Annotated in this window: 113 protein-coding genes, 2 tRNA genes, 1 other RNA gene, 1 pseudogene and 1 other annotated feature (1 of these 118 running past the window's edge); of the genes and pseudogenes, 64 read left to right on the top strand and 53 right to left on the bottom strand. The window is 55.5% G+C overall.

All coding sequences use genetic code 11. From position 1 onward, the window contains the following. From GXP72_RS17980 to srlA, 6 genes are all read right to left on the bottom strand, one after another. Positions 1 to 44, bottom strand: the 5' portion of a protein-coding gene (locus GXP72_RS17980; RefSeq protein ID WP_024907708.1) for a DNA-binding transcriptional repressor. The gene continues 730 nt to the left of window position 1, outside the view; 44 of the gene's 774 nt are visible here — the first part of the coding sequence; its start codon is at positions 42 to 44; its stop codon lies off the left edge, out of view. 63 nt (positions 45 to 107) lie between these two features. Beyond that, a complete protein-coding gene (gene gutM, locus GXP72_RS17975; protein WP_032648019.1) occupies positions 108 to 467 on the bottom strand; it encodes a transcriptional regulator GutM in 360 nt (119 codons plus the stop codon). 67 nt (positions 468 to 534) lie between these two features. Next, positions 535 to 1314, bottom strand: coding sequence for a sorbitol-6-phosphate dehydrogenase (gene srlD / locus GXP72_RS17970; RefSeq protein ID WP_061714567.1), 780 nt, complete (start codon positions 1312 to 1314; stop codon positions 535 to 537). A 14-nt stretch (positions 1315 to 1328) separates the two neighbouring features. After that, positions 1329 to 1691: a PTS glucitol/sorbitol transporter subunit IIA gene (gene srlB, locus GXP72_RS17965; RefSeq protein ID WP_024907705.1), complete on the bottom strand. Its 363-nt coding sequence runs from the start codon at positions 1689 to 1691 to the stop codon at positions 1329 to 1331. Between the two features lie 12 nt (positions 1692 to 1703). Next, positions 1704 to 2663: a PTS glucitol/sorbitol transporter subunit IIB gene (locus GXP72_RS17960; protein WP_024907704.1), complete on the bottom strand. Its 960-nt coding sequence runs from the start codon at positions 2661 to 2663 to the stop codon at positions 1704 to 1706. After that, positions 2660 to 3223 carry a PTS glucitol/sorbitol transporter subunit IIC gene (gene srlA, locus GXP72_RS17955; RefSeq protein WP_003862164.1) on the bottom strand — a complete coding sequence of 188 codons (564 nt, stop codon included), beginning with the start codon at positions 3221 to 3223 and terminating at the stop codon, positions 2660 to 2662. Before srlA ends, GXP72_RS17960 begins: the two co-directional genes overlap by 4 nt. A 251-nt stretch (positions 3224 to 3474) precedes the next feature. Between srlA and mltB the strand changes: the two genes are divergently transcribed. From mltB to GXP72_RS17875, 16 genes are all read left to right on the top strand, one after another. Continuing rightward, entirely contained in the window at positions 3475 to 4575 is a 1101-nt protein-coding gene (gene mltB / locus GXP72_RS17950) for a lytic murein transglycosylase B (protein ID WP_024907703.1), read from the top strand. Positions 4576 to 4887: 312 nt separating this feature from the next. Next, complete coding sequence (locus tag GXP72_RS17945) at positions 4888 to 5541, top strand: ATP-binding cassette domain-containing protein (protein ID WP_024907702.1); 654 nt, start codon at positions 4888 to 4890, stop codon at positions 5539 to 5541. Continuing rightward, complete coding sequence (locus GXP72_RS17940) at positions 5538 to 6398, top strand: metal ABC transporter permease (RefSeq protein ID WP_024907701.1); 861 nt, start codon at positions 5538 to 5540, stop codon at positions 6396 to 6398. The genes GXP72_RS17945 and GXP72_RS17940 overlap by 4 nt, the downstream gene beginning before the upstream one ends. 14 nt (positions 6399 to 6412) lie before the next feature. Then, the gene (locus GXP72_RS17935) at positions 6413 to 7291 is read left to right on the top strand and encodes a metal ABC transporter substrate-binding protein (RefSeq protein ID WP_090418372.1); all 879 of its coding nucleotides are present in this window, start codon (positions 6413 to 6415) and stop codon (positions 7289 to 7291) included. 129 nt (positions 7292 to 7420) lie between these two features. Continuing rightward, positions 7421 to 7918, top strand: a complete 498-nt coding sequence (pncC, locus tag GXP72_RS17930; protein WP_090418368.1) for a nicotinamide-nucleotide amidase — start codon at positions 7421 to 7423, stop codon at positions 7916 to 7918. A gap of 89 nt (positions 7919 to 8007) precedes the next feature. Next, positions 8008 to 9066 (top strand): recombinase RecA, encoded by a 1059-nt coding sequence (gene recA, locus GXP72_RS17925; RefSeq protein WP_024907698.1) that lies wholly within the window; start codon positions 8008 to 8010, stop codon positions 9064 to 9066. Between the two features lie 68 nt (positions 9067 to 9134). Further along, entirely contained in the window at positions 9135 to 9635 is a 501-nt protein-coding gene (gene recX, locus GXP72_RS17920) for a recombination regulator RecX (protein WP_032640869.1), read from the top strand. 131 nt (positions 9636 to 9766) lie between these two features. Then, positions 9767 to 12394, top strand: coding sequence for an alanine--tRNA ligase (gene alaS / locus GXP72_RS17915; protein WP_061714571.1), 2628 nt, complete (start codon positions 9767 to 9769; stop codon positions 12392 to 12394). Positions 12395 to 12635: 241 nt separating this feature from the next. Continuing rightward, positions 12636 to 12821 (top strand): carbon storage regulator CsrA, encoded by a 186-nt coding sequence (gene csrA, locus GXP72_RS17910; RefSeq protein ID WP_000906486.1) that lies wholly within the window; start codon positions 12636 to 12638, stop codon positions 12819 to 12821. A gap of 342 nt (positions 12822 to 13163) precedes the next feature. Then, positions 13164 to 13256 (top strand) — tRNA-Ser (locus GXP72_RS17905). A gap of 4 nt (positions 13257 to 13260) precedes the next feature. Beyond that, positions 13261 to 13337 (top strand) — tRNA-Arg (locus tag GXP72_RS17900). Positions 13338 to 13454: 117 nt separating this feature from the next. Next, a complete protein-coding gene (yqaB, locus tag GXP72_RS17895; protein WP_032648006.1) occupies positions 13455 to 14021 on the top strand; it encodes a fructose-1-phosphate/6-phosphogluconate phosphatase in 567 nt (188 codons plus the stop codon). After that, positions 14018 to 14446: a YqaA family protein gene (locus tag GXP72_RS17890; RefSeq protein ID WP_021241956.1), complete on the top strand. Its 429-nt coding sequence runs from the start codon at positions 14018 to 14020 to the stop codon at positions 14444 to 14446. The genes yqaB and GXP72_RS17890 overlap by 4 nt, the downstream gene beginning before the upstream one ends. Positions 14447 to 14529: 83 nt before the next feature. After that, on the top strand, positions 14530 to 16074 hold the full coding sequence (gene gshA / locus GXP72_RS17885) for a glutamate--cysteine ligase (RefSeq protein WP_208763214.1): 1545 nt from the start codon (positions 14530 to 14532) through the stop codon (positions 16072 to 16074). Between the two features lie 153 nt (positions 16075 to 16227). After that, entirely contained in the window at positions 16228 to 16743 is a 516-nt protein-coding gene (gene luxS / locus GXP72_RS17880; RefSeq protein WP_024907693.1) for an S-ribosylhomocysteine lyase, read from the top strand. A 49-nt stretch (positions 16744 to 16792) separates the two neighbouring features. Then, entirely contained in the window at positions 16793 to 17557 is a 765-nt protein-coding gene (locus GXP72_RS17875) for a helix-turn-helix transcriptional regulator (RefSeq protein WP_024907692.1), read from the top strand. Here the strand turns inward: GXP72_RS17875 and leuA are convergent. The 13 genes from leuA to GXP72_RS17810 all read right to left on the bottom strand — a co-directional run bounded on the left by leuA (position 17544) and on the right by GXP72_RS17810 (position 32407). Next, on the bottom strand, positions 17544 to 19199 hold the full coding sequence (leuA, locus tag GXP72_RS17870; protein ID WP_208763213.1) for a 2-isopropylmalate synthase: 1656 nt from the start codon (positions 19197 to 19199) through the stop codon (positions 17544 to 17546). The genes GXP72_RS17875 and leuA overlap by 14 nt on opposite strands. A 199-nt stretch (positions 19200 to 19398) precedes the next feature. After that, entirely contained in the window at positions 19399 to 20946 is a 1548-nt protein-coding gene (gene emrB, locus GXP72_RS17865) for a multidrug efflux MFS transporter permease subunit EmrB (RefSeq protein WP_024907690.1), read from the bottom strand. A gap of 16 nt (positions 20947 to 20962) precedes the next feature. Continuing rightward, complete coding sequence (emrA, locus tag GXP72_RS17860; RefSeq protein ID WP_029742047.1) at positions 20963 to 22135, bottom strand: multidrug efflux MFS transporter periplasmic adaptor subunit EmrA; 1173 nt, start codon at positions 22133 to 22135, stop codon at positions 20963 to 20965. Between the two features lie 126 nt (positions 22136 to 22261). Then, entirely contained in the window at positions 22262 to 22792 is a 531-nt protein-coding gene (gene mprA / locus GXP72_RS17855) for a transcriptional repressor MprA (RefSeq protein WP_023333174.1), read from the bottom strand. Between the two features lie 313 nt (positions 22793 to 23105). Beyond that, positions 23106 to 24290 carry an MFS transporter gene (locus tag GXP72_RS17850; protein WP_090418349.1) on the bottom strand — a complete coding sequence of 395 codons (1185 nt, stop codon included), beginning with the start codon at positions 24288 to 24290 and terminating at the stop codon, positions 23106 to 23108. A gap of 203 nt (positions 24291 to 24493) precedes the next feature. Next, on the bottom strand, positions 24494 to 25489 hold the full coding sequence (proX, locus tag GXP72_RS17845; protein ID WP_032647997.1) for a glycine betaine/L-proline ABC transporter substrate-binding protein ProX: 996 nt from the start codon (positions 25487 to 25489) through the stop codon (positions 24494 to 24496). 9 nt (positions 25490 to 25498) lie between these two features. After that, positions 25499 to 26569 (bottom strand): glycine betaine/L-proline ABC transporter permease ProW, encoded by a 1071-nt coding sequence (gene proW, locus GXP72_RS17840; protein WP_048990878.1) that lies wholly within the window; start codon positions 26567 to 26569, stop codon positions 25499 to 25501. Continuing rightward, the gene (gene proV / locus GXP72_RS17835) at positions 26562 to 27764 is read right to left on the bottom strand and encodes a glycine betaine/L-proline ABC transporter ATP-binding protein ProV (RefSeq protein ID WP_024907685.1); all 1203 of its coding nucleotides are present in this window, start codon (positions 27762 to 27764) and stop codon (positions 26562 to 26564) included. Before proV ends, proW begins: the two co-directional genes overlap by 8 nt. Before the next feature lie 331 nt (positions 27765 to 28095). Further along, positions 28096 to 29055 (bottom strand): class 1b ribonucleoside-diphosphate reductase subunit beta, encoded by a 960-nt coding sequence (nrdF, locus tag GXP72_RS17830; RefSeq protein WP_208763212.1) that lies wholly within the window; start codon positions 29053 to 29055, stop codon positions 28096 to 28098. A gap of 9 nt (positions 29056 to 29064) precedes the next feature. Next, on the bottom strand, positions 29065 to 31209 hold the full coding sequence (gene nrdE / locus GXP72_RS17825) for a class 1b ribonucleoside-diphosphate reductase subunit alpha (protein WP_208763211.1): 2145 nt from the start codon (positions 31207 to 31209) through the stop codon (positions 29065 to 29067). Continuing rightward, positions 31182 to 31592: a class Ib ribonucleoside-diphosphate reductase assembly flavoprotein NrdI gene (gene nrdI / locus GXP72_RS17820; RefSeq protein ID WP_032647987.1), complete on the bottom strand. Its 411-nt coding sequence runs from the start codon at positions 31590 to 31592 to the stop codon at positions 31182 to 31184. Before nrdI ends, nrdE begins: the two co-directional genes overlap by 28 nt. Beyond that, positions 31589 to 31828, bottom strand: coding sequence for a glutaredoxin-like protein NrdH (nrdH, locus tag GXP72_RS17815; protein WP_008502570.1), 240 nt, complete (start codon positions 31826 to 31828; stop codon positions 31589 to 31591). Before nrdH ends, nrdI begins: the two co-directional genes overlap by 4 nt. 252 nt (positions 31829 to 32080) lie before the next feature. Beyond that, entirely contained in the window at positions 32081 to 32407 is a 327-nt protein-coding gene (locus GXP72_RS17810; protein WP_008502569.1) for a DUF883 domain-containing protein, read from the bottom strand. A gap of 160 nt (positions 32408 to 32567) precedes the next feature. Between GXP72_RS17810 and GXP72_RS17805 the strand changes: the two genes are divergently transcribed. Next, a complete protein-coding gene (locus GXP72_RS17805) occupies positions 32568 to 32912 on the top strand; it encodes a DUF2002 family protein (RefSeq protein WP_024907681.1) in 345 nt (114 codons plus the stop codon). Between the two features lie 32 nt (positions 32913 to 32944). Here the strand turns inward: GXP72_RS17805 and alaE are convergent, their stop codons facing one another. Continuing rightward, entirely contained in the window at positions 32945 to 33394 is a 450-nt protein-coding gene (alaE, locus tag GXP72_RS17800) for an L-alanine exporter AlaE (RefSeq protein ID WP_008502567.1), read from the bottom strand. Between the two features lie 494 nt (positions 33395 to 33888). Between alaE and stpA the strand changes: the two genes are divergently transcribed. Next, positions 33889 to 34293 (top strand): DNA-binding protein StpA, encoded by a 405-nt coding sequence (gene stpA, locus GXP72_RS17795; protein WP_024907680.1) that lies wholly within the window; start codon positions 33889 to 33891, stop codon positions 34291 to 34293. A gap of 38 nt (positions 34294 to 34331) precedes the next feature. Here stpA and GXP72_RS17790 read toward each other — a convergent pair whose 3' ends face one another. The 3 genes from GXP72_RS17790 to GXP72_RS17780 all read right to left on the bottom strand — a co-directional run bounded on the left by GXP72_RS17790 (position 34332) and on the right by GXP72_RS17780 (position 35421). Beyond that, on the bottom strand, positions 34332 to 34511 hold the full coding sequence (locus GXP72_RS17790; RefSeq protein WP_023308920.1) for a hypothetical protein: 180 nt from the start codon (positions 34509 to 34511) through the stop codon (positions 34332 to 34334). Between the two features lie 79 nt (positions 34512 to 34590). Continuing rightward, the gene (locus tag GXP72_RS17785) at positions 34591 to 35112 is read right to left on the bottom strand and encodes a rhodanese family protein (RefSeq protein WP_208763210.1); all 522 of its coding nucleotides are present in this window, start codon (positions 35110 to 35112) and stop codon (positions 34591 to 34593) included. 9 nt (positions 35113 to 35121) lie between these two features. After that, complete coding sequence (locus tag GXP72_RS17780; RefSeq protein ID WP_024907677.1) at positions 35122 to 35421, bottom strand: metalloregulator ArsR/SmtB family transcription factor; 300 nt, start codon at positions 35419 to 35421, stop codon at positions 35122 to 35124. A 181-nt stretch (positions 35422 to 35602) separates the two neighbouring features. Here GXP72_RS17780 and GXP72_RS17775 point away from each other — a divergent pair, with 181 nt between their 5' ends. After that, the gene (locus tag GXP72_RS17775) at positions 35603 to 35761 is read left to right on the top strand and encodes a YqaE/Pmp3 family membrane protein (protein ID WP_032645235.1); all 159 of its coding nucleotides are present in this window, start codon (positions 35603 to 35605) and stop codon (positions 35759 to 35761) included. Here GXP72_RS17775 and GXP72_RS17770 read toward each other — a convergent pair. After that, positions 35758 to 36687 (bottom strand): LysR substrate-binding domain-containing protein, encoded by a 930-nt coding sequence (locus GXP72_RS17770; protein WP_025759721.1) that lies wholly within the window; start codon positions 36685 to 36687, stop codon positions 35758 to 35760. The genes GXP72_RS17775 and GXP72_RS17770 overlap by 4 nt on opposite strands. A 320-nt stretch (positions 36688 to 37007) precedes the next feature. Between GXP72_RS17770 and GXP72_RS17765 the strand changes: the two genes are divergently transcribed. The 7 genes from GXP72_RS17765 (at position 37008) to GXP72_RS17735 (ending at position 45412) form a co-directional block, all read left to right on the top strand. Further along, positions 37008 to 37613 (top strand): ankyrin repeat domain-containing protein, encoded by a 606-nt coding sequence (locus tag GXP72_RS17765; RefSeq protein WP_208763209.1) that lies wholly within the window; start codon positions 37008 to 37010, stop codon positions 37611 to 37613. Positions 37614 to 37719: 106 nt separating this feature from the next. Beyond that, entirely contained in the window at positions 37720 to 39261 is a 1542-nt protein-coding gene (gene fdrA / locus GXP72_RS17760) for an acyl-CoA synthetase FdrA (protein ID WP_208763208.1), read from the top strand. Further along, positions 39261 to 40676, top strand: coding sequence for a DUF1116 domain-containing protein (locus GXP72_RS17755; protein ID WP_208763207.1), 1416 nt, complete (start codon positions 39261 to 39263; stop codon positions 40674 to 40676). The genes fdrA and GXP72_RS17755 overlap by 1 nt, the downstream gene beginning before the upstream one ends. An 11-nt stretch (positions 40677 to 40687) precedes the next feature. After that, the gene (locus GXP72_RS17750) at positions 40688 to 42241 is read left to right on the top strand and encodes a xanthine permease (RefSeq protein WP_157189632.1); all 1554 of its coding nucleotides are present in this window, start codon (positions 40688 to 40690) and stop codon (positions 42239 to 42241) included. After that, a complete protein-coding gene (locus tag GXP72_RS17745; protein ID WP_157189631.1) occupies positions 42238 to 43194 on the top strand; it encodes a carbamate kinase family protein in 957 nt (318 codons plus the stop codon). Before GXP72_RS17750 ends, GXP72_RS17745 begins: the two co-directional genes overlap by 4 nt. Before the next feature lies 1 nt (position 43195). Then, the gene (locus GXP72_RS17740; protein ID WP_208763206.1) at positions 43196 to 44575 is read left to right on the top strand and encodes an amidohydrolase family protein; all 1380 of its coding nucleotides are present in this window, start codon (positions 43196 to 43198) and stop codon (positions 44573 to 44575) included. A 102-nt stretch (positions 44576 to 44677) separates the two neighbouring features. Continuing rightward, positions 44678 to 45412: a class I SAM-dependent methyltransferase gene (locus GXP72_RS17735; RefSeq protein ID WP_208763205.1), complete on the top strand. Its 735-nt coding sequence runs from the start codon at positions 44678 to 44680 to the stop codon at positions 45410 to 45412. Here the strand turns inward: GXP72_RS17735 and GXP72_RS17730 are convergent. Further along, positions 45406 to 46008: a short chain dehydrogenase gene (locus tag GXP72_RS17730; RefSeq protein WP_150147328.1), complete on the bottom strand. Its 603-nt coding sequence runs from the start codon at positions 46006 to 46008 to the stop codon at positions 45406 to 45408. The genes GXP72_RS17735 and GXP72_RS17730 overlap by 7 nt on opposite strands. Positions 46009 to 46105: 97 nt before the next feature. On the opposite strand from GXP72_RS17730, the gene GXP72_RS17725 reads away from it, so the two are divergent. From GXP72_RS17725 to GXP72_RS17715, 3 genes are all read left to right on the top strand, one after another. Then, entirely contained in the window at positions 46106 to 46993 is an 888-nt protein-coding gene (locus GXP72_RS17725) for a LysR family transcriptional regulator (RefSeq protein ID WP_208763204.1), read from the top strand. Between the two features lie 20 nt (positions 46994 to 47013). Further along, positions 47014 to 48195, top strand: a complete 1182-nt coding sequence (locus GXP72_RS17720) for a PLP-dependent aminotransferase family protein (RefSeq protein WP_208763203.1) — start codon at positions 47014 to 47016, stop codon at positions 48193 to 48195. A gap of 85 nt (positions 48196 to 48280) precedes the next feature. Next, positions 48281 to 48799: a DUF6622 family protein gene (locus GXP72_RS17715; protein WP_048992716.1), complete on the top strand. Its 519-nt coding sequence runs from the start codon at positions 48281 to 48283 to the stop codon at positions 48797 to 48799. 2 nt (positions 48800 to 48801) lie between these two features. On the opposite strand, the gene GXP72_RS17710 is transcribed toward GXP72_RS17715, so the two are convergent. Continuing rightward, positions 48802 to 49221 (bottom strand): nuclear transport factor 2 family protein, encoded by a 420-nt coding sequence (locus tag GXP72_RS17710; protein ID WP_148768812.1) that lies wholly within the window; start codon positions 49219 to 49221, stop codon positions 48802 to 48804. Between the two features lie 97 nt (positions 49222 to 49318). On the opposite strand from GXP72_RS17710, the gene GXP72_RS17705 reads away from it, so the two are divergent. Beyond that, positions 49319 to 50104, top strand: a complete 786-nt coding sequence (locus GXP72_RS17705) for a helix-turn-helix transcriptional regulator (RefSeq protein ID WP_208763202.1) — start codon at positions 49319 to 49321, stop codon at positions 50102 to 50104. Here the strand turns inward: GXP72_RS17705 and GXP72_RS17700 are convergent, their stop codons facing one another. From GXP72_RS17700 to GXP72_RS17685, 4 genes are all read right to left on the bottom strand, one after another. Next, positions 50105 to 51274 carry an HlyD family efflux transporter periplasmic adaptor subunit gene (locus tag GXP72_RS17700; protein WP_152680680.1) on the bottom strand — a complete coding sequence of 390 codons (1170 nt, stop codon included), beginning with the start codon at positions 51272 to 51274 and terminating at the stop codon, positions 50105 to 50107. A gap of 10 nt (positions 51275 to 51284) precedes the next feature. After that, positions 51285 to 53483, bottom strand: coding sequence for a type I secretion system permease/ATPase (locus GXP72_RS17695; RefSeq protein WP_208763201.1), 2199 nt, complete (start codon positions 53481 to 53483; stop codon positions 51285 to 51287). Beyond that, on the bottom strand, positions 53480 to 54883 hold the full coding sequence (locus GXP72_RS17690; RefSeq protein WP_048992709.1) for a TolC family outer membrane protein: 1404 nt from the start codon (positions 54881 to 54883) through the stop codon (positions 53480 to 53482). The genes GXP72_RS17695 and GXP72_RS17690 overlap by 4 nt, the downstream gene beginning before the upstream one ends. Before the next feature lie 80 nt (positions 54884 to 54963). Further along, entirely contained in the window at positions 54964 to 65064 is a 10101-nt protein-coding gene (locus GXP72_RS17685) for a BapA/Bap/LapF family large adhesin (protein WP_208763200.1), read from the bottom strand. 756 nt (positions 65065 to 65820) lie between these two features. On the opposite strand from GXP72_RS17685, the gene GXP72_RS17680 reads away from it, so the two are divergent. The 3 genes from GXP72_RS17680 to GXP72_RS17670 are packed head-to-tail and all read left to right on the top strand — an operon-like array spanning position 65821 to position 67674. After that, entirely contained in the window at positions 65821 to 66348 is a 528-nt protein-coding gene (locus tag GXP72_RS17680) for a tetratricopeptide repeat protein (protein WP_024908319.1), read from the top strand. 7 nt (positions 66349 to 66355) lie between these two features. After that, on the top strand, positions 66356 to 66886 hold the full coding sequence (locus GXP72_RS17675) for an RNA polymerase sigma factor (RefSeq protein WP_024908320.1): 531 nt from the start codon (positions 66356 to 66358) through the stop codon (positions 66884 to 66886). Next, the gene (locus GXP72_RS17670; protein WP_208763199.1) at positions 66883 to 67674 is read left to right on the top strand and encodes a hypothetical protein; all 792 of its coding nucleotides are present in this window, start codon (positions 66883 to 66885) and stop codon (positions 67672 to 67674) included. Before GXP72_RS17675 ends, GXP72_RS17670 begins: the two co-directional genes overlap by 4 nt. Here the strand turns inward: GXP72_RS17670 and GXP72_RS17665 are convergent. The 3 genes from GXP72_RS17665 to GXP72_RS17655 all read right to left on the bottom strand — a co-directional run bounded on the left by GXP72_RS17665 (position 67666) and on the right by GXP72_RS17655 (position 69080). After that, positions 67666 to 68223 (bottom strand): YceI family protein, encoded by a 558-nt coding sequence (locus tag GXP72_RS17665; RefSeq protein WP_032645317.1) that lies wholly within the window; start codon positions 68221 to 68223, stop codon positions 67666 to 67668. The genes GXP72_RS17670 and GXP72_RS17665 overlap by 9 nt on opposite strands. Before the next feature lie 68 nt (positions 68224 to 68291). Continuing rightward, a complete protein-coding gene (locus tag GXP72_RS17660; RefSeq protein WP_208763198.1) occupies positions 68292 to 68636 on the bottom strand; it encodes a cupin in 345 nt (114 codons plus the stop codon). Positions 68637 to 68723: 87 nt separating this feature from the next. Then, positions 68724 to 69080, bottom strand: a complete 357-nt coding sequence (locus GXP72_RS17655) for a hypothetical protein (protein WP_008502540.1) — start codon at positions 69078 to 69080, stop codon at positions 68724 to 68726. Between the two features lie 399 nt (positions 69081 to 69479). On the opposite strand from GXP72_RS17655, the gene GXP72_RS17650 reads away from it, so the two are divergent. From GXP72_RS17650 to GXP72_RS17635, 4 genes are all read left to right on the top strand, one after another. Then, positions 69480 to 69794 (top strand): hypothetical protein, encoded by a 315-nt coding sequence (locus GXP72_RS17650; RefSeq protein WP_024908324.1) that lies wholly within the window; start codon positions 69480 to 69482, stop codon positions 69792 to 69794. A gap of 305 nt (positions 69795 to 70099) precedes the next feature. Then, positions 70100 to 70891, top strand: a complete 792-nt coding sequence (locus tag GXP72_RS17645) for a nucleotidyltransferase domain-containing protein (protein ID WP_208763197.1) — start codon at positions 70100 to 70102, stop codon at positions 70889 to 70891. 132 nt (positions 70892 to 71023) lie between these two features. Next, a complete protein-coding gene (locus GXP72_RS17640) occupies positions 71024 to 71800 on the top strand; it encodes an isocitrate lyase/phosphoenolpyruvate mutase family protein (RefSeq protein WP_208763196.1) in 777 nt (258 codons plus the stop codon). After that, a complete protein-coding gene (locus GXP72_RS17635) occupies positions 71784 to 72830 on the top strand; it encodes a methylated-DNA--[protein]-cysteine S-methyltransferase (RefSeq protein WP_208763195.1) in 1047 nt (348 codons plus the stop codon). The genes GXP72_RS17640 and GXP72_RS17635 overlap by 17 nt, the downstream gene beginning before the upstream one ends. Before the next feature lie 197 nt (positions 72831 to 73027). On the opposite strand, the gene GXP72_RS17630 is transcribed toward GXP72_RS17635, so the two are convergent. Further along, positions 73028 to 73843, bottom strand: a complete 816-nt coding sequence (locus tag GXP72_RS17630; RefSeq protein WP_208763194.1) for a hypothetical protein — start codon at positions 73841 to 73843, stop codon at positions 73028 to 73030. A 71-nt stretch (positions 73844 to 73914) separates the two neighbouring features. Continuing rightward, positions 73915 to 74268: pseudogene (locus GXP72_RS17625) on the bottom strand (tyrosine-type recombinase/integrase); the annotation flags it as partial. 496 nt (positions 74269 to 74764) lie between these two features. On the opposite strand from GXP72_RS17625, the gene GXP72_RS17620 reads away from it, so the two are divergent. The 11 genes from GXP72_RS17620 (at position 74765) to GXP72_RS17570 (ending at position 82695) form a co-directional block, all read left to right on the top strand. After that, the gene (locus tag GXP72_RS17620; RefSeq protein ID WP_244319928.1) at positions 74765 to 75073 is read left to right on the top strand and encodes a bacteriophage antitermination protein Q; all 309 of its coding nucleotides are present in this window, start codon (positions 74765 to 74767) and stop codon (positions 75071 to 75073) included. A gap of 152 nt (positions 75074 to 75225) precedes the next feature. Continuing rightward, on the top strand, positions 75226 to 75906 hold the full coding sequence (locus GXP72_RS17615; RefSeq protein WP_208763193.1) for a hypothetical protein: 681 nt from the start codon (positions 75226 to 75228) through the stop codon (positions 75904 to 75906). A 651-nt stretch (positions 75907 to 76557) separates the two neighbouring features. Further along, the gene (locus GXP72_RS17610) at positions 76558 to 76860 is read left to right on the top strand and encodes a hypothetical protein (protein ID WP_048338962.1); all 303 of its coding nucleotides are present in this window, start codon (positions 76558 to 76560) and stop codon (positions 76858 to 76860) included. Beyond that, positions 76860 to 77396: a lysozyme gene (locus GXP72_RS17605; RefSeq protein ID WP_208763192.1), complete on the top strand. Its 537-nt coding sequence runs from the start codon at positions 76860 to 76862 to the stop codon at positions 77394 to 77396. The genes GXP72_RS17610 and GXP72_RS17605 overlap by 1 nt, the downstream gene beginning before the upstream one ends. Continuing rightward, positions 77393 to 77911, top strand: coding sequence for a hypothetical protein (locus tag GXP72_RS17600; protein ID WP_208763191.1), 519 nt, complete (start codon positions 77393 to 77395; stop codon positions 77909 to 77911). Before GXP72_RS17605 ends, GXP72_RS17600 begins: the two co-directional genes overlap by 4 nt. A gap of 187 nt (positions 77912 to 78098) precedes the next feature. After that, positions 78099 to 78341 (top strand): hypothetical protein, encoded by a 243-nt coding sequence (locus GXP72_RS17595; RefSeq protein WP_208763190.1) that lies wholly within the window; start codon positions 78099 to 78101, stop codon positions 78339 to 78341. Positions 78342 to 78613: 272 nt separating this feature from the next. Beyond that, positions 78614 to 79102: a DUF1441 family protein gene (locus GXP72_RS17590; RefSeq protein ID WP_208763189.1), complete on the top strand. Its 489-nt coding sequence runs from the start codon at positions 78614 to 78616 to the stop codon at positions 79100 to 79102. A 159-nt stretch (positions 79103 to 79261) separates the two neighbouring features. Continuing rightward, the gene (locus GXP72_RS17585) at positions 79262 to 79663 is read left to right on the top strand and encodes a tail fiber domain-containing protein (protein WP_208763188.1); all 402 of its coding nucleotides are present in this window, start codon (positions 79262 to 79264) and stop codon (positions 79661 to 79663) included. A gap of 219 nt (positions 79664 to 79882) precedes the next feature. Further along, positions 79883 to 80302: a translesion error-prone DNA polymerase V autoproteolytic subunit gene (locus GXP72_RS17580; RefSeq protein ID WP_020884462.1), complete on the top strand. Its 420-nt coding sequence runs from the start codon at positions 79883 to 79885 to the stop codon at positions 80300 to 80302. Between the two features lie 2 nt (positions 80303 to 80304). Then, positions 80305 to 81579: a Y-family DNA polymerase gene (locus GXP72_RS17575; protein WP_208763187.1), complete on the top strand. Its 1275-nt coding sequence runs from the start codon at positions 80305 to 80307 to the stop codon at positions 81577 to 81579. Positions 81580 to 81639: 60 nt separating this feature from the next. After that, positions 81640 to 82695 (top strand): hypothetical protein, encoded by a 1056-nt coding sequence (locus GXP72_RS17570; protein WP_208763186.1) that lies wholly within the window; start codon positions 81640 to 81642, stop codon positions 82693 to 82695. Here GXP72_RS17570 and GXP72_RS17565 read toward each other — a convergent pair. The 5 genes from GXP72_RS17565 to smpB form a co-directional block, all read right to left on the bottom strand. Further along, positions 82688 to 83371, bottom strand: coding sequence for an SOS response-associated peptidase (locus GXP72_RS17565; protein ID WP_208763185.1), 684 nt, complete (start codon positions 83369 to 83371; stop codon positions 82688 to 82690). The genes GXP72_RS17570 and GXP72_RS17565 overlap by 8 nt on opposite strands. Before the next feature lie 228 nt (positions 83372 to 83599). Then, a complete protein-coding gene (locus tag GXP72_RS17560; RefSeq protein ID WP_139507332.1) occupies positions 83600 to 83839 on the bottom strand; it encodes a DinI family protein in 240 nt (79 codons plus the stop codon). 261 nt (positions 83840 to 84100) lie between these two features. Beyond that, complete coding sequence (locus tag GXP72_RS17555; protein WP_208763184.1) at positions 84101 to 85021, bottom strand: hypothetical protein; 921 nt, start codon at positions 85019 to 85021, stop codon at positions 84101 to 84103. A gap of 167 nt (positions 85022 to 85188) precedes the next feature. Then, positions 85189 to 85552: a transfer-messenger RNA gene (ssrA, locus tag GXP72_RS17550) on the bottom strand. An 89-nt stretch (positions 85553 to 85641) separates the two neighbouring features. Continuing rightward, the gene (gene smpB / locus GXP72_RS17545; RefSeq protein ID WP_008502505.1) at positions 85642 to 86124 is read right to left on the bottom strand and encodes an SsrA-binding protein SmpB; all 483 of its coding nucleotides are present in this window, start codon (positions 86122 to 86124) and stop codon (positions 85642 to 85644) included. 156 nt (positions 86125 to 86280) lie between these two features. Here smpB and GXP72_RS17540 point away from each other — a divergent pair, with 156 nt between their 5' ends. Then, a complete protein-coding gene (locus tag GXP72_RS17540) occupies positions 86281 to 86718 on the top strand; it encodes a type II toxin-antitoxin system RatA family toxin (RefSeq protein ID WP_024908332.1) in 438 nt (145 codons plus the stop codon). Beyond that, positions 86708 to 86995: an RnfH family protein gene (locus GXP72_RS17535; protein WP_023308884.1), complete on the top strand. Its 288-nt coding sequence runs from the start codon at positions 86708 to 86710 to the stop codon at positions 86993 to 86995. Before GXP72_RS17540 ends, GXP72_RS17535 begins: the two co-directional genes overlap by 11 nt. Before the next feature lie 103 nt (positions 86996 to 87098). On the opposite strand, the gene bamE is transcribed toward GXP72_RS17535, so the two are convergent. The 3 genes from bamE to nadK form a co-directional block, all read right to left on the bottom strand. Continuing rightward, positions 87099 to 87437, bottom strand: coding sequence for an outer membrane protein assembly factor BamE (bamE, locus tag GXP72_RS17530; protein WP_023308883.1), 339 nt, complete (start codon positions 87435 to 87437; stop codon positions 87099 to 87101). Between the two features lie 138 nt (positions 87438 to 87575). Beyond that, the gene (gene recN, locus GXP72_RS17525) at positions 87576 to 89237 is read right to left on the bottom strand and encodes a DNA repair protein RecN (protein WP_208763183.1); all 1662 of its coding nucleotides are present in this window, start codon (positions 89235 to 89237) and stop codon (positions 87576 to 87578) included. A gap of 85 nt (positions 89238 to 89322) precedes the next feature. Beyond that, positions 89323 to 90201 carry an NAD(+) kinase gene (nadK, locus tag GXP72_RS17520; protein ID WP_008502500.1) on the bottom strand — a complete coding sequence of 293 codons (879 nt, stop codon included), beginning with the start codon at positions 90199 to 90201 and terminating at the stop codon, positions 89323 to 89325. Between the two features lie 122 nt (positions 90202 to 90323). Between nadK and grpE the strand changes: the two genes are divergently transcribed. Continuing rightward, the gene (grpE, locus tag GXP72_RS17515) at positions 90324 to 90917 is read left to right on the top strand and encodes a nucleotide exchange factor GrpE (protein ID WP_023308880.1); all 594 of its coding nucleotides are present in this window, start codon (positions 90324 to 90326) and stop codon (positions 90915 to 90917) included. 52 nt (positions 90918 to 90969) lie between these two features. Here grpE and GXP72_RS17510 read toward each other — a convergent pair whose 3' ends face one another. Beyond that, positions 90970 to 92256 carry an HlyC/CorC family transporter gene (locus GXP72_RS17510; RefSeq protein WP_032640969.1) on the bottom strand — a complete coding sequence of 429 codons (1287 nt, stop codon included), beginning with the start codon at positions 92254 to 92256 and terminating at the stop codon, positions 90970 to 90972. Positions 92257 to 92274: 18 nt separating this feature from the next. After that, on the bottom strand, positions 92275 to 93066 hold the full coding sequence (locus tag GXP72_RS17505) for an inner membrane protein YpjD (RefSeq protein WP_014884879.1): 792 nt from the start codon (positions 93064 to 93066) through the stop codon (positions 92275 to 92277). Positions 93067 to 93232: 166 nt separating this feature from the next. Here GXP72_RS17505 and ffh point away from each other — a divergent pair, with 166 nt between their 5' ends. The 7 genes from ffh to GXP72_RS17470 all read left to right on the top strand — a co-directional run bounded on the left by ffh (position 93233) and on the right by GXP72_RS17470 (position 98651). Next, positions 93233 to 94594 carry a signal recognition particle protein gene (ffh, locus tag GXP72_RS17500; RefSeq protein WP_014884878.1) on the top strand — a complete coding sequence of 454 codons (1362 nt, stop codon included), beginning with the start codon at positions 93233 to 93235 and terminating at the stop codon, positions 94592 to 94594. Positions 94595 to 94710: 116 nt separating this feature from the next. After that, positions 94711 to 94959, top strand: a complete 249-nt coding sequence (gene rpsP / locus GXP72_RS17495; RefSeq protein ID WP_003863133.1) for a 30S ribosomal protein S16 — start codon at positions 94711 to 94713, stop codon at positions 94957 to 94959. Between the two features lie 15 nt (positions 94960 to 94974). Continuing rightward, complete coding sequence (gene rimM / locus GXP72_RS17490; RefSeq protein WP_032645319.1) at positions 94975 to 95514, top strand: ribosome maturation factor RimM; 540 nt, start codon at positions 94975 to 94977, stop codon at positions 95512 to 95514. Between the two features lie 31 nt (positions 95515 to 95545). Further along, positions 95546 to 96313 carry a tRNA (guanosine(37)-N1)-methyltransferase TrmD gene (gene trmD / locus GXP72_RS17485; protein WP_008502493.1) on the top strand — a complete coding sequence of 256 codons (768 nt, stop codon included), beginning with the start codon at positions 95546 to 95548 and terminating at the stop codon, positions 96311 to 96313. A 43-nt stretch (positions 96314 to 96356) separates the two neighbouring features. Continuing rightward, a complete protein-coding gene (gene rplS, locus GXP72_RS17480; protein ID WP_002914145.1) occupies positions 96357 to 96704 on the top strand; it encodes a 50S ribosomal protein L19 in 348 nt (115 codons plus the stop codon). Between the two features lie 132 nt (positions 96705 to 96836). Next, positions 96837 to 97241 carry a DUF2946 domain-containing protein gene (locus tag GXP72_RS17475; protein WP_024908337.1) on the top strand — a complete coding sequence of 135 codons (405 nt, stop codon included), beginning with the start codon at positions 96837 to 96839 and terminating at the stop codon, positions 97239 to 97241. A gap of 39 nt (positions 97242 to 97280) precedes the next feature. After that, a complete protein-coding gene (locus tag GXP72_RS17470; RefSeq protein ID WP_208763182.1) occupies positions 97281 to 98651 on the top strand; it encodes a PepSY-associated TM helix domain-containing protein in 1371 nt (456 codons plus the stop codon). A gap of 2 nt (positions 98652 to 98653) precedes the next feature. On the opposite strand, the gene GXP72_RS17465 is transcribed toward GXP72_RS17470, so the two are convergent. From GXP72_RS17465 to GXP72_RS17450, 4 genes are all read right to left on the bottom strand, one after another. Then, positions 98654 to 99139: an OmpA family protein gene (locus GXP72_RS17465; RefSeq protein WP_024908339.1), complete on the bottom strand. Its 486-nt coding sequence runs from the start codon at positions 99137 to 99139 to the stop codon at positions 98654 to 98656. Between the two features lie 12 nt (positions 99140 to 99151). Beyond that, positions 99152 to 100372, bottom strand: a complete 1221-nt coding sequence (dgcN, locus tag GXP72_RS17460) for a diguanylate cyclase DgcN (RefSeq protein WP_024908340.1) — start codon at positions 100370 to 100372, stop codon at positions 99152 to 99154. After that, entirely contained in the window at positions 100365 to 100916 is a 552-nt protein-coding gene (locus GXP72_RS17455; protein WP_244319927.1) for a YfiR family protein, read from the bottom strand. Before GXP72_RS17455 ends, dgcN begins: the two co-directional genes overlap by 8 nt. Before the next feature lie 138 nt (positions 100917 to 101054). Continuing rightward, positions 101055 to 101429 (bottom strand): DUF2799 domain-containing protein, encoded by a 375-nt coding sequence (locus GXP72_RS17450; RefSeq protein WP_024908342.1) that lies wholly within the window; start codon positions 101427 to 101429, stop codon positions 101055 to 101057. Between the two features lie 214 nt (positions 101430 to 101643). Between GXP72_RS17450 and aroF the strand changes: the two genes are divergently transcribed. The 3 genes from aroF to GXP72_RS17435 are packed head-to-tail and all read left to right on the top strand — an operon-like array spanning position 101644 to position 104780. Next, positions 101644 to 102714: a 3-deoxy-7-phosphoheptulonate synthase AroF gene (gene aroF / locus GXP72_RS17445; RefSeq protein ID WP_024908343.1), complete on the top strand. Its 1071-nt coding sequence runs from the start codon at positions 101644 to 101646 to the stop codon at positions 102712 to 102714. Between the two features lie 11 nt (positions 102715 to 102725). After that, positions 102726 to 103847, top strand: a complete 1122-nt coding sequence (tyrA, locus tag GXP72_RS17440; protein WP_024908344.1) for a bifunctional chorismate mutase/prephenate dehydrogenase — start codon at positions 102726 to 102728, stop codon at positions 103845 to 103847. Between the two features lie 60 nt (positions 103848 to 103907). Continuing rightward, positions 103908 to 104780: an SMP-30/gluconolactonase/LRE family protein gene (locus GXP72_RS17435; protein WP_208763181.1), complete on the top strand. Its 873-nt coding sequence runs from the start codon at positions 103908 to 103910 to the stop codon at positions 104778 to 104780. Here GXP72_RS17435 and pheA read toward each other — a convergent pair. From pheA to bamD, 4 genes are all read right to left on the bottom strand, one after another. Further along, a complete protein-coding gene (gene pheA / locus GXP72_RS17430) occupies positions 104777 to 105937 on the bottom strand; it encodes a bifunctional chorismate mutase/prephenate dehydratase (protein WP_208763180.1) in 1161 nt (386 codons plus the stop codon). The two genes, GXP72_RS17435 and pheA, sit on opposite strands and share 4 nt — an antisense overlap. A 30-nt stretch (positions 105938 to 105967) precedes the next feature. Beyond that, positions 105968 to 106093: a sequence feature (Phe leader region), on the bottom strand. Then, a complete protein-coding gene (gene pheL, locus GXP72_RS17425) occupies positions 106045 to 106092 on the bottom strand; it encodes a pheA operon leader peptide PheL (RefSeq protein WP_100249759.1) in 48 nt (15 codons plus the stop codon). It overlaps the preceding feature by 48 nt. 110 nt (positions 106094 to 106203) lie before the next feature. Then, the gene (gene raiA, locus GXP72_RS17420; RefSeq protein ID WP_003863162.1) at positions 106204 to 106545 is read right to left on the bottom strand and encodes a ribosome-associated translation inhibitor RaiA; all 342 of its coding nucleotides are present in this window, start codon (positions 106543 to 106545) and stop codon (positions 106204 to 106206) included. A 268-nt stretch (positions 106546 to 106813) separates the two neighbouring features. Further along, a complete protein-coding gene (gene bamD / locus GXP72_RS17415; protein ID WP_023308867.1) occupies positions 106814 to 107551 on the bottom strand; it encodes an outer membrane protein assembly factor BamD in 738 nt (245 codons plus the stop codon). 131 nt (positions 107552 to 107682) lie between these two features. Here bamD and rluD point away from each other — a divergent pair, with 131 nt between their 5' ends. The 3 genes from rluD (at position 107683) to clpB (ending at position 112094) form a co-directional block, all read left to right on the top strand. Next, a complete protein-coding gene (rluD, locus tag GXP72_RS17410; protein ID WP_208763179.1) occupies positions 107683 to 108663 on the top strand; it encodes a 23S rRNA pseudouridine(1911/1915/1917) synthase RluD in 981 nt (326 codons plus the stop codon). Continuing rightward, positions 108660 to 109391 (top strand): purine nucleoside phosphorylase YfiH, encoded by a 732-nt coding sequence (yfiH, locus tag GXP72_RS17405; protein WP_090418264.1) that lies wholly within the window; start codon positions 108660 to 108662, stop codon positions 109389 to 109391. The genes rluD and yfiH overlap by 4 nt, the downstream gene beginning before the upstream one ends. Positions 109392 to 109520: 129 nt before the next feature. After that, on the top strand, positions 109521 to 112094 hold the full coding sequence (clpB, locus tag GXP72_RS17400) for an ATP-dependent chaperone ClpB (protein WP_032646889.1): 2574 nt from the start codon (positions 109521 to 109523) through the stop codon (positions 112092 to 112094). The last annotated feature ends 595 nt before the right edge of the window (positions 112095 to 112689 follow it).

Here is a 112689-nt window from a genome sequence, read left to right as displayed (position 1 = left end):
TGCAGATGTTCGAGAATGGCCGCCTGCCGCTGACGAGGTTTCATAGGCGCTTCGTTCCTTAGGTTGCGAAATGATAATTTCGCAAGTCTATAGCTTTCACAACGAAATTATCCATGTTTCAGATTAAGCGCTAATGATAGTGCATTCTGACAGAGTGGATCATGGGGAAAGATCACATCAGGCTGCAATTCCTGCAACGAAATGCCGTTAATTGCCTGGATTTTCACCGGACGGGCAAAGACGGTCATGCCGCGCATGAGCAGTGAATCGCAGACGTTATTGTTTTCATCCAGCGCAATAGCTACGACGACCCGCGGTTTGAAGCGTCCGCCGGAACGTCCGACTCCGACGCGACCTTTCTGACACAGGGCATCAAACGCGCGGTTAAACTGGTGGATTTGCCAGCCGCCGAACGCCATCTGGCAGAGCCAGGCGAGGGCGGCAACGGTGATGAGTGCGGTGACCATATCGGCTCCTTATTGTATTCCCTCTCCCTGTGGGAGAGGGTTAGGGTGAGGGCATCAGGCCGCTCGATCAGAACATCACCTGCCCACCGGTGACGTTAATCGACTGCCCGGTGCAGTACGAGGCTTTCGGGCTGGCGTAAAACAGCAGCATGTTCAGCACGTCCTGGTAATCGCACCCGCGCTTCAGCGGCACTTTATCGATGTAGTACTGCTCCACTTCTTCCGCTTTGATGCCGAGCTTGGTGGCGTACTGCGGCAGCAGGGACTGGAACATCGGCGATTTCAGCAGGTTGCCCAGCATCAGCGAATGCACGGTAATGCCGTATTCGGCCAGATCCAGCGCCAGAGACTGCGTCAGCCCCACGCCGCCAAACTTCGCCGCGCTGTAGCCGGAGTTATGCTTGCTGCCCACTTTCCCTGATTTTGAGTTGATCTGAATGATGCGCCCCTGAATGCTGTCGCGGATCATCAGACGGGAAAACTCGCGGGCGCAGAGGAAATAGCCCACCAGATTCACCTGCAGCGAGCGGTCAAAATCCCCCAGTTCGAAATCGCTGATAAAGGCCGCTTTCGCAATCCCCGCGCTGTAGACCAGCAGGTCGGTGCGTCCAAAAATCTCGTCCACGCCGCGGGCCAGCGCCATCACGCTCTGCTCGCTGGTGGCGTCGGCACCAAACCCGTACGCCATCCCTTCGCCAAACTCGGTGTTAATGGTGTCCGCCACGCGGGCGGCTTTTTCACTCTGAATGTCCACTACCGCCACGCGATAGCCCTCAGCGGCAAGCCCACGGCAGAGGAACTCGCCTAAGGTTTGTCCTCCACCAATGACAACGGCAACCTGACTCATGTGTTTCTCCTTAATTACGCAACAAATTTTAACGTGCAGCCTGGGGTGACAGCCTGCGGAACCGGACCATCAACGTGAACCGTGCCGGGATACTCCGCCTGCGGCTGGCCGTCGAAACGCAGGGTGATGTGGCCCAGCTCGCGCAGGTTTTGTTCAGCGACGTCGCCGACGGCGGTGACGGCATAGCGTGCCTCGCCCAGCTCCAGCTGGCTTCCTGCCTTCAGCTCGCCCTTCAGCTCGCCGTGGCAGTGGATAAAGCAAAACTCTTCGATATCCGCAGGCGCCCCTTCGCGGAAGGTGATTAGCATCTGGTCGCTCAGCGCGTCGGCCGCGCTCTGGCCGATGCGGGTAATGGTGGTCTGGTAAATCACGGTCATCGCAGGAACCTCTTATTGATAAATAAAGCCGGAGACAAACCAGGCAATCAGCACAGTCGGCGCGCCCGTCAGGAAGCGGCTGACCAGCACGGACGGCACGCCCACGCGCACGGTGTCCTGGCGCGCTTCCGCCAGCGACAGCCCCACGGGGATGAAATCGCACGCCGCCTGGGCGTTAATGGCAAACAGGGCGGGCAGGGCGAGGTGCGGAGGGATGTTCCCCAGACCAATCTGCACGCCAATCAGCACGCCGATGACCTGGGCAATCACCGCGCCCGGGCCGAGGAACGGCGACAGCAGCGGGAAGGAGCAGATCAGCGCCAGCGTTACCAGCCCGAGCGGGTGGCTGGCGAGCGGGGCGAGGCCGTGGGCAATCCAGTCGCCCAGGCCGGAGGCCATAATGATGCCGATCAGCGCCGAGACGAACGCCATAAACGGCAGAATGGTCTTCAGCACCGTGTCGATGGTGTCGCGCCCGGACTGGAACAGCACCGCCACGGCGGAACCCATGCCCATCCCGACCTTCGCCAGCAGGCCGTCGCTCTGCTCGGTGATTTTCTTGCTGGTGTCGTACTCGCGCGGGGCCGCTTTTTGCGGCGCGGGGTTGCCATTCACCAGCGTGATGTTGTCCTCCTTCACGCCTGAGACATAAATGTCTTCAAGAATGTACTGCGCCAGCGGGCCGGATTTTCCGGTGGAGTGAATGTTCACCGTCGGAATGCGGCGCTTCGGGTAGATGCCGCAGCGCAGCGTGCCGCCGCAGTCGATCACCGCCACGCCGATTTCCGCTTCCGGCGGTTCCCCTTCCTTGAAGCCGTCGACCGCTTCCCAACCGGTTAGCTCGCGCAGCCTGTCGACGATCGCCGGGCGCGTCCCCGCGGTGATGTAAACAATCTTTTTGCCTTCGGTGGCGTCGAACTCCAGCGGGCCGCCCCAGCCGCCCGTGCCTTTCTCAATGCGGATCCGGTTCATGCTGTGGCTCCTGAAAGATGGACTTTCTGTTCAAGCTGGATGCCCATTTTTTTCTCAAAAATGGCGGTGGTGAGGTCCGTCACCCAGCCGCGGAAAAAGTTGGTGACCAGGCCGACCAGCAGGTAGCTCACCGCCAACGGGCCGAGCGGCAGGCCAAGCGTGGTGAGACCGCTGGCGATCCCGAGATACACAAACAGCTCGCCGGGGTTGATGTGCGGGAACAGGCCGTTCATCGAATGGCAGCTGTAGGAGGCGGCGGCGTAATAGCTCGGCTTGTACTTCTCTGGCATAAAGCGACCGAGGCTTAAGGTCATCGGGTTGCAGAACACGAAGGTGCCGATAAAGGGCAGTATCAGGTAGCGGGACAGCGGATTCCCGGCACAGCGCTGGGCGAAGCGTTCAATACGCTGCTGGCCAATAAAGTTGATCAGCGCGTTCATGATCACCAGCAGGCTGATCAGCAGGGGCAGGATCCCGGTCACCATGCCGGTGAACACTTCTCCGCCTTTCTGAAACAGCCCGATGAACCACTCGGCGCCGTGGGTGATGGTTTCTATCATTCTTCTCTCCTGTGGGGCGTTTGTTTTTGTCTATCTGCGGCTAATAATAATCACTTTGAAAGGTTTTAAAGTGTTAGTTAGATCTCACAATGAAAGAAAAATGGATTATTTTGAAAGTTAATTGACGTGGTGAATGATTTTCGGTGTAAAAAAGCGCGGATTTGCGTGGGGGAGGTGCGTACCGCTTCCTTGAGGTGTTGCGGATGCTTTACCATACTGGGTTCTTATCGAACCCGTTAAATGGATGTCTCATGTTCAAGCGTCGTTATGCAGCGCTGTTGCCTGCGCTTATTCTGCTGTCTGCCTGTAGTAGCAAACCTAAGACCGAAGCCGTTCAGCAAACGGCGGGCGCGCCTTCCGGAGGATTCCTGCTGGAGCCGCAGCACAATATGATGCAGATGGGCGGCGACTTCGCGAATAACCCGGCGGCCGAGCAGTTCATCGATAAAATGGTGAGCAAACACGGCTTTGACAGACAGCAGCTGCACGAAATTTTGTCTCAGGCCAAGCGTCTGGACTACGTGCTGCGCCTGATGGACAGGCAGGCGCCGACGGCCCAGGTGCCGAGCGGGCCAAACGGAGCGTGGCTGCGCTATCGCAAACAGTTTATTACCCCGGACAACGTGCAAAACGGCGTGGTGTTCTGGAATCAGTATGAAGATGCGCTCAACCGCGCGTGGCAGGTGTACGGCGTACCGCCTGAAATCATTGTCGGGATTATTGGCGTGGAAACCCGGTGGGGCCGCGTGATGGGTAAAACCCGCATCCTGGATGCGCTGGCGACGCTCTCCTTTAACTACCCGCGCCGCGCGGAGTATTTCTCTTCCGAGCTGGAAACCTTCCTGCTGATGGCGCGCAACGAGCAGGACGATCCGCTCGATCTGAAAGGGTCGTTTGCCGGCGCGATGGGCTACGGCCAGTTTATGCCGTCGTCCTATAAACAGTATGCCGTCGACTTTAACGGAGATGGTCACATCAACCTGTGGGATCCGGTGGATGCCATCGGCAGCGTGGCGAACTACTTCAAAGCGCACGGCTGGGTGCCGGGCGGCCAGGTGGCGGTGCAGGCGAACGGTCAGGCGCCGGGGCTGGAAAATGGCTTCAAAACCAACTACAGCATTTCGCAGCTGACCGCGGCAGGCTTAACGCCAACGCAGTCGCTGGGTAATGCGCAACAGGCGAGCCTGCTGCGTCTGGATGTCGGAACGGGCTATCAGTACTGGTACGGCCTGCCGAACTTCTACGCCATTACCCGCTATAACCACAGCACTCACTATGCGATGGCCGTATGGCAGCTGGGGCTGGCGGTATCGCAGGCCCGCGTGCCGGCGGCGTCACCGTTTAGTCAGTAAGCTGCTCCGACGGGAAGGCCGGGTAAGGCAACGCCGCCACCCGGCATGGCTGCGCGCACGGTGCGGCCTGATGCCCTCACCCTGACCCTCTCCCACGGGAGAGGGAAGTTTTGCAGAAACATTTCGCCACACTCCCTTTTAAACCCTCCATTTACATCTTAACCGTCTTTTATTATTGTTATGTTATAACATTTAATGCGGTGTCGACATGTCAACGTCCCTTTTTTCTCTGTCTGCTCTGGTCCGGCTTTTGCTGGCGCTGGTGCTTGTTGTCTTTATCGGGCTGGCCGTGCGCTGGGCGGTGGCATTGCCATGATCGTGATGAATGAACTGGTCGCGGGTTATGAACGCCTGCCCGTTACGCGACCCCTCTCGGGCACGATTGAGCGCGGAAGCATGACCGCCATTATCGGCGCTAACGGCTGCGGGAAATCCACGCTGCTGAAAACGCTGGCGGGATTTATCCCGCCCGTCAGCGGTGGCTTCCGCTGGCAGGGTAAGCGTCCGGTAATCGGCTGGCTGGCACAGCGTCACGCGCTGGAGGCGCAGTTTCCGCTGACCGTGCAGGACGTCGTAAGCATGGGCTGCTGGCCGGGCATTTCGCTTTTCTCCGGGTTTCGTCGCGAAACGCGGCTGCGCATTACCAGTGCGCTTGAGCGCGTTGGGCTGGCATCCATGGCGTTATCCACCATCGATGAGCTCTCCGGCGGCCAGTTCCAGCGCATGCTGTTTGCCCGCGTCCTGGTGCAGCAGGCGCCGCTGGTGATGCTGGATGAACCCTTTACCGGGGTCGATGAGGCCACCTGCAACGTGCTGATGGATGTGATGCTGGAGATGTATATGCAGGGGCAAACGCTGCTCGCGGTACTGCACGACAGCGAGCGCGTGTCGCGCCATTTCCCGCAGACGTTGCGGCTGGATGCTGACGTTCCCCAGTGGAAAACCGAGCGGGTGAGGGTGGCATGATCTGGCATCTCTTTTTTCAGCCGTTTATTGAGTACGGCTTTATGCGTCGCGCGCTGGTGGTTTGCCTGGCGCTCTCCGTCAGCACTACCGCGCTTGGCGTGTTTCTTCAGCTGCGCCGGATGAGCCTGATGGGCGATGCCCTTTCTCACGCCATTTTACCGGGTGTTGCCGTGGGCTATTTGCTCAGCGGTATGTCGCTGCTGGCGATGAGTATCGGCGGTTTTATCGCGGGCATTACCGTGGCGCTGCTGGCCGGCCTGGTCAGTCGCCGCACGCCGCTGAAAGAAGATGCCAGCTTTGCCGGGTTTTATCTTGGCTCACTGGCGCTGGGGGTCACGCTGGTGTCGCTTCGCGGGTCGAATGTCGATCTGCTGCATCTGCTGTTTGGCTCCATCCTCGCCGTGGACAACGACGCCGCGCTGTTTGTCACGGGCGTGTGCATGTTCACCCTTATCGTACTGGCGATGTTCTATCGCGGACTGGTTACCGAAGCGTTTGACACCGCCTGGCTACAGGTGAACGCCCGCTGGCTGCCTGGCCTGCTGCACGGACTGTTTCTGGCGCTGCTGGTGCTTAACCTGGTGGCCGGTTTTCAGGTGCTTGGCACGCTGATGGCCGTCGGGCTGATGATGCTGCCGGCCGTGGCGGCACGATGCTGGGTACGCACGCTACCGGCGTTACTCCTGATGGCGGGTATCAGCGGTATTTTCTGCGCATGGCTGGGGCTGAGCCTCTCTTGGGCGATGAGTCTACCGGCCGGGCCATCCATTGTGCTCACCGCCAGCGCGCTGTTCTTTATTTCCATTTTATTGGGTACGCGAAGCAGGCTTGCTGGCAGTCTGCGGGCGTATTTTTAACGCAAGGGGAAACGATGAAACGTACAGGATTAGTAGTGGCGCTTGCGCTGGGGATGATGTCGCACGGCGTGATGGCGAAAACACTGAATGTGGTCACCAGCTTTTCGATACTGGGGGACATCACCCAGGAGGTGGGCGGTGATCATGTGAAGGTGACGACGCTGGTCGGGCCGGACGGCGATCCGCATACCTTCGAACCGTCGCCGAAAGACAGCGCGGCGCTGAGCAAGGCCGATGTGGTGGTGGTGAACGGCCTGGGGCTGGAGGGCTGGCTTGACCGTCTGGTGAAAGCCTCCGGGTTCAAAGGACAGCTGGTCGTCGCCTCAACCGGGGTGAAAACCCACACGCTTGAGGAAGATGGAAAGACCGTGACCGATCCGCACGCGTGGAACCGCGCGGCGAACGGGGCGCTGTATGCGCAAAATATTCTGAACGGGCTGGTGAAAGCCGATCCGCAGGACAAAGCCGCGCTGGAAGCCTCCGGTAAACCCTATATCACGCAGCTTAACCAGCTGGATAGCTGGGCTAAAACGCGTTTTAGCGCGATCCCGAAGGATAAGCGCAAGGTCCTGACCAGCCATGATGCGTTCGGCTATTTCAGCCGCGCCTACGGCGTGACGTTTATGGCGCCGCAGGGGCTGTCGTCTGAGAGCGAAGCCAGCGCGGCGCAGGTGGCTGAGATTATCAATCAGATCAAAGCCGACGGCGTAAAAACCTGGTTTATGGAAAATCAGCTCGATCCGCGTCTGGTTAAACAGATTGCGTCGGCGACGGGCGCGCAGCCTGGGGGCGAACTTTATCCGGAAGCGTTGTCGGCAAAAGGTGGGGTGGCAGACACCTACGTTAAGGCGTTTCGCCACAATGTGAACACTCTCGCTGACAGCATGAAATAACCTTTCCACCGCCGGTGCGTCCGTACCGGCTTTTTTCTGAAGCCCCCTCGTAAAACCTGAAGTGCATCCCCACATCTGACGAGAAAGTGCTATCTTGTGCAGCACGTTTTTCTGATGCCTGGAGCGAGAATGACTGACCATGAATTGATGCAGCTTAGCGAGATAGTGGGCCTTGCGCTGAAGCAGCGTGGCGCGACAATCACCACTGCGGAGTCCTGCACCGGCGGCTGGGTGGCGAAAGCGATTACCGATATTGCCGGCAGTTCCGCCTGGTTTGAACGCGGTTTTGTGACCTACAGTAACGAAGCTAAAGCACAGATGACTGGCGTGCGCGAATCCACGCTGGAACAGCATGGCGCGGTCAGCGAACCGGTGGTGATCGAGATGGCCATTGGTGCGCTCAAAGCGGCGCGGGCCGATTACGCGATTTCCATTAGCGGCATTGCGGGCCCGGACGGCGGCAGCGACGTGAAGCCTGTTGGCACCGTCTGGTTTGGGTTCGCCACGTCCAAAGGGGAAGGGATCACCCGCCGGGAGTGCTTCAGCGGCGATCGCGAAAGCGTGCGTCGTCAGGCAACCGTTTATGCGTTAAAAACGCTCTGGCAACAATTTCTACAAAACACTTGATACTGTATGACCATACAGTATAATTGCACCAACAGAACAGAAATCCACGGTGAAGCACAGTCGCTTCTCCCGGCATGACAGGAGTAATAATGGCTATCGACGAAAACAAACAGAAAGCGTTGGCGGCAGCACTGGGCCAGATCGAAAAGCAATTCGGTAAAGGCTCCATCATGCGCCTGGGTGAAGACCGTTCCATGGATGTGGAAACCATCTCCACCGGTTCGCTTTCTCTGGATATCGCGCTGGGCGCTGGCGGTCTGCCTATGGGCCGTATCGTAGAAATCTACGGGCCAGAGTCCTCCGGTAAAACCACCCTGACGCTGCAGGTGATTGCCGCGGCACAGCGCGAAGGTAAAACCTGTGCGTTTATCGATGCCGAGCACGCGCTGGACCCTGTTTATGCCCGTAAGCTGGGTGTAGATATCGACAACCTGCTGTGTTCTCAGCCGGACACCGGTGAGCAGGCGCTGGAAATTTGTGACGCGCTGGCGCGTTCTGGTGCCGTTGACGTTATCGTGGTCGACTCCGTTGCCGCACTGACGCCAAAAGCCGAAATCGAAGGTGAAATCGGCGACTCTCACATGGGCCTCGCGGCACGTATGATGAGCCAGGCGATGCGTAAGCTGGCCGGTAACCTGAAGCAGTCCAACACGCTGCTGATCTTCATCAACCAGATCCGTATGAAAATTGGTGTGATGTTCGGTAACCCGGAAACCACGACCGGTGGTAACGCACTGAAATTCTACGCCTCTGTCCGTCTGGATATCCGCCGTATCGGCGCGGTGAAAGAGGGCGAGAACGTGGTGGGTAGCGAAACCCGCGTGAAGGTTGTGAAGAACAAAATCGCTGCGCCGTTCAAGCAGGCTGAGTTCCAGATCCTCTACGGCGAAGGTATTAACTTCTTCGGTGAGCTGGTTGACCTGGGCGTGAAAGAGAAGCTGATTGAAAAAGCGGGCGCCTGGTACAGCTACAACGGTGACAAGATTGGTCAGGGTAAAGCGAATGCCATCTCCTGGCTGAAAGAGAACCCGGCTGCGGCGAAAGAGATCGAGAAGAAGGTACGTGAGCTTCTGCTGAACAACCAGGACTCCACGCCAGATTTCGCGGTTGATAGCGCGGATGCTGAAGAAACTAACGAAGACTTTTAATTCTTTCGTTTAACAATGAAGGGCTGCTGATGCGGCCCTTTTTGCATTTCTGAATCAGCAGGTTTTTTATGAGTGAACCGACAACACGTCGACCCGCGTATGCACGCCTACTGGATCGCGCGGTGCGCATCCTGGCCGTTCGTGACCACAGTGAACAGGAGCTGCGGCGAAAACTGTCGGCACCGGTGATGAGTAAAAACGGCCCGGAAGAGATTGATGCCACTGCGGAAGATTATGACCGCGTCATCGCATGGTGCTATGAGCATCGCTATCTTGATGACGAGCGTTTTGCCTCGCGGTTTCTCGCCAGCCGTGGCCGCAAGGGATACGGGCCCGCGCGCATCCGGCAGGAGCTAAACCAGAAAGGGGTGGCCCGGGAGTCCATCGAAAAAGCGATGCGCGAATGCGACATTGACTGGTGCGAGCTGGCAAAAGAGCAGGCCATTCGTAAGTACGGCGAACCGCTGCCGCGTGAATTTTCAGAAAAAGTCAAAATCCAGCGCTTTTTGCTCTACCGCGGCTTTCTGATGGAAGATATTCAGGATATCTGGCGTAATTTTGCCGATTGAACGCATGCGGGATTTTACTTCCCACTAAAGAAAACTTATCTTATTCCCACTTTTTCCAGTAGCTGGTCTGTCCAACGGTTTACCGATACAGGCTGGCTACGACATTTCGTTAGCTTGATTTCAGGATAATTATGAGCAAGAGCACCGCTGAGATCCGTCAGGCGTTTCTCGATTTTTTCCATAGTAAGGGACACCAGGTTGTTGCCAGCAGCTCCCTGGTACCGAACAACGATCCGACTCTGCTGTTTACCAACGCCGGGATGAACCAGTTCAAGGATGTGTTCCTTGGTCTCGACAAGCGTAATTATTCCCGCGCCACAACCTCACAGCGTTGCGTGCGTGCGGGCGGTAAACACAACGACCTGGAAAACGTCGGTTACACCGCGCGTCACCACACCTTCTTCGAAATGCTGGGTAACTTCAGCTTCGGCGACTACTTCAAACACGATGCCATTCAATATGCGTGGGAACTGCTGACCGGTGAAAACTGGTTCAACCTGCCGAAAGAGCGTCTGTGGGTTACCGTCTATGAAACCGATGACGAAGCCTACGAAATCTGGGAAAAAGAAGTCGGGATCCCGCGCGAGCGCATTATTCGCATCGGTGATAACAAAGGCGCACCATACGCGTCTGACAACTTCTGGCAGATGGGTGATACCGGTCCTTGCGGCCCGTGCACCGAGATCTTCTACGATCACGGCGACCACATCTGGGGCGGCCCTCCAGGCAGCCCGGAAGAAGACGGCGATCGCTACATTGAGATCTGGAACATCGTCTTCATGCAGTTCAACCGTCAGGCCGACGGTACGATGGAGCCGCTGCCGAAACCTTCCGTTGATACCGGTATGGGTCTGGAGCGTATTGCCGCGGTACTGCAGCACGTTAACTCCAACTATGAGATTGACCTGTTCAGCACTCTGATCAAAGCCGTTGCCGAAGTGACCGGTGCGACCGATCTGAACAACAAATCGCTGCGCGTTATCGCAGACCACATTCGTTCCTGCGCGTTCCTGATTGCCGACGGCGTTATCCCGTCGAATGAAAACCGTGGCTACGTGCTGCGTCGTATCATTCGTCGTGCCATCCGTCACGGTAACATGCTGGGCGCGAAGGACACCTTCTTCTATAAACTCGTTGGGCCACTGATTGGCGTGATGGGGTCAGCCGGTGATGAGCTGAAACGCCAGCAGGCGCAGGTAGAGCAGGTTCTGAAAACCGAAGAAGAGCAGTTTGCGCGTACACTGGAGCGCGGTCTGGCGCTGCTGGACGAAGAGCTGGCGAAACTTAAGGGCGACACGCTGGATGGCGAAACCGCTTTCCGCCTGTACGACACCTACGGCTTCCCGGTTGACCTGACGGCGGACGTTTGCCGCGAGCGCAACATCAAAGTTGACGAAGCGGGCTTCGAAGCCGCGATGGAAGAGCAGCGTCGTCGCGCGCGCGAGTCCAGCGGCTTCGGCGCAGACTACAACGCGATGATCCGCGTTGATAGCGCGTCAGAATTCAAAGGTTATGAGGCGCTGGAACTGACCGGCAAAGTGACCGCCCTGTTTGTTGACGGTAAAGCTGTGGACAGCATCAGCGCGGGTCAGGATGCGGTGGTCATTCTGGACAAAACGCCGTTCTATGCGGAATCCGGCGGTCAGGTTGGCGATAAAGGCGAGCTGAAAGGCAATGGTTTCAGCTTCAGCGTCAGCGACACCCAGAAATACGGTCAGGCGATTGGTCACCAGGGCAAACTGGTTTCCGGTTCTCTGAAAGTGGGCGAGGGCGTACAGGCTAACGTGGATGAAGCTCGCCGCGCGCGCATTCGTCTGAACCACTCAGCAACCCACCTGATGCACGCTGCCCTGCGCGACGTACTCGGTACTCACGTTGCACAGAAAGGTTCTCTGGTTAACGACAAAGTGCTGCGTTTCGACTTCTCGCATTTTGAAGCGATGAAACCGTCTGAAATCCGCGCGGTGGAAGATCTGGTGAACGCGCAGATCCGTCGCAACCTGCCAATCGAGACCCATGTCATGGATCTCGAGGACGCGAAGAAAAAAGGTGCGATGGCGCTGTTTGGCGAGAAATATGACGAGCGCGTTCGCGTGCTGAGCATGGGCGACTTCTCTACCGAGCTGTGCGGCGGTACGCACGCCTCGCGCACCGGTGACATTGGCCTGTTCCGCATTGTTTCCGAGTCGGGTACGGCGGCAGGCGTGCGTCGTATTGAAGCGGTAACCGGTGAAGGTGCGATTGCCAGTCTGCATGCCCAGAGCGATCAGCTGCACGACATCGCGCAGCTGCTGAAGGGCGATAGCCAGAACCTGGGCGAGAAAGTGCGCGTTGCGCTGGATCGCACGCGTCAGCTGGAAAAAGAGTTGCAGCAGCTGAAAGAGCAGGCTGCGGCGCAGGAGAGTGCAAACCTCTCCAGCAAGGCTGTAGACATTAAGGGCGTCAAACTGCTGGTCAGCGATCTGGCGGGCGTTGAGCCTAAGATGCTGCGTACTATGGTCGACGATCTCAAGAACCAGCTTGGTTCTACCGTTATCGTGCTGGCGACAGTGGCAGAAGGTAAGGTTTCTCTGATTGCGGGCGTCTCTAAGGATGTGACTGACCGCGTAAAAGCAGGGGAACTGATTGGTATGGTCGCTCAGCAGGTGGGCGGCAAGGGTGGCGGTCGTCCGGACATGGCGCAAGCCGGTGGTACGGATGCGGCGGCACTCCCGCAAGCTTTGGCCAGCGTTGAAAGCTGGGTAAGCGCGAAACTGTAATAACTACAAAGCACAAACAGACGCCATAGCGGTAACGTTATGGCGTCTTGTTCACTGTGCTATCGATAACGATAAAGTCAGGTTGAGTTTGTGTATATCGGCTAAACTTACGTTTAACAGAATGTGATGCCGTGACTGCTTACACTTTACGTGTTTGTCATCGCTTACTTTTTGGCGTTATATGATGGATAATGCCGGGATACAAGAGACCCGACTCTTTTAATCTTTCAAGGAGCAAAGAATGCTGATTCTGACTCGTCGAGTTGGTGAGACCCTCATGATTGGGGATGAGGTCACCGTGACAGTTTTAGGGGTAAAGGGTAACCAGGTACGTATTGGTGTTAACGCTCCTAAAGAAGTATCTGTCCACCGTGAAGAGATCTACCAGCGTATCCAGGCTGAAAAATCCCAGCAGTCCAGTTACTGATATTGTCGCGTCTCGCTGTCGGGCGAGACGCAACCCTCCTGTCATTTTTCCTGCTCAACGTTACCGTTTAATTTCAAACGCTCTCTTTTTAACCACTCCGTTACCCTAAACTCGCTCTTACGCCGCCATTTCTGCATAGGTTTTCTGTGAAGATGCCTGCAAAATCCGCTTATAAAACACCCTCTTTGCGGCTTTTACATGCGAATTGCGTGTGATTTGTGCAAACGATAAAAGCTTTTGGAAAATTGTTTGACTTATAAGTCCCAGAAAGTAATATATGCGCCACGCAGCGACGAGAAGCTCTTAACGAGTAACTCTAAGCACTCGAAAGAGGCGTTGTGTGGTGAGGTGGCCGAGAGGCTGAAGGCGCTCCCCTGCTAAGGGAGTATGCGGTCAAAAGCTGCATCCGGGGTTCGAATCCCCGCCTCACCGCCATTTTGCATCCGTAGCTCAGCTGGATAGAGTACTCGGCTACGAACCGAGCGGTCGGAGGTTCGAATCCTCCCGGATGCACCATCTTCTCCTTCTTTGTTTATTCCTTCGACGTTCCGTCAGCAATCACACTCTCTGTCAGCGACAAAAACCACCATTTACGATAAAGTAATGCTTTGTTAATCGGTTAGTGAGAGCACGATGTACGCACAGTATGACGGTTTGATCTTCGATATGGATGGTACCCTTCTGGATACCGAACCCACGCATCGTCAAGCCTGGACCGACGTCCTGGGCCGCTACGGTATGCGTTTCGACCTTCAGGCGATGATCGCCCTCAATGGCTCCCCAACCTGGCGTATTGCACAGGCCGTGATTGAACTGAATCAGGCCGATCTCGACCCGCACCTGCTCGCACGCGAAAAAACCGATGCGGTAAAAGCCATGCTCTTAGATACCGTACGTCCTTTGCCGCTGATTGATGTGGTAAAAGAGTGGCACGGGCGTCGCCCGATGTCGGTGGGGACGGGCAGCGAAAGCGCGATTGCAGAGGCATTACTCAACCATCTTGGCCTGCGCCACTATTTTTCTGCCGTGGTCGCCGCCGATCATGTTAAACATCACAAGCCCGCACCGGACACCTTCCTGCTCTGCGCAGAATTAATGGGCGTCCCGGCGGCAAAATGCGTCGTGTTTGAAGACGCCGATTTCGGCATCCAGGCCGCGCGTGATGCCGGAATGGATGCGGTGGATGTGCGCTTACTGTGAGTGACGCGCTGTCACTTGCCTCATTATTCGCCAGCAGTTTTCTCAGCGCCACGCTGTTACCGGGCAATTCGGAAGTGGTGCTGGTGGCGATGCTGTTGTCCGGCGTGAGTCAGCCCTGGCTGCTTGTAGTAATAGCAACAATGGGTAATAGCCTTGGAGGGCTGACTAACGTTATTCTTGGGCGTTTCTTTCCGCTGCGTGAAAAATCGCGCTGGCAGGAAAAGGCAGTCGGCTGGCTAAAACGCTATGGCGCTGCCACGCTGTTATTAAGCTGGATGCCTGTAATAGGCGATTTACTGTGTCTGCTGGCGGGATGGATGCGCATCTCCTGGGGACCGGTGCTCTTTTTTTTGTGCCTTGGCAAGGCGTTGCGTTATGTCCTCGTGGCATGGGCAACGCTGCAGGGTATGACGTGGTGGCACTAATTGGTGGAATGAATACGCGACCTTCAATCGTCAACCATTACAATTATGCTGAGTAACATTACTTTGACAGGCGGGAGGTCAATTTGATCCCGGACGTATCTCAGGCGCTGGCCTGGCTGGAAAACCACCCTCAGGCATTGAAGGGTATTCAGCGTGGTCTCGAGCGTGAAACGCTGCGCGTTAACGCGGACGGCAGTTTAGCGACAACGGGTCACCCGAAGGCGTTAGGCTCGGCGCTGACACATAAATGGATCACAACCGATTTCGCTGAAGCGCTGCTGGAGTTCATCACCCCAGTAGAGGGTGATATTGATCATATGCTGACAATCATGCGCGATATTCATCGCTACACCGCGCGCAACCTGGGCGACGAGCGCATGTGGCCCCTCAGCATGCCGTGCTATATCGAGCAGGGCCAGGAGATTGAGCTGGCACAGTACGGCACGTCAAATATCGGCCGGCTGAAAACGCTCTACCGTGAGGGGCTAAAAAACCGCTACGGCGCGTTGATGCAGACCATCTCTGGCGTGCACTACAACTTCTCGTTGCCAATGGCATTCTGGGAAGCAAAATGCGGTGAAACGGATAAAGACGCGATCTCTGAAGGCTACTTCCGCCTGATCCGCAACTATTACCGTTTCGGCTGGGTGATCCCGTATCTGTTTGGTGCCTCCCCGGCGATCTGTTCTTCGTTCCTGCAGGGGAAACCGACCACGCTGCCGTTCGAGAAGACCGACTGCGGAATGTACTATCTCCCGTACGCCACCTCTCTGCGCCTGAGCGATCTCGGTTATACCAATAAATCGCAAAGCAATCTCGGTATTACGTTTAACGAATTGCACGAATATGTGGCAGGATTGAAGCGGGCGATCAAAACCCCGTCGGAAGAGTACGAGAAAATCGGCCTCGAAAAAGACGGCAAGCGCCTGCAAATCAACAGCAATGTGCTGCAGATTGAAAACGAGCTGTATGCGCCTATTCGTCCTAAGCGCGTAACGCGCAGCGGTGAAACCCCGTCGGATGCGCTGCAGCGCGGCGGGATCGAATACATTGAAGTGCGCTCGCTGGATATCAACCCGTTCTCACCGATTGGCGTTGATGAACAGCAGATTCGCTTCCTGGATCTGTTTATGGTCTGGTGCGTGCTGGCGGATGCGCCGGAAATGAGTTCAGACGAATTGCTCTGTACCCGTACAAACTGGAACCGCGTGATTCTGGAAGGGCGTAAACCGGGTCTGACGCTGGGTATCGGCTGCGAAACGGCACAGTTCCCGCTGACCACAGTCGGCAAAGATCTGTTCCGCGATCTGAAGCGTGTTGCCCGGACAATGGACAGCATCGACGGCGGAGAGGCGTATCAACTGATCTGCGACCAGCTGGTGGAATGTTTTGATAATCCGGAACTGACGTTCTCAGCGCGCATTCTGCGTTCTATGATTGATCAGGGCATCGGTGGTACGGGGCGTTCACTCTCGGCGGAGTACCGTGAGATGCTGCTCCAGGAGCCGTTAGAAGTGCTGAGCGAAGCGGATTTTGTAGCGGAACGCGATGCGTCCGTTGTGCGTCAGAAAGAGGTTGAAGCGGCGGATACCGAGTCGTTTGAGGCGTTTCTGGCGAAGCAGGCTTAAGCAGAAAAGAAAAAGGCCACATCGCTGTGGCCAAAATATACATCTCTGAATTCAGGGATGATGATAACAAATGCGCGTCTTTCATATACTCAGACGCGCATTCTGTAGAAGAGTTCAGTTTATTTTAAAAAAAATCACTATCGGAGGTGACGTATGCCGTTATTAGATAGCTTTACTGTCGACCATACCCGTATGGAAGCACCTGCAGTCCGCGTGGCGAAGACCATGCACACCCCGCACGGCGACACGATCACCGTCTTCGATCTGCGTTTCTGCGTGCCAAACAAAGAAGTGATGCCGGAGAAAGGCATTCATACGCTGGAACATCTGTTCGCCGGCTTCATGCGTGACCACCTGAACGGCAACGGCGTTGAGATCATCGATATCTCTCCGATGGGCTGCCGTACCGGTTTCTACATGAGCCTGATTGGCGTGCCTGATGAGAAGCGCGTCGCGGATGCCTGGAAAGCGGCGATGCAGGACGTGCTGAAGGTGAAAGAGCAGAACCAGATCCCTGAGCTGAACGTTTACCAGTGCGGTACTTACCAGATGCACTCTCTGGAAGAAGCGCAGGAGATCGCGCGTCACATCATCGAGCGTGATGTTCGCGTGAACAGCAACGAAGAGCTGGCCCTGCCAAAAGAAAAACTGCAGGAACTGCACATCTAGTGCACCTTTTCCCTCTCCCTCAGGGAGAGGGGGAGGGTTGTTTAATTCCATGACCACAACCGCAACCTTCTCCTTTACGCATCGTCCCCTCGTTCCGTTCGCCCATGATTACGCTCATGGTGACAGCGAGCCGTGGCATGAGCACGACTGCGCACAGCTGCTGCACACCCTGAGCGGCGTGGTACGGGTGGATACCGCATCGGGCTGTTGGGTTGTGCCTCCCGGTCGCGGCGTCTGGCTGCCTGCGGGCACGCAGCATTCCCTGCGCATTACCGGCAACGTGGCGGCGCGAACGCTGTTCATCGATCCGCTGGCGCGGGCCGATCTCCCGGCCACCTGCCAGATCGTGCAGATCGCGCCGCTGCTGCGCGAGCTGATCCTCGTCTCCCTTGCTTTACCTGAATCGTACTCACCCGGAAGCCGGGATGAGCGCGTCTATGAGCTCATTCTCGATGAAATCCGCACTATGCCGGTGCTGCCGTTTCACCTGCCGGAGCCGGAAAGTGAGGCGTTACGTCGCCTGTGCCTGCAAATCCGGCAAAGCCCGGGTGAAAGCTGGAGCAGCGCGCAGGCTGCGAGCATGATGAACATGAGCGAGCGCACCCTGAACCGCCATTTCCAGCAGCAGACGGGATTAAGCTACGGAGAGTGGCTGAGAAGGGCGCGCCTGCTGGAAGCCTTAGTGCGGCTGGCGCAGGGCCAGCCGGTATTGCGCGTGGCGCTGGATCTGGGCTACGGCAGCCACAGCGCCTTTACGGCGATGTTCCGCCGCGTGATGGGCGTCTCCCCCAGCGATTACTTTAAGAACGACTGACGGCGTTAAAGAGCGCCTGAAGCGACGCGCGCGCTACGTCGCTGTCAATGCCCACGCCCCAGCGGCTGCTGCCGTCCTGGAACAGGCAGCGGATGTAGGCCACCGAGCGGCTGTCGCTGCGCTCGCCTAACGTATGCTCGTGATAATCCTTAATCACGAACGGGGCGTTGACCCAGCGGCTTAAGCCCTGAGCGGCGGCGGAGAGCAGACCGTTACCCTGACCTTCCAGTTGGCGCGTTCCTCCCTGTGTAGCGATGCTTGCCGTCAAACGCAGCTGGCCGTCCTGCTGGCTGTCGCTGCGGTAGGATTGCAGCGCATAGTGCGGCGTGGCCACCAGGCCGTAGCGGGTGCGGAACAGCTGCCACAGCGCATTCTGCGTCATCTCTTTTCCATGGCGATCGGTTTCCTGCTGCACGTGCTGGCTAAAATCCTGCTGCAGGGCGCGGGGCAACTTCAGACCATGGTTCTGTTCGATCAGCCACGCGCTGCCGCTTTTTCCTGACTGGCTGTTCACGCGGATCACCGCTTCGTAGGTGCAGCCGATATCCTGCGGATCGATGGGCAGGTAGGGCATCTCCCAGCGATCGCCAGGCCTGCGGGCATCAAAGCCTTTTTTGATCGCGTCCTGGTGTGAGCCGGAGAAGGCGGTATAGGCCAGCCGTCCTGCCCAAGGGTGGCGCGGGTGGACCGGCAGCTGATTGCAGGTTTCCACCACTTCCACCACCCGGTTCATATCGCTAAAGTCCAGATTCGGGCTAACCCCCTGGCTGTAGAGGTTCATTGCCAGCGTCACCAGGCAGACGTTGCCCGTGCGCTCCCCGTTACCAAACAGGCAGCCCTCCACGCGGTCCGCGCCCGCCATCACGGCCAGCTCGGCGCAGGCGACGCCGGTACCGCGGTCGTTATGCGGATGCACGCTGATGCAGACATCGCGGCGGCGGCTGAAGTGGCGGCAGAAATACTCGATCTGGTCGGCATAGACGTTCGGCGTGCTCACTTCGACGGTGGCGGGTAAGTTGATCACCATTGGCCGTTCGTCGCAAGGCTGCCAGATCTCCGCGACGGCTTCACAAATCTCCAGCGCAAACTCCGGCTCGGTAAAGCAGAAGGTTTCCGGGGAGTATTCATACTGCCAGCGGGTGTCCGGGTTCTCTTCACACAGCTGACGAATAAGCCGCGTGGCGCGCGTCGCCAGCTCGACGACTTGCGCTTTCTCCATGCCGAACACCAGGCGGCGGAACAGCGGGGCGGTGGCGTTGTAGAGATGGACGGTGGCCTGTTTCGCGCCGCGCAGGGATTCGAAAGTACGATGAATGAGATCTTCCCGTGCCTGAGTGAGCACCTGAATCGTCACGTCATCCGGGATGCGGTTTTCTTCAATCAGCTGGCGAACAAAGTTGAAATCCGTCTGCGAGGCGGAAGGAAAAGCGACCTCGATCTCTTTGAATCCGCAGCCCAGCAGCAGGTCCCAGAACTGCAGCTTGCGCGTGCTGTCCATCGGCTCGGCAAGGGCCTGGTTGCCATCTCGTAGGTCGGTTGAGAGCCAGCGCGGCGCACGAGTGATGCGTTGCTCCGGCCAGCGGCGGTCGGGCAGGGAAAGGGTCGGATAGGGTTGGTACTTGTCGGCGGGTGTGTTCAGCATGATGCGCTCCTGTTGTCTTTTCACTATCGTGAATCGATTTCAGGCGCGCTGCTTTATCGGAACTGACAATGGCTGTCGCGTTCTGGACACGGTGGCGATTGTTGCCCGGTGGCGCTACGCTTACCGGGCCTACGAATGGTGGCCCGGTAAGCGTAGGCCGGGTAAGGCGTAGCAGCCACCCGGCAACTCGTGCACAGAACTAGTGCGCGCCACCGCCGCCGCTACCGGCACCAAACGGTGGTTTAGCAAACCACACCAGCCCCAGCAGGACGATAAAGATCCCTGCCGATATCCAGAAAATCTCGTTGGCCGAGATAATCAGCCCCTGGTTGGTGATCTGCTGGGCAATCCACCCTGACGCCTGCTGCTCCGTCATCCCCATTCCCTGAAGCTGGTTGTACATTTCGCGGGAGTTCGGGTTGAACGGGTTCACCGCTTCGGTCAGCTGCGCATGGTGCATCGATTCACGGTTAGTCCACAGGGTGGTGGTGATCGAGGTACCGATCGAGCCCGCCAGCGTTCGCGTAAAGTTCGACAGGCTCGATGCCGCCGCCATGCGTTCAGGCGGTAAACCGGAAAGCGTGATGGTGGTCAGTGGCATAAAGAAACACGCCACGGCAAAGCCCTGAATAAACTGCGGCCACGCGGACGCGCCAAAGTCCATTCCCGGTTCGAACGTATACGCGCGCCAGTAGAAGCACACGGCGTACATGATAAAGCTGAACGTCACCAGCCTGCGCATGTCGAGCTTGTGGGCGAAGCGGCCAATAATCGGCGACAGCAGAACCGGAATCAATCCAACCGGTGCCGAGGCTAAACCTGCCCAGGTTGCGGTGTAGCCGTATACCTCCTGCAACAGCTGAGGCAGCAGTACAATCGCGCCGAAGTAGAGCATGTAGGCGAGGCTGATACACAGACAGCCTATGGTGAAGTTTCGCGACTTAAACAGCGACAGGTCGACTATCGGGTTATCGTCCGTCAGCTCCCAGACAATCAGGAAGCTCAGCGACACCACCGCGACAATCGTCAGGATGATGATCTCCCGGGAGTTGAACCAGTCCAGCTCTTTGCCCTGGTCGAGCATGACCTGCAGGCTACCGATGCCGATAACCAGCAATGCCAGACCAATGGCGTCGATACGCCGCTGTTCCGTCCTGGTTTCTCTGCCGCGCAGCGTCTGGAGCGTCAGCATTACCACGATGGCACCAATCGGTACGTTGATGAAGAAGATCCAGCCCCAGTGATAGTTGTCGCTGATATAGCCGCCTAAGATAGGCCCGCAAATCGGGGCGACAATCACGGTCATTGACCATAGCGCAAGCGCAATTGAGCGTTTGGCGGGCGGGTAGTTGTTCAGCAGTAAACTCTGCGACAGCGGAATCAACGGCCCGGCGACAATCCCCTGAATAACGCGGAAGAATATCAGCATCGTCAGGCTGCTGGACATGCCGCACGCCCAGGAGGCAAGAACGAACAATACCGTCGACCAGAGGAACAGCTTCACTTCACCGACGCGCTTTGCCAGCCAGCCGGTAATCGGAATGGATATGGCGTTTGCCACCCCAAACGAGGTAATGACCCAGGTCCCCTGGCTCAGCGACGAGCCAAGGTTACCGGCGATGGTCGGGATCGCCACGTTCGCGATGGTGGAGTCCAGCACCTGCATGAATGTCGCAAGAGAGAGCGCAATGGTCATGATGACCAGCTGCGCCCCTTCCAGCGGTTTTTGCGGCTTTTGCTGTTGCATAACGCTCACCTTCGGATTAACCGGCGTTTGCCTTCACGATGTCATCGATCAGCTTGTTGACCGGATCGAGGCTAATTTCACGGGCGTTACTTTCATAAGCCGGGCTGCTGCGAACCTGGCTTGCCAGGATCTGACCGTCGCGGTTGGCGGTGTCGACCGTCACCAGCGTAGAGAGGCCGATACGCAGCGGGTGATCCGCCAGCTGTTTGGCATCCAGCTCAATACGCACAGGCAGACGCTGAACCACTTTGATCCAGTTACCGGTGGCGTTTTGCGCAGGCAGCAGGGAGAAGGCGCTGCCGGTCCCCATATCCAGGCCGACCACTTTACCGGTGTACTTCACGTCATCGCCGTAGATGTCGCTGACAACCGTCGCGGTCTGGCCGATACGCATATGGGCAAGCTGCGTCTCTTTAAAGTTGGCATCTACCCACAGATTGTCTGCCGGCACGACCGCCATCAGCGGCGTGGTTGGGCTAATCTGGGCCCCTGGCTGGACGGAACGACGGGAGACATAGCCGGTCATCGGGCTGACGATTTTAGTACGCTGCAGGGCAAGCCACGCGTTGCGCACTTCAGTCGCCGCCTGCTGAACGGCGGGCTGGTTTTCCAGGCTGGTGCCCAGCACCATCGCCTGGTTGGCGTTGTACTGTTGAATGGCCACATCCAGCTGTGCCTGAGCGCTGGCGACGGCATCGCGGGCGTGCTGCAGCTCTTCACGGCCAATCAGGTTAGCCGTGCCGAGCGGCACGCGGCGGTTCAGGTCGCTCTGCGCCTGCGCCAGTGCCGTTTTCTGCACGTCGATGTTGGCCTGCAGCTGTTTGCTGTTGATCATCAGCTGGCGGGTCTGACGGACGCTGGAGGCCAGCGCGGTCTGTGCTTTTTCAAACGCCTGCTGGGCGTCGGTTGGATCGAGGGTCACCAACACATCGCCTTTTTGCACAAAGTCGGTATTGTCAGCCCAGACTTTCGTCACGCTGCCCGACACCTGCGCCATAATTTGTACCTGGTTCCCTGCCACGTACGCGTCGTCAGTCTCTTCAGCATGACGCAGTACTAAAAACCAATAGATCCCATATGCCACGGCAATAATGATAAAGAGCAAGGTCAACAGAAGAAGGGCGCTCTTACGTTTGCCTTTCTTGTTGCCCGGCTGCTGCGGGGTAGTGCTCTCCGCATTTGCGCTCATTGTAGTTCTCCACGATCTTCTTATTTTCACATCGGCTGAGCCGACCTGTTGTCAGAAAGGCCAGCAGTGTGACGTGCTGGCCTGTCGGTTTTCTTATGAATCTGGAATGGTGAGCGTGTCGTCGCGTTAGCGCAGCGCCTCAAGAACGGCGCCGTCTTCATCCATCTGGTCCAGACGGGTGAGCAGCTTGCGAGTGATGTGCTCAAGCTGGTCGCGCTCGGCGGTGCTGAGGACAGACCAGAGTTTGTGCAGGCAATTGTGCTGAGGTGGCAGCACCTCGCGCAGGAACTGGTGACCTTTATCGGTCAGTTGCAGATGCAGGCAGCGGCGATCGTTGTCGCTTTCACGGCGCTCAATCCAGCCACGCTTTTCGAGTTCATCGGCAATACGGGTCGCATTGGTACGGGAAGAGCCCAGCGCGCAGCTCAGTTCGGAAGGCTGAATGCTGTGATTTTCCTGAGACTCCAGCGTAATCAACGCCATAAACAACGTCTCGTTAATCCCTTGAGCTTTCAGCATTTTATTACGGTTTTCCAGTAGCTTACCCTGCATGTGCATGCACAGGCGAGTCAGCAGGATTTCCTGGTACGGGAAGTCCTCATGGCGACTGGCGCGGAATTTAAGCATTTGTTCAATGGGCGTAAACGAACTATCCATTTGGGCATAACCTCATTAATTACAGCCGATATAGTAACGATAGTGACAAATAATGTAAATGAATTATTTGTGCGGTTATATCCGCCAAATCAATGTCACCATCAGAAAGCGCCGGGTAAGTCCGTGACCCGGTGAGCACAGAAAGCGTAGGGTGTGAACCCGCTGGAGAAAGGATGTGAGGACGGGGGTCTGAACTATTCATGCCGATTGTAAATATGTCACCCACATTAAAATTTCTGGGATAAATGATTACGTTTACATTAACAGAGTGAAGAGCCTCTTAACACCCTAAGAGGCCAACGCAATGTAAAACTTAGTGAATTGCATCCTGGCGATGGTAACCGCGCCACCATACTAGCAGGTTAAGGGTGGCGACGATGGCCCCAATCGCACATACCCCCGACCAGCCTGCATGCTGCCACGCCGACGCTGAAATGAGCGAACCCGCCGCGCCGCCAATGAAGTAGCTGGTCATGTAACCGGCCGTCAGGCGGTTACGCGCCTCTGGCTTCACGCGATAGATGACGGTCTGATTGGTGATGTGAACGCCCTGAACGGTGAGATCGAGCACCAGGATGCCGACGATCAGCGCCAGCACCGAGACGTGCCCGTACCAGATTGCCGCCCAGGAGAGCAGAAGTAAAATCAGCCCTGCGGAGGTGGTCAGGTGGGATTTACCCTTGTCGGCCAGACCGCCTGCGGGACGTGCGCCCAGTGCGCCTGCGGCACCGGCCAGACCGAACAGGCCAATCACACCTTCGGAATAATTGAACGGCGGAGCTGCAAGCAGAAACGCCATCGACGTCCACAGAATGCTGAAGTTAGCGAAGGTGAAACAGCCCAGCAGGGCGCGGGTACGCAGAAGCTTATCCTGGGTGAACAGACTGAAAACGGAGGCCAGCAGTTGAGGATAGTTCAGGTGGTTTTCTTGCTTCACTTTTGGCAGCCCGCGCCACAGCGCCAGCGCCATGATGACCATCAGCACGCTCGCTACCCAGTATACGGTGCGCCAGCCGCCGAGGCTTGCCAGCAGGCCGGCAACGGTACGCGCCAGCAAAATCCCCAGCAGCAGGCCGCTCATGATGGTGCCCACCACCTTGCCGCGTTTTTCCGGGGAGGCGAGGGTCGCGGCGAGCGGGACCAGGATTTGCGCCACCACGGAGAACAGCCCCGTCAGCGCGGTACCGATAATCATCATCGTCAGCGACTGGCTGCTGGCGGTGATCAGCATCCCACCGGCGGCCAGCAGGGTCATGGAGACGATCAGCATTCGGCGTTCAAACATATCGCCGAGCGGCACCAGGAACAGCAGCCCGGCGGCATAGCCCAGCTGTGCTGCGGTAACGATAAAGCCTGCGGAGCTGGCGGAGAGATTGAACGCGCGGGCGATGGTGTCGAGAAGAGGCTGCGCGTAATAGTTGCTGGCGACCGCCAGACCCGTTGCCACGGACATTAAAAGGATGAGTGCGGGGCTAAGCCCTTGAGTGGTTTTTGTCATTAGTTTCAGGAATCGTTAGTTGAGTGATTATTTTTCCGGAAACCATAATAGCTAATGATTGTGAATGTTGGGGGATTGTTATGTGTGTGTTTGTGCGGTTAATCCCCTCACCCCAGCCCCCCCCAAAGGGGAGAGAGTGTATAAAGTCCCCTCTCCCCTTTGGGGAGAGGGTTAGGGTGAGGGGGTAGGTTGTGTTGTATTTCTTACTTCTGCGCCGCAAGCGCCTCTTTCACCCAGCCGTCAAACTGCTGCTGGTGGGCTTTGATCCAGCCGTCCACGTGGCCTTTCACATCCGCTTCGGAGGATTTACCCGCGTGCATCATCGCGTTCTGGGCGTTGATGTCCGCCAGCGGCAGCTTCATCACCGAGAACAGCTTCGCCGCCGCCGGATTTTTCTCCGCCCAGGCTTTGTTCGCCACGATATGCATGGTGTTCACCGGGAAGCCGTAGTTCATGCCGTTCGGCAGTTTTGTGTCGATATCTTTCTGCTCGCCCGGCAGGGAGGAGAACGGTACCTGCAGCCACACCACGTCTTTCCCCGGCTTCAGCACGTCGCTCACCCAGTACGGCGTCCAGGTGTAGTAGATCACCGGTTTACCCTCTTTGAAACGGGCAATGGTGTCGGCCATCATCGCTGAATAGTTGCCGTGGCTCACGTCGACCGTTTTCGCCAGATCGAAGGCTTTATTCTGGTGATTAATCACCGCTTCACAGCCCCAGCCCGGCGAGCAGCCCATCATGTCGGCCTTGCCGTCACCGTTGGTGTCGAACAGTTTGGCGATCTTCGGATCTTTCAGCTGTTCAATATTGGTGATGTGGTACTTATCGGCGGTTTTCTTGTCGATCAGATAACCCTGCGCCGCGCCGGTCACGAAGGTGCCCTCGCGATAGAATTTCTTGTCGCCACCGGCGGCGGCATACATGTCGTCGTGCAGCGGCTGCCAGTTCACCGCGGTGAAGGTGGCGTCACCGGAGGCAATCGAGGTATAGCCCACGTTGTAATCCACTTCGCTCGGCGTGTTAACCGTGTAGCCGAGTTTTTCCAGCGCGCGGCTGACGATCAGCGTCTGGAAGCTCTCTTCCGAAATGGTGCTCTGCACCGGCTGCACGGTAATGCCTTTGCCCGGCAGGTCAGCCGCGAAGGTGCTGGTGGAGACAAGGGTGGCAAACGCTGTGGCAAAAAGTACGTTATGTCGCATCGTTGTTCCTTATTTTGACTTCGTGAAAGGGCGGGTGAGTAACCCGACCGGGCCGGTGGTATACCAGCGACGGTTGCCGCGACTGCGTGAATCACGACCGACGGCCTGAGTCAGGCGGTCAAGAATAATGGCGAGGATCACGATCCCGACGCCGCCGACGGTGGCCAGCCCCATGTCGAGGCGGCCTATGCCGCGCAGCACCATCTGGCCCAGTCCGCCAACGGCGATCATCGAGGCAATCACCACCATTGAGAGTGCCAGCATCAGCGTCTGGTTAACGCCCGCCATGATGGTCGGCATGGCCAGCGGGAGCTGAACCTTAAACAGCATCTGGCGCGGGCTGGCACCGAACGAGCGTGACGCCTCTATCAGGTCCGCAGGCACCTGGTTAATCCCCAGAATGGTCAGACGAATAATCGGCGGCAGGGCGAAGATAATGGTCACCACCACGCCCGGCACGTTACCGATGCCGAACAGCATCACGATTGGCACCAGATAGACGAACGCCGGGGTGGTCTGCATTGCATCCAGCAGCGGACGAATTATCTTCGCGGCCCGCGGGCTGCGCGCCAGCCAGATCCCCATCGGCAGGCCGATGACGATGCAGAAGAGCAGGGCGGTCAGCACCAGTGCCAGGGTGATCATCGCCTGCGACCAGGCCCCAATCGCGCCGATGGCAATCAGCGAAATCAGCGTGGCGACCCCCATCCCGGCGCTGCCAAACTGCCAGGCGATCAGGGAGAACAGGATAATCGCCACCGGTGCCGGCATGCCCAGCATCAGCTGCTGGAAGCCGTTCAGGATGTAATCCACCGGGATGCGGATCCCCTGGAACACCGGGCGGAAGTGCGTCACCACCCAGTCGATCCCCTCCGTCACCCAGCTGTCCAGCGGGATCAGCGTTTTATGGAACGGATCCATGATGTTGAAGTGTTCTGGCGCAGGCGCGGGTGCGCTATTGAGCCAGTCTGCCGCGCCGCCGCCGTCGGCGGGGGCTGGCGTGGAACCCCACGCGTCGGCGGATTGCGCAGCGCTGTCCGCTGCTTCAGTGGTGCCCCACGGGTTTGATTGATCAGCCATTGTTTGCCCCCTCGCGATCTAAAGCCTGCAGCAGCATCCGTTTTGAAATGATGCCGACGTACTGTTGTTCCTCGCCCACGACCGGCACGGCGCACGGCGCCTGACCCACGTGAGAGAGCAACTCGCTGAGCGGCGTTTCGGCGTCCACGGCAAGCGGAGCGTCAATTAACGCCGCATCGATTCCCCGGTTTTCGCCAAGCGCGGTTTTCAGAGAGTCGATGGAGACAACGCCGACAAATTTATTGCCGCGTTCAACCAGATAACCGTATTCACGGTCTTCGTCCTGCAGCAGCTTAAGCGCCGAGCGCGGGCCGAAGCCTGGCGTTTTACGAATAATGCCGTTTGGCGTTCGACGGGCAATATCTTTGGCGCTAAAGACCTGGCTAATATCCACGCCGCGGAAGAAGGTACGGACATAATCGTTCGCCGGATTATTGAGTATTTCATCCGGCGTGCCGACCTGCACCACTTCACCGTTTTGCATAATGGCAATACGGTCGCCAATACGCATGGCTTCATCCAGATCGTGGGAAATAAAGACAATCGTTCGCTGATGTTTAGCCTGTAATTTTACCAGTTCATCCTGCATCTCGGTGCGAATTAACGGATCGAGGGCGGAGAAGGCTTCATCCATTAATAAAATATCTGGATTAATGGCTAATGCGCGGGCTAATCCCACGCGCTGACGCATACCGCCGGAGAGTTCATCCGGGTACGCATGCGCATAATTTTCCAGCCCGACCTGACGCAGTGCATCAAGGGCTTTTTCCTGACGTTCCTGAGCCGGCGTGCCGGCTAATTCCATGCCGAAGGCGGTATTATCCAGTACCGTCATGTGCGGCATTAGCGCGAATGACTGGAACACCATTGCGATCTTCTTTCTGCGCACCTCGCGAAGCTCAGCGTCTGATATTCTGGCAATATCCACGCCATCAATCAGCACCTGCCCGCGGGTGGGTTCAATCAGGCGATTGAGAAGGCGAACCATAGTGGATTTACCCGAACCGGATAATCCCATGATGACAAAAATCTCGCCTTCTTCAATGGCCAGACTGGCGTCTTTAACGCCAAGCGATAGCCCGGTTTTTTCCAGAATTTGCTCTTTCGTAAGGCCTTTTTCAATATATTTGAATGCGCGCTGCGGATGCTCGCCAAATACTTTATAAAGATTTTTCACTTCTAATTTAATTGCCATGCAATAGAGAGTGTCCTGTTATTTGTTTATGTCGATATGATTACCATGGTAAATTGTTAACGGGCATAACCCTAACATACTGAGAATCTGAGACAACCCTGGGTTTGCTTATGACGTGAATTTTCAGGGAAGCGAAACGGCTGAATTTCCCATGAATAAAGGGCTGAGAGCGTTTTGAATTTTTCTCAATTTTTTGCTGCTGCATCGGGGAATTTCGCCTGGATCGGAATGATTCAGGCGAATATGACTCGGAAATGACAGTGTAGTTGCTTTGTAAATATTAGAGAGGAAATTGTTGGGTTTATATTAAATTAACGAACGTTAACGTTCATTAAAAATCCCAGTCTTCATCCTCGGTTTCCACCGCTTTGCCCATCACGTACGACGAACCCGACCCGGAGAAGAAATCGTGGTTTTCGTCGGCGTTGGGCGACAGCGCGGACAGAATCGCCGGGTTCACCTCCGCCATCTCCGGTGGGAAAAGTGCGTCGTATCCCAGGTTCATCAGCGCCTTATTGGCGTTGTAGCAGAGGAAGGCCTTCACGTCTTCCTCCCAGCCGGTGCCGGCGTACAGTTCCTCGGTATAGCTCCGCTCGTTGTCGTACAGATCCATCAGCAAATCGAGCGCAAAGCCTTTAAGCTCCTCGCGCTTTGCCTCGCTGACTTTCTCCAGCCCTTTCTGATACTTATAGCCGATGTAATACCCGTGCACCGCTTCATCACGAATGATGAGCCGAATCAAATCGGCGGTGTTGGTGAGCTTGCCCCGGCTCGACCAGTACATGGGCAGCCAGAACCCGGAATAGAAGAGGAACGATTCCAGAAACACGCTGGCGATCTTCTTCTTCAGCGGCTCGTCGGCTCGATAATACGTCAGCACCAGCTCCGCCTTTCTCTGCAATGACTCGCTCGCTTCGCTCCAGGCATAGGCCGCGTCCACGTCTTTGGTCTGGCAAAGGGTGGAGAAAATCGAGCTGTAGGAGCGGGCGTGCACCGCCTCCATAAAGCTGATGTTCGACATTACCGCCTCTTCGTGCGGCGTCAGCGCGTCACTCATCAGCGCCGGTGCGCCGACGGTATTTTGAATGGTGTCGAGCAGCGTCAGGCCGGTAAAAACGCGGATCGTCAGCTGCTGCTCGGCGTGGCTCAGCGTTTGCCAGGCCGGAATATCGTTGGAGAGCGGGACCTTTTCCGGCAGCCAGAAGTTGCTGGTCAGGCGGTTCCACACCTCCAGGTCTTTGTCGTCCTGGATTTTGTTCCAGTTAACGGCACTCACGCGTGACAGTTTCATCCTTTCTCCTTACAGCGCGCAGGACACGCAGCCTTCAATTTCGGTGCCTTCCAGCGCGAGCTGGCGCAGGCGAATGTAGTAGAGCGTTTTGATGCCTTTCTTCCAGGCGTAGATCTGCGCTCTGTTGATATCCCGCGTGGTGGCGGTATCCGGGAAGAACAGCGTCAGCGACAGCCCCTGATCCACGTGTTTTGTCGCCTCCGCGTAGGTATCGATGATTTTTTCCGGCCCGATCTCATACGCGTCCTGATAGAGCGCCAGGTTCTCATTGGTCATAAACGGGGCAGGGTAGTAAACGCGCCCGGTTTTGCCTTCTTTGCGAATTTCAATTTTCGATACGATCGGGTGAATGCTCGAGGTGGCGTGATTGATATAGGAGATCGAACCGGTTGGCGGCACCGCCTGCAGGTTCTGGTTGTAGATGCCGTAGCGCATCACGTCGTCACGCAGCTGCTGCCACATCTCACGCGTCGGGAGGGTAAACCCCGCGCGAGCAAACAGTTCGCGCACTTTTTCGGTTTTCGGCTGCCAGTCGCCTTCCAGATACTGGCTGAAATATTCCCCGCTGGCGTAGCGGGACTGCTCAAAGCCCGCGAAGCGCTGGTCGCGCTCGCGCGCCAGCATCATTGAGGTGTGCAGCGCGTGCCAGGTGACGGTGTAAAAATAGAGGTTGGTGAAGTCCAGTCCTTCCGGACTGCCGTAGGCGATGCCTTCCCTCGCCAGATAGCCGTGGAGGTTCATCTGCCCCAGCCCGATGGCGTGCGACGCGGCGTTGCCCGCTTCAATAGACGGCACGCTGCGGATGTGGCTCATGTCCGACACCGCCGTCAGCCCGCGAATGGCGGTTTCTATCGTGCGGCCAAAGTCGGGTGAATCCATGGTGTGGGCGATATTCAGCGACCCGAGGTTGCAGGAGATGTCTTTGCCGATCTCTGCGTAGTCCAGGTTTTCGTCGTAGGCTGACGCGCTATTGACCTGCAAAATCTCCGAGCACAGGTTGCTCATGTTGATGCGCCCGGCAATCGGGTTCGCGCGGTTCACCGTATCCTCAAACATGATGTACGGATAGCCGGACTCAAACTGAATTTCGGCAAGCGTCTGGAAGAAATCGCGGGCGTTGATGGTTTTTTTGCGAATGCGATCGTCGGCCAGCAGCTCGTCGTAGAGCTCGCTGATGGCCACGTCGCCAAAGGCTTTGCCATAGATTCGCTCAACGTCATACGGCGAGAAGAGCGCCATCTCGGCATTCTCTTTGGCCAGTTTAAAGGTGATATCCGGGATCACCACGCCAAGCGACAGGGTTTTGATACGGATTTTTTCGTCGGCGTTTTCGCGTTTGGTATCGAGAAAACGCAGAATGTCCGGATGGTGCGCGTGCAGGTAAACCGCGCCCGCGCCCTGGCGCGCGCCAAGCTGGTTGGCGTAGGAGAACGCATCTTCCAGCATCTTCATCACCGGGATCACGCCGGAGGACTGGTTTTCGATGCGCTTGATCGGCGCGCCCGCTTCACGCAGGTTAGAGAGCAGAAACGCCACGCCGCCGCCGCGTTTGGAAAGCTGCAGCGCCGAGTTCACCGCGCGGCCAATCGACTCCATATTGTCTTCGATGCGCAGCAGGAAGCAGGAGACCAGCTCACCGCGCTGGGCCTTGCCGCAGTTGAGGAAGGTTGGCGTGGCGGGCTGGAAGCGTCCGGAGAGGATCTCGTCGGTGAGCTGTTCCGCCAGCGCTTCATCGCCCTGCGCCAGGGTCAGCGCGACCATCACCACGCGGTCTTCAAAGCTTTCTAAGTAGCGTTTACCGTCGAAGGTCTTCAGGGTATAGCTGGTGTAGTATTTCCACGCGCCAAGGAACGTCTGGAAACGAAAGCCGCTGGCGTGGGCGCGTTCAAACAGCTTCACGACGAAGACACGTTCGTAGCGGGTGAGGACGCGCGCGTCGTAGTAGCCCTCGTTAACCAGATAGTCGAGACGTTCATTCTGGCTTGCAAAAGTCTCGCTGTTGGGCCGCACGTGGGCGGCAAAAAAGGCGTCCACCGCCTCACGGTCTTTATTAAACTGAATGCGTCCCTCCCGGTCATAGAGGTTAAGCATGGCGTTTAATGCGTGGTAATCCGGCGTCGCCTGCATTACCCGTTCTGCGGTTGTCGTTGCCAAAATTCGTTCACTCCTTTACGCACGTTTTCGACGTCCTGCTGCGTCCCCATCAGCTCAAAGCGATAGAGATACGGCACGCCGCACTTTTGAGAGATGACATCTCCGGCGCGGCCAAAGGCATCGCCGAAATTGCGATTCCCCGCCGCAATGACGCCGCGGATCAGCTCCCGGTTATGGGGATCGTTCAGAAAGCGGATCACCTGGCGAGGCACAGCGCCCGCCGTACCGCCTCCGCCATAGCTGGGCACCACCAGAATGTAAGGTTCCTCTACCCGGATCCGCTCCCGCTCGTTAAGGGGAATGCGCACCGCAGGCAGCCCGACGCGCTCAATAAAGCGGAGCGTGTTTTCCGAGCTGCTGGAGAAGAACACCAGCCCACTCATGCCCGGGCGGCCTGCGCGGCGATGCGGTTGATCATGTCCGGGCGGAAGCCAGACCAGCTGGTCTCCCCGGCCACCACCACCGGAAGCTGACGGAAACCCTGCGCGCGAAGGGTATCGGCGGCCTCGGGCTGCTGGTCAATATTCACCATCTCAAACGCCACGCCGCGGCTTTCCATTGCCCGTTTGGTCGCGTGGCACTGAACACAATCGTTACGAGTGTAAATAATAATGCTCATGATTCGTATTTCCATTTAAAATGAGAGAACGGCGCGAGTCATCGCGTCAGGTTGTGTGTGTCTTGCTAAAAGGAATACTAGATGTAGTTGTCTTAAGTTTCAACCATACAAGATATGGGAAATTTAGATTGATGTTGTCCCGATGATGAGCACAGCGGGGCAGGGCAGGCTATACGGGTTTTACAGGCGAGAAGGCAAAGAAAAGCCCCGGCAGCCACTGACCACCGGGGCAGATAACGGTGCGTGAGCGGGTTATTTACGCAGGCTAAGCAGAGCGCCCACAAAGATACCGACTGCCGCTACCGTGCCGAGCGTACAGAGCGGTTTCTCGCGCACGAAGGTCGTTGCGCAGCTGACCGCATCGCAGGCAGCCTGTGTCGTACGCGTGCGGCCGTTTAAGCGTGCGCGGGTTTCACGGAGCAGAGACTGAGCCTTACGTTTTGCGGCATCCGCTTCGTCCTTCGCGTCACTTCCCCAGGACTTCAGCACCTCTTCGAGCGTGTCCGCTAATTGGCTGACATCATTACGAATATCCTGAGCGTCGTCATTAATATCGTTTCGGTTCGGTCTGTTAAACATACGATCCTCCGTAATTTTGTGTTCCCGTTCAGTTTAGTTCAGAAATTTAATATCTGAAGCGCATCACGCGTTATCCGGCAGTTTATGGATTATTCTGAAAGCCCTGCTAATGCTGAATACTGTAAGGTTGCCGGGCAGGAAAAGATAACGAGGAAAAGATATGTATTTACGACCTGATGAGGTGGCGCGCGTTCTTGAAAAAGAGGGATTCACCATGGATGAGGTGACACCAAAAGCGTATGGATATCGCCGCGGCGATAATTATGTTTACGTTAATCGTGAAGCAAGAATGGGACGTACCGCTCTCATTATTCATCCGACGCTGAAAGACAGAAGTCTGTCATTTGCTGAGCCTGCCTCTGATATTAAAACCTGCGATCACTATCAGCAATTTCCGCTCTATTTGGGCGGTGAACGGCATGAGCATTATGGTATTCCGCATGGCTTCAGCTCACGCATGGCGCTGGAGCGGTTTTTGAAGGGACTGTTTGGCGACGTACAGTAAATTCGCGACTGGCGTGCGCCAGTCGCTTCACATCACGCTTTTGCCTGACTGTACTGGCTGACCTTAAACAGGCGGCGGCAGTAGTCGAGGAAATAGCCGTAAACCGCACCCATCAGCATTGAAATCACAATATTCGAACTGACCGCCGCAGCGATCTGGTGCCAGTCTGCACCCACTGTCAGCAGAATGGCCACGTAAACCGGCGACTGGAACGTCACATAGGCCAGGACGTCCGCCAGGTTTTTCACCCAGCCTGCGGGGCTGATACGACGCGCAAAACGCATGACGGCATCGCGGTATAAGCCGTAAGGCCATGCAATAATTATATTGACCGGGATCGCCACCAGACGAGAAGAAAGTGACTGCTCGAAGGACATTCCGGAGAGGAATATTTCGATCAGCATGTTCACAACGGAACAGTAGACAACCATCGCGAAAGTATCCGCCACGGCATGGCGAAGGCGTGATTGCGGTGAGAACATGTCTGAACTCCTTGAGAAGAACACAAAAGAAACGATTTTCCTGAAGCGATTAGTGCTTTAGGTTGGTTTGCTTGACGTGTATAGCGTATATCTCTGCGTTTGAACTAACAACTAGTGATTAATTTTTATTTAATCGCCTTTTGTCCACAAAATTCTCTAAAAGTGATTGTTTTTTATCCGGTTCGTTATAATCTGTCTCGATTGGCTGTTTTTTCAGGTAAATCAGATGGTTGGTGTTTATGGCGCCAGGGGGAGAATCGTTCCTCTTGTGTGAGGCGTAGAATGCTGAAATTTTGATTAAAGTTGACCATTTATATTGATGCGATGATTGAATCCATGCGTATCCCGCAGGCGTTATAAGATAATATTCGCAGTGATATTTAAACATATTTACCCTACAGGCAGGGCGCCCCCACGGGTAGATATTTCAGCGGAAATGAATTATTCTGTCGACGATTTATCTATTTACCCTAAAGAGAAGGTTTTCAAATAATATGTCTTTGACGTTACAGAATCTTAATAATATCCGAACTCTGCGCGCCATGGCGCGTGAATTATCCCTGGACGTTCTTGAGGAAACGCTGGAAAAGGTCAGGGTCGTTACTGAAGAGAAACGGAGTGAGCTGGCGGAATTAGAGCAGCAGCGTGCTGAACAGCAGGAAAAAATTAATGCCCTGCTGGAACTGATGAAAGCCGATGGTATTTCACCGACTGACCTTCTGGGCTCTGAAAGGGCGCTGACGGGTAATCCAGCGAAAAAGCGCAAGCCGCGTGAAGCAAAATATCGTTTTATTGACCAGAACGGTGAAGAGAAAACGTGGACCGGCCAGGGCCGCACGCCGAAGCCTATTGCCAACGCGCTGGCAAACGGTAAATCGCTGGATGATTTTCTGATCTGACAGGTGAGCCGGGCGGTACACGCCGCCCGGCTGGCTGTTCAGCAGACGCCGAAATCGCCTTCTTCGGTATACGGCGCCACATCGGCAGCTTTCAGAGTATATTTCTCGCCTTGCTCATTGCTGGCCTGAACCGCCACAATGCTGTCACCGTTCACTTCGAGCACTTTCAGTTTCGGGCCGCCTTTACGCGGTTGCACATAATCACCGACAGAAAACATATTACCTCCTCATCGTTTTAGCGATCTTCACCTTAGCCCACGCATGACGCCGGGTACAGCGTATTTCACCGATTACTGCTTATGAGGTACGCCGGTTCCAGGGCATTACCCTGAGCAGTCGCGCCATACCGCAAAAGCCCGTCACACCGGCGAACACCAGCCCGGCTCCGACAAAACCGCTGAGCAGGAAAAAAGCGCCGGAGACGCTATAGCCCAGCACCACGCCGCAGAGAATGAGCAGCCCGGCAGCAATTTGCACCTGACGCATCAGCGGCAGCGGCTGGGATTTGTCTTCGACGGTAGGCAGCCCGGCCTGCTTCCAGCCCTGAATGCCCCCTTCGACCACAAATGCCTGAGCGGGCGCGGCGGCCCGCGCAAGGCGGTCGGCATTGCCTGAGGTGCGGGCACCAGACTGGCAGTGAAAAATCACCGTATCCCTCGCCTGAGCGTTAAGACCGCCGGGTAAGGTATCCAGCGGCACGGACTGCGCGGCGGGAATATGCTCGCGGGCGTACTCGTCGGCATCACGAATATCAATCAGTTTTGCGCCTTCAGCGATGCGGGCGCTGGCCTCGCGCGGTGAAATAAGGGGAAGTGACATGGCGGCTCCTTACGGGCAATAAAGGGTTTTCAGGGTGCTGATGAGCTGATGCACCGCATCGTTTTTAATGAAATAGAGAATGCGCTGCGCGTCGCGGGTGCTGTCGATAAGACCTTCCTCACGCATGCGCGCCAGATGCTGCGACGTGGCGGAAGGACTTAGCCCCGTCGCGCGGGCCAGTTCCCCCGCGCTGGTGCCGGGGGCGCCGCACAGGGTGCAGAGGATCAGCAGCCGACGCGGGTTGCTCATCGCTTTTAAAAGGTTTGCGGCCTGCTCTGCGCTGGCCTGAAGCTGTTCGAGTTCGGTCATTATAGTTTAGCATTTACTTAATTAAGGTAATGCTAAAGTAATTGTACGCATTACGCCAGCGTCAAAAGCGTAAAAGAGGGTAAACGCAGGGGAGAGAACTGGCGCAGACAGGTAAACTGGCTATGCTTAGAGATAGTTCTCTTTATTATTTTCAATGGATTAGCTTGCACGGAGTTTTGATATGGGTTTTTGGCGTATTGTTTTTACCATCCTGTTGCCGCCGCTGGGCGTGCTGTTGGGCAAAGGTTTCGGCTGGGCGTTTATTATCAACATTATTCTGACGCTGCTGGGTTACATCCCGGGTCTTATCCATGCCTTTTGGGTTCAGAGTAAGAACTAAGCGCGCCAGAGTAAGTCGCTGTAGATCCCGGTCAGCACGCCCTGGGGGCCAAACTGCTGTTTGATCCAGCGCGTGACCTGGCCGGTCGCGGCATGCTGCGTGGCGAGCAGCATGCGCGAGTCCTGACGCGGGTTATTGATACGCCGCGTCACCAGCAGCCCGTCTTCCACCGCTTCCCGCGCCATATACTCCGGTAAAAAACCTATCCCTTCGCCCAGGATCTGACACTGGCATTTGGTATTAAAGTCCGGCACCAGAATGGCTTCCTGTCCGTGCAGCAGCCAGCCGACCTTCTTGTTAATGGTATGCGCAGTATCTTCCACCATGATGTTGGGATAGAGGCGCAGCTGGCTTTCCGCTATCGGTTCCGGGACGAAGGCCAGCGGGTGTTCCGGCGCGATGGCAAAGACCCAGCGGATGGCGCCGATCTCGGTGTAGTCAATCCCGCCGCCGTCGAGCAGCGTGTCCGGTGCGCCGATGGCGATATTGGCCTGGTTGTTGATGATGGAGTCCCACACCCCGTTATAGACCTCCGTGGTGACGGTGATCTGGCAGGTGGGAAACTGCTTTTTCAGCACCTGCAGAAGCCGCGCGGTATGGCGCGGCGTATACAACAGCTGGTTAATACAGATGCGCACCCGCGCCTCGATGCCCTGTGAGATGGTATCAATCCCGCGCTTGATGGCGTGAAAGTCATTAAGCAGGTCGGTGGCCTTACGGTAAAAGTAAAAGCCGGACTCGGTCAGCTCAATGCTGCGCGTGTTACGCACAAACAGCACCACGTCCAGCCCGGTCTCCATGCGCTTAATGGTGTAGCTGATGGCGGACGTGGTGACGCCCAGCTCGGCGGCGGCTTTGCTGAAGCTGCCGAAGCGTGCGGCGGTAGTAAAGGCCAGCAGGTTCTCTTCGGTAAAGATGGAATTCATATCTCACTCCCGTCAGCCATCAGTTTTGAACATATTTTAACAGCGTTGTTACAACGCATTTGAAGCCGATCACAGTTCTGACTCTTTGCTGAAAGCCCTGGTGCGTAAGGCTTCCTCAGGCATAAGCATAATGCAGTCTCGAGCGCTAAAAAGCGGATAAACATAAGAAAAAGGTTGCACAGACGCACGTTTTGACCGGTTTGTTGAATTTAACTCAACAATGAATTGACTGTCGATGAATCATTTTTAAGCGGATTCTTTTATGACCAGGCTGTTGCTATTCTCAGGTCAACAGAAATAAAAACATCAGGAGTCTGAATATGTCTGCAACTGAACTCGTTACTGAATTTCTGCTGGCGGCAGAGGAAGGCAATAGCGATGCGCTAAAAGCCTGCCTGGAGAAAGGCGTGGATATTAACGCCACCAACCGCCAGAAAAGAACCGCCGTTATTATTGCCAGCCTGAAAAAACATTATGCCTGCGTAGAGTTATTAATTGCCGCCGGAGCGGATATTGATAAACAGGACCAGACCTGCTTTAACCCTTTCCTCATTAGCTGCCTGACGAATGATTTAACTCTCCTGCGGCTGGTATTGCCCGCGAACCCGGATCTCGACCGCCTGACGCGCTTTGGCGGCGTGGGCATTACGCCAGCCAGTGAAAAAGGGCACGTGGAGATCGTACGCGAGCTGCTGGAAAAAACCGATATCAACGTCAACCACACCAACTTTGTTGGCTGGACGCCGCTGCTGGAAGCCATCGTCCTAAACGACGGCAGCACAAAGCAGCAGGCGATCGTGAAGCTGCTGCTGGATCACGGCGCGAACCCGCACATGACCGACAAATACGGCAAAACCCCGCTCGAGCTGGCACGGGAGAAAGGCTTCACTGAGATTGCCGACCTGCTGCTGGCGGCGGGCGCGTAAAGCAATCGGCCAGCCATTTCCGGCTGGCCGTTAATTCAAAAGTATTTTTACCGACGTGCATTTTGCACGACGGCGGCCCCCTTTTATCCGTATTCAGGAGAAAACAATGCCAACCAAAATCGTTATAAAAAAGAATACGTATTTTGATTCGGTGTCATTAATGTCCGTTTCCACCAAAGCCAATAAATTGCCGGGCGTCGACCAGGCGTTTGTGGCCATGGCGACGGAGATGAATAAAGGCGTATTAAAAAACCTCGGGCTATTAACGCCGGAATTAGCGGAAGCCAAAAACGGCGACCTGATGATCGTGATTAAAGGCGACGCGGCGAATGATGAAACGCTGGCCGCTATTGAAGCGCTGTTCACGCGTAAAGAGAGCGCAGGTTCCCATGAAGCGCGCTACGCGACGATTGCCAGCGCCAAAACCCATCGCCCGGACAGCAACCTTGCGGTGATTTCCGTCAACGGCACCTTCGCCGCCCGCGAGGCGCGTCAGGCGCTGGAAAACGATCTCAACGTAATGCTCTTCTCCGATAACGTGTCGCTCAACGACGAGCTGGCGCTGAAGCAGCTGGCGCACCAGAAAGGGCTGCTGATGATGGGGCCGGACTGTGGCACCGCCATCATCAACGGCGCGGGGCTGTGCTTTGCTAACGCGGTGCGCCGCGGCTCGATTGGCATCGTCGGCGCATCCGGCACCGGCAGCCAGGAGTTGAGCGTGCGCATTCACGAATTCGGCGGCGGCGTATCGCAGCTGATTGGCACCGGCGGGCGCGATCTCAGCGAGAAAATTGGCGGTCTGATGATGCTCGACGCCATCGACATGCTGGAAGCCGACGAGGGCACAGAGGTGATTGCGCTGATCTCCAAACCAGCGGCGCCTGCCGTGGCAGAAAAGGTGCTGGCCCGCGCCCGCGCCTGCCGCAAGCCGGTGGTTGTTTGCTTCCTCGGGCGCAGCGAACCGCCCGCCGATGAGGACGGCCTGCAGTTTGCGCGCGGCACCAAAGAGGCAGCCCTGAAGGCGGTCCTGCTCACCGGCATCAAAAAAGAGTCCCTTGATCTGCATCCGCTCAACTGGCCTTTGATTGAAGAGGTGCGCGCCCGCCTGACTCCGCAGCAGAAGTACATTCGCGGCCTGTTCTGCGGCGGCACCCTGTGCGACGAGGCGATGTTCGCGGCGCTAGCGAAATTCGACGACGTCTACAGCAATATCCAGCCGGATCCCGCTAAACGCCTGCAGGACGTCAGCGTCAGTAAAGCCCATACCTTCCTCGACTTTGGCGACGACGACTTCACCAACGGCAAGCCGCACCCGATGATCGACCCGACCAACCGCATCGGCCGCCTACTGCAGGAGGCCCGCGACCCGGAAGTCGGCGTCATCGTGATGGACTTCGTGCTGGGCTTTGGCGCGCACGAGGATCCGGTCGGCGTGATGCTCGACGCCATTAAAGAGGCGCAGGCAATTGCAAAGGCCGATAACCGTCCGCTGGAAATCCTCGGCTACGTGCTCGGCACCGACCAGGATCCGCAGTCGCTGGCGCAGCAGTGCCAGCTGCTGACCGACGCAGGCGTCATCTGGGCCAGCAGCAGCACCAACACCGGATTACTGGCACGCGAATTTGTCTGCAAAGGGGAGAAAGCATAATGACCACCTTATTCAACCAGCCGCTGAACGTCATTAACGTCGGCATTGCGATGTTCAGCGACGATCTTAAAAAACAGCACGTACCCGTCACCCAGCTCGACTGGACGCCGCCGGGGCAGGGCAATATGCAGGTCGTTGAGGCGCTCGACCAGCTGGCGAAAAAACCGCTGGCGGAGAAAATCGCCGCCGCCAATAAGCTTGCGCTTGAGCGCATTATTCAGTCCCATCCGGTGCTGGTGGGCTATGACCAGGCGATTAACGTTGTGCCGGGGATGACCCGCACCACCATTCTGCACGCCGGTCCGCCTGTCTCCTGGGAAAACATGTGCGGCGCGATGAAGGGCGCGGTCACCGGGGCGCTGGTGTTTGAAGGGCTGGCGAAAGATCTGGACGACGCGACACGGCTTGCCGCCTCCGGGGATATTACGTTCTCGCCGTGCCACGAGCACGACTGCGTGGGCTCGATGGCGGGCGTCACCTCCGCGTCGATGTTTATGCACATCGTTGAGAACAAAACCTACGGCAACCGCGCCTTCACCAACCTCAGCGAGCAGATGGCGAAGATCCTGCGCATGGGGGCCAACGACCAGAGCGTGATCGACCGCCTGAACTGGATGCGCGACGTGCTCGGTCCGATGCTGCGCGATGCGATGAAGATTATCGGCGAAATCGACCTGCGGCTGATGCTGGCCCAGGCGCTGCACATGGGCGACGAGTGCCACAACCGCAACAACGCGGGCACCACGCTGCTGATCCAGGCGCTGACGCCGGGGCTGATTCAGGCGGGCTATCCGGTGGCGCAGCAGCGCGAGGTATTTGAGTTTGTCGCCAGCAGCGACTACTTCTCCGGCCCGACGTGGATGGCGATGTGTAAGGCCGCCCTGGAAGCCGCTCACGGGATTGAGTACAGCACCGTGGTCACTACCATGGCGCGCAACGGCTACGAGTTTGGCCTGCGCATTTCCGGCCTGCCGGGGCAGTGGTTCACCGGCCCGGCGCAGCAGGTGATCGGCCCGATGTTCGCGGGCTATAAGCCGGAAGACTCCGGGCTGGATATCGGCGACAGCGCCATCACCGAAACCTACGGCATCGGCGGTTTTGCGATGGCGACGGCCCCGGCAATCGTTGCGCTGGTGGGCGGCACGGTGGAGGAAGCTATCGACTTCTCCCGCCAGATGCGCGAAATCACCCTCGGCGAAAACCCGAACGTCACCATTCCGCTGCTCTCGTTTATGGGGATCCCGACCGCCATCGACATCACCAGAGTCGCGGGCAGCGGCATTCTGCCGGTGATTAACACCGCCATTGCCCACAAAGACGCGGGCATCGGCATGATTGGGGCGGGCATCGTTCACCCGCCGTTTAGCTGTTTTGAAAAGGCGCTGTTGACCTTCCGCGATCGCTACTTTTTATAAGGCAAGCATCCATGAAAAACATGAAGCTGGAGTGGAAAAGAGGTGACTGGGCGGCGTATTTCGGGTTGATGACCAACAACCTGACCAATTTGCTGACCATGATGGGGCTGCTCATTTTTGTCGTCGGCATCCCGAAGGAGATTGTTTATGGACGCATCGCGCCGGCCTTCGGGCTGGCGGTGCTGACCGCGAGTATTTGCTATGCCTGGTTCGGCATGCAGATGGCACGCGCCACCGGACGAACGGACGTCACCGCGCTGCCGTCCGGCCCCAGCGCGCCGTCAATTTTTACCGTGACCTTCCTGGTGCTGATGCCGGTCTATCAGCAGACCGGTGATGCGGAGTTCGCCATCCAGATTGGCCTGGTGTGGTGCTTTGTTGAGGCGATGATCCTCGCGGGCGGCTCGTTTTTAGGGGAAACCATCCGCAAGATGATTCCGCGCACCGTCCTGCTGTCGTGCCTGTCCGGTTTGGGTCTGCTGCTGCTGGCGATGAACCCGATGCTGCAGGCGTTCGAAGCGCCGACAGTGTCGTTTATCGTGCTGCTGCTGATCTTCATTAACTGGTTCGGTAAAAAGCCGATTTTCGCCCGCATCCCGACCGGCCTGCTGCTGCTGATAGCCGGTACCGCACTGGCGTGGATCTCCGGCCTGCAGAGCCCGGAAGCGATTAAAGCGTCCATGTCATCCTTCGGCTTTAACCCGCCGCAGGTGCACGTGGAGGGCTTCCTGCAGGGCCTGCCGCACGCGCTGCCGTATCTTGCCTCTGCCGTGCCGCTGGGGCTGGCGAACTACATCTTTGACCTGGAAAACATCGAAAGCGCTCACGCGGCGGGGGATGAATACCCGACGCGCAAGGTGATGCTGGCAAACGGTCTGGCCTCCATGCTCGGTTGCCTGATGGGGAACCCGTTCCCGGTGACGGTCTACGTCGGCCATCCCGGCTGGAAAGCGATGGGCGCGAGCATCGGCTACACGCTGGCCTCCGGCGTAACCATGTTCATCGTGCCGCTGTTCGGGCTGGGGGCGTTTATGCTCGCCATCATTCCGATGACCGCCATCGTGCCGATTCTGGTGTTTATCGGCGTGGTCACCGCCAACCAGGTGGTGAGGGAAACGCCCAAAGTGGAGGTACCCGTCATCTTCATCTGCCTGTTCCCGTGGATCGCCAACTGGGCGCTGACCATGATGAACAGCGTGATGGGCGCGGCGGGCACCAGCGCGGCGAAGATCGGTACCGACGTGCTGCACAGCAAAGGGATCTACTACGAAGGATTAGTCCATCTGGGGAACGGGGCACCGCTCGCCAGCATGCTGTGGGGCTGTATCGCCATTTTCGCCATCATCAACAAACCGCTGCGCGGCGCCGTGGCCGCTGCGTGTGGGGCGCTGCTGGCGCTGTTTGGGGTGATCCACGCCCCGGTCGTGGGCTTTGCCGAAGGCAGCTCGCTGATGTTCGTCACCGCGTATCTGATGATGGGCGGCATGTTTGTGGTGAAGCATGTGCTGGATAGCCGCGAAGCGGCGAGCGCTGCGCCGGGTACCGTTGCGAAGGAGCACGTATGAAAGAGCTTATGGTTGTCGCCATTGGCGGCAACAGCATTATCAAAGACAACGCCAGCCAGTCGGTTGAACATCAGGCGCAGGCGGTGAAAGCGGTGGCAGAGTCGGTGCTGGAAATGCTGGCCTCCGATTATGACATCGTGCTCACCCACGGCAACGGCCCTCAGGTGGGGCTGGATCTGCGCCGTGCCGAAATCGCCCACGAGCGGGAAGGACTGCCGCTGACCCCGCTGGCAAACTGTGTGGCGGACACCCAGGGCGGCATCGGCTATCTGATCCAGCAGGCGCTCAACAATTGCCTGGCCGTGCGCGGGGAGCAAAAAGCGGTCACGGTCGTCACGCAGGTGGAGGTGGATAAAAACGATCCCGGCTTTACGCACCCGACGAAACCTATCGGTGCGTTCTTCAGCGAGGCACAGCGCGACGAGCTGCAGCGCACGCACCCGGACTGGCACTTTGTTGAGGACTCCGGCCGTGGCTATCGCCGCGTGGTGGCTTCACCGCAGCCGCTGCGGATTGTTGAGGCGGATGCTATTAAGACGCTGACCCAAAAAGGGTATGTCGTGATCGGCGCGGGCGGCGGCGGGATCCCGGTCGTTCGCAGCGAACAAGGGAATTACCAGAGCGTCGACGCGGTGATTGATAAAGATCTCTCCACCGCGCTGCTGGCGCGGGAGATTGGCGCCGACGTGCTGGTGATTACCACCGGCGTGGAAAAGGTGTGCGTGAACTTCGGCAAGCCAAACCAGCAGGCGCTGGACACCGTTAACGTGGCGCAGATGAGGCGTTATATGGAGGAAGGCCACTTCCCGGCAGGAAGCATGCTCCCCAAAATCGTCGCTTCGCTGGAATTCTTACACCACGGCGGCAAGCGCGTGATTATCACCTCGCCAGACTGCCTGCCCGCCGCGCTGCGCGGGGAAACCGGTACCCATATCGTTAATGAAGGAAGATAAGATGAGTGAAAATAAAAGCCGCCGCGAGTTTATCAGCCAGAGCGGCAAAATGGTCACCGCCTGCGCGCTGTTTGGCGCGACCGGCTCCGTCGCGTATGCTGCTGACTCCGCAAAGCCACTCTGCGAGACCGGTAAGCCTGTGAATATCACCGCGAAACATTACTATCTGGACAACGTGCTGCTCGAAGACGGGTTTAACTTCGACGGCGGCGTGGCGACGAGCACCCGTACCGAGCTGAAAACGCTGGAAATCAAGGACGGGAAGATCGTCGCCCTGCGCGACAACAAGCGCCACGCCGACGCCTCGCTGCCTCACTACGATGCGGGCAACAAGCTGATGCTCCCGGCAATGCGCGACATGCACATCCACTTGGATAAAACCTTCTACGGCGGCCCGTGGCGATCGCTCAACCGCCCGGCGGGCACCACGATTCAGGATATGATCCGCCTGGAACAGAAGCTGTTGCCCGAGCTGCAGCCCTACACCCAGGAGCGTGCGGAAAAGCTGATCGACCTGATCCAGTCGAAAGGCTCCACCATCGCCCGCAGCCATTGCAACATTGAGCCGGTTTCCGGCCTGAAAAACCTGGAAAATTTGCAGGCGGTCCTGGCGCGCCGCAAACCTGGTTTTGACTGCGAAATCGTCGCCTTCCCGCAGCACGGGCTGCTGCTGTCGAATTCTGAAAAGCTGATGCGCGAGGCGATGCAGGCCGGGGCGCACTACGTGGGCGGGCTGGACCCGACCAACGTCGACGGCGCGATGGAGAAATCTCTCGATCTGATGTTCCAGATTGCGCTGGACTACGACAAAGGGGTGGACATTCACCTGCACGAAACCAGCCCGGCGGGCGTGGCGGCGGTGAACTACATGGTCGAAACCGTGGAGAAAACGCCGGCGCTGAAGGGGAAACTCACCATCAGCCACGCCTTCGCGCTGTCGACGCTCAACGAGCAGCAGGTGGATGAGATCGCCACCCGCATGGCGGCGCAGCAGGTGACCATCGCCTCCACAGTGCCGATTGGCACCCTGCATATGCCGCTGAAGCAGCTGCGCGAGAAGGGCGTGTTCGTGATGACGGGGACCGACAGCGTAATCGACCACTGGTCGCCGTACGGACTGGGGGACATGCTGGAGAAAGCGAATCTCTATGCGCAGCTCTATATTCGCCCCAATGAGCAGACGCTCTCCCGGGCGCTCGGTATCGCCACCGGCGACGTGCTGCCGCTGAACGACAAGGGCGAACGCGTGTGGCCAAAAGCGCAGGACGACGCCAGCTTTGTGCTGGTGGACGCCTCCTGCTCAGCCGAAGCCGTGGCGCGCATTTCCCCGCGTACCGCAACGTTCCATAAGGGTAATCTGGTTTGGGGCGTAGTGGGTTGATGTGCATTTCTCCCTCTCCCTGTGGGAGAGGGTTGGGGTGAGGGCATCAGGCCGCAGGCAATGCTTTATACTGGGAGTCACATTCTTAAAGAGGGATCTGCCATGGCACAAAACATCTACGACAACCCGGCGTTTTTTGAAGGCTACGCCCAGCTTCCGCGTTCGGTACAGGGTCTGGACGGCGCGCCAGAGTGGCCTGCACTAAAAAGCATGCTGCCGGATTTAACCGGCAAATCGGTTGTCGATCTCGGCTGCGGCTACGGCTGGTTCTGCCGCGCCGCGCGCGAGCTGGGCGCTGCTGACGTCACGGGGGTCGATATCTCAGAAAAGATGCTCGCCCGCGCGGCTGAACTGACTGACGACGCACGGATTCACTATCAGCGTAGCGATCTGGAATCACTTAAGCTCAACGAGAACAGCCTCGATCTGGTCTACAGCTCGCTGGCGCTGCACTACCTGCCGGAGCTGGATACCCTGTTTGCGAAGGTTCAGCGCGCGCTTAAGCCCGGCGGCTGCCTGGTCTTTTCGATGGAGCACCCAATATATACCTGCGCCTCCCGTCAGGGCTGGCTGACCGACGATAGCGGCGAGCGGTTCTGGGGCGTGAACCATTATCAGGACGAAGGCCAGCGCGTCAGCAACTGGCTGGCGGACGGGGTGATCAAATACCACCGCACTCTGGGCACCACGCTTAACGCGCTCATCAGGGCTGGATTAACGATAAGCGAGGTCAACGAGTGGGGGCCAACGCAGGCGCAGATTGACGCCTGGCCCGCGCTGGCCGAAGAGGCGGAGCGCCCGATGCTGGTGCTGATCGCCGCCCGTAAGGATCAGTAGCCGACCTTGTATACGCGCCCGGTCTGCACGCCTTCCACGCTGCGACGATAGGCCTGCGCCACGGTCGCGGCGGGAACGCTTTCAAAACCCGGGAAGAAGCCATCGTACGTGTCGACCGATTCGGTGAGCACCGTCGGGCTGATCAGGTTGATGCGGATCCCGCGCGGCAGCTCGCAGGCTGCCGCGCGAACAAACCCTTCCAGCGCGGCATTCACCGTGGTGGCGTTCACGCCCTGCGCAATCGGCTCGTGCGCCACGATCCCACTTATCAACGTAATCGAGCCGCCTTCATTCAGGTAGTGCTGGCCGGTCAGCGCCAGGCGCACCTGCCCCAGCAACTTATCCTGCAGCCCCTGGTTAAAGTCGCTGTCTTTCATGGTCGCGAGCGGGCCGAAGTAGAGGCCACCGCTGGCGGACACAATCGCATCTACCGGGCCGATTTTCTCGAACAGCGCCTGGACGCTCGCCTGCGAGGTGATATCCACCTGCTCGTCGCCCTGCGTGCGACCGACGCGGATGACCTCGTGGCGACGACTCAGCTCTTCCGTTACCGCACGACCGACCGTACCGCTGGCACCAATAATGACGATTTTCATAGCTGACTCCTTCTGTTGTGAGCCTTTATTCTTTAATAAATAAAAATGCAGATAAACTGGGCTAAAGTTAGAAGATTGCTAACCAGGAGTTTGGAATATGGATAAGCTCCGCAGCATGGAGACGTTTATTGCCGTGGTGGAAAGCGGCAGTTTTACCGGTGCGGCGGCACGGCTGGAGATGTCGGCGGTGATGGTGGGCAAGTACGTTGCGCTGCTGGAATCACAGCTTGGTACCCGCCTGCTGGAGCGTAACACGCGCCGTCAGAGCCTGACGGATGCCGGACGCGTCTATTTCGACGAGGCGAAGCGGGTGCTGGAGCAGGTCTCCATTGCTGAGAATGCAGTCGAGCGGCTCCGTGCTGCACCTGCCGGAACGTTGCGCGTCACGGCACCCACGTCGTTTGGCGGCTGCGTGATTGCCCCGCTGACGGCCACCTTTTTGCAGCGCTACCCGGAGGTACGCATCGAGCTGGATCTCACCAACCGGATGGTCGATCTGGTGGAGGAGGGCGTCGATCTGGCCATTCGCATTGGTGACGTTCGTAATGACGATCTGGTGGCGAAATACCTGTGCCCCTACAACATGGTGATCTGCGCCGCACCGGACTATTTAGCGCGACACGGCACGCCGCAAACGCCAGACGATCTGGTGGATCATCTCTGTCTTTCGCACACGGTGTGGACTGCACGTAACGAGTGGCGGCTGCCGGGCGTGGAAGGAGAGGTGCGCTGGAAGCGGGATGCGATCTTAAGATGTAACGACGGCTACGGCTTACGCATGGCGGCGCGGGCCGGGGCGGGGCTGTTGCTGCAACCGGAAGTGCTGGTGGCGGAAGAGCTGGCAAGCGGCAGGCTGGTGCGCGTGCTTGAGCCGTTCACGCCCGCGCCAAGGCCGGTGCATTTATTGTGGCGTCAGGATTTACGTCAACTGCCTAAGCTAACGGAATTTATCGCCCATATTCTGCTAAGATTGGGCACAATATAAAAAAAGAAGGTAATCAAAGAATGTCTGCAAACAAACTCGCCAGCAGCGCGCAGGGCCTGCAATCATCTGCCATCCGTGAATTATTAAAACATAGCAAAATGGCAGGGGTGATATCGCTGGGCGGGGGGATTCCTAATCCCGATCTGTTCGATCACGAAGGGCTTAAAATTGCTGCCGATGCCGTCTTATCTCAGCATTTTGGCGAGGCGTTCCAGTACGGCCTGACGGAAGGCGTACCGGGACTGCGCGAGGAAATTAAACGCATCTGCGAGGGGCGCGGTATCGCCTGTAAGGCCGATGATGTCGTTATTACTTCCGGCTCGCAGCAATCTCTTGACGTGCTGGCGCGTGCGTTAATCAACCCGGGTGACACCGTTGTGGTTGAGCGTCCAACCTATCTTGCCGCGCTGCAGGTCTTCGGCCTGGCGCAGGCCAACTTTGAATCCGTTGGCACCGACGGCGACGGTATGAAGGTGGACGAACTTGAGGCCCTGGTGGCAAAGAAAGCCATCAAAGCGGTCTATATTGTTCCGACGTTTGGCAACCCTGGCGGGGTAACTCTTTCTGAAGCGCGCCGTAAACAGCTGGTGGAATTATCGAAGCGCTATGACTTCGTGATTATTGAAGACGATCCGTACAGCGAAATTAATTATACCGATGAAGTCTTCCGCCCGTTAATTGCCCATGCCAAAGATATCGGCAATGAAGAGAACGTGGTGTATACCTCGACCTTCTCTAAAATCCTCGCGCCGGGCACTCGCGTAGGCTGGGTGCTGGTGCCGGAATGGCTGAAGCGCGCGGTAGTGAACCTTAAGCAAACCACCGATCTGCACACCAGCACGCTGTCGCAGCTGATGACGTATGAATACCTGAAAACCGGTCGTCTGGCCGATCAGATTAAAATGATCCGCGAAGCCTATCGCCAGAAATACCAGACGTTCGCAACCGAGCTGGAGGCCGAGCTCGGCGACGTGATGTCGTTCCACAAGCCGAAGGGCGGGATGTTCCTGTGGGCGAAGATGAATAATGGTAGTAACACCACCCGCTGGCTTGAAAAAACGTTAAGCAACGGCGTAGTATTTGTGCCTGGCGAGTTTTTCTACTGCAATGAGCCAGACCCAACGACGCTGCGCATGTCATTTGTGACGCCAACGGATGAAGATCTGAAAGAGGCGGTTCAACGCCTGAAAAAATCGCTCTAAAAGAGCTGCGCATAATGGCTTTCCTGCCGTTATGCGCAATACGCGTTCAGGGCGGCACGGGCCGCTATCGTTCATGGTGAGTTCCATGTTTGAATTTCTGATCGGTGTCGTTACCCACACGCCCGTCTGGGTGTGGGTGCTGTTTATCTTCCTCATCTCTCGCGGCATTAAAGCCCGCAGGCCCGCTACCGTTACGCTGGAGAGGCTTGCCATCATTCCCGCTATCTTTCTTCTCTGGGATATCTACGATCTGGTGGTCTACCGCACGTTAACCCCCGGGACTGTCGCATTGTGGACGGCGGGGATCCTCGCCGGGGCCGCGCTGGGGTATTTCCTGATTAAGCAGGCGGTTATCACCCGCGCAGAGGCGCCGCGCACCCTTTTCCGCCAGGCAGACTACACCGCGCTGCCGTTTATGATGCTGGCGTTCGGGGTCAAGTATGTGCTGGGCGTGATGAGCGCTGTCTCTCCCCAGACGATGCAGCAGCCCGCCATGAGCGCGCTGGCGATCGTCTCCGGCGGCGTGTTTGCCGGCGTGTTTATCGGGAAATTTGCGCGCTATATTGGCGTGTATAACAGCGCCGCACCGCGCCCGGCGGAGTGACGTTATTCTGTCGCGTGTGCCAGCGTGCGGTCTGCAGCATCGCCGCTGAGTGCTCGCGTGACTTCATGGATCCGCCAGATTTTCCCTTCACGCAGCGCGGCAAACAGGTAAACCTCGATCTCTGCCTGACGACCATCAGGATACGTGACCGTCACGATATGCCGGTCAGCCAGAAGTTCGTCATGACAGGCTATCTCCACCACGGTAAAGGCGATCGTGCGGATCTGTGAGCTTACGTGGCTCAGATGCTGGACAAAACCCCGGTAGTCAAGCGCGTGATCGTCCGTAAACTGCTGGTAATCGGGTGTAAATACCTCTGCCGGATCGATATCGCCGTTGAATAAGCAGGTTAACAGGCACGCCATCTTTTCGCGCTGCGCGGCGTTGTCGGTGTCGGCTATCAGGGACGTGATAATGCTCATGCGGGCTCCTTATGTGATTGAGTCCCCATTATCCTTGACAGCCGAAGACGTAGTTTCTGTAATGCGTCGATGAATAACGATTTTCGGTCAAAATGAGATGGTCAGTTTTGAAACGCTCCGTCATCCCGGCGGGTATCGAACGCCGTGGCATAGTCATCGCACCGGCCAGCTGTGGCGCATTGCAACGGGTCTGTTGGTCATTGAGACGCAGCAGGCGCGCTCGGTCGTACCGGCAAAACACATCGGCTGGATCCCGCCAGGTCAGCAGCACGCCGCTTTTTCTGAAAGTGAGATAGAAGGCTGCGCTATCTATCTTGAACCCGCCAGCTGTGCAGGGCTTCCCGATACGCCCGCGCTGTTCGAGCCCGACGATCTGACCCATGCTCTGTTTAGCCGTTTATGTGGTGCAGAGAGTGAGTACGATCCGCGAAAGCTGACTTTGCTGCTGGATGAGCTTGCCCTGACGCCCCAGGCTCACTTTTCTCTTCCCGTGCCGACGGATCCGCGTCTGAAGAACGTGGTCAGCCATTTGCTGCAGTTTGTCGATGATAACCAGACGGTCGAGAGTCATGCTATTCATGCTGGGATGAGCGTACGTACGTTCAATCGTCGGTTTAGTGCCCAGACCGGAATGAACTTTGTTAACTGGCGGCAACTGGCGCGCGTCATGCAGGCAATGGAGTGGCTGGCGGCGGGGAAGCCGGTAGGGTGGATTGCGCTGTCCTGCGGCTACAGCAGCGTCAGCGCATTTATTGAGGTTTTCAGAGCATGGACCGGTAAAACACCGGGGCAGTGGGCGATGTTGCGGTCTGATGCCCTCCCCACGTCCCGCTCAGCTTTACAATGTAGGCCGGGTAAGGCGAAGCCGCCACCCGGCGATTGACTACCGCTCCCTCAGCGCCTCTTTCGCCCGGTTAAACGGCTTAATCAGATAATCCAGCACCGTTTTCTCGCCGGTCTTAATGTCCACCGTGGCAATCATCCCCGGCACAATCGAGAAGTGCCTGCCCGCCTTATTCACCAGGTAATCCTGGCTGGTGCGGATAAACACCCGGTAGTAAAACACCTCCGGCTTGGCCTCGTCCTGAATAGTGTCCGGGGATATCGTCTCCACGACCCCGTGCAGCCCGCCGTAAATGGCGTAATCGTAGGCGGTGATCTTCACCAGCGCCTCCTGGTTCGGGTGGATAAAGGCGATGTCGCGCGGCGACAGGCGGGTTTCAATCAGCAGGTGATCGTCTACCGGCACAATTTCCATCAGCTCGCCGTTGGGCGGGATCACGCCGCCGATGGTGGTGACCTTGATGTTTTTGACGATCCCGCGCACCGGGGATTTTACCGTCAGACGGGTGACGGAATCCTGGCGGCCCTTGAGGATGGCCGAAACCATATCCACCTCCGCGTTGGCCTTGGAGAGCGCCTCGCGCGCCTGGACGTAATACTGCGAGCGCACGTCGGTGAGCTTCAGCTCCAGATCGCTTTTCTGCCGCTGCAGGCGCAGCACCTCCACGTGGCTGGCGGCGCCGGTTTTGACCAGCCGCTGGGTGATGGCCAGCTCTTTATTGGCGAGATCTAACGCGGCGCGCAGCTCCCGCTGGGTATCCTCCAGCTGCGCGCGGCGGGAGTTGTAGAGCCGCGTTTCGTCGGCAATCAGATCCGGCCATTTTGCCAGCGAAGGGGGGAACTTCAGCGGGAGATCGTTCACCTCGGCGTACAGGCGGGCGCTGGAGGCCAGTGAAGCCCGGTAGCGCGCCGCGCTTTCGCCGACGTTTGATTCGGAACGGGTAGGATCAAGCCGCGCCAGCACCTGCCCGGCCTGCACCTGATCCCCCTCGTGGACGTTCAGTTCGGTGAGGATCCCCCCGTCCAGCGACTGTAAAACCTGCTCGCGCGAGCTGGGGATCACTTTACCCGAGCCGGTTGATACCTCATCCAGCATGCCAAACCATGCCCAGACGCCCAGCGCCACAAACATCAGCAGCGAGAAGATCACGATCCGACGCGCGCCGGTGTAGCCGCTTTCGGAGTCGAGGGCATTATCCAGATCGTCCATCGCCGCCACATCACGCTGACTGATTTTCATTTTTCCACTCCCGTCCGGTTGCTGCCTGCTGCTGTTGCTGCTGCATACGACTGTTGTTCAGCGCCTGGGCTTTTGGCGCGTCCATCACCAGCATCCCCTCTTTCAACACCACGACGCGCTCCACCAGCTCCAGCACCGGGACGCGATGCGTGGCGACAATCAGGGTGCGGTGACCGAGCCAGTCGCCCAGCCGCTGGATAAATTCCCGCTCGGTGTGCTCGTCGAGTGACGCGGTGGGTTCATCCATCAGCACAATATTCGGATCGCGCAGGAGCATTCGCGCCAGCAGAATCGACTGGCGCTGCCCGCCGGATAACCCCACGCCGTTTTCCATGATCGGGTAGTCCAGCCCTTTGGGCAGCTTCTGCACGAAGCCCGCCGCACCGGTCAGCTCCAGCGCCTCGAAAATCTCTTCGTCGGTAGCGCGCGGCATGCCGAGGGTAATGTTTTCGCGCAGGGTGCCGTAAAACAGACGCGCATTCTGGGTCATAAAGCCGACGTTGCGCCGGACGTCGGCAACGTCGAGATGCGGCAGGCTGAAGTTATCAAGTCGCAGCTCGCCGGCTGCCAGATCCATCCCGCCCGCCATGGCCTGCAGCAGGGTCGATTTGCCCGCGCCGTTGCGCCCGAGGATCGCCACTTTCTCACCCGGGCGGATCTCCAGCCGGTTAATGCGCAGCGCCATGCGCGGATCGTCCGGCTGATAGCGGAACTGCGCCTGCTCGAACAGGTAGTGACCGCGCAGCACGTCCTGGCGGATCGGCGTCTCCTCGCGCTGGTTTTCGGTGGGAAGCTGCATGATGCTGTCCAGCCCCTCTTTTGCCGCTTTGACCTGCTGCCAGCGGGCCAGCACGCCGCACAGCGTCGACATCGGGGCGATCATGCGGGAGGCCAGCATCGAGGCGGCGACCACCGAGCCGGTGGTCAGGGTGCCGTCGATCACCATCGGCGCGCCGACCACAATCACGGCGGCGTAGACCAGGCTCTGAATGGTCATCCCCCAGCTGATCAGGTTCTGCGTCAGCTCGCGGGTGCGCAGGCCGGATTCGGCGGTGATCTGGATATAGCTGTTCCACTGCTGCAAAAAGCGGTTTTCCGCCTGCATCAGCTTGATGTCCTCCAGCCCCTGTACGCTCTCCACCAGCACCGCGTTGCGCAGGGTCGATTCATGAGCCGACTGTTTCGCCAGCTCCGCCAGCTTCTTCTGCAGCAGCAGGCCGGGCAGGACCATGATCACCGCTGCGACCGGGGCGATCCACGCCAGCTGCGGGGCGATGATCGCCAGCACCACCACGAACAGTAAAAAGAAGGGCAGGTCGACAATCGTCGAGATGGTGGACGAGGTGACCATCTCGCGGATCTGCTCCAGCTCGCGCAGCTGTGAGATAAAGCTCCCGGTGGATCGGGGGATCGCACTGTTGCGCAGCCGCAGCGCGTGGCCGAATACGCGATCCGAGACGCGCATATCCGAGCGCTTGCCCAGCAGATCCATAATGTGCCCGCGCGCCACGCGCAGCACAAAGCCAAACAGGGTGGCAATCAGCACCCCGATGGTCAGGACGTACAGCGTCGGGTAGGACTGGGCGGGGATCACCCGGTCATACACCTGCATGGAAAAGACAATGCCGGAGAGGGAGAGCACGTTGATAAACAGCGCGGCCAGCATCACCCAGCTGTAGGGGCGGAGATCGCGCATCACCAGGCGGTAGAGCCAGTCCGGTCGGTATTTTGAGATATAGGCGTCCACGCGGCTGTCCTTCAGCGCGGCGAGTGGACGCAGGGCAATAACGTGGCGGATAGCGGGCAGCATCGCCGTCATCGACAGCCGGTTGGTGTAGGTCTCATCGCCGAAAAAGCTGACTTCCAGCGTGTCATCGCCGTCGAAGTGCTCGATCGCACCGACCCGGCCGTCATTCAGCGCCACCACCACCGGCAGACGCCAGCTGTTGATCGACTGCTGGTCAGCGGTGAGCAGTTGAAACGACAACCCCGCCTCACGCGCCAGCTGGGTGAGGGCGGGTACCATCGGTTTGCCTTTCAGCCACGGTGCGCCTGCGATCAGCGCGCCGGGCGAGCAGGCGACGCGGTAGCGCGTGGCGATAAAGCCAAAGGCCTGCGCCCACTGCGCCAGCGCCTCATCCGTCATGTTTTCACCCTGCGGGATATCACGCTGCTTCATGGCTGGATCTCCACGGTCTGGATGGTGCGGTTATCAAGATCGAACGCATGACGCAGCTGCCCGGTGTTATACAGGCAGTTGAGCTGCAGCTGGTGCAGCTGACCGAGGGTCTGCTGCTGGGTGAAGCGCGCCTGATAGACCTCCTGTTCGGCGTTGAGCACGTCGAGCAGCGGGCGCGAGCCGAGGTCAAGATATTGCTGCTGGTACAGCTCACGGGTGCGGGCGCTGAGGGCTTCCTGGCGGCCCTGGATTTGCAGCGTGCTTTGCAGGCTCATCACCTGGCTACGGGCTTCCAGCAGTTTCTGGCGGACATCCAGGCGCGTGCGCTGAATGGTGGACTGCGCCGCCTCCACCGCGTGTCCGGCAGCGTTACGCCGGGCGGTGAGGCCGCCGCCCTGATAGAGCGGCATCTGCACTTTCACCCATGCGGAATACTGGGTGCGATCCCGCGTTTCGCTGCCCGCGTAGCGATCGTTCATGTAGTGACGCACCTCCGGCTCCAGTGAGACGGTTGGCGTCATCTGCGCATCGGCGTAGTCGAGGTTAGCCTGGGCGACGTTAGCCTGCGCCCAGGCAGCGAGAACGGCGGGAACCAGACGGTCGTCCGGCTCGGCGACATCGCAGCTGCGGGCCAGCTTTTGCGGAAAGTCATTGCTGATCGCGTTCAGGCTGTTCCAGCCGAGAAAGCTCATCAGCGTGGCGCGGGCGCTGTCCAGGCTGGCCTGGTACTGCATCAGCTGGGCGCGAGCGCCTTCGATACGCGCATCGGTCTGCACCACGTCAGAGAGCGACGTGGCGCCCTCGTCGTTACGCTGGCGGGTCAGCGTGCCGATGGAAGAGAGGGCTTCAAGCTGCTCTTTGGCGGTGTCGACCATCTGCTGCCAGGTTTGCACCTGTACCATGGCAACGGCGGTATCGTGGGCGATGGTGTCGATACTCACCAGCACGTTGGCCTGCTGCTGGGCAACGCCAGCACTTTCGGCGCGCACCTGGCTGGCCACTTTGCCAAAGTCGTAGAGCATTTGTGAGAGAGAAAGCACCAGCGACGGCGTAAAGCCGTTCTGATCGCCGTCGTGGGAATAACCGTTGTCCACGCCGGCATTAATCTGCGGATAGTATTTTGATTTCGCGACGTCCACCTCTTCGCTCTGCTGGTAGAGTTTGCCCACGGCTTCGCTGATGGCCGGGTGCCAGGTAACGGCGCGGTTGACGGCCTCGCCAAGCTGCAATGAACCTGGAGCGGCGTTGCCTGCTACCGGGGCCACGCGCCCGTTGAGTGAGGGGAGTTCCTGCGTTTCGCGAAGCTGTCCGGTATTGATGGTTGCCGCCGGATTTGCGCAGAAAGCGGGCACAGATATCAGGCAGCACGAGAGCCACCAGTAAGGCATCTTCATTCCCATGTCATGTCCCTAATAAAATAAGTAAAGCTTTATTGTTATGCCCGGGCGCTGTGCGCCCGGGTCATCTCTTGCAGGTGCTATCAGGTAATGATGTGTTGCTGGTTAACAAGCTCGTCGTAGGTGGTCTGAACGTTATCAAGCGTAACGAGCGTGGTATTAGTGTAGGTGGACCCCGCACCATCACGGTCGATGGAGATCACAGTGTTGCTACCGCTTTGTGTGACATGGATATAATTCCCCAGCGAGGCGGTATTACCGTCCCAGCCCACCAGCAGATCGCCAATGTCGATCTTGTCTCCCTGCGCCAGCGAGAACCCGGTCCAGTGATCGCCTCCGGCGCTGCTGGTGTTACCCGCCGTGGCATTCCCCACCGTACTGTTCAGCACCTGGTAAATCAGCGTATCGCCGTAGGCCGTACCGGTGATGGCGTCGTTATGCTCCGAGCTGATGAACTGCGGCGCCATATTGATGGTTAGCGTGGCGCTGTCCGTGTTGCCGTTGGCATCGGTCAGGGTGTAGTTGAAGGTCTCCTTCGAGGTCATGGTTGAGAGCGATACCCCGCTGTTGAGGGTATAGGTGTAATGACCGTCTGCGCCGATCGCCAGGATGCCGTAATGGCCGGTGATGTTCACCGTTGCGCTGCCGGTATACGGATCCAGCGTGGTGGTCACGCCGTTGTAACCGGTCACGCTCAGACGGGTATCCACCGAGTGGAGCTGATCCAGCACGCCGCCAGAGTCGGTACCGTCAAAGATGTTGCCGTTGACGGTGTGGCTGCCTGTGACGTCAAAATCACTCAGCGAGTAGGTGGTGCCGTTCACGCTTGGCGTGATGGTGATGGTCCCCACGCTGAGCCCCGGGACGCTGCCGGTAAAGTTCAGCGTATAGGTCCCGGCGTTGAGATCCAGCCCGGTCAACGGAACGTCGATACTGCCGCCCAGCAGCGAGCCGCCGCTGAAGGAGCCGCTGCGGATGACGCCCGAGCCGTCGCTGATGGACCAGTTCACCGTCAGTCCGCCCAGCGCCAGCCCCGAGGTCACGCTAAAGTGCAGCGACGCGTTGTGCAGCGCGGTGTTTGGGTCGACCACGAAGGTTCCGCTTCCGCTGCCCTGGGTTGATGAGAACAGGGCCGTCGTCCAGCTGGCGACGCCCACGGTGGTATCCGAGTAGACCGACGTGTGATGCACCGAGGTGAGGTCCATCGTGGCGCTGACATCGTTGACCGCATTCATTGCCTGCGCGGTTGGAGTGATGTTGAGCGATGCCGTATCCTTCGAGCCGTCAAGCGCGGTAACGGTGTAAACGAAGGTATCCGGCGTGCTGATATGGTCCGCCCCCACGCCGCTTCTCAGGGTATAGGTGTACTGACCGGACGCATTGATGGTCAGCGTGCCGTATTCCCCCTGAATGGTGGTGGTGCCGCTGCTGTTGACCGCCACGCCGTTCACTTCCGTAACCAGCGTGCCCGCTGGAACCGGGTCATTCGCCAGCACGTCGCCCGTGGTGGTTTCGCTGATGCTTGCCACGCTGTAGACATGATCCTGCAGGACGCTCAGCGTGTAGCCCGTCAGGACGGCGATCCCCGATGCGGTATTGAGTAAGAACAGGTACTCCCCGGCAGGCAGATTTAGCGTCAGCTGCGGTGACGTGCCCCCCAGCAGCGGGGCGCGCAGCCAGCCCGACTCGACGCGAACCTGCTCGAAGGTCTGGGTGGCGTTGTTGAACTTATAGACGTACAGATCGAATACCGACGCCAGCGCCACGCCGCCCACGGAGGCCTGGATGGTCATGGTGCGGGTCGTGCCTTCCTCCACGTTGTAAATAATCGGGTTGGTCATGTCGTCCAGCAGGTTAAGCCCCAGCGTGTTGCCGAGATTAATGCCCACCAGGGTAAAACCGTTCTGAGACGAGGCGCCGTTATTAACTTCGTGCACGCTGGTGTCGAAGGTCAGGGCGTTGGTGTCGTCAACGGCGACAATACCGTTGACTACCGTACCGGCACCCAAGGACAGCACCAGCTGTGCCGACGCGCTGACGCCGTTATGGGTGATGGTGTAGGTGAAGCTCTCCGTGCGGCCAATGACCGCGGCGCTGGTGTCGGTCAGGCTGTAGGTGTAGCTGCCGTCGCGGTTAATGGTCAGCGTACCGTACTGGCCCTGAATCACCGTGCCGTCGGCGTTCACGCTGGTGGTGGCGCCCTGGGCGTTAGTGACCGCGGAGATAGTGGTCCCTGCTGGCGCGTTGTCGCTGCCGGCGGTTGGATCCGTATCGAGGATCACGTTGCCGTTGAGGCTGGTTTCACCGGTGACCGTACCCGGACCGGTCTCTTTCACCGCCACGTCGAGGCTGGTGTAGGAGCCGGTCGCCAGCAGGTTGGTGTTGTAGCTGAGCACGCGATAGTTGCCGTCAGCCAGCCCGGTCAGGTTCAGTGAGACGCCGGTTGCACCGAGGGTCAGCAGATCGGCAAACTGCGGCTGGCCGGTATCCACCACGGTGGTCCAGGCGCCGTTGACGTAATGCTGAACCACCAGCTCCAGGGTATTGAGCAGAGAGAGCACCGCCCCCGTGGCGTTGGCGTTCACCACGATATCCGCGCTGCCGCCGCTGCCCACCGTGAAGTTCACCTGGGCGGTATCGTTGCCCAGCAGCGTCAGGACGTTGCCGACGGCGCCGACCAGCAGGAAGCCGTAATCGCTGTACTGGCTGTTGGTCACGGTTGCCGTGGTGCTGAGGTTCAGCTCTTCGACGTTATTGCTGGCGGAGAGCGGCACCACCGGCGCAAGGGCAGAGCCCGGCAGCGAGGTGTTGCCAGCGGCGTCGGTGGCGGTGATCTGCAGCGTCTGGCCTTCGGTCTGTTTGTTAATGAAGGTGTAGCTGTAGGTGCCGTTGCTGCCCGCAGTGGCGGTCACCGTCGAGCCGTCCGCAAGGCGGATAGCGACGGTGCTGCCTGCTTCCGCAGTCCCGGTCAGGACGCTACCGTCAGCGTTAAAGGTCCCGGTCGGTGCCGTTGGCGCGATCGTATCGACGATAATCGTCGTCACGGCGGACGCCACGCTGGTGTTGCCCGCCGCATCGGTGGCCGTGGCGGTGAGGTTATGCGTGCCTTCCGCCAGCGCGGTGGTAGTTTGCGCCAGGGTCCAGTTGCCGCTGCCATCGGCGGTCACCGTACCCACCAGCGTGATGCCATCGTAGATCCGCACCGTGGCATTCGCTTCGGCTGTCCCGCTCAGCGTTGGGCGCGTGTCGTTGGTCGGATTCGTACCGGTCACCGGCCCGGTGACGCTGCCGACGTCATCAATGACCGAACTAATGACCGGCGCGGCTGGCGGGAGGGTATCGACGTTAATCACATACCCGGCGGTGGGCGCGCTGGCGTTGCCTACCGCATCGGTAGCGGTAAAGGTCAACGTGTGCGCGCCGTTGCTCAGCGCCGGAGATGGCGTAAAGCTCCACGCCCCACCGGTCGCCGTCACGCTGCCGATTTGCACGCCGTTATCAAAGATTTTCACCGTGGAACCCGCTTCCGCCGTGCCGCTGAGCGTTGGCTGCGCGTCGTTGGTGATCCCGCCGTTGGCAATCGGCGTCGCCGCATTGCCCACGTCATCCACGATACTGGTCAGCACCGGCAGCGCAGGCGGTGTGGTGTCGACAGTGAGGCTGAAGCTGGTGGAGGACACGCTGGTGTTGCCTGCCGCATCCGTGGCCTGCGCGGTAAAGCTGTGCGGACCACTCGCCAGCGTGGTGGTGAGCAAGATACTCCAGTTCCCGCCGCTATCCGCGGTGCCCGTTCCGACAAGCGTGGTTCCCTCATAGATCTTCACGGTGGCAAACGGTTCACTGGTCCCGACAAGGCGCGGTACGGTGTCGTCGGTTGTCTGCCCGGACGTGAGCGGGCCGGTGATGCTGCCCACGTCGTCTATCGCCTGGCTGATAACCGGCGCGTTCGGTGCCGCGGTATCAATAATCAGGGTAAAGTCCGGCGAGATCGGGCTGACGTTACCCGCTGCATCGGTGACCGTGGCGGTCCAGGTATGGCTGCCGCTGGCCAGCGGCGCTGACGGCGTAAAGCTCCATGCCCCGGTACCGTCCGCCTGAACGGTGCCGACCGGCTGCCCGTTCTCATAAACGGTGACCGTGGCGTTGGCGGTCGCGGTGCCGTTCAGCGTCGGCGTGGTATCGTCGGTGCTCTGCCCGGAAGAGAGCGGGGTTTGAATGCTGCCCACGTTGTCACCCGCGGTCGAAATGACCGGCGCCGACGGTACGCCCGTATCCACCGTCAGGTTAAACGGCGTCGTCGTGCTGCCGGTATTGCCTGCCACGTCGGTGGCGTTGAAGGTGATTGCGTGCGGCCCGTCGCCCAGATCGGTGCCCGGGGTGAAGGTCCAGTTGCCCTGGGCATTCACCACCGCCGTGCCAATTTCGCTGCCATCAACGATCACGTGCACTGTGGCACCCACGTCGCCCGTGCCGTTGAAGGTCGGACGCGCGTCGTTGGTCGTGTTGCCCGACGTGAGCGTCCCGGTGACGGGCGCGACATCGTCAATTACGCTGGTCACCACCGGTACGCCAGGGGCTGCGGTATCAACGGTAAAGGCAAAGACCGATGAGTTCGCCGAGGCGTTGCCTGCCGCATCCGTTGCATAGACGCGAAGGGCGTAGCTGCCGTCGCCCAGCGGCGCGGTCGGCGTAAAGGACCAGTTGCCGCCTCCGTCAACGGTTGCAGTACCAATCTGCGTGCCGTTATTCATGATGTGAATAGTGCTGCCCGCCTGCCCGGTACCGCTGATGGTTGGGGTGCTGTCGTTGGTCACCTGGCCGCTGGTGAGGTTGCCCGTGACGCCGCCAGGGACGTTGTCGTTTACCGTATCCAGCGTCGGAACCGTCGGTGCCGTCAGGTCAACCACCACGCTCCAGGGGGCTGAGACCGCGCTGACGTTGCCCTGCGGATCGGTCGCCCGAACGGTGAAGCTGTGCGAGCCTTCGCCGAGCGCGGTGTCAGGGGTAAACGTCCAGATACCTGTGTTGTCAGCCGTGACCACAGCAATCTGCGTGCCGCCGTCGAAAATGGTGACCACGCTGTTTGCGTCCGCTGTCCCCGAAAGGGTTGGCGTGGCGTCGTTCGTTTCGCTGCCGCTGACCACCGTGGTGGCAGCGTTACCGACATTGTCCGTAACGTTGGTGATGACCGGCGTGGCGGAAACGGAGTCCACCACGACGGTGAAGCCCGCAGAAGGACCGCTCTGATTCCCCGCCGGGTCTGTCTCGCGGATGGTCAGGACGTTATTCCCCTCTGCCAGAGGCGGCGTGGTGTAGCTCCAGGTGCCGGTATTGCCGATCACCACGCTGTCCAGCAGCACGCCGTTGTTGTAGATGGAGATGGTATCGCCTGCTGCGCCGGTGCCGGTGAGGGTCGGCTGGTTGTCGTTGGTGGTCTGCCCGCTGGTCAGCGGACCGGTGCCTGGGCCGACGTCGTCAATTACGGCGCCGATGGTCGGCGTGCCCGGTGCGGTGAGGTCAATGGTAACGCTAGCCGCCGGAGAGCGGCCGCTGGTCAGGTTATTGAGGGTCGCGGTCACCTCAAAGGTGTGTAGCCCCTCGCCAAGCGCGGCTGGCGTATAGCTCCAGTTGCCGCTGCCGTCGGCAGTGACCGTCGTCAATGGCGTCGCGCTACCGTCCAGGTAGATAGCGATCTGGCTCCCCGCCTGAGCCGTACCGGTGAGGGTCGGGGTGGTGTCGTTGGTGGTTTTGTCTTTCACATCGCCCGTGATTGGGGCGACGTCATCGTTGATCGCCGTGATGACGGGCACCTGCGGCAGGTCGAGCGGTGAATCGGTAACGATAAAGGACGCGCCAGGGCTGGCATTTCCTGCGGCATCGGTAGCGCTTACGGTCAGCGTGGTCGGATCGAGCTGCGCCGGGCTCAGCGCAATGGAGAAGCTGCCGTCGCTTGCGACAACGCCGGTACCAATGACGGTCCCACCGCTGTCTTTCACGGTAACGGTGGTTCCCGCTTCGGCATTACCGGTCAACGGGGTCCCCTCCTGTGCCAGGGACATGTTGGTCGGGTCGGCAGGTGCGGCGGTGTCCACCGTCACGCTCAGCGGCGCAGAGTTTCCGGAGGCGTTACCCGCAGGATCGGTAGCAGAGACGGTGAAGGTGTGCGGGCCATCCGACAGCGTTGTGCCTGCCGTCCAGCTCCAGCTGCCGTCCGGCTGTATCGTGACCGGCACGCCCGACGGGGTACCGTCGATGGAGACGATAACGGTGGTGCCGGGTTCACTGGTCCCGGTAAGGGTCGGCGTGCCGTCGCGGGTGTAGAGCACGTTGTTGGTGAGCTGGCTGTCTGAAACGGCATTAATCTGCGGAATCTCAGGCGCAGCGGTATCGAGCGTGACGGTAAAGACCGCACTCGGCGCGCTGACGTTGCCCGCTGCATCCACGCCCGCAACGGTAATGTTCAGCGGGCCGTCCGTTTGCACTGGAAGCGTCAGGCTCCATTCTCCGTTAGCGACCACGACACGGCCCAGTTCGACGCCGTTGTTGTAGACGATCACTGTCTCACCGTTAACGCCGGTTCCGCCCACTGTCGGCGTGGTATCCGTGATGTAGCCCCCGTTAGGCTCGCCGCCCACGGCGCCAATCACTGGCGTATCCGGCGCCACGGTATCCACAGTGATCGTAATGGCTGGCGACGGGTCAGAGACGTTGCCTGCCTCATCGGTGGCGGTGGCGGTATAGACGTGGCTGCCCTCCGCAATATTACTGTCAGGGCGCCAGCTCCAGTTGCCGTTGCTGTCTACCGTGACGGTACCAACGATAGTTGGCGTGCCGCCGTTGACCGTGTCAGTGATGTTGATAACGTCGTTCGGCGTACCGGTGCCGCTCAGCACCGGGCGCGGATCGTTGGTGGTGCCGCCATCGGGAACGGGACCGGTGATCTGGGTGACGCTGTCAGTAATGACCGGTGCTGCAGGCGTAGCCGGCGGGTCGGTGTCAATGGTGATGGTGACCGGCTGCGACGGGGCGCTTTCGTTGCCCGTGCCGTCCACGTTGGTGACGGTCAGGGTGATGTCATAGGTGCCGCCAGCCAGGGGGGATGGCGGCGTCCAGGACCAGTTGCCGGTATTGTCCACGACAGCGTCACCGATTTTGACACCGTTGCCGTAGATCGTCACGGTATCGCCCGCCGTGCCGGTACCGCTCAGGGTCGGCGTGGTGTCGCGGGTGATTTCTCCCGGGTTCAGCGGCGTTTGCGTTGTGCCGCCGTCAGGATTGACGGTAATTGCCGGGATATCCGGCGTGGCAGGTGCGACGGTATCCACCGTTAATACAAACGGGCTGGAGATAGTGGTATTGCCGGCGGCATCCGTGGCGTGAACCGTCAGGGAATGCGGGCCGTCGGTGAGCGGGGTGACCGGCGTAAAGCTCCAGCCGCCGCTGCCGTCGAGGGAAGCGGTGCCGAGCAGGGTTGTGCCGTCATAGACGGTGATCACCGCATCCGCCGGAGCGGAGCCCTGCAGCAGCGGCTGGGTGTCGTCGGTGGTATCGCCGCTGGTGAGCGGGCCCTGAACGCCGCCGACGTCATCGGTCACGGTGGCAATGGTGGCAGCCGTTGGCGGTGTGGTATCGACGGTCAGGGTGAAGCCGCTTGACGGCTGGCTGGTGTTGCCCGCCGCATCGGTGGCGACAACGGTAAAGGTATGAGGCCCCTCCCCAAGCGGCACGGTGGGGGTATAGGTCCACACGCCGTTGTTGTCGACCGGGGCCGTGCCAAGAACGGTACCATCCAGGCGGATGGTGACCGTCGAGCCTGGTTCAGCCGTGCCGTTGAGCGTCGGCGTGGTGTCGTTGGTGCTGTCGTTGGGGTTGAGCGCGCCGAGGCGCTCCGGCACATCATCCAGCACCTGGGTAATGACCGGGGCAGCAGGCGCGACGCTGTCAATTGTCAGCGTCCAGGTGTTGGAGACGCCGCTGGTGTTACCTGCCGCGTCGGTCGAGACGGCGGTCAGGGCGTGCGGACCCTCACCGATTGGCGAGGACGGCGTAAAGGTCCATGCGCCGAGACCATCGGCAACGGTTGTGCCAATTTCAACACCGTCCACGCGCAGGCTGATCGTCGCGTTTGCTTCGGCGGTACCGCTGAGCGTCGGGGTGGAGTCGTTGGTCGTGGCATTTGGGCCGAGTAAGCCAACAATTCCACCGGGCACATCGTCCACGACTTGTGAAATCACCGGGGCGTCAGGTGCCGTCCCGTCGACGTTAATTGTCCATGCGGTTGATATTCCGCTCTGGTTACCGGCGGCATCCGTCGCCGTTGCCGTCAGCACGTACGTGCCATCGGTCAGCGGTGTGGGCGGCGTAAAGCTCCACTGGCCAGAGGAGGGAACAACCACCGTACCGAGGACATCGCTACCGTTGGAGATCGTGATGGTCGAGCCAGCTTCACCCGTTCCGTTAACGGTTGGCGCCCGGTCGTTTGTAAGCCCGTTAGGGCCCACGGGGCCTGTGGTGGCCTGCACGTCATCAATCACAGATATGATAACCGGTGTCTGCGGCGGGGTAATATCCGGTGCCGCCGCGGAGGTGGTTGGACTGGTGTTGCCTGCCGTGTCGGTGGCGTCAGCGGTCAGGATTTCGCCGTTGAGCTTCGGCGGGGTCAGCGTCAGGCTGAAGTTACCCTGGCTATCGGCAACAACTGGATTGCCAACGAGTGCGCCGCCTTCACGGATAGTCACGGTGCTGCCCGGCTCTGCAATGCCGCTGATGGTGCCGCCATCATTCGAAACGACGAGGTTTCCAGGGGCTGACGGCGGGGTAGTATCCACAGTAAAGGTGACAGGTGCTGATGCCGTACTCTGGTTTCCGGCCGCATCGGTTTCAGTGACGGTTATGGAGTGTGTCCCGTCCGGCAGCGGAGCGTTTGGCGTAACGCTCCAGGTACCGTTGGGCTGCACCGTCGTTGTGCCAATCGCCACGCCGTTATCATAAATGGTGATGGTTCCTCCTGGCTCGCCCGTTCCCGCCAGGAGCGGCAGTGAAGCATCCGTAGGCGCGCCCGACGTAATGGTCCCCCTGATAAGACCTGTATCGTCGGTCAGCACAATCGCGGTCGGGGCGTCCGGCGGAGTAAGATCCACCGTAAGAGTAAACACCGGTGAGGCTGGCCCGGTGTTGCCGGCGGCGTCGGTTGCCTTCACGGTAATCTGGTGAGTGCTTTCACTCAGGTCAACTGACGGAGTAAAGGTCCAGGTGCCGTTGCTGGCGACGATTGCCGTACCAATAGCGACTCCGCCGTCATAAATCGTCACGGTCGAGCCCGCCTCGCCGGTGCCGGTAAGCTGTGGGCGCTGATCGTTGGTGCTGCCGCCGTTGGACACCGTCCCCGTCTGCGGGGCAATATCGTCGATTACACTGCCAATCGTTGGCGCATCGGGCGCGGTTATGTCCGGCGCGTTGAGCGTTGTGCCCGGGCTGGTATTCCCGGCGTTATCCGTCGCGGTGGCAGTCACCTGCTCGCCGTTGGTCAGCGGTGTTCCGAGGGAGACGGTAAAATTGCCGTCGCTGCCCGTTTTTCCGGTGCCAACGACATTGCCGTTCGCGTCTTTCAGCGTGATAGTGCTGCCGGGTTCGGCGGTACCGGTAACGGTCTTGCCATCTGAAGAGAACTTAATACCGGAAGGTGCATTCGGCGGCGTTGTGTCCGGATCGGCAGGATCGACGGGGGGGGTGGTACTATTGTTATTACCGCCATCTCCGCCACCGCCGCCGGTACTTGCCGCAGCCGCGATACCGCCTGCAGCGACAATGCCGCCGAGGGCCCATGGCCAGAAGGCGGCACCACCGGCATCACTTCCTGACGCCGCAAGCAGTACGTTCGTAGACGCGATAGATTCGTACGTGGCGGCCCCGGCTGGATCTTCAATCCACCATAACGCGCCGTTGCTGTCCTGCAGTACCAGCTGGCTCACGCCCTGCGCGTCCGTGACGTAGAAATTTTTTACAGTGATCACCTCGCCGGAGTGCAGCGTAACCAGCAGATCGTTACCACTTCGCGCGAAGTGGGAGACACTCGCTCGCTCGACGTGAAGCTCAACGATGGAGGAATGGCTCAGCGTGACCTGTGTGCCTTCCATTTTCGTTTCTACGCCAGTAAGTTTCGAGATAACAGAGATTTGGCTCATTTAGTTATTACTCCAGCAGATGTGTCATAAACGGCGAGCAAGACGAGCCATCTCTGCAGAAGGTAAAGGGCGCCCCCGGCGCAGTCGCTGTTATAACGCAGCACTGACCGTTTTTTTAGCGCGCACGATGCCCGCCAGGATTCAGAGTGGCAACATCAGAGCGAATCTAATTTTTTATGAAAGAGAACCGTTTTATTCGTGTTTTATGTTTTGTAAAACCCTGTAATTAATAGAGGAATTATTTTTGAGGATATAAAATTGATATAGACAGAAAACATGGGTTGTGCAAATTAAGCTTTCGCAAATAAGTGCGAAAACAAGGTGGAAGGCATTGGTATATTGATGTTGTCAATAATTATGATGGTGCAATCCTTTGTTTTATATGACTTTAATTTTAGTGTGTAATGTTTTTTTTAGCGTGGTTTACGCACTGCGATAATTGGTAGGGAATGTTTTGAATATAATGTAAAACTATATTGTTTAGGTTTGCTTAATGTTCATTTAAGTTAAGGTAACGTTTTTGATATAAAATATATTATGTCACTTGCACTATAAAATATATTCTTATGCGAGGTTAAAACTCTGCTATCACGCGAAATAATAACGTTAAGGAGAGGATGAGATAACCTGATTTATTTTCATTGGGCTACAACGTCAGCATGATTTCGCGGCAGCAAAAAAATGACGCGGAGAATGAATAAAACTCATCAGTCGGACGTTTACTGACGTCACTCCCAACTCACCCTGGAGCTTTATATGAACACGACCTCGTTTCGTTTGATCCCGGTGCTGATTTTTTCCCTGCTGTCCCCACTGGCGCTGGCGATGGGCAATAATAGTACCGAGAGCAAAACGCCCGACTGTCCTGCCGGACAGGTGTATGACAGCGCTACTCAGAAATGCGTGCCGGACAAGAGCAGCAGCCTCAGCGACCAGGACAAAACCAACTATGCGTACCATCTCGCGAAGAAAGGAGAGTACCAGGCGGCGCTGAATCTGCTTGATTCGCTGAAAAATGGCAATACGGCTGAAGCGTGGAACTATCGCGGGTTCGCCACGCGCAAACTTGGTCGTACGGACGAAGGCATTGGTTACTATCAGCGTGCGCTGGCTATCGCCCCGGATTATGCCAAAGCCCGGGAATATCTCGGTGAAGCGTGGATGGTAAAAGGACGTCCTGACCTCGCGAAAGAACAGCTGAAGGTCATTGCCGGTATTTGTGGCCAGTCCTGCGAGGAGTACCGTGACCTGCAGGCCGCCATTAACGGACATCCGGAATCCTGATTTTCTCGTGGAGGGAAAGCCCATCGCTACCAGTGAGGTTCGTCAACAGTTAGCCGCACATCTGTCGCGTCTCTGGCGCTATGGGCTGGTGCTGTCGCGAAACAGGGATATCGCCGAAGAGCTGGTTCAGTCCACCTGCGTGCGTGCGCTTGAAAGGAGCAGCCAGTATACGCCGGGCACACGCATCGACAGGTGGCTGTTCGCGATACTGCACTCCATCTGGATCTCTGAGCTTCGGGCTCGACACGTGCGTCAGGGGCAGGGATTTGTGGCCAGCGACGAGCTTCTGGCACCGGACACCCGCGAACAGGATGAGACGCGTCTGCATTACCTTAAGGTGATGCAGCGCGTCAACACGCTGCCTGAAGCCCAGCGCAACGCGGTATTTTTGGTTTATGTCGAGGGCTTTACCTACCAGGAGGCGGCGGACACGCTGGCGGTGCCGATCGGTACCGTGATGAGCCGGCTGGCAACGGCACGGGCGGCGCTTGCCAGGTCCGCTGACGCACTGCCTCCGGTAAAGGAGAAACGCTATTGAACGCGCACCGTTTTGCACCGCCCTATAACGACGACGCTATCGTGGCATGGATAGATGGCGAGATGTGCCGCGCCGACGCGCAGCATTTTGAAGAACAGTTGAAACGTGATGAACGCCTCGCCGGGCGAACCAACGAACTGATGAAAAGCAGCCAGGATTACGCCGGGGCGTTTGCCTCCCTGCTGGATGACGCGCCTCTGGAGACAATGCAGGCGCGTCTGGCTGCTATTCCCGAACCACAGTCCTCCACGGCGCCTGGCGTTAGCAGGCGGTCACTGATTGCCGCATCGATCAGCTTTTTGATGATCGGCTCCGGGCTGGGCTATCTGCTGCGGCCCGCTTCCGCGCCAGCGGATGAGAACGCCCATATTCGCGACCTCGAAGCGCAATATATGTCCCTGTACAGCGTCGAGACGCTGCTGGATATGGACAGCGCAACGCCGGTCCTGCAGCGCGGGCTGGAACGGGCCGCGCAGGATATCGGCATAAAGCTGCACATGTCGCAGCTAGTCCTGCAGGGGGCAGAGTTGAAGATGGTGCGAATGCTGCGCTATGAAACCACCTCTATCGCGCAGATTGCCTGGATCAACGCCGACTTCGGCCCGATGGCGCTCTGTATTTCTCCTGTTGACGAGAAGACCAGGGCCTCTCTGCGCCAGGAGCAGCGGCACAGCATGAACCTGGCGTGGTGGCAGGAGGCGGGCTACCAGTTTGTCCTGATTGGTCGCAATCCGCCGTCTCACCTGCGGGGAAACGCGGAGCAGCTACAGCGGCTCATTTCAGGATGACGGCACGTCGTTTGTCTTAATCGCAATGGCGATGGCAATACGATCGTCCACGACCAGCGCAAACTTATCCATCCCGTAGGACGCGCGCGAGATCGCCGTGGTGGCATCCAGGGTGAGGACTTGCGCATGCGGGTCTTTCACCACGGCCTCCAGGAGCACCGGGCGGGCAATGTTACGCACGGTCAGCGTGCCGAACACCCTGAACCGCCCGTCACCCAAGGCGACCACGCGAGAGCTGATGAACTCGATAGTCGGGTAGTGCTCAGAATCAAAAAACATATCGCTTTTCAGCTGCCAGGTAAGCAGCTTGTTTGAGGCCACCAGAGTTGCTACGGGAATGGTGACGTGAATATGATCGTCGACGTCGTTTTCCGGGTTGAGCGTCACGGCGCCCGTCACGCCGCTGAACGTCGCCCAGGAGAGGATGCCGCCGAAGGCATGCCAAGATAGCCGAATGGCGGTGTTATCGGTGTCGATAATGTAGCTTTTTGGGGCAGCTAACGCCCACGGACAAAACAAAATCAGCACTATCACCAGGCGTCGCAGCATCTCAGGATCTCTTTTAGGGGGGCAGGGAGTAAACGCGTCACCCCCGGGATCTATTCGACTTTTGTGCGTCAGGGTGTTTTAACGATATCCACCGAGATTTCGACGGCGGCGATCGGGCCCCGATTTTCCAGCCAGTGGACCGTATTATGGTCTTCCGGCCACCCGATGCCGGGACCGTAATCGGTGGCGATACCGTTACGATGATCGGTGATGGTCCCCTCAAGGATAAAAACGGTACCGGGGCGATCGATATGATCGTGCACCGGACCAAAGACCGCGCCGGGGGCGAGCGTCACCCTGCGCATGCGAAGCTGTCGACCGTCCATGCCTGCGATCTCCGGGCCCAGATCGACGATGGAAAGCAGTTCAACGGTAACGCCCTGGGTTTCTGGTGCGGTTTCTTTGTGGCTCATGACGGTGCCCTCCTGAAACAAGTTTAGCCTTCAGGAAGCAGGGTGGGAGGGAATAAAAAAGGCCGCGTATGCGGCCTTTCGAAGGGATTACTCAGTGACTTTCTTTTCCAGCTCGCTGGCACCTTCTTTAGTTTTGTTCCAGCCTTTCTCAGCGCCTTCTTTGGTGGCATCCCACCCTTTCTCGGTGCCTTCTTTGGTTTTATGCCAGGCCTTCTGGGAATCTTCGCTGACCTTGCTGCCAAAGCTTTCGCTTTTACCTTCCGCAGCGTGCTTCTGTTTCAGCTTCAGCTCTTCACCTTTATTCTGCTCTTCGTGCAGTTTTTGCTTCGCCTCGTTGGCGTTTGCGTTCGCCGCAGCGACGGTATCGTCAGTTGCATGTGTGGTCGCAGCAAATACTGGGGAAGCCAGCAGAACGGCAGATAATGCGATAATTGTTTTTTTCATAATATCCTCATTTAACGTTATCGGTTATGAGCGTGATTCAGCATGGCACAGGCGAAGCGGGATGGCTTTAGGAAAAAACTGTAATGAGATCAATGTGCCCTGATGAGGGGGATTTCGCCTGAGGATTATCCAAAGGATAAAAAGCCTATTTCAACAAGGGCGGCGAGGGCCAGGAGAATGAAGATTATGACGGTTATGGGTTTGTACATGTTGGGGTTCCTTCCGGGTTGGGGCGGCTAATCCGTAGCGCTGGGTGATGTGGGTAATTTTGCACAGGCGGGGGGAGAGGGTGTTGATGTTTGTCAAAGCCAGGGGAGTACAACATAAACAACCAGCCGGTAGGTCGTTATGTTTTAAAGATCAAGATATAGTAGCTTTGATTAGAAGGAGGGGAATAGCATGGCGATAACGGAAGAAGCGTTGCTTAGATCTGGTTTCACAAAAGAAGAGCTGCAAAAGCTTAAACGCTACGTGGATACTCAGCGTTCGACGCTGGATATTTTGCTTCCTGCGCTTTCAAATCGGTTTAAAGGGACTGTTATATTTTCAGTCGTACTTACGGTTCTGTTCATACTGGCGGTTTGCTTCGCTTCGCGAGAAAATATCATTTCATCAGGCATTGCTGTAGTGTTTATCTTTGGTATCTTCTGTTGGATGACCCCCCTCAAATTAACGTATAAAGCCTGGCGTTTTAAGCAGGATTATTATCAATAGACAGCAAGTCAAAAACAATTTTTGCGTTTATGCCATATCCAATGATTTTCATGGTGAGTTTTGGCCGACTCATAGAGTCCATATAATCTCATAAGGACTGCTTTGTTGCCTTTACTGGTACGACTATGTTAGTCAGATATCCGAGTAATCGACGATGGTCAGAGATTTCTCCGAATTTACAGGGCAATATAACGCATCGGGAGAACCCTCTTAGGACATTATTGTTCCTGCAAAAAATATCTGGCCTGCCTGTTCACTGCGCGATACCCTGTAATGCTTTGTCTTTTTTGTGAACAGGAAAAAGTATGCTTAGTACGTTACCCGATTTACACAGAAGTTTTGCAGAGCAACTTAAGCTTAAATTTCAGGCTGATTCGCGGATTCACTCCCTTCTCGCTGGCGGCTCGCTTGTTCATGGCGGGTTTGATAAATATTCCGATCTTGATTTTGTCGTTGTGGTAGACCCTCTCTACTATGACGAAATCATGGCTCAGCGTATTGTGTTCGCCGGAACACTGGGTCACCTGCTCCATGCTTTCACCGGGGAACATGTGGGAGAGCCTCGTCTGCTTATCTGCCTGTATGGTCCCGAACTCCTTCATGTCGATCTGAAATTTGTCACCCTGGAAATGCTCACTCAGCGCGTTGAGGAGCCCGTGGTGTTATTTACCCGTGATAACACCGCTCTGGAGCGCCAACTGGCAAAATTTAGCGCTCACTGGCCTGATATGACGCCGGAGTGGTTTGAGTCCCGAGCCTGGATCTGGCTTCATTACGCGGTGGTGAAACTGGGAAGGGGAGAACTCTTTGAAGCGATAGGCATGCTGGCATTCTTCCGGGAGCAAGTGCTGGGACCTATGCTGTACCGTCGAGCAAATCTACCGCAACGTGGGGTTCGCCGCATCGAATTCCTCAGCATTGATCCTGATGACCTGTTGGCTTCCACGCTGGCAATGCACGATCGTGATTCCGTCAGCATGGCCCTCAGAAAGGCTGTTGATGCTTATATCACGCTGCGGGCTGATGCGCTGCCGGAAAATATCGCAGACGATGCGGCACGTTGGGCGGTTCTTGCCATGCTCGAAGCCAGAACCTGACCTTAAAAGGTTTGGTCTGTTCCGCTCCCCATGTTCAGACGACTTTTGCTAAAAAATGGTCGTCTGAATTTCGGTTGTGAGGTTCTTCCTGAGTGCTTAGATTCATTTTCAATCTATCGAGAGGATATGAATATGAACTTTGCAGAACGCCACTATCAGCATGAGCCTCTTCTTATCGGCAACGTCTGGGATGCCGCCAGTGCTGTCGCAGCGCAAAAAGCAGGCTACCAGGTTCTGGGAACGTCCAGTGCAGCTATAGCGTCCACACTGGGATATGACGACGGCCAGGGAATGCCGTTTGATGAGTTATTTTATATGGTCACCCGGATCCGGGCTGTCAGCAACCTGCCATTGAGCGTTGACATGGAAGCAGGGTATGGTGATTCAGCCGAAGAGATAGCAGACAATCTGCGGCGCCTTGCTCAGACAGGCGTCGCAGGCGTTAACCTCGAAGACAGCCGAGTCATAAACGGGGTTCGTCAGCTTGACGATGCCTCTGATTTTTCCCGTAACCTGAGAGCAGTGTGCAATATGCTGAGAAGGGAAGATTATCGTCTGTTTCTGAATATCCGGACTGACACGTACCTGCTCGGGCATGAAGATGCGTTGCAGGAGACGATATTACGGGGTCAACGCTATAAAGCTGCAGGTGCCGACGGCCTTTTTGTTCCCTGCCTGACGTCAGAGAAAGACATCAGCCTCATAGCAGAGGCAACGGGATTGCCCCTGAATGTCATGTGTATGCCCGATCTACCGTCATTCGACAGGCTGAAACGGGCCGGGACAAGCCGCATTTCAATGGGCAATTTTGTTCATTCAGCGATGCAGTCAACGTTGACTGATGTCATGCATGCGATCCGAGCGCGTCAGACGTTTGAAGGACTTTTTAGTGATGAAAATAACCGATAAGAATTTATGCGATATCTGGTATCAGGCATTACTTGAACGCGCTTCAGACTACACTGGCGTGTTTTTTGTTGGCGTCAAAACCACCGGCGTATTCTGCATTTCGGTATGCCGGGCGCGAAAGCCCAAACGTGAAAATGTCGAATTTTATAAAGATGCCAAATCTGCCCTGGCGGACGGCTTTCGTCCCTGTAAGGTCTGTAGGCCCGCTGAAAATGCGCACAGCGCGCCATTATTCGTTGAGCAGGCGCTTGCGCTTGTCAGGCGCGATATTAAATCCCGTGTAGCAGACGCGGAGCTTCGTCAGCATGGAATCAGCCCGGAGCGGGTAAGACGCTGGTTCCTGCAACATCACGGCATCACTTTTCAGGCTTTCCAGCGAATGCAGCGGGTGAACGTTGCCCTGCAGGAGCTGAAAAGCGGACGAGCGGCGACTGACGTTGCGCTGGACAATGGCTATGAATCCCTGAGCGGCTTTGGTTACACCTACAAGCGGCTTACTGGCGCAGCGCCGACTCAGGCAACCCAGGTGATAGTCATTCACCGGTTTACCACGACGCTTGGACCGATGTTTGTCTGCGCGACAGAGCGGGGAGTCTGTCTGCTGGAGTTTACCGATCGCCGGATGTTAGAAACAGAATTCCGCGATATTCAGCGTTTATTTAACGCCAGAATCGTCACCGGCGAAAACAGCCATACCCGGCAGACAGTAAAAGAGATCGGCGAGTATTTTGCCGGAACGCGCCGACAGTTTGATCTGGCTTTAGATGCTCCGGGCAGTGATTTTCAACAATCCGTCTGGCATGCGTTGCGTGCGGTTCCCTATGGACAGACCTCACACTATCAGGCCATTTCACTATGGCTTAATAAGCCCAATGCTGTGCGCGCCGTCGCTGCCGCTAACGGTGCCAACCGGATTGCGATTGTGATCCCCTGTCACAGGATAATTGGAAAAGATGGGGCGATGACAGGTTATGGAGGGGGGATTTCACGCAAAGAATGGCTTATTGAGCATGAGAAAAACAATGTTTAATGGCGTGGAGTTGCTGTGTCGCCGGGAAATTTTACGGACTTCGCGGGACATGTTGAGGATACAAAAAAGCCCGCAGGGCTTGCGCCGTGCGGGCTTTCAGGACTTCATCAGTCGACTCTGGTGATCGCCGATGGAGAATTTTGGGCTGGCGGGAGTTGAACCCGCACCCGATTTTTTTTTATCTATATGAAATATAATCAAATTAAATCGGATTTCCATTCATCGTATCTTTTACGTATCCTTTGTAGTACTAAGGCAGTCCAACTTATGCCATGTGAGAATGTCATACTGAAAGTAGCCTCTACTGTATCGCCCCGTATACTGAATGCGTTGATTTTATATTTAGAGGAAAAAATCTCTTTTTTTATCGTCCCTGATATATCTTCATATTCAATTATTAGGTCAGGACCATCTATTGATGTTAACATTTCATCATGCGAGTGTGTTTTATCAAGGAGATAATTAGATAATAAAATCGGTATTAATTTAGGGATGGAAAGATTCACTTCTTCTTTATTTACGCTCCAGGGAAGGATATACACTACATCTAAGTATTTTTCTTCTTGGGAGTACCAACGGGATTCACTATGTCCTAATATAGATATATAAATGTGCCCCTCTTTATTGAATTGGTAGCAGTATTCATTGGCACGAATAGCTTCTCTGTATTCTGCTGTTTCGTAATCATATTTACTTTCAAGTTTTTTGATTCCATTCAAGAACATGAATTTTTCGTAGTCAAATACCCATTGATATTTAAATTTTAATGCTGGGCCAAGACCAATATTCAATATTGGTAGGGAGCAATTGATGTTCTTTAACAGAACGTTAAAAGCAATGTTATTTACTATTTTTGTTTTATCTAACTTTATTTTTACATCTTTAGTGATTATCTGGACTTTATTCGAGATTTTTCTTTGAATAATGGATTGTCTAATGGCTAAGTACGCAGCAACTGCTGAAAATGCACTTGCTGCCAAGCCACCATATCCGAGCCAAGCTGGTTCTGCCATAAAGAAGTGTTCCTGCCTTGTTATAAGGCAGGAATTATTTCTCAATTCTTAACTTTGTTCAAGGTTGTGATTTAAGTGTTGTTATCATACTCTTTCAGATAGCGTCCGTAATGACGGAAGAGCATCTCAGGCCCTTTGTGGCCCATTTGGCCGGCTAGCCAGAAAAGGTTTACGCCGCGGCTGATCAGGCGTGTGGCGAAGGTGTGCCGAGTCTGATAAGGATTACGGTACCTGATCCCGGCTTTTCGTAACGTCGGTACCCAGGCTTTTTTCCTTATGGCATCCGCGCTGGCCCATGGTTTGTTTGTCTTGGGATCCTCAAAGACACAGCCATCCTTCATGAAGGTAAATGGCTTTTGTTCTTTTAGAGCAACCATCGCTTCCTCGGTTAATTCTACCTTGCGTATGCCCGCCTTCGTTTCAGAACAGTGCTCTGCAGAGACTGCATTCTGATCAATACGGTGTTTCTGTATAGCCAGCTGCAGGCGGTGCTCTACCAGCTCGTTTGCCTGATCGATGATGTCTGAACTCATACGGCACGCTCCTGGCGAAGTAACGCATCATGCAGTGCCATAGCACCCGCTTCACGGAGTGAAGCATCTCATAACTGATGCCGTGCAAGTCCATGATGCAATCCCTATCGAGGCACTCCGTACAATCGTTGAGTGCGGATTTGATAGCGTGGGCACGCACTTCATCCAGTACAGCGTCGGTCACATTGCCTGAATGGTCTGGGTCGGTGAACTCGATAAGGACTTCATTTCCTCTCTGAAGAAGTTCTTCATCAGATGCATTGGGGAGTTCATCAGCAGTATTAAGGTGCCCATGATTATACCCAGCTGAATAAACCTGCCCTGCAGCCCATCGCACCGCCTGAACTTCCGCAGCCAGCGCAGCTACTAGACGTTAATGTGCCAGTACGTGTGGGAACAGTTTCAGCGTCAGCATAGTGGCAAAAAAATCCAGGATCGTGTCACTAAAAAACTGGTAGGGCTTGTCTGGCTGGCGGCGCAAGAGGTTGCTGTCTCACGTAATAACAATACCTATCAGGAGTATGCTGGTGCAGCTTTGGCGCGCATGGTAAGCGTTGAGCGTTCAACCTGGCTTAGAGTGTATTCAGGCCACTGGACGGCGTTCAAAACGTCGTTTGCTGAAATGGACAGTCAGGCACTAAGCGAAATTTTGACACGATATGAAGAGTATCAAGAAATGAAAGTGGCAGAAATGTGAGGTAAATTTCACTAACTTCTTCTATCAGGCTTGCAAAATGCAACAAAATGAGTCATATTTGTTTGTGATCATATAAAATGCCGTTATTATAATCAACCTCGCAATTGCGAGGTTTTTTGCTATGATAGCTTCCATTTACAGGAGAGCAGATCATGGATCTGATTCATTTATTAGAAATTTTAAGTCCAGCTAAAAATATATTAACGGTAAAAGTTGATAATGCTAAATCAACAATTGATACTATATCTCAGTTATTGGTGGCAGCTTCTCCTGTAGCTGTTGGGCTGTTAGCAATGTGGCTTTCACACCGACAATTCAACAAAAATTTATCGCAGCAATCGTCACAGTTTAACTTGAGTATTAAAAATCAATTAAATGCATTAAGATTAAATACTCGGTTGGTAACTGAAATAGAATTGAAAAAAGAGACTTGCAAAGAAGTGCGGTCAGCTTGCGTTGACTTTTTGGAACATGCTTATGCTTTTTATACAAATAAATATTTATATAATTCCTATCAAAAAATTTCATTAGAAAACCGAGAAGCAAATCATAGACAATTGATCGATGATGCTTTCAATGCGTCTGTAGAGTTTGGTGTGAAACTTTCGTCCTCTCGTTGTTATTTAGGTACTTTTCTTGATCTCGATAAAGACAAGGATTTTATAAATAAAATAAACCATGTCTTTGATATAGCAAATAGTGACTACTCAAGCGAACTTCCAAAAAAATTTGGAGATGCAAGAAGGCAATGTCTTGATATGTGTCGCCTGTATATATCTTCTATTCATCAAGAAGTAATAAACTTGTCTGAAAATTTAGAGTCTAATTCATAAAGTTTTAGCTATAAAGGTCTCATGTGAGGCCTCACTTCTGTGAACAGGGCGACTAAAGGATGTTTTATCAACAATATTGTCATAAGTTCATGCATTCAGATCACAAGCTAACCAAAGCTCACTGCGTTAGCGCAAAAATCTAGTGAGCCTATTAGTTTTACGCTTATTATCTATGGATAATACTTTGAATATAATCAGCAGTGAATGAGTTAACTAATTAGCCGCTTAGAAAGTGTGTTGTATTCTCTCGCAAATTATTCTAGAGGAGTTGAGATTATAAGAGGGGGTAATGTACGCTCCTGTTTATGGCACTATTTTAACGACAGATAGTCTTTTCTTCACCCACTTGAGCACAAAAAAGTGCGGAGAACGACATCACTCCTCTCCGCAATAATAACACCATCCCATGCCCGCTTGTCTTTCTTTTATCCACAAAGAGGTAAAGTCATGACTTAGTGCAAATGGTAACATCTAAAAACTATTTGAAAAGTTAATTATTTTTTCATTGGTTAGCTCTTCTTAAGGATTGTTTAATTTATTGCACTCCTAAGGAGAAAAAAGCTCCGGAAAGTATCAAATATCCCAAGGTTGCCGTTTGGCGGCCTTTTTTATTTCTAGTAACAGCACCCGCAATAAGCGAGGTGAGAGACCATGAAAATGAATGATTCAGGGAACATCTTCACGCAATTCTTTGCGTGGGTAGCAGCTCTGGCTTCTGCCATTGGATTTACCACTCAGGATCTGGTGTTCATGTTCTTTGGCGCTGCTGGTTTGCTTATCTCGCTTGCCTCCTACATCAACGGGCGTGTAGATGCACACCGCAGGCGTAAAGAGGATGAGAAGCGAACAAAAATGGTCAATGACTACCTGAAAGGCGTTGGTGACAAACCGCTTCACGAACGTCCTGCAGCTGCAAGCGTGGTCGTAGAGGCATTACAAAAGGAAGGTGAGTGATGGGAACCAGAGCAAAATTGAGTGCTACTGTTCTGGGATTGGTTCTCGCTGGTGCGCCGGCATCCGTCATTCTCGATCAGTTTCTGAATGAGAAAGAGGGTAACAGCCTCACGGCGTACAAAGATGGCGGTGGTATCTGGACTATTTGCCGCGGCGCCACGATGGTTGATGGTAAACCGGTTGTGCAGGGCATGAAATTGACACAGGCGAAATGCAATCAGGTGAACGCCATCGAACGCAATAAGGCTCTGGCGTGGGTTAACCGTAATATTACGGTACCGCTTACCGAACCGCAGAAGGCGGGGATCGCATCTTTCTGCCCGTACAACCTCGGGCCGGGTAAATGCTTCCCTTCTACGTTCTACAAGCGCATCAATGCCGGTGACCGCCACGGGGCATGCGAGGCGATTCGCTGGTGGATTAGAGACGGTGGTCGCGACTGCCGCCTGACTAAAGGCCAGAAGAATGGCTGCTATGGTCAGGTTGTACGCCGGGATCAGGAAAGCGCACTGACCTGCTGGGGGATAGACCAGTGAAAATTAATCTCTTCCCTTTCCTAGTCGTAGTTATTGCAGGTCTGTCTGTCGCACTCGTTAAAAGTTGTTCAGACGCCAGCAGCCTGCAGAGTGATAACGACGTTCTTAGAAGTGACAACACTTTGCAGGGGCAGGTGATCGCTACGCAGGCATTCAAATTTAATCGGTTCAATCAGGTAGCCGAACATGCCAACAGGCTTAACTCCCTGATAGACACCAGCACCGAAGAAACCGTAATTGAATACCGGGAGATTCTCCGCCGTGAAAAAACCTGTGATCTGCCTGTTCCTGCTGACATTGCTGGTGGGGTGCTCGAATACGCGTACCGTTTACGTTCCAGCGCATTGCACCCCGATACCGACAGAACTGACTCAGCCAATGATCGTTCCGCTGCCGCCAGTTCAATGACGTACTGCCAGGCGGTTTTGTGGATTAAACCGCTGTTGGCAATAATAGAAAAGGGCAACAATAAATTTGCTGCCATAAGGCAGATAGAGGTTGAAAGGACAAAATAAAAATAATTTCCCTTAAGATAATTAAATGTGCTGAAAAAGATTTTAACACACACTCTAAATTAGAGCTGGATAGCGAATTGTCGGTATCAATCAACTCAGTAAAAGTGAAACGAGCACGGTCAACCTCTATGAGATTTTCTCACTACTTGATATCCTATATCCACATATCAATAAATAGGATAACCAAATGCGAACTCTTTACGATATCGTTGACAAAAACGAAGTTCCCCTCTTTATGGGGAAGATGTTTCAATACAGTGGCATTAAGAATATGGATTACGGAATCTTGGAGGGGTATTCGAAGACAGATCCTGATAGTTTGACTTTTCAAAATAAAGGAAAACATCATGCTAATGATATTAAATGGAGAATAAAAGACAGTAATGGTGTTTATAAAATTAATGCTGAATTACTCTTGATAGGAATCTGAGATATTTGAAATTTTACCACTAACATCATAATGAAATAGCCATCATCAATGGTGGTGACCTTCACCCCTTTCTGAAAACCTCTCGCATTGAAATGTAAAGCATTATCATCTGTTGGGTCCTCCCGGAAGGGAGGCCTACCACGGGGCGGCGCGCTCGCGGGAAACGGCTAGTTTTTCGGATCCAGGGCCATCATCATCATGTGCGCAGGTCTTTGATTTAATTAGAGGCCATTTTCGCAAGATGTCGAATTGGTCAAAAAGTGTTCACCATCATGGACCAGGAAATTGCCACTTTAAAACTCAATATCAACCAGCTGGCAGGGATAACCGGCGTACACCGTCAGACGGTTGCCGCGAGACTGAAAAATGTTGAACCTGCTCCAGGCAGCAACAGCAAGTTAAAGCTCTATCTGGTGACCGACATTCTGACCGAATTGATGATCCCTACCGTTTCGGCCAACATCGATGATCTGCCCCCCTCTGACAGGCTGTCCCACTGGAAAGCAGAGAATGAGAGGCTGAAGTTCGAACAGGATACGGGGCAGTTAATACCTGCAGATGAAGTGGCGCGAGAATTCTCATTGATGGCGAAAGCCGTCGTCATGGTACTTGAAACCCTCCCGGATGTGCTCGAGCGCGACTGTGCTCTAACGCCTGCTGCGGTAGTTCGTGTGCAAAGCGTTATCGATGATCTGCGCGACCAGATGGCGGAGAGGGTGCAGGACGCTGAAAAAGAGGAGGAAGAGCCTGAGGAGGACTGATGGCAAAGCGGGCATACAAACGGATATAATAATGGTTCTGGCTTCGAACTAACTACGGGCCTTGGCGCTGTTGGAACTGGTAATGCTTCATGGCCTCAGACTGTATTGATGCAGGCGGCAAATAACGGTGATTACGGTGCCAGAATCTGGATATTCTCAATGTCTACAGGTGACTTAGTCTGCAACGGATCCGGGAACCAGGGCGGTTCCTATTCTTTCACAAAATCCGCAATATCAGACAGAGCGCTAAAGGATGATATCCAATTCAACGACGGCTTACAGTCCTATGAGAATGTAAAAAAATTCCTGCCATGTAACTTTATCTATAAGGATGATACGGAAGGGCGTATCCGACGTGGGGTGATCGCCCAGGACATCCGGGAGATTGATGAAGAATATGTGAAGGAGATTCCAAACTACTTCGACGATACAAGCACGCTGGCACTCGATACCAATGTGCTTTTGCTTGATACGATGCTGGCGCTCCAGTACACCATTAAGCAGCTGGAAGAGACTCAGAAAGAACTTGCTGAGCTAAAAAATAGTTTTGGGCGTTCATAATGAGAAAACAACCACAAATGGTATGTAAGAATGGGGGGCGACAGAAATCTGTTCACATGGGTACATAGCCAAAAAAATTTACAAAAGACATAATTCGAAGCGACATAGAAACTTAGAAACGAAACGGCGAAGCTTTAAACAGTCAGGATAGGTCCTCTGTCTTGCATGCATACCTAAATGAAACTACTGTATATAAAAGCAGTATTTAAGGTATGCAATATGGAATTCATCAGGCCAACAGAACTGAGAGAAATTATCGCTCTCCCGCTTTTCAGTGACTTAGTGCAGTGTGGTTTCCCAAGCCCCGCGGCTGATTATGTTGAACAGCGCATCGATCTCAATGAGTTGCTTGTCGCCCACCCGAGTTCAACGTATTTCGTCAAAGCCGCGGGTGATTCTATGATCGAAGCCGGGATCAGTGACGGTGACCTGCTGGTGGTGGACAGCTCTAGGACTGCTGAGCATGGTGACATTGTCATCGCTGCGGTGGAAGGGGAGTTCACTGTTAAACGCCTGCAGCTGCGCCCGACCGTGCAACTAAATCCTATGAACAGCGCCTACAGCCCGATTGTTGTTGGCAGCGAAGACACGCTGGACGTTTTCGGCGTCGTAACTTTCATCGTTAAATCTGCGAGCTGAATATGTTTGCTCTCTGTGATGTGAATTCATTCTATGCATCATGCGAGACGGTGTTCAGGCCAGATCTGAGAGGGCGCCCGGTAGTCGTCCTGTCGAACAATGACGGCTGTGTGATCGCGCGCAGCGCTGAGGCCAAGGCCGCTGGAATTACCATGGGCGAGCCTTTCTTTAAGCAAAAGGATTTATTCCGGCGCGCTGGCGTTGTTTGCTTCAGCAGCAATTACGAGCTTTACGCTGACATGTCGAACCGGGTAATGACGACGCTGGAGGAAATGAGCCCTCGCGTCGAAATTTACAGCATTGACGAAGCTTTTTGCGACCTGACAGGCGTTAGGAACTGCCGGGACCTGACTGACTTCGGCAAAGAGATCCGCGCGACAGTTCTGAAGCGGACTCACCTCACCGTCGGGGTTGGGATTGCTCAGACCAAAACACTGGCAAAGCTGGCAAACCACGCCGCCAAGAAATGGCAGCGCCAGACTGGCGGGGTGGTTGATTTGTCCAATATCGATCGCCAGCGCCGACTCCTTACCATGGTACCCGTTGAGGACGTATGGGGCGTCGGCAGGCGCATCAGTAAGAAGCTGAACGCTATGGGCATAAAAACGGCTCTGGACCTCTCAGAACAAAGCACCTGGATTATCCGTAAACACTTTAACGTGGTACTCGAGCGAACGGTTCGAGAGTTGCGCGGCGAGCCTTGTCTTGAACTGGAGGAGTTTGCGCCGGCAAAGCAGGAAATCGTCTGTAGTCGGTCGTTCGGCGAACGCGTCACCGAGTACGAACAGATGCGCCAGGCTATTTGCAGCTATGCGGCACGTGGCGCCGAAAAGCTTCGTGGTGAGCATCAGTATTGCCGCTTTATTTCTGCATTCGTGAAAACCTCTCCCTTTGCGCTTAACGAGCCGTATTACGGTAATAGCGCGTCAATGAAGCTTCTTACCCCAACACAAGATTCCCGAGACATCATTAACGCAGCTGTAAAGTGCCTGGACAAAATCTGGAAGGATGGCCACCGATACCAGAAGGCAGGAATCATGCTTGGGGATTTTTTCAGCCAGGGGGTGGCCCAGCTCAACCTGTTCGATGAGAACGCGCCGCGGGCTGGTAGTGATAAACTGATGGAGGTTCTGGATCAACTCAATGCCAGAGACGGCAGAGGGACACTGTATTTCGCAGGGCAGGGCATTCAGCAGCAATGGCAGATGAAGCGTGAAATGTTGTCACCGCGATACACCACACGGATATCAGATGTTTTAAAGGTACAAATCCGTTAATTTTTTCTTTTTGTTCGGGTATAATTTAAAAATCTTCTATCTTATATTATCGGGAAAAAAATGAGTGAATCATTAAAGGATGAAAGTAATTCGATGCCTGGAGTTTCGGGTTTGAATAAAGAGTTGAAGGATGTTGGGGGTTCAAATTGTGATGAACTAAAAAACGAAAATATATCTAAAGTTGAAAATTTGGATGAGTCAGTAGCACAAGCAAAACGCAAAAAAAAACTTGATGCATATTTCATTTCAACATTAGTGATTTATAGCGGTGCTGGTTTTATTTATGCGAATATTGCAGGGGTTTCACTTTCATTTCTTTTCGGTTATTATTGGCCGTCAATGCTTGGCGCATTAATGATGGTTCTTGGTGCTTATTATTTACTGAGAAGGACCGTTTCGCTTTCAAATAATTCCAAGAAAAAAGATTTCGTGGATGTTGATTATAAATATACGGAATTTACAAGCGATGGAAAAATTGACGGTAAATCATATGCTGATTTGAAAAAAATAACTACAGAATTAGCCGTGAAACTGAAAGGGGCCAAAAACAGAACGCAAGAAAAACGTGATAATGTAGAGAGCATCTTAAAGCAAACAATTACAACATTAGAGCAAAAAGCGAATGCCGCAGATGAAAAAGCTTCATTGTTACTTCAGCGAGGTGTATCGTACACTAAGTTCGGTATTGGTTATTACTTGCTGTCTATATTGATTTGGCAGGCTATGTTTCTATACTATGGATTTAGGAAAGAATACTTGTATGGGATATTATCTTGCTCTTTCTTATTTCTATTTATAGAGTTTTTAAGTGCTTGGTTTTTAAAGCAATACAAAAACTTCACTGATAATTCAGTCTATTTGCTTAAAATAAAATCTTTCTTTGATAGGTTTTTGATAGTCTATTCAATTGAATCAAAGGAAGGTGATAATGCAAGTGATATTAGAAATTCTTATGAAAAAACAATAGCGTTATTAAGCAAGGATTTGATATGGCCCGACGTGTCGGTTATTGAAAGTAAAGAGGCATCTTTTGCTAAAGACACAATTTCTAGCATTTCTGATTTGATAAATGCAGTAAACAAAAAAGAAGAAAAAGATAAAGAAAAGTCTAATTAGAATCATGATTGATAGGACCTATCAAATTTTGACTTTGATTTTTTGGATTACCAATGGCATGTGACACTGCGTGCCATATAAACTTGTCGGAAGGCACTGCGCCGACGACTGCTATCTCTTCAGCTTCTTTCCCGCCTATATCCTCACGCATCCACTCGCGAGCTGCTTCCGGTGACAGAACCAGTGGCCGTCGATCGTGAATATCGACCAGACCTTTATCAGCTGCAGACGTCACGATGAGAAAACCTTCAGCATCGTCTCCACGCTCAAATGGTGTGCTGCCGATCGCTGCCATAAAGATGGGCTGACCGTCTGCCCGGTGAATGAAATATGGCTGCTTCTTGTCGACTTCCTTCTTCCACTCGAACCATCCATCAGCAAAGCAGATTGCCCGGCCATGCTGCCAGAGAGGCTTGAACATCCTGCTGGTGGCAGCCGTCTCGACGCGTGCGTTTATCAATGGTGCTTTATCCCACCACCCGGGCGCGTAAGACCACAGGACAGGATCAAGATGCAGTTTCTCGTCGCGTTCGCTCAGCAGCAGAACCTTAGTGCCGGGCGCGACGTTGTACCGTCCAATCGGCTCTGGGTCATATGCGATGTCACGATCGCCTTCGTCGACGAGATAAGCCAGATACTCTTCACGGGTTTGTGCTTGAGAAAAGCGTCCACACATAGAAACCTCCAGTCAAAGTTATAACTGAAAGTATAAGGCAGGGAGAAAAAACAGGTGCGCACCGAAACTTTATGATTTTGAAACAGGGTCATAATGAAGGAAGTCAGCGAGATGGTAAAGCGATGCATTGCGAAACTGGAAGGATCTACGCAAAGTTTCGAAAATAGTGTAAACAGAAAATCTGACCCGGTAGTGGGTCCGGGGTTGCTGTGATGACATTAGGTTAATTCATTCATTTGTAAGCCACATATCAGACTCTTCAAACATTTCCTCCAGCATACGGTTCAACTTTTCACGGTCGCTTTTGCTGGCATCACTATTCAATCCGTTAGCCTGCATAGGTTTAACCTTCACTTCAGCATCAGGGAATATGTGATGAACTCGCCTCGTTAGCTCAGCCAGAATAATTTCTCTGGCTCCATCCAAGCCTTGGACATTTCGCTTATCGTAAACCAACTCAACAAACATAACAGTCTCCTTAATCTGTTTAGAGGAGGTTATATTTTTACTGTAAAAATATACAGTGTCAAGGCGAGTAAAACGATTTAAAGGATGGGATTTTTTCGTCCGATTGAACAGAAAGTACGGGCAATTATTCCCCTGTTTTTCCCCAATGTTTCCCCGTATAAAAATATCAATAAAAAAACCAGCCATAAGAGGCTGGTTTTCAATGTGTTTTTGGTCGGCACGAGAGGATTTGAACCTCCGCCCCCCGACACCCCATGTCAGTTATGGTAGGTTGTAGTATTTTTTCAGAGCCGCGATTGCTACCTGAGTTGCAGCAGCTATTCCTATTCCCAAAGTCCCATTAGCAGCTTTACTCGCAATATTGGCCAGCCATTTACTAACAGATTGTCCATATTCCCCACGTTTGTTAGCTATTGGGCCATCTTCATCAATAGCAATTTCTAAATCGTCAACATCTGATTTAGAGAATCCCTGAGTTGAGAGATACTCTCTTAATGACTCAATGTCGTTTTTTACGACGTTGTTACTTACGGAGAATGAGTTTTCATTTCCGAAGTTTATGACGGTATTGTCGCCAAAGATTGAGTTATTGAACAATGAAGACGTATCGATATTTTTAAGTTTTTCTGTCATGTTTTTTTCGTCAGAAATTTCAGAAACTTGATCAGAAAGCTCAAGTATGAAATCCAGCAGACGTGATCTGACCTGAGTTAATATGGAAGTGAAGTTATGTAGTGCAATTTCTTTATAACAGCGTGTTAACTCATAGCCTTTATCGATACCTTTGCAATATTTAACCAACGCTAAATCCAAAGGAATTGGCTGCTGAAGAGTTTTGCTATCACCGGCGTTGGTTACCAAGTCTTCAATTTGACTGATAGAAATCCGGACTTCACTGGTTGTAGCGTCGTCATAGTCATCTTCATTTAGATAACCAATAGGTAACGGATAAGCACTGTAAAGACGAACGCTATTGTTCAGGTCTGCAAGAATTCTTGCGCCAACAATTCTATAATCGGGAAGGGTAACTGAATCAGGATAGCCATTAATTTCATGGTTTACCCATGCCGCAAGCTCCTTTTTCCCTATAGAGAAGAGCAGGATCTTCGTTTTTATGAGAGCATTAGTCGTGCCTTCATCACCAGAACTAAGAATCTGAATGATTTCTTGCAGTTGATTCATATGTCTTATCCCATAAAAAAGCCCGCGTTAGCGGGCTTCTGTGTAACTAAAGAGCCGCGGCTCCTTTGCGTATCCTTTTTTGTCTCATCACCGTCTGGTCGGTGTCCTGCCGAGACTGCTAACTTCCTGTTTTTACTAGTGCTGTCCTGGCACTGTCCAATCATGATTGGTGGAGCTGGCGGGAGTTGAACCCGCGTCCGAAATTTCTACATCCTCGGTACTACATGCTTAGTTTGTCTTTACATTCGCACGCCAGCTGCGGACAGACACGCCACTAACGAACTAGCCTGATTAGTTTTAACGCTTCAACCCCAGGCAGGGCTTCCACGCGATCTCTTTTGGGTTTGACCTCTCTTTGATCCCCGTCTTAAGAGCGGAAGCTAGGGAGAGAGGGCTCAGAGCAGGTTATTAAGCTGCTAAAGCGTAGTTTTCGTCGTTTGCGACTATTTTTTTGCGGCTTTTAACGAGGCAAACCGCCCCTCGGCATGCACCTTGGGTTTCGCAAATCCCGTCGAATCCAGAATCAGCCCCAATAGTGTTGAACTAAGTATACCAGATTTCACTTCCTGGATACCAGCCCGGAACGCTAACTTATTGAATAGTACAATAAGTGTGCAGAATCAACGTCCTGCGTTTTTCATGATGCGCGCTTTGTCGAGCTGCCACTCACGCTCTTTCAGGTCTGTACGTTTGTCGTGCTGTTTTTTACCCTTCGCGACGCCAACTTTCACTTTGCACCAGGCGTTTTTCCAGTACAGCGACAGGGCGACCACGGTGAAACCTTCACGGTTGATGCGTCCGTAGAGGGATTCCAGCTCACGCTTGTTCAGCAGCAGCTTACGGGTTCGCGTAGGGTCACACACGTAGTGTGAAGAGGCGACGGTCAGCGGCGTAAAGTTCGCGCCGAACAGGAAGGCTTCGCCATCTTTCAGGATCACGTAGCTATCGCCGATGTTGGCTTTCCCGGCGCGCAGCGATTTTACTTCCCAGCCCTGCAACGCAAGGCCAGCTTCGAATTCTTCTTCAATGAAATACTCGTGGCGAGCACGCTTGTTGAGCGCAATGGTCGCCGAGCCTGGTTTATGTGCTTTTTTCTTCGTCATAAGTGTCGTAAAGCCGTCGGTAATCTGATTTCAAAAAGTCACCTCATTGCGTCCTGTGAGGTCTAACGCGCTATCTTAGCACGAGATGAGGCTTAGCGTTTTTTTAACAGGTGATAAATGTTATTATTTGTCCGTTGTGTGACCATGGGAAATGCTATGCCTCAGATTAGCCGTACTGCGCTTGTGCCTTACAGCGCGGAACAAATGTATCAGTTAGTGAACGATGTTCAGTCTTATCCTGAATTTATTCCGGGATGCACCGGGAGCCGCGTTCTGGAGTCCGGCCCGACGCAGATGACCGCGGCGGTGGACGTCTCCAAAGCGGGGATCAGCAAGACGTTCACCACCCGCAATACGCTGACCAGCAATCAAAGTATTTTGATGCATCTGGTGGATGGTCCGTTTAAAACCCTGATGGGGGGCTGGAAGTTTACGCCGCTGAGCGCTGACGCCTGCCGCATTGAGTTCCAGCTGGACTTTGAATTTACCAATAAGCTGATTGAGCTGGCGTTTGGCCGCATCTTTAAAGAGCTGGCTTCCAATATGGTTCAGGCGTTCACCACCCGCGCCAAAGAGGTTTACAGTGTCGCATAAGATTGCTGTAGAAGTGGTGTACGCGCTGCCGGAGAAGCAGTACCTGCAGCGCGTGACGCTGGAAGAGGGGGCAACCGTTGAGGCGGCTATCCGCGCGTCCGGCATCCTTGAGCTTCGCAGCGATATCGACCTGGCGAAAAATAAGGTCGGGATTTACAGCCGTCCGGTGAAGCTGGGTGATGTGCTGAAAGAGGGCGATCGGGTGGAGATTTATCGTCCGCTGATTGCCGACCCGAAAGAGCTGCGTCGTCAGCGTGCGGAGAAGGCGGGTAAGTAGCGTGTTTTCCCCTCACCCTGACCCTCTCCCCAAAGGGGCGAGGGGATAAAAGAAATACAAAAAAGGTGCTCAATGAGCACCTTTTTGCATTTCTGACTTCTGATTATTTGGTCAGGGCAGGCTTGTTGTCGATGTTGGTCAACACACCGGCGCTGCTGAAGGTCAGCGTCAGGGTCTGCTGGGTCGCATCTTCGTGGCCCGGCTTCTGACGGAATACATAGAACCAGGTGTTAGTGCCGAACGGATCGGACATCATCGGGGTTCCCAGTGTATAAGCGACCTGCTGTTGTGTCATCCCCACACGGATTTTGGACACATCGTTAGGGGTAAGGTAGTTCCCCTGGTTGATGTCAGGACGGTAAACCACTTTCTCCAGAGTGGAACAGCCTGCGGTCAACATCAGAAGAACCGCAGCGGCAGCGGTCAGCATTTTACAACGCATAGTGATTTGATTCCTTTTCGGGCCCGAGCAGAACGCGGCTCATATGTAATATGCCGATGATAATAGACCTTGCCCCACTTTGAAACCGGTCTGGCGGCGTTTTTGTTGTTCTGTATGACCCTGAGATCCCGAAAAAGTTTATGCCGCCAGCAGTTCTTTCGCGTTCGCGAGCGTGTTACGCGTGACTTCGCTGCCGCCGAGCAGGCGTGCCAGCTCCTGCAGGCGCGCACGTTTATCCAGTGGCTTCATGTGCGTTTCGGTCATTTCACCGTCGGTTTCTTTACTGACGATAAAGTGATGATGACCACAGCCCGCGACCTGCGGCAGGTGGGTGACACACATCACCTGCGTTGATTCGCCGAGCTGGCGCAGCAGTTTACCCACCACCGCCGCCGTTGGGCCGCTGATGCCGACATCCACTTCATCGAAAATCAGCGCCGGGGTGTCCATTTTACGGGCGGTAATCACCTGAATCGCCAGCGCAATACGCGACAGTTCACCGCCGGAGGCCACTTTGGAGATCGCCTGCAGCGGCTGCCCTGGGTTGGTAGTGACGCGGAACTCGATGCGGTCCGCACCTTCCGCCGTCAGGTGGTTCTCTTCAAAGCGGACATCAATGGTGAATACACCGTGCGGCATCGCCAGCGTGTGCATGCTGTCGGTGATGTGCTGGCTTAGCTCCTGGGCGTAATGCTGACGGATTTCATGCAGCTTTTGCGCCGTCGCCAGCGCCTGTTCATGGTGCAGGTTCACCGCCAGAGAGAGGGTTTCCTGCGAGTCAGCCTGATCGTCAAGCTGCTGCTGCTCTTCCAGGAGAGACTGATAGTAGCCCGGCAGCTCTTCCGGCGTGACGTGGTGCTTGCGCGCCAGTGAAATCTGACGGGAGATACGCTGCTCCAGCTCAAACAGACGGTTCGGGTCGAGATCCAGACGTTCACAGTAGTGGCGCAGTTCGTCACTGGCTTCGGAGATCTGAATAGCCGCTTCTTCCAGCATATCCAGGACGCCTGAAAGTTTGCTGTCCATGCCGACCAGTTCGGTAATCAGCTGGCGGATGTTATACAGCTGTCCTTGCAGGTTCACGTCTTCGCCATCCGCCAGCAGGTTAAGCGCATTCTGGCTGGTTGAGAGCAGGTGACCGCTGTTCGCCAGGCGTTTGTACTCTTCGTCGATTTGCTCAAACTCACCCGGCTGTGGGTTGAATTCGCTCAGCTCTTTAAGCTGGTACGCCAGCAGCTCCGCACGTGCGGCGCGCTCCTGGCTTTGCTGCTGGTGCTGGGCGAGCTCGCTGCAGCTTTGATGCCACTGGCGATAGTGTTCCGCCATAAGCTGAGTAAGCGCGTACTCACCCGCATAGCCATCCAGCAGCGCTTTCTGCTGTTCGGGTTTGACGAGTTGCTGATGCGCATGTTGACCGTGGATCTGGATAAGCAACTGGCCGAGTTCACGGAGCTGGGAAAGGGGGACCGCCGTGCCGTTGATAAAACCGCGGGAACGACCGTCGCTGCTAATGACGCGGCGGAGTAAACACTCACGTCCATCTTCGAGCTGGTTCTGCTCCAGCCAGCGCTGGGCGGCAGGGGTGTCTTTCAGGGAGAAACGGGCGCACAGATCGGCACGGTTTGCGCCCATGCGCACCATGTCGCCCTCTGCGCGGCCGCCAAGGCACAAGCCGAGGGCATCAATGGCAATGGATTTACCTGCACCGGTTTCCCCGGTGATCGCCGTCATGCCGCTGTGGAAATCGATCTCAAGCTCACGAACAATGGCAAAGTTGCTGATGGTCAGTTGTGCCAGCATAATTGTTTTCCTGTATGAAAAACCATAACTGTGTTTTCATACAGTATAAACTGGTTTTTTATACAGTAAAGTACTGGATGCAGAATCAGAACAATTTTTTTGACCAGCCAAGCTTCGAGCTTAATGTGTTGAAATAGCTGTAATCTTTCGGATGAATCAGATTCAGGTGGTAATCACACCGGCGAATAAGCACATCTTCACCTTCCTGGATCGGCAGCGCTATCTGACTGTCGCAGCTGATCTCCAGGTCGTTACGGCGGTGCGAGAAGCGCAGACGGATCGTGCTGTCGCCGTTGATGACCAGCGGACGGGCGGAGAGCGTGTGCGGGAACATTGGCACCAGGGTAATGGCATCCAGCGAGGGCGTCAGGATCGGGCCGCCGGCAGAAAGCGAGTAGGCGGTTGAGCCGGTCGGGGTGGAGATAATCAGCCCGTCAGAACGCTGGGAGAAGGCAAAGATTTCGTCGATATAGACTTCGAACTCGATCATGTGCGCCACTTTACCGGGGTGAAGGACCACCTCGTTAATCGCGGTGCTGATGCGCTTCTGGCAGTCCTGCTGGCACACCTGCGCTTCCAGTAAAAAGCGTTTTTCACTGATATAGTGGCCTTCCAGCACGTCGGCCAGCTGCTGCTGTGCATTGTCCGGGTCAAGGTCGGTTAAAAAGCCGAGATTGCCACGGTTGATGCCGATGACCTTAATGTCATAGCGCGCCAGCGTGCGGGCCGCGCCGAGCATGTTGCCGTCGCCGCCCACCACCACGGCGAGATCGGCCTGTTGGCCTATTTCCGCCAGCGTGCCGGTTTTGACGCTCTTCAGCTGCAGCTCCTGAGCAATCTGCTGCTCGACCATCACTTCATAGCCTTTGCTACACAACCAGCGATACAACATTTCATGTGTCGTTAGTGCGGTAGGGTGACGCGGGTGCCCGACGATCCCAATACACCTGAAATGATTATTCATTTTCTGGAGGTCCTTGTGCCTGATGAATGATGACAATCTGTCTTGTTCCCTTGAATCCCGGAAACTGATCCCCATAATAAGCGAAGTTAGCGAGATGAATGCAGAAAAACGCGGAGAAATTCATGAGTAGTAAAGAACAGAAAACGCCTGAGGGGCAAGCCCCTGAAGAAATTATCACGGAACAGCACGATGAAGTTGAGGCTGTAGAGCCAGACGCATCTGCTGAGCAGGTGGACCCGCGCGATGAAAAAATTGCGAATCTGGAAGCCCAACTGGTAGAAGCACAGAATCGCGAACGCGATGGTGTTCTGCGCATCAAGGCGGAGATGGAAAACCTGCGTCGCCGTACCGAGCAGGACGTTGAGAAGGCGCATAAATTTGCGCTGGAGAAATTCGTCAACGAACTGCTGCCGGTGATCGATAGCCTCGATCGTGCGCTGGAAGTGGCTGACAAAGCGAATCCGGACAACGCCGCAATGATCGAAGGTATCGAACTGACGCTGAAATCCATGCTCGACGTGGTGCGTAAGTTTGGCGTGGAAGTGATTGCCGATACCGACGTTCCGCTGGATCCAAACGTTCACCAGGCGATTGCGATGGTGGAGTCCGAAGAGGTGGAAGCCGGTAAAGTACTGGGCGTAATGCAGAAAGGTTACACCCTGAACGGCCGTACCATTCGCGCGGCGATGGTGACCGTGGCGAAAGCGAAAGCGTAATTTAGCCATCCGTAGTGCCGGGTGGCGGCGTTCGCCTTACCCGGCCTACAACCTACTCCGCGATACTTTCGCGCAGGGGTTTAACGGGCAGGACTTTCACCTGCTTAATCATATTGTCCTGCACGTCCAGGATATCAATATCGTACTGCTCAATGCGCACCCGCGTGCCCGCCGCCGGGATCTCTTCCAGCGCTTCCAGAATCATCCCGTTAATGGTGCGAGCCTCATCTTCCGGCAAATGCCAGTTAAAGGCTTTGTTGAGTTCGCGAATGTTCGCGCTGCCGTCAATCAGCACCGATCCGTCGTTTTGCGGGGTAACCTCTTCCGCGAGGGAAGGCGACATTGAGGTGGTAAAGTCCCCGACAATCTCTTCCAGAATATCTTCGACCGTCACCAGCCCCTGAATATCGCCGTACTCATTGACCACCAGGCCAACCTTCTTCTTGTTACGCTGGAATTTCACCAGCTGCGTGCTGAGGGGGGTTCCTTCCGGCACGTAGTAAATTTCGTCGGCGGCGCGCAGCATCACCTCTTTGGTGAACTCTTTTTTCTCGGTCATCAGACGGTAGGCTTCGCGCACGCGCAGCATGCTGATGGCGTCATCCAGCGAGTCGCGATAGAGCACAATGCGCCCGTGCGGGGAGTGCGTCAGCTGGCGAACGATGGCTTTCCAGTCGTCATTGATGTCGATACCGACGATTTCGTTACGCGGCACCATGATGTCGTTCACGCTCACCTTTTCCAGATCCAGCACCGACAGGAGCATGTCCTGATTGCGCCGGGAGATCTGCGAGCGGGATTCATGCACGATGGTGCGAAGCTCTTCTTTGCTGAGCGCGCTGCTGATGGTGACGTCGGCTTTGATTCCCACCATCCGCATCAGGACGCGCGTCACCATGTTCAGCAGCCAGACCAGCGGCATCATCAGGATCAGCAGCGGTGCCAGCAGGAAGCTGCTCGGGTAGGCGACTTTCTCAGGGTAAAGCGCGGCGATGGTTTTCGGCAGCACTTCGGCAAACACCAGCACCACGAACGTCAGCACGCCGGTGGCAATCGCCACCCCGGCGTTGCCGTACAGGCGCATCCCGACGATGGTGCCGAGGGCAGAGGCCAGAATGTTGACGAGGTTGTTGCCGATGAGCACCAGGCTTATCAGGCGATCCGGCTTGCGGAGCAGTTTTTCAACGCGGCGTGCGGCACGGTTACCCTGTTTAGCACGATGCCGTAACCGGTAGCGGTTTAAGGTCATCATGCCGGTTTCCGAGCCGGAGAAATAGGCGGAGATGACCACCATGACGATCAGCGTAACGATCAGCGTGGTGGTAGAGATGTGTTCCAGGGGGAACTCCTTTGTTTCTTAGCCAGCAAATTGCTGTATGAAGCGGCTGCCAAAATAGGCAAGGGTGAGAATGCCCGCACCCGCGACGTTGAACCAGACCACGCGACGACCGCGCCAGCCTTCATGATAATGGCCCCATAACAGGACAATATAGACAAACCACGCGATGATGGAGAGCACCGCTTTATCGATATTCTCCACGCTGAACAGGTTCTTCATGTAAAACAGGCCCGTGCAGAGCGTCAGCGTCAGCAGCACCACGCCCACCTGGGTGATGTGGAACATCTTGCGCTCAATGACCATCAGCGGCGGCATTTCATGGTTAAAGGCCAGCTTTTTGTTTTTCAGCTGATAGTCAATCCATGCGAGCTGCATGGCGTAAAGCGCGGCGATGATCAGCGTCGCGTAGGCAAAGAGCGACAGGCCGATGTGCACCAGCATCCCCGGGGTAGCCTCCAGATGCGTAATAAACTCATTAGGCATAAAGGTGGCGAGGGCCAGATTGATCAGCGCGAAGGTGTAGACAATCGGCAGCAGCAGCCAGCCGCGATTTTTAGACGCGACGATGGTCATCACCGTACAGATCATCAGGCTGACCAGCGAGCCGACGTTGAGGACGCTCAGGTTTTGCACGCTGCCGTCGCCGGGAATGATGCGTGATTCCAGCGCAAAGGCGTGGCTAATCAGTGCGATGACCGCAGAAAGAATAGCCATGCGCCGCCAGCCGCTGTTTTTTTGCAGCAGTCCGGGAACGATCAGCGCGAGGCTGACAGAGTAGGCAACAAGGGCGATCAGTGCGAAAACAGGCATATAGGCATCGACAGTTGTCTTAATAAGAAAGAGAAGCAGTATAACGTTACGTGACGCCTGCTCCAACCGTTGCATAACAACAAAGACGCCTTCATGTTATACTCCGGCAAAATTCTGTGTATGTGTCGCCCATGGCGGCCCAACGTTTCTACTCAGGCGAGAGACAATGTTTGATAATTTAACCGATCGTTTGTCGCGCACGCTGCGCAACATCAGCGGCCGCGGACGCCTTACTGAAGAGAACATCAAGGAAACGCTGCGCGAAGTGCGCATGGCGCTGCTGGAAGCAGACGTCGCGTTGCCGGTTGTTCGCGATTTTATCAACCGCGTAAAAGAGAAGGCGGTTGGTCATGAAGTTAACAAGAGCCTGACCCCGGGTCAGGAGTTCGTCAAAATCGTTCGTAATGAACTGGTTTCGGCGATGGGCGAAGAGAACCAGGTGCTTAACCTGGCGGCTCAGCCACCGGCCGTGGTGCTGATGGCGGGCCTGCAGGGTGCGGGTAAAACCACCAGCGTCGGTAAGCTGGGTAAGTTCCTGCGTGAAAAGCACAAGAAGAAAGTGCTGGTGGTCTCTGCGGACGTCTATCGCCCGGCGGCGATCAAACAGCTGGAAACCCTGGCAGAGCAGGTTGGCGTGGATTTCTTCCCGTCCGACGTGGCGCAGAAGCCTGTCGACATCGTTAACGCCGCGCTGAAAGAGGCGAAGCTGAAATTCTATGACGTGCTGCTGGTGGATACCGCCGGTCGTCTGCACGTCGACGAAGCGATGATGGACGAGATCAAGCAGGTGCATGCCTCTATCAACCCGGTAGAGACCCTGTTCGTTGTCGACGCCATGACCGGTCAGGATGCGGCGAATACCGCGAAAGCGTTTAACGAAGCGCTGCCGTTAACCGGCGTGGTGCTGACCAAAGTGGACGGTGACGCCCGCGGCGGTGCGGCGCTCTCTATTCGTCACATCACCGGTAAGCCGATTAAATTCCTCGGCGTGGGCGAGAAAACCGAAGCGCTGGAGCCGTTCCACCCGGACCGTATTGCCTCCCGTATTCTCGGCATGGGCGACGTACTGTCGCTGATCGAAGATATCGAGAGCAAGGTTGACCGCGCGCAGGCCGAGAAGCTGGCCAGCAAGCTGAAAAAAGGTGACGGTTTCGATCTCACCGACTTCCTTGAGCAACTGCGTCAGATGAAAAACATGGGCGGCATGGCCAGCCTGATGGGCAAACTGCCGGGCATGGGCCAGATCCCTGACAACGTGAAAGCGCAGATGGATGACAAGGTGCTGGTGCGTATGGAGGCGATCATCAACTCGATGACCCTCAAAGAACGCGCAAACCCGGATATCATCAAAGGTTCCCGTAAACGCCGTATCGCAGCCGGTTGCGGCATGCAGGTGCAGGACGTTAACCGCCTTCTGAAACAGTTCGACGACATGCAGCGCATGATGAAGAAAATGAAGAAAGGCGGCATGGCGAAGATGATGCGCGGCATGAAAGGGATGATGCCTCCCGGTTTTCCAGGGCGTTAATCGCTTTTGAGATTGCTTTTTGCCCGAAAATGAGTAAAATTTTCGGGCTTTTAATATGACACCCGGGCTCCGTTCCTCGATGGGGCCCGGTTGTTTTATTCACACAAGAGGATGTTATGGTAACTATTCGTTTAGCACGTCACGGCGCTAAAAAGCGTCCGTTCTACCAGGTTGTTGTGACTGACAGCCGTAATGCACGCAACGGTCGCTTCATCGAGCGCGTTGGTTTCTTCAACCCACTGGCCGCTGGCGCAGAAGAAGAAACTCGTCTGGATCTGGATCGTATCGCTCACTGGGTTGGCCAGGGCGCTACTGTTTCCGATCGCGTTGCTACGCTGATCAAAGCAGCAAACAAAGCAGCTTAATCTGTCACGGTGGTCATGATGAGCAATAAAGTACCTGTTGAACCGATCGTATTGGGAAAAATGGGTTCTTGCTACGGTATCCGTGGTTGGCTCAGAGTGTTTTCCTCCACTGAAGACGCTGATAGCATTTTTGATTACCAGCCCTGGTTTATCCAGAAAGGCGGTAAGTGGGAAGAGGTCGAGCTGGAAAGCTGGCGTCACCACAATCAGGACATCATCATCAAGCTGAAAGGCGTTGACGATCGTGATGCCGCGAATGCGCTGACTAATTGTGAAATTGTCGTGGATTCGTCGCAGTTGCCACAGCTGGAAGAGGGCGACTACTACTGGAAAGACCTTATGGGTTGCCAGGTAGTCACTACCGAAGGCTACAGCCTGGGGAAAGTCATCGATATGATGGAAACCGGGTCGAATGACGTTCTCGTCATTAAGGCAAACCTGAAAGATGCATTTGGCATCAAGGAGCGGTTGGTCCCGTTCCTCGATGGACAGGTTATCAAGAAAGTCGATCTCACTACTCAAACCATTGAAGTAGATTGGGATCCTGGTTTTTAAATTCTCCGGATAAACGGTAAAAGACGGCGCTATGTGGATTGGCATAATTAGCCTGTTTCCTGAAATGTTCCGCGCGATTACCGATTACGGGGTAACTGGCCGGGCAGTAAAGAATGGCCTGCTGAGCATCCAGAGCTGGAGTCCTCGTGACTTTACTCATGACCGGCACCGTACCGTGGACGATCGTCCTTACGGCGGCGGACCGGGGATGCTAATGATGGTGCAACCCTTACGGGACGCCATTCACACAGCAAAAGCCGCGGCAGGTGAAGGCGCAAAGGTGATTTATCTGTCACCTCAGGGACGCAAGCTTGATCAAGCGGGCGTGAGCGAACTGGCGACGAATCAAAAGCTGATTCTGGTCTGTGGGCGCTACGAAGGGATAGATGAGCGCGTAATCCAAACCGAGATTGACGAAGAATGGTCTATCGGTGATTACGTTCTCAGCGGTGGTGAGTTACCGGCAATGACGCTGATTGACTCCGTCGCCCGGTTCATTCCGGGGGTTCTGGGCCATGAAGCTTCGGCAACGGAAGATTCCTTTGCCGATGGGTTGCTGGACTGTCCACACTATACTCGTCCTGAAGTGTTAGAAGGGATGGAAGTACCGGCAGTGTTACTGTCTGGAAACCATGCCGAGATACGTCGCTGGCGTTTGAAGCAGTCGCTGGGCCGAACCTGGCTTAGAAGACCTGAACTTCTGGAAAACCTGGCTCTGACTGAAGAGCAAGCAAAGTTGCTGGCCGAGTTCAAAACTGAACACGCGCAACAGCAGCATGAACATGATGGGAATGCGTAATACGCTCCCGAATATCAGTTTACCCAGGATAAGAGATTAAATTATGAGCAACATTATTAAGCAACTTGAACAAGAGCAGATGAAGCAGGACGTACCTTCCTTCCGTCCAGGTGACACCGTGGAAGTGAAAGTATGGGTTGTTGAAGGTTCCAAAAAACGTCTGCAGGCATTCGAGGGCGTGGTTATCGCTATTCGTAACCGCGGTCTGCACTCTGCATTCACTGTTCGTAAAATTTCCAACGGCGAAGGCGTTGAGCGTGTCTTCCAGACTCACTCTCCGGTAGTTGACAGCATTGCTGTTAAACGTCGTGGTGCTGTACGTAAAGCTAAACTGTACTACCTGCGTGAGCGTACTGGTAAGTCTGCTCGTATTAAAGAGCGTCTGAACTAAGATTCGCTTAAGCGACATCCTGTTAGAAAGGGCTGGCCGAAAGGCTGGCCCTTTTTTTATCCCATCGCACCTCTCGCGTTAACCCTTTTGTCATAAATCATTTACAATGCTTGCCTCTTGAATGGAGGGGAAGTGGATAACGTACTGCATCAGCCTGACCGGAAACGCGCAGCGGCATTGACCGCGCTGTTCGCGATCCTGCTGATCGTGGTAGCACCGCTTATCTCCGTCTCGTTGCAGAAAGATCCCATGAGCGCCATGCCGGGCATGCATCATGACATGAGCATGATGTCGATGGACGAGCATCACGGCGATATGCCGCACACGATGCCTGTCGACCATGCTGAAGCGTGCGGTTACTGCGTGCTGTTAGCGCATGTCCCTGGCGTGATGCTGGCGCTCATCATCCTGCTCAGCGTGGTGCTGCAGAGGCTTCGCGTTAAGCCGCCGCGTCAGGCGGTCAACCACTGGCACTTCTTCCCCTGGCTTTACCCTGATACCCGCGCGCCGCCGCGACAGTCTGCTTTTTCCCTTTAAAAACAAAATCGATAACTTTTTGCCTTAAAAAGGAAAAGTATGACTACTTGCACTCCGCGCGCGGCATGGGGAAACCTGCTGCGTCGCCTCCATTTCTACGTCGGGCTGTTTGTCGGCCCGTTTATCTTCTTCGCCGCGCTGACCGGGACGCTATATGTGGCGACCCCGCAGCTGGAAAACGCACTCTACCGGCACGCGCTCCACGCGGATTCCGTGGGCGAGCCGCAGCCTCTGGCAGAACAAATCGCCGCGGCGGAAAAAACCGTTGGATCAGATTTACGTTTGCACGCCGTGCGTCCGGGGCTGGTTGAGGGCGAAACCACCCGCGTGATGTTCGCTGACCCGAAACTTGGGCCATCGGAGAACCGGGCTATCTTTATCGATCCGGTGAGCCTGGCGGTGCTGGGAGATCTGACGGTATACGGCACCAGCGGGATTTTACCCCTGCGTCAGACCATTGATTACCTGCATACTTCTCTGATGCTGGGCGACATTGGGCGCCTTTACAGCGAGCTTGCGGCCTCGTGGATGTGGGTTGCCGCGCTGGGCGGTGTTGCCCTGTGGTTTTATACCCGACCCAAACGGCGGATCAACAATCGCTTCCAGAACCGGCGTCGGGTGCACGTGACGCTGGGCTGGGTTCTGCTGGGTGGAATGCTGCTGTTCTCCGCAACCGGCCTGACCTGGTCCCAGTGGGCTGGCGAGAACGTGGATAAGCTGCGGGCAGAGATGAACTGGCTCACCCCGCAGGTGAACACGACGCTATCCGGCCAACATGAGGTTATGGATGAACATGCCGAACACCGTGGTCATCACGGCGGGATGATGATGCCGGAAATGGCGATGGATTTGACGCAGTTTGACGGAGTGTTAAGCGCGGCGCGTAAAGCGGGGATTGATGCCAACAGGCTGGAGATCCGCCCGGCGAAAACGATGGATCGTGCCTGGACCGTGACGGAAATCGATCGCAGCTGGCCGACCCAGGTCGATGCCGTTGCGGTTGATCCTTCTACGATGCAGGTTCTGGACAGAACCCGATTCGAGGATTTCCCGCTAATGGCAAAACTGACCCGCTGGGGCGTGGATTTCCATATGGGGATCTTATTTGGGCTGGTAAATCAGCTGCTGCTCGTGGCGTTTGGTCTTTCCCTGTGCGTGCTCATTATCTGGGGATACCGGATGTGGTGGATCCGTCGTCCGGCGCAATCGGCAGTGAGTCCGGTACAAACGCTTTGTCAGAGCTGGCTGGCGCTGTCAGGATGGGGAAGAGGCGTTGCGGTAGTAACCAGCGTACTGTTGGGGCTGGCCCTGCCGGTCATGGGCGCGAGTCTGGCGCTGTTTGTTCTGGTGGACTGGCTGCGCTGGCGAGCGGCAACCAGGGTGACGCTCGCCGAATCATCCGCTAAATAACCCTATGGCGTGCTGATAACCACTGCGACGCGGCGGTTTTCAGCGCGCCCTTGTGGGGTACTGTTACTCGCAACCGGGTATTTTTGACCTAATCCCCGCGTGGTGAGATTGCTGCGAGGGATATTTGCACCCTTAGCCCAGGCTTCGGCCACCGCATTGGCGCGTTTTAACGACAGCGCTTCGTTGTAGCTTTCTTCCCCGTAGTTATCCGTGTGACCGTCCATTCGCGCGTGGTTCAGCCCGGTTTCCGCCAGGCGAGAGGCCATGGACTGGATCTGTGTTTCACTCTCCGGGCGCAGCCTGGCGTCATTTTTATCAAACAGGATGGTGTCCGATATGCCAAGTGACCAGTCACCGTTCAGTTCGTTAAAACCGTAAGACTTCATCGCCGCAATTTGCTCAGGAGTGAATTTGCCTTCCGGCGGCGACTGACAGCCTGCCAGAATCAGTGAGGCCAGTACTATCGGCGCGAAGTAACGTTTTAACATAGAATTTCCTTTCTAACTTATTGTTTTCGTACGCTGGTTTTTAACCTGGTACATGTTGCGGTCAGCCCTCTCCAGTAATGCTTCCACGGAAGCATTTTCCCACGCCAGAGCAAAGCCAATGCTGAGTGACATCGATGCTTTTTGTCCGTTATGAAGATCAAACGGACGGATAAATTGCTGCGAAAGCGCAGCACAAATGTGTTGAACCTCAAGCTCAGAGTGCACGCCGTACAGCACCATGGCGAATTCGTCACCGCCAAGCCGGTATGCCTGGTGACGTTTGTCGCCAAACTCCATCATCCTGCTGGCGACTTCAATCAGCACGCAGTCTCCTGCCGCGTGTCCCCAAGTGTCGTTAATAAACTTAAAATTATCACCGTCGAGGAAGAGCAGGGCCGAGTTTGTTTTGGCTGAAGGGTCGTTCATTAAGGCTGCAATGCTGTTACGAAATGCCGCACGGTTGGCAAGACCGGTAAGCGGGTCGTGCATGGCGGTACGCAACAGCTGGGCGTTTTTCGCCTGCAGCTTGAGCTGCCACTCTTCCATTTCATCCAGAAGACTGTTGAAGTCCTCGCCAAACTGGTGAAATTCTTCGATACGGCCATCTTTCACCCGGCGGGAGAAGTTGCGGTTCGTACGTACGTCATGCACGACGTCGGTAATGTTCTGCAGGGCCGTAACCATCCCACGATGCAAAGACTGGGTAATGATGAACGCGACGACGGCGGCAAAGAGAATGCAGCCGGTCAGAACGGCAAACGACATCCAGATGAAATGGCTGATCAGACTGTCACGCGCGGTAAGGCGGATTTCGCCGATCGTTAAGCCGTTATGCATGATGGGCTGCGCAACCGGTACGGGGAAAAGCCAGCGGCTGACCAGTGCACCCAGCGTGTCGTTGTTATCCTCCGGGTTCCAGGACCAATAGGCGAACCGCTTTTTATGCGCGTTAATCACCTCGGCCACGGCAAACTGCCCCTGTTTGCCCAGGGCGGCAAGCGTTTCGCTGGCCGCCAGCGAGTCGTTGAAAACCAGCGAGGCTTCCAGGCTGTGGCTCATTGTGGCGCCGGTTAATTCGAGATTCTTTTGCGCGTATTGTTTTAAGGTTACGACGGAGGCAAAACAGAGCAACAGCCATATTAACGTCATGGTGATAATGACGCTTATCATGCTGTTTCGCCTCAATGTTCTTTTAAACGTCGGACGTGATGTTGAAGTGAAATCTTTATCCATGCTGCTTATTCCGTGCCAGCATTAATACATCCGGATTGACTCTTACGCCACTGCGCGTCAATGCATCCAGGTTGACGGAAAACCGTACCTGGCCGCGATCGATCATCAGGCAAAAGGCACTGCCAATTACACATTCCGGATTTTGCTCTGAGATTAATAGCAACGCTCTGCCCTGATATTGACTTATTAATTCAAGTTGTTTTGCCGGTGATTCAGATCCGAAATAAATCGCATCGCACGTCGCGGCCAGGGCTTCCCGATCGTTACGTACAATAACGGGGGTATAAGGTAACTCGTTGTGCCCTTCGTCGCCGCTGAGGGCATGCGTATAGTGAGAAGTGGCGTAGACGCAGAGTTTAGGTTGCCCGGTAAGTGACGGCCATCGCGTATAGCTCACAATGCCTGAGACAATTGAGCGTACCGATTTATCCGTTTCCGTAAGTGCGCCTGCCGTCGTTGGGCCCACCATAAGGAACAGCATTAACACCAGAGTGAGTCGGAATAAAGAGATCAAGAATGAATTTCTCACCAGAATCCGCCACATCGCTCCGGAAATAGACGTCCTTAAGAGTTGCGGGCAGAATACCATTGTTTATCAGATCCGTCATTATGTCAGAAATAGCATGAGGCCAACCTAAGCTAAATCCTACTGTTGTGTATTTTCCGGTGGATAAAAACAGACTTAATTGAGTCTGCTGGAGCGCATACTTTCATCCATCCCTTTCTGCCATGATGCACGCAGTGTTGCCGCGTTTTCGGCAGTATCGCAGCTGGCAGGGAAAGATTTCCCTGCTAATCCCCAGGCATGGATAAATCCTTCTTCGCAGACTTTCTTCTGACCATCGGCATAGCCGCGAAGATATTCACTACGATCAACGTGCGTGTCGTTAAAACTATCGGCCAGGGCCTGGTTATCTTTAACCGGCAGGCCATTCATGGCGTCTTCTTTACCGGCATCAAACCAGGATGGGCTGGTCCAGTCGGGCTGGAAGGTGTAAGGATTGATCTGACAGCCCGTTAAAAACAGCGACAACAGCGCGAGAGCAATTGAACGCATAGCCATTCTCCTTTTTTCTTCAGCATAGCCTGGCTAAAGAAAACCTGTATGTAATTTAAAGTTTACGTTTTTATCGGCTGATTTTTGCAATAAATTGGCTTATGTAAACTAATGTGTACGTATTTTGGATTGAAATGTTTACTTTTTATGGTATCGTGGTTTCACCTCTTTGAGGAAAACAACTATCGCAAACGAGCTTTACAGGATCGCCATCATGCAAAAAGACGCGCTGAACAACGTACATATCACTGACGAACAGGTTTTAATTACTCCGGATCAACTGAAAGCAGAATTTCCGCTGAGCGTCGCGCAGGAGGCTCAGATTGAGCACTCGCGTCAGACCATTTCTGACATTATCGCCGGCCGCGATCCGCGCCTGCTGGTGGTATGCGGTCCTTGCTCCATTCACGATCCTGAAACCGCCATTGAGTACGCTCGTCGATTTAAAACATTAGCGGAGGAGGTCAGCGATAGCCTCTATCTGGTGATGCGCGTCTATTTTGAGAAGCCACGTACTACCGTCGGCTGGAAAGGGTTGATTAACGATCCGCACATGGATGGCTCGTTTGATGTGGAAGCAGGCCTGAAGATTGCGCGTCGCCTGCTGGTGGAGCTGGTCAGCATGGGGCTGCCGCTGGCAACCGAAGCGCTGGATCCTAATAGTCCTCAATACCTGGGCGATCTGTTCAGCTGGTCCGCGATTGGCGCGCGTACCACGGAATCGCAAACCCACCGCGAGATGGCGTCGGGCCTGTCGATGCCGGTTGGTTTTAAAAACGGTACCGATGGCAGCCTGGCGACGGCGATCAACGCCATGCGTGCTGCAGCTATGCCGCACCGTTTTGTCGGTATCAACCAGGCGGGCCAGGTATGCCTCCTGCAAACGCAGGGCAACCCGGACGGCCATGTGATCCTGCGCGGCGGGAAAGCCCCGAACTACAGCCCGGCGGACGTGGCGCAGTGTGAAAAAGAGATGGAGCAGGCGGGACTGCGCCCGGCACTGATGGTAGATTGCAGTCATGGTAATTCGAATAAAGATTACCGTCGCCAGCCAGCGGTTGCGGAATCCGTGGTCGCACAGATCAAAGATGGCAATCGTTCGATTATCGGTCTGATGATTGAGAGCAATATTCATGAAGGCAATCAGTCATCTGAACAACCGCGCAGTGCCATGAAGCACGGCGTCTCCGTGACGGATGCCTGCATCAGTTGGGAGACGACCGATGCGCTGCTGCGTGAGATCCACAAAGATTTGAACGGCCAGCTGGCGACGCGTCTGGCTTAAGAGGTTTAGTTATGGTTGCTGAATTGACCGCACTGCGCGATCAAATTGATGAAGTGGATAAGGCGCTGCTGGATCTGCTGGCGCGCCGCATGGCGCTGGTTGCCGAAGTCGGTGAGGTGAAAAGCAAATACGGCCTGCCGATTTACGTCCCGGAGCGCGAGGCCTCCATGCTGGCCTCCCGTCGCAAAGAGGCGCAGGCGCTGGGCGTTTCGCCGGACCTGATAGAAGATGTTCTGCGTCGCGTGATGCGGGAGTCCTATTCCAGCGAAAACGACAAGGGTTTTAAAACTCTCTGCCCGTCCCTGCGTCCGGTGGTGATTGTCGGTGGTGCAGGGCAGATGGGGCGTCTGTTTGAAAAAATGCTGACGCTGTCTGGCTATCAGGTGCGCATTCTGGAAAAAGAGGACTGGGCGCAGGCACCGGAACTCATGAAAGATGCCGGGATGGTTATCGTCAGCGTGCCGATCCACGTGACGGAGCAGATCATCGAAAAGCTGCCTCCTTTGCCGAAAGATTGCATCCTGGTGGATCTGGCCTCTGTCAAAAATGGTCCGCTACAGGCCATGCTGGCTGCACATACCGGCCCGGTGCTGGGTCTGCACCCGATGTTTGGCCCGGACAGCGGCAGCCTGGCTAAGCAGGTGGTGGTTTACTGCGACGGTCGTCAGCCGGAAGCCTACCAGTGGTTCCTGGAACAGATTCAGGTATGGGGTGCGCGACTGCACCGCATCAGCGCGGTCGAGCACGATCAGAACATGGCGTTCATTCAGGCGCTGCGCCACTTTGCGACGTTTGCCTACGGTCTGCATCTGGCGGAAGAGAACGTGCAGCTTGAACAGCTGCTGGCACTCTCTTCACCGATCTATCGTCTGGAGCTGGCGATGGTCGGCCGCCTGTTCGCGCAGGATCCGCAGCTTTACGCGGACATTATTATGTCCTCCGAGAACAACCTTGCGCTCATTAAGCGCTACTATCAGCGCTTTGGGGAAGCCATTACGCTGCTGGAGCACGGAGACAAGCAGGCGTTTATCGACAGCTTCCGCAAGGTCGAGCACTGGTTTGGCGATTACGCGCAGCGCTTCCAGAGTGAGAGCCGGACGCTGTTGCGCCAGGCAAATGACAGTCGCCAGTAATGCGATGATGTATATACTGAAAGCCAGCATCGCTGGCTTTTTTCATTTTGGGGAACTGTCATGGCCGAACCGCAGCTGCTGTTGAATTACACCGGGCATTTGCCTGAATGCCCGACGTGGAGCGCCGACGAGCACGCGCTCTACTGGGCCGATATTCTGGAAGGAGAGATCCACCGCTACCATCTGCCGACGGCGGAACACACCGTGCTTTCTTTTCACGAGGAGGTGGGCTGTTTCGCGCTGCGCGAGCGCGGCGGGTTTATCGTCGCCATGCGCAATGGCATCTGGCTTGCCGATAAGCATGGCCTTCTGCAGCGCAAGGTGTGCGATAACCCCTCTAACCCGCAGCTGGCGCGTTTTAACGATGGGGGCACCGACCATCAGGGCCGGTTCTATGCGGGCACGTTCTGGGGACCGGGAGATTACAACGGCGCCCTGCTGATGCGCATCGACAACGACCTGACGCCGAAGGTGATCCAGTGCGATATTCACGGTCACAATGGCTTAGCGTTTAGCCCGGATAAGCAGTGGATGTTTACCTCAGACACGCCAAACGGTGTGATCTACCGTACCCCGCTTGATGAGCAGGGCGAACCCGGCAGGCGTGAGGTGTTTCGTCAGTTTAAAGGGGGTGAAGGAATTCCGGACGGCGCGGCGATGGACGTGGAAGGCTGCTACTGGAGCGCGCTGTTTGACGGCTGGCGGATTGCGCGTTTTTCACCGCAAGGGGAGCAACTGGAAGAATACCGCATGCCGGTACGTTGCCCGACGATGCTCTGCTTTGGCGGCGATGACATGAAAACGCTGTTTATTACCACCACGCGGGAAAATATGGATGCAGAAGAGGTGGCGAAGTATCCGCTCTCCGGCGCCATCTTCACCCTGCCGGTTAACGTGGCAGGGATGAAGAAAAGCCGCTTTATCGAACGTTAGCTCGGATCGACCGGCACGACGTTTTCGCTCGGGTAGCAGCCCAGCACCTTCATGGAACGTGTGATCTCGCCTAGCTCGCGCAGGGCTTTCTGCATGGAAGCAGACTCGAGGTTGGCCTGGATATCGAGGTAGAACATCTCTTCCCACGGGTTACCGTGGATTGGGCGCGATTCCAGCCGGGTCATGATCAGGTTGTGATTACGCAGTACCAGCAGGGCTTCAACCAGCGCACCGGCCTGCTGGCCGGTAGCCATCAGCAGCGTGGTTTTGGCCGGTACCTGGTCAGACACATTGATTGCCTTGCGGGCCAGCACCACGAAGCGGGTAATGTTTTGCGTCTGGTTTGCCAGGTTGCGTTCCAGCACCTGTAACCCATACAGCGCGCCGCCCGCTTCGCTGCCGAGCGCAGCGACGGTGGGGGAGTTCGCCTGCGCCACTTTTTCCATCGCCGCCGAGGTGCTCTCGGTGTACTCAATTTTCCAGTTCGGATAGCGGTTCAGGAACTGGCTGCACTGCTGGAACGGCTGCGGATGACTGTAGACCGTTTCGATCGTGTTCAGGTCCGTTGAGCCGGAGACCAGCACGCAGTGATCGATAGGGATCGTCAGCTCGCCGACCAGCGACAGGCTGGTGTGCTGCAGCAAGTCGTAGACGTCGTTGATGGCGCCGGAGCTGGTGTTTTCAATCGGCACCACGGCGTAATCCGCCTGGCCGGTTTCGACCTGGTTAAAAATGTCGGCAAACTTCGCACAGCCGCTCTCAATAAACTCTTCGAAATGGCGTGCGGCATACTGACGTGCGGCCAGGTGAGAATAGGAGCCCTTGGGCCCGAGGAAGGCGATACGCGCAGAGTGTGGATTGGTTTTATTGAGATGCTGCTGGAGTAGCGCTTGCTGGGTCAGAACGGAGTCTTCGATGATGAGCTGGAACAACCGGGTAATGTAGTGGGCATCGAGGTGATGCGCTTTGCCGAGCTGGATCAGACGCTCCAGCAGATCCCGCTCGCGGTCGATATCACGAACCGGGCGATGGGAGTCCAGTTTGGCTTTGCCCACTTCAACGGCAAGAGTACGGCGTTCGGCCAGCAGCGCCAGCAGTTTCTCATCCAGCGCGCTGATTTTTACTCGCAGATCCAGTAACGGGTTTTCCGGTGTCATAGTGTTGCCTGTCTCATTTTATCGTTATCAATAAAAAAGGCCCCCCGGTGTGGGAGGCCTTGTTGTTCGTCTTCGCATTCTTTATCACACGACGAAACGCCTCCCGTTCAGGGGAAGGTAAAAAAGAATGCGAAGAAGAACGGCGTAAGTTTCATAAAGTCATCCTGTGAGTGATACCGTTAAAGTACCCGTACTGTTTTCACCCTGTCAATAAAAAACAAAAAACGCGCCCGAAGGCGCGTTGGCGGTACACTCAATTTAAAGGATTACTCTTCTTCAACTTCTTCCGCGAAGCTGGCGTCTTTCACCGATGTTGCGGCGCGACGGGCTTCACCTTTGTGTTGCACTTTATTGAGCTGCCGTTCCAGCTTGTTGATCAAATCGTTAATAGCGGTGTACATATCCTCGTGTTTTGCGCTGGCGACCAGATGGCCGTTTGGAGTATTGATAGTTGCGTCAGCGATGAAACCCTGCGGCTCCTTGGACAGGATGATATGTGGATTAATCAAATGTGTTTGCCATTTATCCAGTTTGGCGAGACGGTCTGCGACGTGCTGGCGAATTGCCGGAGTAATTTCCATTTGTTTACTGGTAATGTTCATTGTCATAAATTTTACCTCTTGTCTTTCCGTCTTGGTGATTCCAGCATACCCGACCTAATGTCAAAATGTGTGATTTAGATCACGTTATTTTGTCGGTTTTTGTCAGGGAATCTTTTTTGTGAGGCAGGGCAGGAAGAGGTGAGATTTACCTTGTAGAAGGCATAAATTGGGGCCATAGTTGACAGGATGTGTTGAGGCTAACGCGCTTCAGCGACGCTCAGAAACGAATAAAAAAACGGCAGCCTTCGGGCTGCCGTTTTGCATTGAGGCAAAATCAGGTGTTGCTGCTGTTCGCGGCGATGATTTTCGCCACTTTTTCAGCCTGAGCGGTCATCTGCATCTGACGGTAAGCATTTTCCATCAGCTTCAGGCCGTCGCGCGTTGCCTGAGTATCCGGGTAATCACGCAGCATACCTTCTACGCGGTTAACCACGGCAACCCATGCGCCACGGCGGGTATAGTATTCCGCCACGGAGTATTCATATTTCGCCAGACGATCTTTCAGGAACACCAGACGTTTGGTGGCGTCGGTCACGTACTGGCTGTTCGGATAGCCGCGCACCAGCTTGGAGAAGTCATTGAAGGCATCACGCGCATGCTGCGGGTCACGGTCGGAACGATCCACGCCGAAGAAGCCCTGCAGCGCACTGTCGTCCAGCGCCATGTTGGTGAGGCCGCGCATGTACATCACGTAGTCGATGTTAGGATGAGTCGGGTTCAGACGCATGAAACGATCGATGGTTGCCTGAGCCAGCGGCAGATCGGCATTTTTATAGTATGCGTAGATGAGATCTAACTGTACCTGCTGCGAATACGGACCAAATGGATAGCGATTATCCAACGCTTCCAGTTGCGTTATCGCCTGTTTCCAGTTACCGTCCTGCAACTTTTGTTGTGCAGTCGCATAGATTTCATTCGGCGGATTGTCAGGGACCTGTTCATTTGAACCGGAGCAGCCCACCAAAGCCAGGCTCAACGTGGCCGCTGCCACCAGATATTTCATGCGCGTCATGACGTTTTGACTTTCCTCAAATGTTTGTCCGGGAGAAACTCTGTTCCTGCTCCCGATTAAGACCAGCTACAATAGCACACTATATTAAACGGCAAAGCCGTAAAACCCAACGTTAAACGAAGAAGCAGTTTATGGCACAACGAGTAGAACTCACCGCAACAGTCTCCGAAAATCAGCTCGGTCAACGCTTAGATCAGGCTTTGGCCGAATTGTTCCCTGATTATTCGCGTTCACGCATAAAAGAATGGATCCTTGACCAGCGCGTGATGGTAAACGGCAAGATCTGGGACAAACCAAAAGAGAAGGTGTTAGGTGGGGAAGCTGTCGCCATCAATGCTGAAATCGAAGAGGAAATCCGCTTCGAGCCGCAGGAAATCCCACTGGACATCGTCTATGAAGATGATGACATTCTGGTGATCAACAAGCCGCGCGACCTGGTTGTTCATCCGGGCGCGGGGAACCCTGACGGTACGGTACTTAACGCACTTCTCCATTACTATCCACCGATCGCGGATGTCCCGCGCGCGGGCATCGTGCACCGTCTGGATAAAGACACCACGGGTTTGATGGTGGTGGCGAAGACCGTTCCTGCTCAGACACGTCTGGTGGAGTCGCTGCAGCTGCGCGAAATCACCCGTGAGTATGAAGCGGTAGCCATTGGGCATATGACCTCTGGCGGAACGGTGGAGGAGCCTATCAGCCGTCACCCAACCAAGCGTACCCATATGTCGGTGCATCCGATGGGTAAACCGGCGGTGACGCACTATCGCATTATGGAACACTTCCGTATTCATACGCGCCTGCGTCTGCGTCTGGAAACCGGGCGTACTCACCAGATCCGTGTGCATATGGCCCACATTACCCATCCGCTGGTGGGCGATCAGGTCTACGGTGGCCGTCCGCGTCCGCCTAAAGGCGCATCGGATGAGTTCATCAGCGTATTGCGTAAATTCGATCGTCAGGCGCTGCACGCGACGATGCTGCGTCTTTACCATCCTATCACCGGCATTCAGATGGAGTGGCATGCGCCTATCCCTCAGGATATGGTGGATCTTATTGACGCCATGCGTGCTGATTTCGAAGAACATAAGGACCAAGTGGACTGGTTATGACCAAACTGATTGTCCCGGAGTGGCCATTGCCTGCTGGCGTGGCTGCCTGCAGTTCAACCCGCACTGGCGGTGTTAGCCAGGGCGCGTGGGAGTCATTGAACCTCGGTGCGCACTGTGGTGACAACCTGGAACACGTGGAAGAGAACCGCAGGCGTCTGTTTGCTGCGGGGAACTTGCCGTCGAAGCCAGTCTGGCTGGAACAGGTTCACGGCAAGGCGGTGCTGAAGTTGACGGGAGAACCCTATGCTTCTAAACGCGCTGATGCCTCTTACAGCAATACTCCGGGAACCGTTTGTGCCGTAATGACCGCCGATTGTCTGCCAGTGCTGTTCTGCAACCGTGCAGGTACCGAGGTGGCTGCAGCACACGCGGGCTGGCGTGGACTGTGTGAAGGCGTGCTGGAAGAAACCGTCGCCTGTTTTAAGGATGAGCCCGCCAATATTATGGCCTGGCTTGGCCCGGCCATTGGTCCTCGCGCTTTTGAAGTGGGCCCAGAGGTCCGCGACGCCTTTATGGATAAAGATCCGCAAGCGGTGGACGCCTTCCTGCCTTCTGGAGATAAATATCTGGCCGATATTTACCAGCTTGCGCGTCAGCGTTTGAATAACGTGGGCGTAACGCAGATCTCCGGCGGCGATCGCTGCACATTCACCGAAAAGGGTGATTTTTTCTCTTATCGCCGCGACAAGACCACTGGTCGTATGGCAAGTTTTATTTGGCTGATATAACCTAAAGAATCAAGACGATCCGGTACGTGCCGTTTTCTTTTCACATAATTCAGGTCATTAACCTTGAATAATTGAGGGATGACCTCATTTAATCTCCAGTAGCAAATTTGACCTGTTATGGGAGGAGTTATGCGTCTGGATCGTCTTACTAATAAATTCCAGCTTGCTCTCGCCGATGCCCAGTCCCTCGCACTGGGGCACGACAACCAATTTATCGAACCTCTTCATTTAATGAGCGCCTTGCTGAATCAGGAAGGGGGATCGGTACGTCCTTTATTAACGTCCGCTGGCATTAATGCTGGCCAGTTACGCACCGCTATCGATCAGGCGCTGAGCCGTTTGCCGCAGGTCGAAGGGACCGGCGGCGACGTTCAGCCGTCGCAGGATCTGGTGCGCGTGCTGAACCTTTGCGACAAGCTGGCGCAAAAACGTGGGGACAACTTTATTTCGTCAGAGCTATTTGTTCTGGCGGCGCTTGAATCACGCGGTACCTTGACCGACCTGCTGAAATCTGCCGGTGCGACCACCGCCAATGTGACTCAGGCGATTGAGAAAATGCGCGGAGGTGAAAGCGTGAACGATCAGGGAGCCGAAGACCAACGTCAGGCTTTGAAGAAATTTACGGTCGATCTGACCGAGCGTGCTGAACAGGGCAAACTTGACCCGGTTATCGGCCGTGATGAAGAAATCCGCCGTACCATTCAGGTACTGCAGCGTCGTACCAAGAACAACCCGGTGCTGATTGGTGAACCGGGTGTCGGTAAAACCGCCATTGTTGAAGGGCTGGCGCAGCGTATCGTCAACGGTGAAGTGCCGGAAGGCCTGAAGGGCCGCCGCGTGCTGGCGCTGGACATGGGCGCGCTGGTGGCCGGTGCGAAATACCGCGGCGAGTTCGAAGAGCGCCTGAAAGGCGTGCTTAACGACCTGGCGAAGCAGGAAGGCAACGTCATTCTGTTTATCGATGAACTGCACACCATGGTCGGCGCGGGTAAAGCAGACGGCGCGATGGATGCCGGGAATATGCTGAAACCTGCGCTGGCGCGCGGTGAGCTTCACTGCGTCGGTGCCACTACGCTGGACGAATATCGTCAGTACATTGAGAAAGATGCTGCTCTTGAGCGTCGTTTCCAGAAAGTGTTTGTTGCTGAACCAAGCGTTGAAGATACCATCGCGATCCTGCGTGGTCTGAAAGAGCGCTATGAACTGCACCACCACGTGCAGATCACTGACCCGGCCATCGTTGCGGCGGCGACGCTTTCGCATCGTTATATTGCTGACCGTCAGTTGCCGGATAAAGCGATCGACCTGATTGATGAAGCGGCGTCGAGCATTCGTATGCAAATTGACTCGAAGCCGGAAGAGCTGGACCGACTCGACCGACGCATCATTCAGCTCAAGCTGGAACAGCAGGCGCTGAAGAAAGAGTCTGATGAAGCCAGTAAGAAACGCCTCGATATGCTCAATGAAGAACTGGACGATAAAGAGCGCCAGTATTCTGAGCTGGAAGAAGAGTGGAAAGCCGAGAAAGCATCCCTTTCCGGCACGCAGACCATCAAAGCTGAACTCGAACAGGCAAAAATTGCCATTGAGCAGGCTCGCCGTGTCGGCGATTTGGCGCGGATGTCTGAACTGCAGTACGGCAAAATTCCTGAGCTGGAAAAACAGCTTGAGATAGCGACGCAGTCAGAAGGGAAAACGATGCGTCTGTTACGTAATAAGGTGACGGATGCAGAAATCGCGGAAGTGCTTGCTCGCTGGACCGGTATTCCGGTGGCGCGCATGCTGGAAGGCGAGCGTGAAAAACTGCTGCGCATGGAGAACGATCTCCACAATCGTGTGATTGGTCAGAACGAAGCGGTTGAAGCGGTATCGAACGCTATTCGCCGTAGCCGTGCGGGGCTTTCCGATCCTAATCGTCCTATCGGTTCGTTCCTGTTCCTGGGGCCGACCGGTGTCGGTAAAACCGAGCTGTGTAAAGCGCTGGCTAACTTTATGTTCGACAGCGACGATGCGATGGTGCGTATCGACATGTCCGAGTTTATGGAGAAACACTCCGTCTCGCGTCTGGTCGGTGCGCCTCCGGGATATGTCGGTTATGAAGAAGGCGGTTACCTGACGGAAGCGGTTCGCCGTCGTCCTTATTCCGTCATCCTGCTGGATGAAGTGGAAAAAGCACACCCGGATGTGTTCAACATCCTGTTGCAGGTGCTGGATGATGGGCGTCTGACCGACGGGCAGGGGAGAACGGTCGACTTCCGTAATACGGTTGTCATTATGACCTCGAACCTGGGTTCTGATTTGATTCAGGAACGTTTCGGTGAACTGGACTACAGCCATATGAAGGATCTGGTGCTCGGTGTGGTGAGCCATAACTTCCGTCCGGAGTTCATCAACCGTATTGATGAAGTGGTGGTATTCCATCCTCTGGGTGAGAAACACATTGCGTCGATTGCGCAGATCCAGCTGCAGCGTCTGTACAAACGTCTGGAAGAACGTGGATATGAAATTCACATCTCCGACGAGGCGCTGAAGCTGCTGAGCGAGAATGGTTACGATCCGGTTTACGGTGCGCGTCCATTGAAACGTGCTATCCAGCAGCAGATCGAAAACCCACTGGCGCAGCAGATCCTCTCCGGAGAGTTGATTCCAGGCAAAGTTATTCGTCTGGAAGCCAACGACGATCGCATTGTGGCAGTGCAGTAAGTCACAAAACGCAAAAACGAGCCGCTTGCGGCTCGTTTTTGTTTAAAAACCAGGCGAAAATTGAGGTCTGGAGTCGGTTTTGCCTGGAAAGTGAGCAGTCAGTAAATAAATTTCACTTTATCCTTGCAGGTTCGGAATTACTCCCTATAATGCGCCTCCACTGACACGGAACAACGGCACGCACGCCGCCGGGTCAGCAGAGAATAGCGAAAATAAACGCTTGACTCTGAAGCGGGAAAGCGTAATATGCACACCCCGCGCCGCAGCGAAAAGCGAAGCGGCACTGCTCTTTAACAATTTATCAGACAATCTGTGTGGGCACTCAAAGTGACATGGATTCTTAATGTCTTCGGACAATAAATGAATACCAAGTCTCTGAGTGAACATACGTAATTCATTACGAAGTTTAATTCACGAGCATCAAACTTAAATTGAAGAGTTTGATCATGGCTCAGATTGAACGCTGGCGGCAGGCCTAACACATGCAAGTCGAGCGGTAGCACAGAGAGCTTGCTCTCGGGTGACGAGCGGCGGACGGGTGAGTAATGTCTGGGAAACTGCCTGATGGAGGGGGATAACTACTGGAAACGGTAGC

It is taken from the genome of Enterobacter sp. SES19 (genome assembly GCF_011765665.1).
GTDB classification, from domain to species: Bacteria; Pseudomonadota; Gammaproteobacteria; order Enterobacterales; family Enterobacteriaceae; genus Enterobacter; species Enterobacter pseudoroggenkampii.
This window is presented reverse-complemented; position numbering and strand designations above follow the sequence as displayed.

Excerpts from the sequence above, each read along its gene's own strand:
- GXP72_RS17785 (WP_208763210.1), bottom strand. The coding sequence starts at position 35,112 with ATGTCACTTCCCCTTATTTCACCGCGCGAGGCCAGCGCCCGCATCGCT.
- nrdF (WP_208763212.1), bottom strand. The coding sequence starts at position 29,055 with ATGAAACTGTCACGCGTGAGTGCCGTTAACTGGAACAAAATCCAGGAC.
- yqaB (WP_032648006.1), top strand. The coding sequence starts at position 13,455 with ATGTACGCACAGTATGACGGTTTGATCTTCGATATGGATGGTACCCTT.
- GXP72_RS17960 (WP_024907704.1), bottom strand. The coding sequence starts at position 2,663 with ATGAACCGGATCCGCATTGAGAAAGGCACGGGCGGCTGGGGCGGCCCG.
- smpB (WP_008502505.1), bottom strand. The coding sequence starts at position 86,124 with ATGACGAAGAAAAAAGCACATAAACCAGGCTCGGCGACCATTGCGCTC.
- GXP72_RS17765 (WP_208763209.1), top strand. The coding sequence starts at position 37,008 with ATGTCTGCAACTGAACTCGTTACTGAATTTCTGCTGGCGGCAGAGGAA.
- stpA (WP_024907680.1), top strand. The coding sequence starts at position 33,889 with ATGTCTTTGACGTTACAGAATCTTAATAATATCCGAACTCTGCGCGCC.
- GXP72_RS17655 (WP_008502540.1), bottom strand. The coding sequence starts at position 69,080 with ATGAAAAAAACAATTATCGCATTATCTGCCGTTCTGCTGGCTTCCCCA.
- GXP72_RS17580 (WP_020884462.1), top strand. The coding sequence starts at position 79,883 with ATGGAATTCATCAGGCCAACAGAACTGAGAGAAATTATCGCTCTCCCG.
- GXP72_RS17690 (WP_048992709.1), bottom strand. The coding sequence starts at position 54,883 with ATGGGAATGAAGATGCCTTACTGGTGGCTCTCGTGCTGCCTGATATCT.
- bamE (WP_023308883.1), bottom strand. The coding sequence starts at position 87,437 with ATGCGTTGTAAAATGCTGACCGCTGCCGCTGCGGTTCTTCTGATGTTG.
- rplS (WP_002914145.1), top strand. The coding sequence starts at position 96,357 with ATGAGCAACATTATTAAGCAACTTGAACAAGAGCAGATGAAGCAGGAC.
- GXP72_RS17645 (WP_208763197.1), top strand. The coding sequence starts at position 70,100 with ATGCTTAGTACGTTACCCGATTTACACAGAAGTTTTGCAGAGCAACTT.
- GXP72_RS17605 (WP_208763192.1), top strand. The coding sequence starts at position 76,860 with ATGGGAACCAGAGCAAAATTGAGTGCTACTGTTCTGGGATTGGTTCTC.
- GXP72_RS17780 (WP_024907677.1), bottom strand. The coding sequence starts at position 35,421 with ATGACCGAACTCGAACAGCTTCAGGCCAGCGCAGAGCAGGCCGCAAAC.
- GXP72_RS17755 (WP_208763207.1), top strand. The coding sequence starts at position 39,261 with ATGACCACCTTATTCAACCAGCCGCTGAACGTCATTAACGTCGGCATT.
- recN (WP_208763183.1), bottom strand. The coding sequence starts at position 89,237 with ATGCTGGCACAACTGACCATCAGCAACTTTGCCATTGTTCGTGAGCTT.
- GXP72_RS17680 (WP_024908319.1), top strand. The coding sequence starts at position 65,821 with ATGAACACGACCTCGTTTCGTTTGATCCCGGTGCTGATTTTTTCCCTG.
- rpsP (WP_003863133.1), top strand. The coding sequence starts at position 94,711 with ATGGTAACTATTCGTTTAGCACGTCACGGCGCTAAAAAGCGTCCGTTC.
- GXP72_RS17790 (WP_023308920.1), bottom strand. The coding sequence starts at position 34,511 with ATGTTTTCTGTCGGTGATTATGTGCAACCGCGTAAAGGCGGCCCGAAA.
- pncC (WP_090418368.1), top strand. The coding sequence starts at position 7,421 with ATGACTGACCATGAATTGATGCAGCTTAGCGAGATAGTGGGCCTTGCG.
- proW (WP_048990878.1), bottom strand. The coding sequence starts at position 26,569 with ATGGCTGATCAATCAAACCCGTGGGGCACCACTGAAGCAGCGGACAGC.
- GXP72_RS17685 (WP_208763200.1), bottom strand. The coding sequence starts at position 65,064 with ATGAGCCAAATCTCTGTTATCTCGAAACTTACTGGCGTAGAAACGAAA.
- GXP72_RS17565 (WP_208763185.1), bottom strand. The coding sequence starts at position 83,371 with ATGTGTGGACGCTTTTCTCAAGCACAAACCCGTGAAGAGTATCTGGCT.
- emrB (WP_024907690.1), bottom strand. The coding sequence starts at position 20,946 with ATGCAACAGCAAAAGCCGCAAAAACCGCTGGAAGGGGCGCAGCTGGTC.
- trmD (WP_008502493.1), top strand. The coding sequence starts at position 95,546 with ATGTGGATTGGCATAATTAGCCTGTTTCCTGAAATGTTCCGCGCGATT.
- srlD (WP_061714567.1), bottom strand. The coding sequence starts at position 1,314 with ATGAGTCAGGTTGCCGTTGTCATTGGTGGAGGACAAACCTTAGGCGAG.
- GXP72_RS17560 (WP_139507332.1), bottom strand. The coding sequence starts at position 83,839 with ATGTTTGTTGAGTTGGTTTACGATAAGCGAAATGTCCAAGGCTTGGAT.
- GXP72_RS17700 (WP_152680680.1), bottom strand. The coding sequence starts at position 51,274 with ATGGACGATCTGGATAATGCCCTCGACTCCGAAAGCGGCTACACCGGC.
- GXP72_RS17615 (WP_208763193.1), top strand. The coding sequence starts at position 75,226 with ATGGATCTGATTCATTTATTAGAAATTTTAAGTCCAGCTAAAAATATA.
- GXP72_RS17610 (WP_048338962.1), top strand. The coding sequence starts at position 76,558 with ATGAAAATGAATGATTCAGGGAACATCTTCACGCAATTCTTTGCGTGG.
- alaS (WP_061714571.1), top strand. The coding sequence starts at position 9,767 with ATGAGCAAGAGCACCGCTGAGATCCGTCAGGCGTTTCTCGATTTTTTC.
- GXP72_RS17640 (WP_208763196.1), top strand. The coding sequence starts at position 71,024 with ATGAACTTTGCAGAACGCCACTATCAGCATGAGCCTCTTCTTATCGGC.
- srlA (WP_003862164.1), bottom strand. The coding sequence starts at position 3,223 with ATGATAGAAACCATCACCCACGGCGCCGAGTGGTTCATCGGGCTGTTT.
- proV (WP_024907685.1), bottom strand. The coding sequence starts at position 27,764 with ATGGCAATTAAATTAGAAGTGAAAAATCTTTATAAAGTATTTGGCGAG.
- GXP72_RS17630 (WP_208763194.1), bottom strand. The coding sequence starts at position 73,843 with ATGGCAGAACCAGCTTGGCTCGGATATGGTGGCTTGGCAGCAAGTGCA.
- GXP72_RS17695 (WP_208763201.1), bottom strand. The coding sequence starts at position 53,483 with ATGAAGCAGCGTGATATCCCGCAGGGTGAAAACATGACGGATGAGGCG.
- rimM (WP_032645319.1), top strand. The coding sequence starts at position 94,975 with ATGATGAGCAATAAAGTACCTGTTGAACCGATCGTATTGGGAAAAATG.
- GXP72_RS17595 (WP_208763190.1), top strand. The coding sequence starts at position 78,099 with ATGCGAACTCTTTACGATATCGTTGACAAAAACGAAGTTCCCCTCTTT.
- GXP72_RS17750 (WP_157189632.1), top strand. The coding sequence starts at position 40,688 with ATGAAAAACATGAAGCTGGAGTGGAAAAGAGGTGACTGGGCGGCGTAT.
- leuA (WP_208763213.1), bottom strand. The coding sequence starts at position 19,199 with ATGCTGAACACACCCGCCGACAAGTACCAACCCTATCCGACCCTTTCC.
- csrA (WP_000906486.1), top strand. The coding sequence starts at position 12,636 with ATGCTGATTCTGACTCGTCGAGTTGGTGAGACCCTCATGATTGGGGAT.
- GXP72_RS17435 (WP_208763181.1), top strand. The coding sequence starts at position 103,908 with ATGGCCGAACCGCAGCTGCTGTTGAATTACACCGGGCATTTGCCTGAA.
- GXP72_RS17725 (WP_208763204.1), top strand. The coding sequence starts at position 46,106 with ATGGATAAGCTCCGCAGCATGGAGACGTTTATTGCCGTGGTGGAAAGC.
- GXP72_RS17875 (WP_024907692.1), top strand. The coding sequence starts at position 16,793 with ATGACCACAACCGCAACCTTCTCCTTTACGCATCGTCCCCTCGTTCCG.
- alaE (WP_008502567.1), bottom strand. The coding sequence starts at position 33,394 with ATGTTCTCACCGCAATCACGCCTTCGCCATGCCGTGGCGGATACTTTC.
- aroF (WP_024908343.1), top strand. The coding sequence starts at position 101,644 with ATGCAAAAAGACGCGCTGAACAACGTACATATCACTGACGAACAGGTT.
- GXP72_RS17650 (WP_024908324.1), top strand. The coding sequence starts at position 69,480 with ATGGCGATAACGGAAGAAGCGTTGCTTAGATCTGGTTTCACAAAAGAA.
- clpB (WP_032646889.1), top strand. The coding sequence starts at position 109,521 with ATGCGTCTGGATCGTCTTACTAATAAATTCCAGCTTGCTCTCGCCGAT.
- GXP72_RS17735 (WP_208763205.1), top strand. The coding sequence starts at position 44,678 with ATGGCACAAAACATCTACGACAACCCGGCGTTTTTTGAAGGCTACGCC.
- GXP72_RS17505 (WP_014884879.1), bottom strand. The coding sequence starts at position 93,066 with ATGCCTGTTTTCGCACTGATCGCCCTTGTTGCCTACTCTGTCAGCCTC.
- bamD (WP_023308867.1), bottom strand. The coding sequence starts at position 107,551 with ATGACGCGCATGAAATATCTGGTGGCAGCGGCCACGTTGAGCCTGGCT.
- recX (WP_032640869.1), top strand. The coding sequence starts at position 9,135 with ATGAGTGAACCGACAACACGTCGACCCGCGTATGCACGCCTACTGGAT.
- GXP72_RS17590 (WP_208763189.1), top strand. The coding sequence starts at position 78,614 with ATGGACCAGGAAATTGCCACTTTAAAACTCAATATCAACCAGCTGGCA.
- GXP72_RS17660 (WP_208763198.1), bottom strand. The coding sequence starts at position 68,636 with ATGAGCCACAAAGAAACCGCACCAGAAACCCAGGGCGTTACCGTTGAA.
- GXP72_RS17945 (WP_024907702.1), top strand. The coding sequence starts at position 4,888 with ATGATCGTGATGAATGAACTGGTCGCGGGTTATGAACGCCTGCCCGTT.
- GXP72_RS17665 (WP_032645317.1), bottom strand. The coding sequence starts at position 68,223 with ATGCTGCGACGCCTGGTGATAGTGCTGATTTTGTTTTGTCCGTGGGCG.
- GXP72_RS17540 (WP_024908332.1), top strand. The coding sequence starts at position 86,281 with ATGCCTCAGATTAGCCGTACTGCGCTTGTGCCTTACAGCGCGGAACAA.
- dgcN (WP_024908340.1), bottom strand. The coding sequence starts at position 100,372 with ATGGATAAAGATTTCACTTCAACATCACGTCCGACGTTTAAAAGAACA.
- GXP72_RS17805 (WP_024907681.1), top strand. The coding sequence starts at position 32,568 with ATGTATTTACGACCTGATGAGGTGGCGCGCGTTCTTGAAAAAGAGGGA.
- GXP72_RS17715 (WP_048992716.1), top strand. The coding sequence starts at position 48,281 with ATGTTTGAATTTCTGATCGGTGTCGTTACCCACACGCCCGTCTGGGTG.
- GXP72_RS17455 (WP_244319927.1), bottom strand. The coding sequence starts at position 100,916 with ATGTGGCGGATTCTGGTGAGAAATTCATTCTTGATCTCTTTATTCCGA.
- mprA (WP_023333174.1), bottom strand. The coding sequence starts at position 22,792 with ATGGATAGTTCGTTTACGCCCATTGAACAAATGCTTAAATTCCGCGCC.
- GXP72_RS17745 (WP_157189631.1), top strand. The coding sequence starts at position 42,238 with ATGAAAGAGCTTATGGTTGTCGCCATTGGCGGCAACAGCATTATCAAA.
- GXP72_RS17555 (WP_208763184.1), bottom strand. The coding sequence starts at position 85,021 with ATGAATCAACTGCAAGAAATCATTCAGATTCTTAGTTCTGGTGATGAA.
- GXP72_RS17465 (WP_024908339.1), bottom strand. The coding sequence starts at position 99,139 with ATGTTAAAACGTTACTTCGCGCCGATAGTACTGGCCTCACTGATTCTG.
- GXP72_RS17740 (WP_208763206.1), top strand. The coding sequence starts at position 43,196 with ATGAGTGAAAATAAAAGCCGCCGCGAGTTTATCAGCCAGAGCGGCAAA.
- GXP72_RS17470 (WP_208763182.1), top strand. The coding sequence starts at position 97,281 with ATGACTACTTGCACTCCGCGCGCGGCATGGGGAAACCTGCTGCGTCGC.
- gutM (WP_032648019.1), bottom strand. The coding sequence starts at position 467 with ATGGTCACCGCACTCATCACCGTTGCCGCCCTCGCCTGGCTCTGCCAG.
- nrdI (WP_032647987.1), bottom strand. The coding sequence starts at position 31,592 with ATGAGTGGGCTGGTGTTCTTCTCCAGCAGCTCGGAAAACACGCTCCGC.
- GXP72_RS17585 (WP_208763188.1), top strand. The coding sequence starts at position 79,262 with ATGTCTACAGGTGACTTAGTCTGCAACGGATCCGGGAACCAGGGCGGT.
- GXP72_RS17730 (WP_150147328.1), bottom strand. The coding sequence starts at position 46,008 with ATGAAAATCGTCATTATTGGTGCCAGCGGTACGGTCGGTCGTGCGGTA.
- GXP72_RS17450 (WP_024908342.1), bottom strand. The coding sequence starts at position 101,429 with ATGCGTTCAATTGCTCTCGCGCTGTTGTCGCTGTTTTTAACGGGCTGT.
- ffh (WP_014884878.1), top strand. The coding sequence starts at position 93,233 with ATGTTTGATAATTTAACCGATCGTTTGTCGCGCACGCTGCGCAACATC.
- GXP72_RS17575 (WP_208763187.1), top strand. The coding sequence starts at position 80,305 with ATGTTTGCTCTCTGTGATGTGAATTCATTCTATGCATCATGCGAGACG.
- nrdH (WP_008502570.1), bottom strand. The coding sequence starts at position 31,828 with ATGAGCATTATTATTTACACTCGTAACGATTGTGTTCAGTGCCACGCG.
- grpE (WP_023308880.1), top strand. The coding sequence starts at position 90,324 with ATGAGTAGTAAAGAACAGAAAACGCCTGAGGGGCAAGCCCCTGAAGAA.
- luxS (WP_024907693.1), top strand. The coding sequence starts at position 16,228 with ATGCCGTTATTAGATAGCTTTACTGTCGACCATACCCGTATGGAAGCA.
- GXP72_RS17710 (WP_148768812.1), bottom strand. The coding sequence starts at position 49,221 with ATGAGCATTATCACGTCCCTGATAGCCGACACCGACAACGCCGCGCAG.
- srlB (WP_024907705.1), bottom strand. The coding sequence starts at position 1,691 with ATGACCGTGATTTACCAGACCACCATTACCCGCATCGGCCAGAGCGCG.
- GXP72_RS17770 (WP_025759721.1), bottom strand. The coding sequence starts at position 36,687 with ATGAATTCCATCTTTACCGAAGAGAACCTGCTGGCCTTTACTACCGCC.
- GXP72_RS17940 (WP_024907701.1), top strand. The coding sequence starts at position 5,538 with ATGATCTGGCATCTCTTTTTTCAGCCGTTTATTGAGTACGGCTTTATG.
- GXP72_RS17635 (WP_208763195.1), top strand. The coding sequence starts at position 71,784 with ATGAAAATAACCGATAAGAATTTATGCGATATCTGGTATCAGGCATTA.
- GXP72_RS17810 (WP_008502569.1), bottom strand. The coding sequence starts at position 32,407 with ATGTTTAACAGACCGAACCGAAACGATATTAATGACGACGCTCAGGAT.
- proX (WP_032647997.1), bottom strand. The coding sequence starts at position 25,489 with ATGCGACATAACGTACTTTTTGCCACAGCGTTTGCCACCCTTGTCTCC.
- yfiH (WP_090418264.1), top strand. The coding sequence starts at position 108,660 with ATGACCAAACTGATTGTCCCGGAGTGGCCATTGCCTGCTGGCGTGGCT.
- GXP72_RS17570 (WP_208763186.1), top strand. The coding sequence starts at position 81,640 with ATGAGTGAATCATTAAAGGATGAAAGTAATTCGATGCCTGGAGTTTCG.
- rluD (WP_208763179.1), top strand. The coding sequence starts at position 107,683 with ATGGCACAACGAGTAGAACTCACCGCAACAGTCTCCGAAAATCAGCTC.
- raiA (WP_003863162.1), bottom strand. The coding sequence starts at position 106,545 with ATGACAATGAACATTACCAGTAAACAAATGGAAATTACTCCGGCAATT.
- GXP72_RS17775 (WP_032645235.1), top strand. The coding sequence starts at position 35,603 with ATGGGTTTTTGGCGTATTGTTTTTACCATCCTGTTGCCGCCGCTGGGC.
- mltB (WP_024907703.1), top strand. The coding sequence starts at position 3,475 with ATGTTCAAGCGTCGTTATGCAGCGCTGTTGCCTGCGCTTATTCTGCTG.
- tyrA (WP_024908344.1), top strand. The coding sequence starts at position 102,726 with ATGGTTGCTGAATTGACCGCACTGCGCGATCAAATTGATGAAGTGGAT.
- GXP72_RS17720 (WP_208763203.1), top strand. The coding sequence starts at position 47,014 with ATGTCTGCAAACAAACTCGCCAGCAGCGCGCAGGGCCTGCAATCATCT.
- recA (WP_024907698.1), top strand. The coding sequence starts at position 8,008 with ATGGCTATCGACGAAAACAAACAGAAAGCGTTGGCGGCAGCACTGGGC.
- nadK (WP_008502500.1), bottom strand. The coding sequence starts at position 90,201 with ATGAATAATCATTTCAGGTGTATTGGGATCGTCGGGCACCCGCGTCAC.
- emrA (WP_029742047.1), bottom strand. The coding sequence starts at position 22,135 with ATGAGCGCAAATGCGGAGAGCACTACCCCGCAGCAGCCGGGCAACAAG.
- fdrA (WP_208763208.1), top strand. The coding sequence starts at position 37,720 with ATGCCAACCAAAATCGTTATAAAAAAGAATACGTATTTTGATTCGGTG.
- GXP72_RS17705 (WP_208763202.1), top strand. The coding sequence starts at position 49,319 with ATGGTCAGTTTTGAAACGCTCCGTCATCCCGGCGGGTATCGAACGCCG.
- GXP72_RS17935 (WP_090418372.1), top strand. The coding sequence starts at position 6,413 with ATGAAACGTACAGGATTAGTAGTGGCGCTTGCGCTGGGGATGATGTCG.
- GXP72_RS17850 (WP_090418349.1), bottom strand. The coding sequence starts at position 24,290 with ATGACAAAAACCACTCAAGGGCTTAGCCCCGCACTCATCCTTTTAATG.
- pheA (WP_208763180.1), bottom strand. The coding sequence starts at position 105,937 with ATGACACCGGAAAACCCGTTACTGGATCTGCGAGTAAAAATCAGCGCG.